The organism is Shewanella sp. DW31 (assembly GCF_015767295.1).
In the GTDB taxonomy this organism is placed as follows: domain Bacteria; phylum Pseudomonadota; class Gammaproteobacteria; order Enterobacterales; family Shewanellaceae; genus Shewanella; species Shewanella oncorhynchi.
In genome coordinates this window covers 1-115,343 of record NZ_JADWMP020000012.1, presented here as the reverse complement: position 1 = coordinate 115,343, position 115,343 = coordinate 1, and the positions used below count along the sequence as shown (strand labels likewise).

The following is a 115,343-nucleotide window of genomic DNA, read 5'->3' as shown; positions in this document are numbered from 1 at the left end:
GAAGGGGAAATGATTGGTCTGCTGGGACCATCAGGTTCAGGCAAAACTACACTGCTGCGGATTATTGCCGGTCTTGAAGGAGCCGATAGCGGCCAAATTCAATTCGGCAACCGAGATGTCACTCAAGTGCATGTGCGTGAAAGACGCGTAGGTTTTGTGTTTCAAAACTACGCGCTGTTTCGCCATATGACGGTCGCCGATAACGTCGCCTTTGGACTCGAAGTCATGCCGAAAAAACAAAGGCCTTCGGCGGCAGAAATTCATAAGCGAGTGACACAACTGCTAGAAACAGTACAACTAGGCCATCTCGCACAGCGCTATCCTGAACAACTCTCGGGTGGACAAAAACAGCGCATTGCGTTGGCCCGTGCACTCGCAACCCAACCAGAAGTCTTGCTACTGGATGAACCCTTTGGCGCCTTAGATGCTAAAGTGCGTAAAGAACTACGCCGCTGGCTACGCAGCCTGCATGATGAATTGAAATTCACCAGCGTGTTTGTGACCCACGATCAGGATGAGGCGCTTGAGCTTTCAGATAGAGTGGTAGTGATGAGTAATGGTCATATAGAGCAGATTAATACACCTGCTGAGCTATACTCGCACCCCAATAGTCGCTTTGTGTTTGATTTTCTTGGTAACGTCAATGTCTTTGAAGCCAGTTGGCAACAAAAACGTTGGGAAAATGGTCAAGCATTTTTAACACCTCCAGAACAGCAAACACTGCAGCAAGATGGTGTTCTCTACGTACGCAGTCACGAATTAGCGCTGTCAAATAAGCCTAATAGTCAGGCCAATTTGCCGTTCAATATTGTCGCCATGACCCCCATTGGCGCCGAAGTAAGACTGGAATTAGCCCCACACGGCTGGCATAGCGAAGAACTGTGGGAAGCCAAATTCACCCACCATAATCTGCAGGAACTCGGGTTGCAAAAAGGCAGTGTAGTTTACGCTACCCCAAGAACAGCTTACTTCTTTGGTGCGCAGGGTGAGAGTTCACCGACGCGTCTTAACTGGCCATTCCTGACTCCGGGCAGTCTCGCCTTTGATATCTAATGTCATCATAATAGGAATAAGCAGCATTAGCGGTACCACAGGGAGTGGATACCGCTAAGATTCAAACCATTTAGAGAGATATTGTCACGCCAAACAGTGAAGCACTCATTAGGCATTGCCGCGACAGCTTTTGGTGATAGCGACAGCTTTGATTTTTGATGCAAGCGGTAACGAGAAATCCCAAGATACCGCCAAAAACGTCAGCTAGATCTTGGTGCTGTCCCCTCCGAAGAAGTGATTAATCATGGATGGCATATACAGCCCATCCATGTTGAATCAATAGAGCTGATAAGCAGATTTACATCTAACAATCAATATATTAGATGTTTATAACAAATAATTATTGCAGAAGTACTCATAAAATCAGCGGGTAAACGAATTAACTAACCGAGGTTAATAATTCCAATTTCAGCCTATACATTTCATCAACTGACACCACTTTCACGCTGCTTATTTCAATAGAACCTTCTTTCGCCCATAAAAATGGATAAAAGCTCAGGCATTGATCTGTAGCTATCTGTGAATAGGTTTTTTGAAAGCGCTCTTTACCTAAACTCGCATAAAACTCATTGATTCTCTTTGTAGCTGACCATTGAAAAAAATCTGCGAACCCGATTTCTAACCCTTCCCAATGAATTGAGTCTGGCGACCAATAGTATATATTCCCAACATCTGCGCCTAAACCGCCGCCGTTGATAGCAAAAAATCCACCAACTACGTCATTCGCCACTAAAAGATAATGTGCACTCCTATTCCAATCAGTAAGGTTTCTAGACAATCTTTCATGTCCAGAGCCGAAAAAACGAATCCATCCATTGTCGATCAAAATCCCACCGGTTTCGTAGGCAATTGCCCCTAATACCGAACGAGTCGATACCTGAAGTGATTCAAGTACTTCAACCCGATCCTTTGAAGGCGGCAGTATCTCTACACAATGCTCAGCACCAGCAACCATTTCATTGACTACTTTTATGCCAGAGTCTTCGATATCAATCAGTTCATATATACTTTTCAATCTCTTATCCTTGTATCACTAATATCCAGTAAAACGACTCATCATTCATAACAGTACCTTGGGAATGTCGAAAATAACTAAGCCAATGTAGCGTTTAAAAATGCTAGTTAGCACTCATGGAACCAAGCAAAAATCTTACTCATGGGCATTCACGGTTCGGCCTGCGGCCCATTGTCGTAGCGCATTGATTTTATCGCTCATGACCACAGATAAAGGCCGAGTTTTACTCAGTTCTTCGAGTAGTAACAGCTGATCGACAATGCGCTCGACGCTTCTTGCGGTATACATGGCTGCAATAACCGCTTGTTCGATTTCGGCGCCAGAAAATCCTTGGCTGCGGGCCGATAATTGGGCGAGATCTAAGCTCGCCACATCGATTCCACGGCGCTGACAATGGATTAAGAAGATGGCTTTACGGATGGCTTCGTCGGGTAAATCGACAAAAAAGATTTCATCCATCCTGCCCTTTCGCATCAATTCTGGCGGCAAGGCTTGAATGTCATTCGCGGTCGCCACCACAAACACTTCAGATTTACGCTCCGCCATCCAAGTGAGTAAGGTGCCGAGGATCCGCGTCGAGGTGCCCTCATCGCTGCTACTGCCGCTTAAGCCTTTTTCAATTTCATCTATCCAAAGCACGCAGGGCGACATCATGTCGGCGAGCTCCAGTGCATTTCGCAGGTTCTTCTCGGTTTCACCTATGTATTTGTTATATAAGGCAGCCATATCGAGCCTGAGCAAAGGTCGCTGCCAAACGCCCGCAACGGCCTTAGCTGCGAGGCTCTTACCACTGCCCTGAACGCCGAGCAGTAAAATCCCCTTGGGCGCATCGAGCGCCTTGGTGTGTTGAACAGAAGTCGGCTTATCGCCTTGGTCAAGGGTGCTGACAGCCGCTATGGGCGCGCGCTGCTTGAGCCATTTTTTAAGATTATGCAGCCCAGCAACCTGCGAGAAATAACTGGTGTCGTATTCAAATTGCAGCACGCCATTTAAGTCGAGTAACTGAAACTTGGCTTTATTGATGGCATCAATATCAGACAAGGTAATAGCACCATCATCGACTATGGCTTTGCGTACCAGACGGCGGGCATCGTCTAAGGTCACGCCCCGCAGATTCTCCGCCAATTTGACCACTGCGGTATCATCGACCAATAACGGCGTGCCTTGGTGACGAATTTTATCGACCTCAAGGTAAATCAGGTTTTGCAATTGCACTGTGCTTGGCAAGGTTAATTGAAAATAGGCGCAATAACGTTTGATTTCGGGCGGGATATCAAAGGCATGGCTCACCAGCACTAATGTGTGTTGCAGTGTCTCGTATTCGAGGGCGATTTCTTTGAGTAAACGGACATTCTTTGGCGCATCAATCACAAAGGGATGAAAGTCGCACAGCACATAAATCCCCTGTTGCGAGGTTGATTTAATTTGCCCAAGCAAATCTGTGGGTTCGCTATTAAACTTTTGCGCCGCCATAGGTTTATCGACCCGTGCTAGGCCTTGGGTGATGCTCCATGTAAACACAGGTTGATAGAGCACACTTGCGACCCGCTTAAGCAGCTCAACCACGCGATATTCTTCATAGGTTTCAATCACTACAATTGGCGTATTGGAGCGCAGCACTGAGGTTAAATCGTGAATATCTTGCATGCTTTCAAATTCCTTTTTATTCACCCAAAAATGTGTCACAAAAAAGTCCAGCGAACTGGACTTGATACAACAGACAAAAGTTAACCGATTAAGGGTTAATGTCCATCAAAAAACAAGTAATTTAGCCAACCTTGCATCCTCAGCAATACTTTACGCATCACAGCGACATGATGGAAATGTTCAGTATAAATTGCAACCTGCCCAGAAACACCCGCAGGAAATTGCGTACGGATAGCATCATCTTCGATATCAATCAGCACAATCACGCGACCATTTTGAAATAAACGAGCCGATGACTGCAGCGCGCCGCCCATTTGAACTTCACCTTCAGCCATAGCGGGTAATATTTTCGCCACTTTCCCCTTAAAGATTTGTCCTGGAGCGGCATCCAATATCACTTCAGCTTCATCACCTTCCTGCAAACGCATTAACGAGTTTTGCCAGAATGCCCCCGCAAAGTAGCGCTGCTCGTCGGGAATAAAGCTCATTACGGGACGTAATGGTAAAGGCACTGCCATCGCTCCCGCACGAAGCGCCATTTGCGTCACCACACCATCTGCAGGTGCCCGCACGACTGTCTGTTCTAAATCGTAGAGTGCACTGGCTAAATCAGCTTGCAAGCCAGCTACTTTAGTATTGACACCATCAATATTAGATTCATAGGCCAGCTTGACACGCAGTTCTTCAGCATTCGCAACGGTCAGTTGTGCCTCTGAGGCTAAGTACAATTGACGCCTATTATCGAGTTCCAGTTCAGTAAAAGGCGAATTCGCGCCCCCTTTCTTGCGGCCTAACTCATAACGCTCGAAGGCAGATTTATTACGGTCTTTATCGGCCCTAGCGCGCTCTACATTAGCCTTAGCCGACTCCCACGCCGCGGCAAGTTGTGGCACTTGGAGCTCAGCTTCCATCAAAGCGGCGCGTTTACGTTTAACAACGGCCTCGAAGGGAATAGGATCGAGACGAAATAACACATCCCCTTGTTTAACAGGCATATTAGGCTGCACTTCCACCGAAGTCACTAAGCCTTTTACTGCGGGGGTGATAGGGATAGTGACAAAATATTCACGGGCAAAACGAGAATAAGGATGGTTGTAATTCATCACGAGCAATAAGGTACCAATAATGAACACCCCGCCCAGCACTGCGGTGGGAACAGTCCATTTATTCATCGGAATTTTAAAGACTTTAAAGATAGCAATACACACGGCCGCATAGGTGAGTATGAGTAATAAATCCATGTTATACCTCAACTTTGTCTGTTTTTATCGCATCCACAGCAGGCGCTATATTCATGGGAGTTATTTGCTCTAACTGTTCAAGCCGAGTCTGAAGCCCTCTGACCGTCTCGCGCAATGAATTCACATCCTCCTCTAAAACTAATTCTCGCTTCATTACAGTATTGAACCCCCAACCGCGATCTTCACGGTATAAAGTCGCCCAGATCCATAAAAATGGCCAAATTGCATGTAGGGTGAATAGACTCACCCACCCGGCGATATGCAATGCATCTTGCTGGGGATGATTACGCTTTTTGGCTATTTCATAGGGGATATCATGAATGGCAATGACACCATAAAACATGATAATGATGACGAAAAACAAAATACCTAACGCAAAGTAATCTAAGAACATCCGCATCTCCTTGTATTAATAATATGTATTCCATCCCAAAGATTAGTGGATGGTCCCCAAACATGCTACCAACATGACATTAACATTTGAGTTTACTCTCAACCTCAGCACCAATATTAACCAAAGATATGCTGTTTCGTTTTTGCCCCCAGTGATCCGGGACACACTTGTCAATTTACTCCATGATCCTAAAGCCTGTTCAGGCTAAACTAGCCACATCATTGCGGCATAGAACGCAAGCATAAAACCCATCATCCCTACAATCTCAAAGGTACCCACACATGATAGGCACTCCCTACACTGAGGGCGCACGACGCGCCATGTTGCTCGGCTGCGGTGAACTTGGCAAAGAAGTGGCCATTGAACTGCAACGCTTAGGCGTTGAAGTGATTGGCGTTGACCGTTACGCCAACGCCCCCGCCATGCAAGTCGCGCATCGCTCCCATGTGATCAATATGCTCGATGCCAACGCCCTGCGTGCCGTTATCGAGTTAGAAAAACCGCACTTAGTCATCCCAGAAATTGAAGCCATCGCCACCCAAACCTTAGTGGACATGGAAGCCGAAGGGGTGAATATTATCCCAACAGCTCGGGCAACAAAGCTCACTATGGACAGGGAAGGTATTCGCCGCCTCGCCGCTCAAACCTTAGGTTTACCAACCTCGCCATATTTTTTCTGTGATACCGAAACCGAATTTAATCAAGCGATTAGTGAAATTGGTGTGCCCTGTGTGGTTAAGCCGGTCATGAGCTCCTCGGGCAAAGGCCAAAGCGTTATTCGCGATATCGCCCTCAGCCATAAAGCGTGGCAATACGCCCAAGAAGGCGGACGCGCCGGCGGCGGTCGCGTGATAGTCGAAGGCTTTATTCCCTTCGATTATGAAATCACCCTGTTAACCATCAGCGCAGTCAACGGCATTCATTTTTGTGCGCCCATTGGCCACAGGCAAGAAGATGGCGATTATCGCGAGTCATGGCAGCCACAAGCCATGTCCGATGAAGTGTTAGCAAAATCCCAAGCGATTGCGAGCAAAGTCGTCGAAGCCCTTGGCGGTTATGGACTATTTGGCGTAGAACTGTTTGTTAAAGGCAATGAAGTGTATTTCTCTGAAGTCTCGCCAAGACCCCACGACACAGGCTTAGTCACACTCATCAGCCAAGATTTATCGGAATTTGCCCTGCATGTTAGAGCGATTCTCGGCCTACCTATTCCCAATATCCATCAGCATGGTCCAAGTGCCTCAGCGGTAATTTTGGCCGAAGGCACCTCAAGCAATATCCGCTACCAAGGGATTGGTGCGGCATTAGAAGCGGTCAACACTCAGCTTAGATTATTCGCCAAACCCGATATTGATGGTCGCCGCCGTTTAGGTGTCGCGCTTGCCCGTGATATCGATATCGACAGCGCAATCAGCAAAGCACTCGATAGCGCCAGTAAAGTAAAAGTCATCTTTTAAGCGGGTTTAACCGTTTAAAATTGGCTTTAAGTACAAGCGACACATCAAAGGGAAATGCGCTTTAATGCTATTTCCCTTTTTCAACACAGAGCCGCACCAATAAAAAGTGACAGCCCAAAATCGACAGTCCCAAATCGACAGAGTAAACTAGCGCCCTTTCTTGCTAGCCATCATCCTAAGTTGTGGCTTAACTCAGATAATTAACTCCGATAATTAACCCAGATAAGTAAAACCAACAGTAGACCCCAATATGCATCTTCAGCCTTCTTGCTTTACCTCTTTCACACAAGCCATTGATGCCTATGCCCTGCCGCAACGTTTTACCTTTCCTTTCTATTACGAACCGCATCCATTATGCGTGATCGCAGCCAACGAATTACAACGCCACCTTGAGACTCAAAACGATTGGCAACATAACTTTGGCCTCACGGGGGAGTTAACCGGTGCCATTGGTAAAATGTTTGGTGTACTTTTAGTGCAAGATCCGCAGGGAGATGTGGGCTATTTGTCGGCATTTTCGGGCAAGTTAGCTGAGCAGAACCATTGGCCACGCTTCGTTCCACCTGTGTTTGATATGCTGGCTAAGGACAATTTTTTCCACGCCGAAAATCTGCAAATCAACCAAATTAACGAGCAGCTACTTGCAGTAGAAAATCACCCCGATATTCCTCGGCTATCGAGCGAACTCAACGCTGAGCAAGCTCAAGCACAGGCCAAGCTTGCCGCCCACAGGCAAGTGATGATCGACGGCCGTCAATCCCGCAAGACGCAGCGCAATCAACTCGCAGTGCAATGGGCAGCCAATCCAACTGATGAGACTTTACGTGAAAATACTGCAATCGAAGCTAAACTCAGCCAAGAAAGCATTAATGAAAAGAATCAGTTAAGAGATATTAAACGCTATTGGGATGAACGTATCCATGCCATCAGCCAAGCGTTAACTCTGCTCACTGATAAGCGTGACGCGTTAAGACTACAGCGTAAACAGCTCTCGGCGGCGCTGCAGCAAAAGCTGTTTGAGCAGTATCGTTTTTTGAATATTCGCAGCGCAGAAAAAAGCCTTAACGGCATATTTAACGGGACGGTTGAGTTAACACCGCCCGCAGGCTCAGGGGAATGTGCCGCCCCTAAGTTGCTACATTACGCCTTTAAACACGGTCTTAAACCATTGGCGATTGCCGAATTTTGGTGGGGGGCGCCGCCAAAATCAGAAATTCGCCAACATAAGCAGTTTTATCCTGCCTGTCTGCGCAAATGCCAGCCTATCTTGGGGCATATGCTCGAAGGGCTTGTTGTCGATGATAATCCGCTGCTGACGAACCCCGCCGAAGGCAAAACCTTAAGCATCCTCTACCAAGACGAGGCGATGGCGATTGTGAACAAACCCGCCGAGTTTTTATCAGTGCCCGGCAAAGAGATTGAAGACTCAGTGTATTCGCGCATGCGGCAAACGTTTCCCTATGCCACAGGGCCACTTATCGTCCACAGGCTCGATATGTCGACCTCGGGATTAATGGTGATCGCATTGACAAAAGACGCCCATAAACAGCTGCAAAAACAGTTTATCCAGCGCACAGTGACTAAGCGTTATGTGGCACTTTTAGCAGGGATCCCTACAGCAATGGCAGATAAACAGGCCGCAGGACAAATCTCTTTACCCCTACGTGGCGATTTAGACGATAGACCGAGACAACTCGTTTGCCATGAGTTTGGCAAAGCGGCCCAAACCTATTGGAAATTAAGCCATATCGATGAAATGGCACGTACAGCCCGCGTGTATCTATCCCCAAAAACGGGCCGAACCCATCAACTCAGAGTTCACTGCGCCCACTCAGAAGGGCTAAATACGCCCATTGTAGGTGACGATCTGTACGGCACTCGCGCCAATCGCCTGCATCTGCATGCAGATTTATTGATGCTTCAACATCCCGTCACCCGTGAACAGATGCGCTTTCAAGTCGATCCTGATTTTTGAGATCTGAGTTCTGATATTGATTAACAAGGCACCAAAAGGAAAACCAAGCTTAGTGGGCATTATCAGAAGTTTGACCGCGATGTATAAGTGGCATTTTTCGGGCATAGTAATGCCTCACTCAAAACGGAATCGACAGCGGTAGTATGGGCATAGGCAATCTGGTTAAAAACATAAGCCGAAATCAATGGTTCTTATTTGCTTTGTTGAGCGCCGCCGTATTTATGAGCGCCTGTCAGCCAGCATCAAATCCCAACGAAACCACGGCTAGCCCAAATACCAGTGTCGCAGTAAAAGCCGCTACAGAAGCAACAACCCTTCGAGCGCCACTTTCACAGGAAGTCTATATCTGGCAGCGCCAATGGCGCCCCGCCAATCAAACGGCATTAGTGCAAAGCCAAGATGCATTTCAAGGATTACGTATTTTAGCGCTGCAAGCGCATCCAAAACCCAATGGCGCAGACATTTGGTTTGAAGTTGCGGTCAATCATGCTTGGTTGCAGGCAGATCCTAGGCCAAAAATTGCCGTGATTCGCTTAGATGGTCAGTTCGTGCATTTAAATGATGAACAAGTGATCAATAAAATCAACCAAGTACTAGCAACTTGGCAGGCAAAAGGCACGCACATCGCGGGGGTTGAAATCGACCACGACAGTGCCAACAGTAAACTGCCAGCCTATCGGGATTTTCTTAAAAAACTTAAAGCGCAGTTACCCGCAGAACTCAAACTCAGCATTACTGCACTGCCCGCTTGGCTCAGTAGCGCCGATTTTCCCGTGTTACTCACCAGTATTGATGAACTGGTGCTACAAATTCACAGCGTAAGCGATCCACGCCTCGGACTATTCGATGCGACTCAAGGTTGGCAGTGGGTGCAGCAACTCTCAAATATCAGCACTGTGCCTTACCTTATTGCGCTCCCCGCCTATGGTTCGGCGGTCATCAGTACAGCTTCAGGTTATAAAGTTGAAAGTGAAACACCGCTGCGCGATCAACTCCAATCAGCCAATGTAGTACAGGAACTGATGGCCGACCCTCTAGTATTACAAGCCTTTGTGCAAAAACTACACACTCAAAAAGATGCCAAACTCAGAGGCATTATCTGGTTTCGGCTGCCGCTGGAAGGGGATAAAAGGGTTTGGCCACTCAACACCTTAATCGCCGTTGCACAGCAAGGTGAACTTGCCGCTAAGATTGAATTAGTGATCTCAAGCGATAACAAGGCCATAACCCAAACGATATTAGCCGCTGAAAATAAGCCAAAAAATCTGGAAATCCACAGGCCACAGCTATTTCAACTGAGCTTAATGAATCACGGTAATATTGCAGGTGAAATTCCTCCTATTTTGTCGCTAGCGGGACAAGCTTGCAGCGGGTATGATGCGCAAAATGGCTATAGCGTAATACAAAAAGATGGGCTGTTAACGTGGCAATGGCGAGCTGAGAATACAGCAGCGTTGACACCAACCAAAACAGTTTCACGCACTGCAATCATGCCTATGCCGCAATCAAACAGAGACATTCAAACACACATGCTCAACCCTGGCGGCCAAAAAGTGATAGGCTGGGCACGTTGTGAGTCATTATATTTACAGGGAATTTATGCGCCATAAGCCAAAACTATCGTTTACCATGGCAACACCCAATCGGGCTTTTATGCTTAAAAAGACCACGCTCATTTGTTTAAGCTTATTTTCCCCTATGCTATTGGCCTGCGGCCCCGATTTTCCTTTGCAACTCACTCAGGATAGGCAGAGCAATCTCAGTTATTTACCGCAAACCTCCTTTAGCCAGCAGCTCACAGCCCTCGCCAAGCCTTTACCTTGGCAGTATCAAGATGCACCAGCTGCACAGGAATATCTCTGGGATGAAGTGCATAGCCGTTATCTTTCACAAACTCGCGCCTTTGAAAACAGCGAGTTAAGTGACGCCCATTTAGCCTTAGTGAACACTTTGCGGGATGCAACGGGCCCCATTGAAGCCGAGCAAATGGCCGCTAAGTTAGACAAAGATCTACCACAAGCGCTAACTTGGTACACCTTAGGTGCCGTAGCGTTTGAAGCAAAAGATTATGAGAGGGCGAGTAACTATTTCATCAAAATCATCAAATTACCACAAAGTGAACGCGCATCTCGTAGCCTGTGGGCACTCTATTCGCTGTCGCGTATTGAGCTTATCTTAAGCAAGACTTCGGCTGATCCTGAACATTTTAATCGTGCCAATGCTTACCTAACACAATTACAAACCGAAGTCGCACAAGGTGCCGCCGATCCCCTGCGTTTGAGTTTAGCGAGCTTAGGTGAACAAGCCTATATCCTGCTACACCAAGGCCAGCCGCTCCCGCAATTGACCAATCAAGGTACAGGTGAAACTGAGTCAGAGCTGCAAATGACTCTCATCCCTGATGCACTGAATAAAGCTATTGAGCTCTATGCCACCCAATCGGTACAGGGCGATAGCGGCGGTTATGATTCCTTATTGATGTTAAGCCGCACTTTGATGGGTAAAGAGATTGCTGAACTTAAGCCGCTACTGCAACAGGCGAGCGTGCAGCAGTTATTGATTGCCTATTGGCAAAGCAGCACTAATGAATTCGCCTACAATGGCCAGCTTTCAGAAATGGGATTAAAGGTTGCTGAGCTCCTTAAAGTATTTCCAACCGATGGCTTACAGCTCAACCATGGCGATAAATTAGCGGCGATTTATTACCAGTTAGGGGATTATGCCAGTGCTGAGCGCCTATTAACGCTAGCGAAACCGAGCGGCCTCACTTGGTGGCTCAACGCAAAATTAATGCTACAAAAGGGCGATCAAGCAGAAGCGGCCAAGGCCTATGCTCAGGCAGCGCGTCACTTCCCTGAGCAACTCAATAAGATCTCGGCCACTGTTGACGCTAAAGAAACTCAGCAACAAGCCATTAATGCCGATGAAGATACAGCCACTTACTGTCGTATTCGTGCCGAGCAAGGAGTGTTGTCACTAGAGCGTGGCGAATATGTCGATGCGCTCAGTCACTTACTCGCCAGCGGTGATGAGTACTGGCAAGACATCGCCTATGTGGCGGAGCGCGTGCTCACCACGGCTGAACTTAAGTTATTTGTCGACGAACATGTGCCATTTATCGCCTTTGAATACCCTAAAGACAGCGACTGGTACGATAATATTGAGCCAATTAACAACCGCTTGCGCTACTTGCTAGGTCGCAGGCTATTACGCGAAGGCGCGATAGCTGAAGCGCCAGTTTACTTCCCTAACCCTAAACTGAATGCCAGCGCCCTTGCCTACGGCACAGAGTTGAATGCAGCGAAAAAAACAAAAGGCATTGATAGCGCGAAAGCCTATTGGGCTGTTGCCGAACTTGCCCGCCACCAAGGCATGGAACTCTTAGGGTTTGAATTAGCCCCGGATTACACTATTTACCAAGGTGTGTTCGATCTAAGTGATTGGAATGAACCGAGCAAACTGGCTGAGAAAGAACAGCTGCGGATCAGTGCCAGCCAAGCAATCCCCGATAAACGCTTCCATTATCGCTACACGGCGGCGGAACTAGCCAACAAGGCATCGGATCATGTGCCCCACAACAGCCAAGCCTATGCAGCGCTACTCTGCCAAGCCACAGGTTGGGTATTGTATCGAGATCAAGAACTTGCCCTGCGTTACTACAAAAAATACGTCGCCAACGGCCCCTTTGTGCCTTGGGCCGAGAACTTTGGTTTGCAGTGTGAAGCGCCCGATTTTGACGGTGCAGTAAAACGAGCGCAGGCGAATGAAATGGCAGAATGGAACGCCCTGTACCACAAGCTGAAAAAGCCCGTCGTATTTGGCGTATTAGCCCTCACAGGCTTATTGGGTGTGTGGTGGATGCGTAGAAGAAAAACTCAATAATAAATAACCATTTACGTCTTTCTCTCTCAACATCGATATGATGAAAAGAGAGAAAGACGCATACCGCTTTACTTGTTCACGCAGTTAATCACTTCCCCCTTCAAATAACCGTTCAAATTCGCCACTGCGATATTGAGTAGACTTTGCCTTGCTTCCTTCGTCGCCCACGCATTATGCGGGCTGATGCTGATATTAGGCGCATGCAGTAAGGGATTATCTGCAGTGGGCGGCTCGGTCGATAACACATCCACGCCGGCAAATAACTTGCCTTGAGCCAGCGCAGCAGCAAGCGCGGCTTCATCAATTAATCCACCGCGCGCCGTATTAATCAGCAACGCATTAGGCTTCATCAAGGCGAGGGTTTGTTGATTGATAAATTGCTCAGTTTCTGGAGTAAGCGGACAATGGAGCGAAATAATATCTGATTCGCTAAGCACAGTATCACGTGGCGCCCACGTCACGCCTTGGGGTAAATCCTTGATGATTGAACGAGTATTGACAAGAACTTTCATCCCGAATGCGAGGGCGAGCGTTCCCACCTGCTGACCGATATCGCCATAACCTATTAAGCCTAAAGTCTTGCCTTTTAAAGATTGCAACGGCATTAAAGTAAAACAAAAATCTTGGCAGTTCACCCACTGGCCATCGACCACAGCTTGATGATGGGCGGCCACGGCTTGGGTGTGATGCAGAATATGGGCAAACACCATTTGCGCAACGGCATCAGGCGCATAAGCGGGCACATTAGTGACCACTATACCTTGCGCTTTAGCTGCCGCGATATCGACAACGTTCGTGCCCGTGGCCAATACGCCTATGTATTTGAGACTAGGAAGTTGCGCTAACGTCTTTGCATTCAAGGGCGTTTTATTGGTGAGAATGACTTCAGCACCTTGGGCTCGCGCGACAATATCAGCGCCACTTGTACGGGAAAAACACGCAAACTCGCCTAATTCATTTAAAGATTGCCAGCTGAGATCGCCAGGATTTAAGGTTTCACCATCAAGTACGACTATTTTCATGCCACTAAATCTCCTTTTAAGACGATGCGTTAGATCTAAAAACTGACTTTGAGCCCAAGGTTAGCCTGAGCCTGCCACATCACATCCGACGTAATATGCCATAGGCATTCATCTTCATTGCAAAACAGCGAAGTGTCACTGTTGATAAAAGTCGCATAACCCCGAATATCCGCAAACAGGCCAAAGTGTGGCGTCACTTGATACTCTACCCCGCCACCAATTCCCATGGAGAAACGCGTTTCGCTCGACCAACCGCTAGGCAGCATGCGGGTGATTCCCGCGCTGGCGGTGACATAGGGCTGGATATCGCCACGGGGGAAATATAAAGTGCCACCCAAGTGGATGTAATCTAAATCTAACGAGGTAAGAAAGTCTGGCGTAAACAAGCCGCCACTTTTCAGTTCAGAGGCTTGATGACTATATAAAAGATAAATATTACCGGGATCATTGGTGCCAATACCCACCATCAAACCGTAATGACTCGACTCCTCAACCTTCACATCGGCCTTATTACCCGTTTGATCTGTGTTGACCTCATATTGATTCACATCAAATTGACCGCCCCCCAGACTATAACCACCAAAAGGAGCGATAAATACCTCGGCCTGCGTAGACATAGCCACAGGTAACAAACTCGCCAACAGCAACAAACGGTAAGTGTTTTTCATAATGAATTCCTTATCTTTTACAAAAACCAATTTAATCAAGGCTAACGCATACCGCGCTCAGACTTGACTCTGTCATAGGCTGCTTGAATATCCTGAGCCTTACGATTAGCTAGCTCCATCATTTCCGGTGGCAACCCTTTCGCCACTAACTTATCGGGATGATGTTCATTCATCAATTTACGGTAAGCCCGTTTAACTTCTTGGTCGCTAGCTTCGTTCGTAATGCCAAGTAAACTGTAGGCATCAGTAATCGATGTTTTATTGCCACTCGATGTTTGATGGAAACGAAACTCCGCCTGCCAGCGTTTAAGTAATTCATCTAACTGCGCTCGACCATAACCTAACTCTTGAGCAATCGTCATCAAGATAGCGTGCTCAGCAGGATCCAATTCACCATCAGACAGTGCCGTTTGGATCTGGATTTCGATGAACATCTGCACTAACTCTTTGCGTCCCATCGTAATAACACGGAAAGCTTGTAAGCTGCTGCGCAAATCAAAATCCGCCGATTTACCCTCACGAAATGCCTGTTGCGCCTCTTTACGGGCTTCCCCCGTTAAACGCATTTGATCCATTAATAAGGTCGCAATGCGAATATCGGTTTCGGTAACATGTCCTGATGCTTTCGCCACATGCCCCATTACTGCAAATGTGGTATTAAAGAAAATGGCTTGGCGATTCTTAGCCTGCCCTAGAATCTGTCGAAAACCCACGCCCGATGCCGCACGCTTATCGTAAAGATGACCGAGCCACAAACCTAGCAGTGCACCAAAAATACGGCCGAACATAAAGCCAATGACAAATCCAAAAAACTTACCCCAAAGCCGCATCTTATTTCCTGATTTCTATTATGTATTTGATGCACTAGCTTAATCCTATGGATATGCCAGCACCGAAATTTACTTGTTACTTTGTAACCTTAGTTCAAGCGCTTGCAATCGTGCAATGGTACCGACATCACACCAAAATCCATTAAACAAGGCACCACTAACTCTGTCTTGAGCCATTTGCGATCGGAGCAACGGACCCAGTGCAAAGGCGCCCTGCGGCGTGTCATGAAATAGCGCAGGGTGATAAATGCCCATGCCCGAAAACGTGTACTTAACATCGCCACGCTCCTGCACTTGATGACCATTCAAAGCAAAATCGCCATTTGGATGCTGCTCAGGATTAGGCACTAACCATAAGTGAGCGAGCCTATCCGCAGCCAGTTGCGTGATTGGCGGTAAAGCATCAATAAACACATCACCATTAATCACTAAAAAAGGTTCGTCGCTTCCGTCCTCACACAATAAAGGCAAAGCGCGTTTAATGCCGCCGCCTGTTTCTAACGCGCTCTCTTCAGCGCTATACCGAATGCGCACCCCAAAAGTGCTGCCATCGCCCAGAGCTTCGACTAACTTATGCCCTAGCCAAGCATGGTTGATGACGATATCGACTATGCCTTTCGCGGCAAGTTTTTCAATATGATAAACAATCAGCGGCTTACCTAACACTGGCACCATAGGTTTAGGTAAACTGTCCGTTAACGGCCGTAACCTTTCCCCTCGTCCAGCGGCCAAGATCATGGCTTTCATTGCTTAACCTCAGATGAAGACTGACTCACAGTAAACGCAGGTAACACACGACGAGTTAACCAGTGTGCAAATGGCACGAGTTCGGGATACTGCAGCGAGATGTCGACAATATACGTTAATGTCAGTGGAATATCCGCCATATACGCAGGTTTACTATCGCGATAGTTTAACCGTGCAAAAATCCCTACCGCCTTAATGTGACGCTGTAAGCCCATGAGATCAAACCAAGTTTGATATTGCTCAAAAGGAGTCTGTGCGGGAATAAAACCAAGCGCTAATGCTTGCTGATAATGATACCGCATCAAGTCTGCAACTAACGGCTGTGGCCAACGAATATAACAATCGCGTAGTAGTGATACCGCATCGTAAGTCACAGGACCAACGACAGCATCCTGAAAATCAATCACGCACAGCTTGTCCGCTTGCAGCATAAGATTACGGCTATGGAAATCCCTATGCATTCCCACACTAGGTTGAGATAACGCATTGCCGACGAGGCGATCAAAAGTATCATTCAGCAATTGCAACTCTGCCGCGTCCAAAGACAAATTAAGATGTGTTCCTAACAGCCACTCAGTAAAAATGTGTAATTCACGGCGCACAAAGGCTTCATCGTAGTTAGGTAATGCCTGTACTAAACCACTATCAAGATTCTTGCACTCAATTACAGCGGCCACTTGCGGTAATAAATCGAGCGCCTGATGGTAAAACCGTTCAACATTTTGTACCGTCAATACAGATAAGAGTTGAGTATCGCCCAAATCACTCATCAACATAAAACCCAGATCGGCATCGGCGTGGATTACTTTTGGAACTGTCAGTCCCACGGCTGAATAAGCATTCGACAGTGCAATAAAGGGGGCGATAGGCACTAACTGAGGCGGTGAATCGGCGGCGATAAAGGTAGCATCAGGCATCGAAATTCGAAAGTAACGCCTAAAACTTGCGTCGCCGGAAATCAACACAGGCATCACCTCACAGGAAAAATAAGCATTCAGCCACTGATTAAGGGAAAGAAATCTCGGATCGGATAAAGTCATTTCATGGCTCTTAAAGAAAAATTGCTTTATTATAGCTGGCATAGAATTTGGAAACAGCTAAGAAATTGAGAGATTTATTAAGCGATGTTGCGTTTGTCAATTGCAACTTTCCCCATCCATACTTGTCCAGAATAAGAAATCATAATTACTGACCTAAAGATGCAGATCCGATACCTTCTGGCCCTGAGCCTGTTACCGCAATTAGTCCTGGCAGACGACTCTCTAACCGCTTCGGCATCCCAATGCTTAATCGAACCGCCAGTACCCCGTATCGTATCTCAAACCCAAGGGATGAGTGCGGCTGAACTCAACAAAATTCGTATTGCGTCTGATAACACCAATGCCGAAATGGGGAAGCAGGCGATTTTCCGTGGCGATGTGGTTTTTAGCCAAGGCGATAGGCACATAGCAGCCGATGAGGCGATTTTAGATCAAGCTACTGAACAGTTTGATGCCAATGGTAATTTAGTCTTTCAAGACAGTAACTTCACCGTTACAGCCGAATCCTTACAAGCTCAAATGCGGACAAACCGTGCCACCCTTAAAGGCGCACAATATTGGATCCATGGCCAACAAGTTCACGGTGATGCCGAAAAACTGCAAATTACTATCAATAACAATTTAATTTTAACGAATACCAACTTCACTACTTGCCCTCCTGACAATGTGTCTTGGCTACTCGAGGCCGAAAAGATCAAGATCAACAGCGAAGAAGAATGGGGCGAAATTTGGAATGCCAAACTAAGAATTGGCGGTGTACCTGTATTCTATATTCCCTACATGACAGTCCCCGTTTCAGACAAACGTAAATCTGGCTTTCTCTACCCTAGTTTTAGCACTAGCACTACAGATGGTGTCGAAATTTCTGCACCTTATTATTGGAATATTGCCCCAGAGTACGATTTAACATTTACGCCTAGCTATATGTCAAACCGTGGTTTATTCACTAAAACAGAGTTTGGTTATCTGGCGGGTGAGGCCCAAAATGGCCGAGTCAATTTAGAATATCTAGGCAATGACAAATTGATCGATGGTAGCCCGAATCGCTACTTATATAACTGGCAGCATCAAGGGGCGATCGACAAAAATTGGCGCGTATTAGCGAATTTTACCGATGTATCAGATAACAATTATTTCAATGACTTAAAGTCAGATGTTAACCGTGCAACCGATAACCAGTTATCACGCATAGGTGAAATCAGCTACTTCGAAAGTAACTGGGATCTAAGCACCCGAGTACAAGATATTAAAGTACTGGGTGAGGATGAAAAACCATATCAAGTCATGCCTCAGGTTAACTTTAACTATCGCGCTGCTGATTTTTGGAACAATTTAGATTTTGGTTTCAATTCGGAGCTAACGAATTTTGCCCATCAGGACAACAATGTTAATACGGCGACTCGTTTGTACATGTCACCAAGCGTAACTCTGCCAATACATGGGCCTTCAGGCTCGCTCACCAGTCAAGTTAAGTTGATGCAGACCAATTATTGGCAGCATAACGAAGATCCAGACATAGTTGTTGACGACACAGTGAATCGCACCATCCCGCAGGTACGGATTAATGGTCAAATCAACTTCGAACGTTTTACTGAGCTTTTCGATCAAAACTACCGCCAAACGCTCGAGCCACAATTTCAATATCTTTATGTCGGCTACGAAGATCAACGCAACATAGGCATTTATGATACAGCTCAATTACAGGACGACTACTTTGGTCTATTCCGTGATCGTCGCTTCTCGGGTCTGGATCGGATTTCCGATGCAAATCAAGTCACTCTAGGTGTTACTACACGCCTGTTTGATAGTCATAACCAAGAAGCCACTAAATTCAGTCTAGGACAAATTTTTTATCTGCAAGACAGTAAAGTCGGTTACGAAGACAGTATTTTTGAGTCTAATCAATCAACTTCAGTACTTGCTGCAGAGTTAGATACCCGCTTGTCCCATGATTGGTATATGGGGGCTGCGATTCAGTACGATACCAACACCAGTGACAATAAAAAATCTGAAGTCACCTTAGATTTCAGACCTGAAGCGAATAAATTACTGCAATTTAGCTATCGCTATGTCCCAGATTTATTGAACTCAAATACCAATGATACAGTGAACATCTCCCAAGCGGGCGTTCGTGGCGCTTGGCCAATCAGTGATGACCTCTACTTTGTTGGTAATTGGTATTATGACCTTAACGAAAGTCGCAGTATTGAAACTTACACAGGTATCCAGTACGAATCATGCTGTTACGCAGTAAGACTTAGTTATCATTATCGCATTAAAACCAACTATGACGACAATATAGGTTCTGCCACAATTGATCCTCGTGAGCAGTTTGATAGTGGTGTCTACCTGAACTTAATCATTAAGGGACTCGGTGGTTCTGGCCCATTAGGCGTATCCGATATGCTCAATGACGGCCTGTTTAACTACAGAAAACCGCTTTATCTGAGGAATTAGCAAAGAATTGTGATAGATTGCTGAACCTCAACAAGGACTCAGAGTCCAAACAGATTAATGAGTGCTTTACCGTTCACCTTTTGCTAAAGCGAATAAAAGCGAATCTTAAGGTCTAACCTTGCACTCAAATGCGTCGCCAAAAAATTACATTAGGGCAACTCACTGTAATTTCGATATAAATGGTAAAGTTATTTCAATTAAGCCGTCGAACCTGACCTTAGAACGTGCCAAGGATTTTGTGGATGAAACCCAGTAAACATCTGATTTTTGCTTTATTTGCACTCGCGATCAGCCAACCTACATTGGCCGCACCCCAGCCGCTAGACCGCGTTGCAGTCCAAATTAACGACGGCATAGTGCTCGAAAGTGAAATCACTAACATGATTGACACTGTTAAAGCGAATGCCAAAGCAGCAAACCAATCGTTACCTTCTGACAGTGCCCTGCGCACTCAGGTGATTGAGCGTTTAATCTTAACTCGCCTACAATTGCAAATGGCCAGTCGTATAGGGCTGAATATTGGTGACTTACAACTAGACCAAGCGATTGAAAACATCGCGCGCGAACAAAAAATGTCTGTCGCGCAGATGCAACAAAAAATTGAAAGCGAAGGTTTAAGTTTCAGCCAATACCGAGAACAATTGCGCGAAGAAATCACTCTAGGTGAAATTCAACGTATTCAAGTACAACGCCGCATTCAAGTATCACCACAGGAAATTACTAGCCTAGTCAAACTCATCCAAGAACAAGGGATGAAAGATGTGGAATACCAAATTGGCCATATCCTGATTGACGTGCCTAATAACCCCACCAGTGAACAACTCGAAGCATCAAGCAAACGCGCCAATATCGTATTAGAACGTTTGAAGAGTGGTGAGGATTTCCGTCGTACCGCTATCGCTTCTTCTTCAGGTCCTAAGGCACTCGAAGGCGGTATTTGGGATTATATGAACATCAACGAAATGCCAACTCTGTTCGCCGAAGTGATTAACGGTGCGAAAATGGGTGACATTATCGGCCCGATTAAGAGTGGTGCAGGTTTCCATATTATTAAGATCATGGATGCTCGCGGCCTACAAACCAAAGAAATTGAAGAAGTTAGAGCGCGCCACATTTTGCTCAAGCCATCGCCGATCCTGTCAGAAGACCGCGCTAAAGCCATGCTTGAGCAATTCCTGAAACAAATCCGCTCAGGTGAAGCTAAGTTTGAAGACCTAGCGCGTCAATACTCAGAGGATCCTGGTTCGGCCACAAAAGGTGGTGAATTAGGTTGGGCAGAACCAAGCATTTACGTACCTGAGTTTGCTCAAACGCTCAATAGTTTGAAAAACGACCAAATTAGTGAGCCATTCCGTACGACTCACGGTTGGCATATCACTCAATTAGAAGAACGCAGAAAAACCGACGCCACGGATCAGTTCAATAGCAACCGTGCGCACCAGTTGATCTTCCGTCGCAAATTTAACGAAGAACTGCAAAACTGGCTAGACGAAATGCGTTCAGACGCATACATTGAAATCTTCCAGCCAGAGACCAATCGAGGTTAATTCTAATTGAGCACTAAACGTATTGCCGTTACCCCAGGCGAACCCGCAGGTATTGGCCCCGATTTAGTCATACAACTCGCTCAGCAGGCTTGGCCTGCTGAGTTAGTCGTTTGTGCGGATCCAGAATTACTTGCGAGCCGTGCGAAACGACTCGGTTTGCAAGTGACTTTCCGCCCTTACCAGCCAAATCAAGCTCCTAAACCGCAAGAAGCGGGCACATTAACCATAGCGCCCTTTAAGTTAGTGAGCGAATCGATTTGCGGTCAGCTCGATGAGCAAAACAGCACTTATGTAGTTGAAACCTTGCGTTATGCGGGCGAAAAAAACATGAGCGGCGAGTTTGATGCTGTCGTGACAGGCCCTGTGCATAAAGGCATTATCAATCAAGCAGGTATTTCCTTTAGTGGCCATACTGAGTTTTTTGCCCATCAAGCAAATTGCCCCGATGTGGTGATGATGCTGGCAACACCAGGTTTGCAAGTGGCACTCGTGACCACCCATATTCCTCTGGCCTATGTTGCAAAAGCCATAACGCGCCAACGCTTACAGCATATTATCAAGATTCTACATGCCGATCTCATCAGCAAATTTGGCATAGTTTCACCGAAAATTTATGTCTGTGGCCTCAATCCACACGCAGGTGAAGACGGCCATTTAGGGCGTGAAGAAATCGACGTGATTATTCCTGCACTCAACGAGTTGCGAGAAGAGTTCCAGATGAATATTGTCGGCCCATTACCGGCCGATACTCTGTTCCAACCTAAATATTTACAGGACGCCGATGTCGTCTTGGCCATGTACCATGACCAAGGACTTCCCGTTCTCAAGTCACAAGGATTTGGCAAATCGGTAAACATCACCTTAGGTTTACCTTATATTCGTACCTCGGTTGACCACGGTACGGCGCTCGATCTCGCGGGTACAGGCAAGGCCGATATTGGCAGTTTTGTCTGTGCTCTGAATAAAGCCATTGAGTTATCCTCAAAGAACTAAACGATTACATTATTAATGAGCAACAAAGTACATTTAGGCCACACGGCCAGAAAGCGTTTCGGACAAAACTTCCTTACCGACGGCAATGTGATTGACCGCATTGTGGGTGCAATTGCACCCGATAATCACCATGTGATGGTCGAAATCGGCCCTGGCCTTGGTGCCTTAACTGAACCTGTAGCCGATGCTGTGGATAATCTGACTGTCGTCGAACTCGACCGCGATCTGGTTGAACGCTTACATCAACACCCAGTCCTTAAAAATAAACTGACTATTCACCAAGGTGATGCACTGCAGTTTGATTTTGGCAAACTGAGTGTGCCTGGCAAAAAAATGAAAGTATTCGGTAACTTACCTTACAATATTTCAACGCCACTGATGTTCCACCTGTTCGAATTTGCCGAACAGATTGAAACCATGCACTTTATGCTACAAAAAGAAGTGGTACTGCGTCTATCGGCAAGCCCAGGCTGTAAAGCCTATGGCCGTTTAACGGTCATGGCACAATACTTCTGCCAAGTGGTTCCGGTTCTCGAAGTACCGCCCCACAGCTTTACCCCTGCGCCTAAAGTGGACTCAGCAGTCGTACGCTTATTGCCATACACCGTAAAGCCGTTCCCTTGTAAAGATGTAACCGTACTACGCCACCTTTGTACTACCGCATTCAACATGCGTCGTAAGACTCTGCGTAATAACTTAAAGCACATGTTATCTGACGATGAGTTCGAGCAGTTAGGGATTGACTCAAGTCAACGCCCAGAACAGATTAGCGTGCAGCAGTATGTTGCTATGGCTAACATGGTTTGCGATAAGAAAGCATAAATATGTCAGGGCACTTAGGTGCCCTTAGACCAGAGCCTAGGAACAAGAATGAGCGCATTGGACACCTCCATTCGGGTCGAAGTCAAAACTGAGTATATAGAGCAGCAGTCCTCGCCCGAGGATGAAAAGTACCTCTTCAGTTACACCATCACTATCATCAATTTAGGTGAGCAAGCGGCTAAACTTGAAACTCGTCACTGGATAATCACTGATGCCAATGGCAACACCAGTGAAGTCCAAGGTGCTGGTGTTGTCGGTGAAACGCCAACCATAGCGCCGAATACTGCCTATCAATACACTAGTGGTACTGTGCTCGATACGCCACTTGGCATAATGCACGGCACTTATGGTATGGTCAGCGAATCGGGTGAGCGTTTTCAGGCGACAATCCGTCCCTTCCGTTTAGCGACCCCAGGCTTACTACATTAATATCGTTAGGAAAGGGGTACTGTGGCGCATTATTTTGTTGGTGATATTCAAGGCTGTTTCGCTGAGTTACAAAAATTACTCGCTAAGGTCGATTTTAATCCTTCCCGCGATGAACTCTGGGCTGTAGGTGATCTTGTTGCACGCGGACCTGACTCCTTAGCTACGCTACGTTTTTTTCGCTCCTTAGGTGATTCCGCTAAAACGGTTTTAGGTAACCACGATCTCCATCTAATGGCATTACACGGTAAGCTCAAACGCGCTAAGCCCAGCGATAATCTCACTGAAATTCTAGAATCCCCCGATATCTCAGCCTCAATTGACTGGCTGAGACAACAACCTCTTATGCGTGAATTACCTGAACACCAACTCATTATGAGTCATGCGGGTGTACCACCTCAGTGGTCGCTGGAGGTATTAAGAGAAGAATCCGCACTCGTCAGTCGCGCGCTCAAGCACGATGATTATCTTGAGACATTAATAAGCCAAATGTATTCAGATACCGCCGAACAATGGGATCCAAGTGCAATTGGCATAGAACGCTTACGTTATTGCATCAATGCATTAACACGCATGCGCTATCTTTATGTCGATGGCCGACTTGATTTTGATTGCAAACAACCTCCTGAAAACTGTACTAATCCACAACTCAAACCTTGGTTTGAGTTTGCTTCGCCGCTGCGCCAGAGTCATACCTTAGTATTTGGCCATTGGGCTGCGTTGATGGGCAAGGTCGACGATACTAAATTAAAGGCTTTAGATACAGGCTGTTGCTGGGGTGAGCACTTAACCTTATGGCATCTTGAAAAAGACCAAAAAATTACGCAAAAAAAGTTAAAAAAGAGTTAAACTAAAACAGCTTAAAGTCGATAACAGACTGAGCCGCCTAACCCTGAATATCACCCTGTTTTCATTTGGAAAAATATAATAAAAATCGGAGTATCCTATGAAATTTAATGTAGCCACCAGAGTGATTGGCGGATTTGGTATTGTCACACTTTTACTCGTGTTGCTAGGATTTACATCTTATTTAACCAACAATAGCCTAAAAGCCAGCTCTGCTATGATGCAAGAATTAAGCTTGCCCGCGCTGAAATCGACAAACCACCTTAGTGAAGCATTGAGTGAGCAACAAAGACAAATCCTCATTGCCTATAACACCCCTAGATCGGCAAATATCCCAAATATTCGTAAAGTGTTTGAAGACCACGGGACTCAGTTCAAAAACGAAATTGCCACCCTCACTCAGTTAGTCAAGAGCCAGCAGAATCTATCTTCTTTAATTGCCCAATTAAGCGGCAGCTTTGCTACGTTTGAGCGAGATAGTATTGCCATGATCGCCGAACGTGAGGCCTCATTGAGCAAGCAAGAACAGCTAGTTGAACTAAAGAAAAAGCTCGAAAATGCCGCCGATGATGCCTCATCGGAACTGCTCGATATTGTTGATTTAGAAAGCAGTCAGAATCCCGATGAGCAGAGTCTTGCTGCATCAGCCAGCGCTATTGATACTAGCCTCGGAAATATCATCACCACTATTGCAGATTTAGTAACAAATGACGAAGACAGTAAGCACGAACTGATCTCAAAGGAACTTGACTACATTATCAGCGAAACCAAGAACAAACTTGAATATGTGAATCGTCACGGTCAAGGTATCGTCGAAGCGGATACCTTAAGCTCGGTCACTAAAGATATCGAAAAAGTATTAGCGCTCGTCACCGGTCCGCAATCTATGTTGCTGCTAAAATCGAGTCAGCTCTCCCACTCCAAAGAAGCTGTGATAAAACTTGGCATTATCGAAAATGATGTAAAAGTCATCAATTCCAACATGAATGATGTCAGCGATAACATCGAACTTGTTGCCGCGAACATGAGCAATGACACCATAGCCAAGATTGACTCTGCCAGCATACAAACCATGATTGTCGTGTTAATAGCAATCGTTGTCGCTGTGATTGTGAGTTTTGCTGTGGTGAATCCGTTAAAACGCTCACTCAGCCAAGTGAACAATGCCCTGAACGTCTTAGCCTCAGGTAACCTTACCCATAAACTAGATGACTCTGGACACGATGAATTTGCCGAACTAGCAAAAAACTGTAATCGTCTCGTCGATAGCTTACGCAGTTTAATCATAGGTATTTTAGATAGGTCAAATCAACTTGCCGCGGCAGCCGAACAAACATCAGCAATCACAGCGCAAACCACCTCAGGCATACAAGAACAAAAAAGCCAAGTTGACCAAGTGGCTACTGCGACAACTGAACTTAGCTCTAGTGCTCAGCAGGTGTCTTTAAGTGCCAATCAAGCCCTTGAGCAAATCAAACAGGCTGATCAAGAAACTCAGCACATGCGTGCCATTGCGCAAGAGAACAAACTGACTATTTTGGCTTTAGCCGATGAAGTGGCCAAAGCGGGTGTTGTGATTAATAAAGTGCAGTCGGACAGCGCCTCTATTGGCTCAATTTTGGATGTGATCCGTGGTATTGCTGAGCAGACTAACCTACTCGCCCTTAACGCCGCTATTGAAGCCGCCCGTGCGGGTGAACAAGGTCGTGGTTTTGCGGTAGTTGCCGATGAAGTGCGTAGTTTAGCCTCACGCACTCAAGTGTCGACCCGAGAGATCCAACAGATGATCGAAGTGTTGCAGCAAGGTGCAGAGCAAGCCGTTGCCGCCATGGATATGGGGCGTGCTCAAGCCAACGCCTGTGTTGAAAAAACGGAGCAAGCCAACATTGCCCTCGAGACCATCAGCCAATCTGTGCATAAGGCCTATGATTCTGGCACCCATATCGCCCATGCTGCGCAGGAACAGAATTTAGTAAGCCAGCAAGTTTCTGAAAAACTAGAGCATATTGCAGCAATTTCAGAAGAAACCGCTATCGGTGCAGATCAAACGGCTCAGTCTAGCCATCAAGTCGCCAAATTAGCCGAAGAACTCCAAGCTTCGGTCGGTGAATTTAGAGTCTAATGTTTATCACCACTAAAACCTAGGGTCGCTTAGCGGCCCTTTCTTTTGAGACGAATTCACTTGCCTATCTTACTGACGACTCGAACTGTCCGGCTTTGCACAAATTAAGGCCATAAAAAATGCCAAACTTAAGTTTGGCATTTTTATCTAGCTTAATGCTTAATGCTAGATACTTAATATTAGACGCTTAATATAACGTAGCAGCAAATAGAGCTAAAGTGCCGCTAAGTTCAAATCCGCATTACTCTTCTTCACCGCCCGCAGCAGCGCCAAGACGCTCTTTCACTGCAGCGGTAATTGGGCTAGCACCATGACCGTTTGCTTCAGCCCAAGCTTGGATAGTCATCCCATCAGCTTCAGCAACACTCAATTCAGTCGCCGACAAACGCTTAGCCACAAACTCACCGGTATCGTTCGCACTCGCACCGTAAGCGGTGCGCAATAGACTTGCACCATCGCAACTGATACCACTGTAAATCTGACGTAACTTAACGCGGCTTTCTTTTAACTTTTTACGTAAGCGGTTTTTGTCGTTAGCTTTTACATAATCACAAAGACTCGCTACGAGTGGATCTTCCCCCGCAACAGCAGAGGTTGGTACAGCAATAGAACTAAATCCAATCAACGCAGCCAAGGCCACAGGCATAAGACGCATCCGATACTCCTTAATACTTTCTTATAGTTTTATTATCAATTCTGTATGGGCTGCATCTATTGTCTAAATGATATTGACCTCTTGGCTTTAGCTCTCGTTCGAAATCTAGGATAACGAAATAGGCTATCTCTTTCCGTGAAAACTAAATGTCCGATATGATGCAATACGTTAGATAAACTGACGCCCCATACACACAGGGTACACAACAGAAGCTGCAATTTAACATTTTTTTACCAAATTGATAAAGCGATATTCCAAACCAGCCGCATTTATACTCGACAAAGATTCAGTTTCCTTCCAAGTCCCATCGTCCCAGTGGGGGAAAAATGTATCGCCTTCCACCTCAAGATTGATTTGCGTCAAATATAAGATATCGGCGCAGGGCAATAACTCGGCATAAAGCTGGCCACCACCTATAACCACTAACTCTTCACACTCACAAGCAGCTTGTTTGGCTGCATCAAACGAAGTCACACAGGTCACGCCCTCAATCACAAGATCCGTTTGGCGTGAAATCACTATGTTATGTCGACCAGGAAGGGGCCTACCGATTGACTCAAAGGTCTTACGTCCCATCACGACTGGCTTGCCTAGGGTCATAGCTTTAAAGTGACGTAGATCTTCTGGAAGATGCCATGGCATTTTATTATCTTTTCCGATGACTCGATTGTTTGCCATCGCGGCTATCATAGCAATGCGCATGCTCACTCCTGTTTTATAGAAATAGAATTATTGAATGACGGGGCGGGTCCTGAAATATAGCAAACTCGGCATGGCCAAACCCACAGCTAACGCCCCTAGAATAAAGACAGTTTTGAGGCCATTACTAATCACTTGCCCCGTCAGTTCAGGACTGACTTGAGATTGAGCGGTCAATTGCACTAAGGCAATCACAGTATTAAATGCATAAGTGCCTGGGATCATAGGAATAATCGCAGCGACAGCATACATTAAAGGTGGCGCTAAGTGGCGCTTACCAAACCCTATGGTAATAATCCCTACTAATGCCGCGGCGGCGAAGGTTGCCCACTCAATTGGCAGACCAAACTGTAACATTAAAGTACGGGAACTATGGCCAATGGCTCCCGCTAAAGCGCAGTAAGGAAGAAATCGTTTAGGAACATTAAATACCATAGCAAATCCTACGGCGGGAATTGCTGAGAAAAAAGCATCGTGCAGCAGCGTTATCAGTAATTCCATCATAGGAAAATTCCGCCGATCTGCATCGCAATCGTAATGCCAATCACAGAAGAAACGGTCAGCAAAGTAGCATGACCCCAGCGGGATATACCGACATTCATGTGCCCTTTTACCATGTCGGAAATCGCATTAATCATCGGAAAACCCGGCACTAACATCAGCACACTCGCGGCCATAGCAGCCTTAGGCGTTTCACTCAATGCAAACACATAGCCAGTTTGAGCCAGCATACTGGTGACGAAAGCTGTGATGGCAAAATTGACTAATAAATTAAAATGCCGCTTAGCAATTGCTAAACGTACCGACATACCCACTGCCGCGGCAAAAAAAGTAATCACGCATGCAGTGAGATCGCCATTAAATAAATGACAGAAGCTAGCGCACGACAGGCCAATCATGAATACCACTAAGCTAGGAGGATAGGTTTTAGGTTCAATCCGCGCCAAGCGTTTACGCACTTCATTTGGGCCATACAACCCCTTTTCAGCGAGTAAACAGATACGTTGTAATTCACAGACGACTGTCATGTTAATGCCATGCTCACGAATACGACGAGTAGTTGTGATACAGCGACCATGAACCAAACTGGTTAACACGAGGGAATTAGAGGAAATAGAGAGTTCTACGCTGGCAAGACCTAAAGCCTGACCTAGACGCTGGCTGATTTCTTCAACTAAATCAGATTCCGCGCCGTAGGCCAGTAGCAATTGTGCAGCACGCACAACTTGCCGAGTAATATCATTTTGAGTATCAGCGTACACAGAACTCTCAAAACTCAAAGATTACTATTATCTTTGGTAAATAACTTCTACGTCGTAGTCGTCATCATCAAAGTCGTCGTCATCATCTTCATCAACATAATCTTCATTCAATGAATCAAGGTTTGCTTGATGATAATTATCCCACTTAAACTCAACTTCACTATCTGGGTCGACTTCATTGTCTTCAGGTGGAAGACTCGCAATGTAATCGAGGAGTTTTAATGCCAACTCACTGGTACCGTCGCGGTTATAGGCGGAGATAGTATAAACATCGCCTTCCCAACCCATTTCTTTAACGATACGATCAACCTTCTCTTGCAGCTCTTCTTCAAGCAGCAGATCGGTTTTGTTAAAGACTAACCAACGCGGCTTACTCGCCAACTTTGGAGAATATTTCTCAAGCTCACCTACGATAGCGCGCGCAGACTCAACCGGATCGGTTCCGTCAATCGGCTCAATATCTATGATATGCAGCAGAATACGGCAACGCTCAAGATGCTTTAAGAAGCGAATACCTAAACCCGCACCATCGGCAGCGCCTTCGATGAGACCAGGAATGTCCGCAATCACAAAGCTTTGCCCAGGACGTGGATTAACCACACCTAAGTTAGGCACTAGTGTAGTAAACGGATAATCAGCCACTTTCGGCGTTGCACGGGAAACCGCACGAATGAATGTCGACTTACCCGCGTTAGGCATGCCAAGCAAACCAACGTCAGCCAGAAGTAACAACTCTAATTTAAGGCTACGAACTTCACCGGGTGTGCCTAACGTCTTTTGACGTGGGGCACGGTTAGTACTGCTCTTAAAACGGGTGTTACCTAAACCATGGAAACCACCTTTGGCAACCAATAGCTTGTGACCGTGGGTTGTTAAATCCCCAAGGACTTCTTCAGTATCATGATCGACCGCGCGAGTACCAACAGGAACTTTTAAGATCAAATCTTTACCGCTATGACCAGTACAATCACGGCCACGACCATTTTCGCCACGTTCAGCCATGTGAAAACGTTCAAAACGGAACTCGATCAAAGTGTTGAAGTTTTCGTCAGCCTGCAGAAAAACACTGCCACCGTCGCCACCATCACCACCATCAGGACCACCATCAGGTACATACTTTTCGCGCCTAAAGCTAACACAACCGCTACCGCCGTCGCCTGCTTCGACCCTAATTACTGCCTCATCGACAAACTTCATACTTACTCCTGGCACCACTGAATGAAGCAATTATACCGTCTAACTTCATTGGTCGCCAAAAAACTCGAGATACTTTGCTCCCAATCTTACCTGTCAATGCTCATTCTTGGTAATCATTTACCAACTCAAGCATCTACACGGCGTAAATAGAAGCACAAAAAACAGAAAGCCCCACCAATGGCGGGGCTTTAACAGTATAAGCTAGGTTCGAAAGTTAAGCTTCGATGCTAATAAACTTACGGTTATTAGCGCCTTTAACTTCGAATTTAACTTTACCGTCAGTCAGAGCAAACAGAGTATGGTCACGACCAATACCTACGTTTACACCAGCGTGGAATTTAGTACCACGTTGACGAACAATAATGTTACCAGCTAGAACTGATTCACCGCCAAAGCGCTTAACACCTAGACGTTTACTTTCTGAATCGCGGCCGTTACGAGTAGAACCGCCAGCTTTTTTATGTGCCATGAGTTAGACTCCTATTATGCGTTGATAGCAGTAATTTTAACTTCAGTGAACCACTGACGGTGGCCCATTTTCTTGTCGTGGTGCTTACGACGACGGAACTTAACGATAGTAACTTTATCGCCACGACCGTGACTTACAACTTCAGCAACAACTTTACCGCCAGCCACTAAAGGAGCACCAACATGCACTGTTTCGCCATCAGCGATCAAAAGAACTTGATCGAACTCGATAGTTTCGCCAGTTGCAACTTCTAACTTTTCTAAACGTACCGTGTGGCCTTCAGCTACACGGTGTTGTTTACCACCACTTTGAAAAACAGCGTACATAGCTATTTTACTCCAATTCCTAACACGCGGGCTCATTCTTGGATGAGGCAGGGTGCTACAAAAACTTTATTGACAATGGGCGCGGAGTTTACGCGAAGAATCCAACTCTGGCAAGCCCTAATTAGGAAAGAATAAAAAAAGACCGGATTAACTCTCACATTAGTTGAGCTAGTGCTGTCATATGTCAGAATTTTAGGTAAAATTCATTTCATTATAACACGTGAGCCTAAACAGGGGCCGGGTACGTAATGACCCCACAACCAGAGTCTATTATGGATTTAAACGCTATTCGTCAACTGGCTGACACTGATATGCAAGCAGTCAATCAGCTGATATATAAACAGCTTGAATCAGATGTCGCCCTAATTAATCAATTAGGTTTTTACATTATTAATGGTGGTGGTAAACGTCTTCGTCCTCTGCTATCGGTTTTAGCCGCACGTGCAGTGAGCTACGAAGGAGAAGCACATCTTAAGCTAGCGGCGATTATTGAGTTTATCCATACAGCCTCATTGCTCCACGATGATGTCGTTGATGAATCGACGTTACGCCGCGGACGAGAAACCGCCAATGCACTGTTTGGCAATAGTGCCAGTGTGCTAGTCGGGGATTTCCTTTATACCCGCTCATTCCAGATGATGACCGAACTTGACAACATGAAAGTGCTCAGAGTGTTAGCTGATACGACTAACGTGTTGGCCGAGGGCGAAGTCTTACAACTGATGAATTGCAATGACCCTGACACCACTGAAGAAAGCTATATGCGGGTCATTTATTGCAAAACAGCCAAGTTATTTGAAGCCGCTACGCTACTCGCGGGCGTGCTAGCAGGTGCAACGCCTGAGCAAGAAACCGCCTTAGGCAACTATGGTAAGTATCTCGGCACCGCCTTTCAGCTTACTGACGACTTACTCGACTATACCGCCGACAGTGACGAGCTAGGTAAGAATATCGGTGATGACCTTGCCGAAGGTAAACCGACTCTGCCACTCATCTATGCCATTGCCCATGGAACAGACGAAGAGAAACAGCTCATACGTCAAGCAATTGAACAAGGTGATGGTACTCAGGCCATAGATAAAATCGTAGCAGCACTGCACCATTGCGGCGCGTTAAACTACACCCAACAAAAAGCAATTGAAGAATCAGAGAAAGCGATCGCGGCATTATCTGCTTTACCCGATAGCGACTATAAGCAAGCCTTAGTTACGCTAGCTAAGATTTCGGTCGACAGAAACCACTGATTGCTAACTAATGTAGTTTCGCCCCAAAAATAAGGTCTTACTCAGTAAGACCTTTTTTATTGCTTTAACCGCAATCCTAAAATCAAACCTGCCAAAGGATCGGCGTTTCGCCTCGCTCAAGCAATAATTGATTCACTTGAGAGAAATGCCCACAACCAAAAAAACCCCGATAAGCCGATAAAGGTGAAGGATGTGGTCCTGTGAGCACTTGATGTTGCGGTGCGTTAATAACTTGACCCTTTTTAATGGCATGACTGCCCCAAAGCACGAAGATAATCGGCTGAGTCTGCCGATTTAATAATTCCAGCACCGCAGTCGTAAAGACTTCCCACCCGGCTTTGGCATGGGAATGCGCCTTGCCTTGCTCAACGGTCAGCACCGTATTGAGCATCAATATCCCCTGCTCCGCCCATGCGGATAAATCACCATGGGATGGCACAACAAAACCCTCAATATCCGTCGCTAATTCTTTGTACATATTGGCTAAAGATGGCGGTGGTTTTATCCCGCGTTTAACCGAAAAACATAAACCATGGGCTTGATCTGGGCCGTGATAGGGATCCTGGCCAATCAAAACCACTCTGACTTGTTCAAGGGGCGTCATACTAAAAGCATTGAAAACATCAACTTCGGGGGGATAAACCACTTTCCCAGCCCTGCGTTCATTATCAACAAATGCGCTTAGTTGCTGAAAATAAGGCAAAGCTCTTTGCTCATCGATAAATGTTTGCCATGTCGCCTGAGTCACTATTTTACTTCCTCAATTCTATAGTCAGGTTAGCTTAAAAGTCCTGTAGTGGTATGGCAAGTTTGCAGACCTTACCTGCCGCTAAGTAATACCACTAAACCTGCTAGGTCTCACGTTAAGACTTTCAATTTAAAACATTCGAAATTAAGTGATATAGTGCGCCCATTCTCGCACACTCTGATACGTAATGATGATCCAACATTCTGATAAATCAATTCAAAGACATCAAACGGGTTTCACCTTAATTGAACTTGTGGTGGTCATCATAGTGCTCGGTATTTTAGCCGTTGTGGCCCTGCCAAAATTTATCAATGTGCAACAAGATGCGCAAATTGCAACAGTTAAAGCGGCAGGTGGAGGCTTTAAATCAGCCATCAATCTGGCACGTTCCGTATGGGCTGTAAAAGTGGGCTCAGGTCCAAAAGAGGATTTACCCGTATTTGGTACGGCACAATCCGAACAAATAGATTTCAACGCCTTCGGTTGGCCAGCACAACACTATATCCATGGCAATGAGGCCTCTCCGGCACTCGATAATGTCGAAGACTGTATATCGGTATGGGAAGTATTATTTCAAAATACCCAGCCGAGTGTCTCGCGCTTGAATATTGATGCGACTGAAACCGACTATAAAGCCAGTTATACCGATCCTGGCCAGTGCACTTATTTGTATCGAACAAACGATAAACTGTCGATTAATTATGACTCCCATACAGGAGTCGTCATTACCGACACAGATCCCAATAGTTAATGCCTGACGATTCCTTCTTACACCAATTAAGTTAGAATCGAACTTTAATCTGTTACTTTTTTAGAGTGAACGCCATGACCGACACGAGCAGCACCACCATTTACGAACTTGCCGATCAGTTTATTGCCTTAGCCAATCAGCTAAGCCAACAAGAAGCAGATGTAGGTAAAGTTGGCACAGCACTCCGTTTTGCCGCAGCACGTTTTAATGCCTTCGAAGCCGCGATTAAATCAGCGGATCTCGGTGCAGAAAAAGAGAGCGCATTAGAATGGTTTAGCAGTGAATTCAAAGAAATGCTGAGTGACAACTTAGACGACCACATTGCCAATCCACCCATTATCCAAGAAAGTGTGGCAGAAGAAGCTGATAATTCTGTGCAAATGTTTAAAGGCTAATCACGCCTTGATTTAAATGCATAGCCATAAACAAACACGCCATCGATTGATGGCGTGTTTGTTATTTAAAACCAATGATTTTAGATAGATCGCTAAAGCGTGTACACCACACGGATCGCCAGCAATATCAATACTACGCCGGACAACTTATCAATTAACCCCGCCTTTTCTCTCAACTTAGGCAACACACTCGAGTGGGATAGCAATAAGGCTATCAAAGTGTACCAAAGACCATCGACTACTAACGGTGTAAAAACAATTAATGCTTTAGCCGTCATGCTATCAGCGACCATCACAAATTGGCTGAATAACGCAAGAAAAAATAGCATTATCTTAGGGTTGAATAAAGAAATAGCGATACCATCACGGGCTGCAGTTAAGGTATCTGTCGCCTCCCCTGCAGCCAATTTAGCTTGCATACCGCCATTGGAACGCAGCGCTTGAACTCCCATCCAAGCAAGGTATAAGGCACCGAGAATCGCAATGCCATTAAAGACTAAGGGCGCCTTTTTAAGGACTACGGCTAAGCCCAGTAACGTCACCAGCGCATAGATCCCAATCCCTATCGAGTGTGCCCAAGCACAAACGATACCCTTCCCCCGCCCACCACCTAAAGTATGACGTACTACCATAGTCAAACTTGGGCCCGGCGACATAGCCCCCAAACAACAAATAGCCAATAAACCTAACCAAGTACTCCAACTCATTGAGACACCTTTCGCCGAATAAAAATGCCCACTGCAGGGCCTTAAACTTGCTTGCTATTCTAACATCGCGTCATCAAGGCGTTAACGCTAATAAATCCATTTTCAATAAATGAACAGTCATTTAAGAGAACCCCAAACGCGATAATCCCATAAATTCACACTGATTTAAGCCGTTAACCGCTAAGATTAGCGTTAACCTAAGTCTTTATAGCCAAACCTTAATACCTAAGCCTTCATCGCTATTATCACAAAGGCGATTCTCAATCAGGAAATTTTATGAACACTATAACGCTGATCAGTATTTTTATTCTTTGCCTATTAATAGGTGCGATCTTATTACTGCTTTGGCAAAGACAAAAAGGTAAAACCATACCGCTGACGGTGATTTTTGTGCTGGGACTTTTCGCCTTAGGACTCAGTGCTATTATTGGATTTGTGCACAAAAGCGAGGATTACCAAGCCTATCAAAAACTACAATGGCACACCTTAGCCCCAGAGAAAATCGCGCCTCTGGTTGCCCAAGGCTATACCGTCTTTGTCGATATCACCTCTGATTGGTGCACCATCTGCCAAACGAATAAAGCGGAAGTCACCCACAGGGAGCAAATTGTAAATGCCTTGATGGCCGACAATATCATTCTGATGCAAGGTAACTGGAGTGAGGCGAATAAAACGATTGAAACCTATATGCGCCACGAAGGAGTGCCCGGCACGCCCTACAATAAAATTTATGGTCCAAGCGCCCCCAATGGAATTCTCTTGCCGTCAAAACTCAGTATGAGTGATGTGTTAAATGGTTTAGTTGCCGCGCAAACGAATCGTAACTAAGCACTAAACTATATTTAGGACGAGTCAAATACGAATAAAAAAGGCTGCATTACAGCCTTTTTGCTTACTTCACTTCTATTTATAAAAGCCAAATTTCTTGAAAGGTGGGTTAGAAATCGCTTCTATAAATTGGCTTACTCATTAAAAACGGTAATTCACTCGACCATAGTAGAAACCGCCGTTGTAATCGAATGGCCCACTTTCATAATAAACGCCACCAAGTTGAGAATAAGCGTAATCATCGCCCACTTTCAGCTTTTGCGCTTTTTGGTCGAATAGGTTATTCGCCCCTACTGCCAGTGTTAAGCCATCAAGTAATTGATAGCTCATTTCAAGATCGACGGTCACCGCAGCATCAGCCATTTCAGAGCCCCAATCAGAGGTATCGTCAGCATGAGTCGCATAGTACTCACCAAAATAGTTACCACGCAGTGACAGGGTTAACTTGTCCCATGACTGTGCCCAAGTTAAGGTGGCACGATGTGCGGGGATACCATCTTCTAATCGACGAACTTTACCCGCATCGGTCGTTTTAAGATCAAACTTATCAACGCTGGTATCGGTCCAACCATAGGCAAGACTGAACTTAGCATTACCCGATAGAATTTCCGCATCATAGGAGGCGACGATATCGATACCTTGAGTCGTAGTATCAAAGTCATTGGTGTAATAGCTCACACCTTGGATTAACTCAGGGAACTCAACCCCAGCGGCACGTAAGGCATCATAATCTTTAGCCTCAACATCAATCTTACTCGACTGTGCAATACGGCCCTCTACGCCAATGTTGTAGTAATCGACCGTTAAGAAGAAGCTTTCGTACTCATATACAGCCCCAATCGCATAACTAATCGACTCTTCTGGCTTTAACACTTCACCACCATAAAATGCCGCAAGCGGATCGGTTGGGGGGGCAATAAAGGTCTGGATCAATTCACCATCGATGATCGATGTCTGGGTATTCACCACGTTTTCTTGGCCAACCGTTGGAGCACGAAAGCCGGTGCTGTGTGAGGCGCGGAACGACAATTCATCCGTTGCAGAATACTGCAACGTCAATTTGTAATTTAACGTATCACCAAAGGTTGAAAAGTCTTCGTAGCGCAGTGCTAAACCGAGTAACCAGTCATCACTTAAATAAGCTTCTAAATCAGTATAAATACCTATGTTATGACGTGAGTTTTTACCCGCAGACTCTGGGCCAAAGCCTTTAAAACCGTGCGCACCAATGTTGAAACCTTGGCTAGCATAAGGGCCTGCAATCCACGAGGCTTCATCACCTTGAGAAATCTCAAACGACTCATTTCGCCATTCAAAACCAGAAGCAAAACTAATGTCTTCAATGCCTCCTAAGGTTATGAAGCGCGAGAAATCTAAGTTAACTGTGGTTTCAACTTGCTCATAAGCTCCCGTATCGAAATCCGTCGGGGTATCTAATCCCAGTGATGGATTCAACGAATTTTTAAGACCAAAACTGGCTTTGTTCGCCCCCGTACCAGCACTGAAATCATAATTCCATTCACCGATATCGCCTTTTACACCTGCGAAGAAGGACATATCTTCAATGGTGCCGGTGAACTGTGGCGTATAGCCACCTGGAAATATCTGGTTCATAGCAAAGCAATTTGGGTCGGCAACCATCGCCTTGTATGCATCAGTGTCGAGTACGTTGCCGTCACTTCCATCAGCATTTTTAGGGATAGGTACGAGTCCACATGTTGATGGATCACCATTTACAGCGCCCACAAGTAAATTCTGACCACCATCATTGGAATACACATTGCTACGATTTTGCGGGTAACGATAATAGAAGCCTCCCACGGCATCGCGGGAAGACAGATTACCAAAGGCATAGGCATGCATGTTGGCATTAATGTCTAAGCCTGAGTTGATGAACACTGAATAGTCATCATTAATTTCAGGATTACCCCACACTTGAGCGGGGTCATTGATCGCGGTATTACCCTGCTCGGCTAAGTTAGCCGCATCAGGACGCTGCACACTACGGTTAGTGGAGTCAGCATTTTTATACTGGAAGCTTAAATTGACGAAGCCATTTTCAGTCACAGGTAAACCGACATCACCTTCGACCGTAGTTGTAGCACCATCACCCTCGTAATATTCTCCTTGGGTCACAGTGATGGAACCACCCTCGGAATTATCTTTTAAAACAAAGTTCATGACTCCGGCAATCGCATCCGACCCATACTGCGCCGCAGCGCCGTCGCGTAACACTTCAACTTGCTTTAATGCAGAACCAGGAATAACTGAGATATCAGGACCTTGAGCGCCATCGTTAATACCACCACCTTGAAACGCAATCACAGATGCACGGTGACGACGCTTACCGTTGACTAGCACTAGCGTACTGTCTGATGGCAAACCCCGTAAATTAACGGGACGAACTAAGGTTGCTGCATCACTAATGGGTTGAGCGCGTGAGTTAAACGATGGCACCGAAGTCACTAACATATCAATCATGTCAGTCGAACCATTCTTTTTAAGGTCGTCACTACTAATAATATCAATAGGAACGGGGGAATCGCCGATTGAGCGTGGCGCAGCACGGGACCCTACAACTGCAATTTTTTCAACGTTCTCATTTTTAACAGCCGTCTCATCTTCTTCTGCTATTGCCTGCGGACTGATTAAACTACCAGACAAGGCTAGAGTAATCGCCAGACTCACTGCACTTAATCCAAACTTCTGCTTCTTTGAGGTCATCATATTCATCCCAACTGCTTATTATTTTTAGAATACCTGACCTGCTTTGTGCGATTCTCTTCCCTAAACCTTGCTACCACGGCCAACGCAAAATCACATTACAAAAACTTTTTTATAACATAAATTAAACAATATCCAATATTAAATCAGACTTTTGAATGAATATTAGTCATTTATCTTTTATATCAATTTCTTAGATGAAAATATTTTTTAGAGGATGGCATCAAGTAAAATGTACTCGAACGGCAAAAAGTGTGAGCAGAAAAATTACCAAAGAAAAAATGCTTAAAGGGCATAATCAAAAACACGATATATCGCGTCACAGTACTTAAGGTATACTCAGAAAATACCGCCAAAACCAGAGTAAGACAGATGACCAATAAGATTTCAGTCAATAATGAAAAATCGATAGATAAGCATTTCTTACCGGAAAACCAGTTACTGCTCAACGCTGTCGGCGAAGGTATTTATGGATTTGATTTAAGCGGTAATGCGGTGTTTATCAATCCGGCAGCCGAACGCATGACGGGTTGGAAGAATGAAGAGCTACTCGGTAAAAACATCCATAACTGCCATCATCACAGTCATGCAGATGGCAGTCATTATCCCCAAGAGGATTGTCCAATTTACAACACCTTAAAGGATGGGATCACCCGAGAAATCACCCACGATGTATTTTGGCGTAAAGATGGCAGTAGCTTCCCCGTTCATTACAGTTCCACCCCTGTTTACCGTGACAATCAACTGATTGGCGTAGTCGCGATATTTCGCGACATTAGTATTCAAAAACAAACAGAGCAGTCATTACGCCAAGCACTAGCCCAAGTACAAGCGCTCTCGGAGCGACTCGCCTCTGAAAATCATTATCTACAGGCAGAGTTGGCAGACAAAACGGGTGATGTGGATATTTCGGGTGCCAGTACAGTGATCCGCCATATGATCCAGCAATTGCACATGGTGGCCAATACCGACAGTACTGTGCTCATTTGTGGCGAAAATGGCACAGGAAAAGAGCTCGTTGCCCGTAACTTACATCAGCTCAGTCGGCGCAAAGATAAACCCATGATCAGTGTCAACTGTGCCGCGTTTTCGGCATCTTTACTAGAAAGTGAACTCTTTGGTCACGAGAAGGGGGCATTTACTGGCGCCACGAGCCGCCGTAAAGGTCGCTTCGAACTTGCTCATCAAGGTACACTGTTCCTCGACGAAGTCGCTGAACTCAGTTTAGAAGCCCAATCAAAGCTACTGCGAGTCATCCAAGAACAATCCTTTGAACGTCTCGGTGGCAGCGAAACCATTCAAGTGGATATTCGCTTAGTTGCCGCCAGTCACCACGATTTACTCAAGCGAGTCGAACAGGGATTATTTAGGATGGATCTCTATTACCGTTTGAATGTATTCCCTATTCAAGTACCACCACTGCGCGCAAGAATCGAAGATATTCCCGAACTCGTCAGCCATATTCTGCACAACTTGAATCGTAAACTAGGTAAAAAAATTCGTGGAGTGAGCCAAAAAGGGCTACAAAAACTCATGGCTTATACTTGGCCCGGCAATGTGCGCGAACTGCAAAATATCCTCGAACGCGAAGCCATTCTATCCCAAGGAGATATTCTGCAGATCCACGCTATGCCGAGCAATAATCCCTTAGCTCAAACCCAAGGGCAAACCTTAGCGGAAGCGGAAGCGCTGCATATAGAACAAACACTTAAGCGCTTAAACTGGCGCATATCCGGCCCACTCGGCGCAGCGAATGTCCTCGGTGTGCCCGCAAGTACACTGAGATCGCGAATGAAAAAACTGGGGATCCAGCGTCAATCGAGTGAAATCTAATTCAAAACGAGCACACTAAAAACGCGATATATCGCCAATGTGTGATATATCGTGATTCGAATCTAGTTCCAATCACAAAATAATTATAAATATCATGATGTTGAGCCAATTAAAACTTGGCCTGGCGCTTGCTATAGGGAGGCGAATCTTATTTAAGCCGTTAGGACCCTTTATGCCCAAGAGCGAAGTTACCCCAAATTCTCCAAGTGTAAATAAGAGTGTGGGCGCGAAACCTGCCTCAGTAGAGCTACACATTCCGGTTAAAAATCTCTCTACTGAAACCGCAGCAAAGAGTCGTCTCCCCTCTGGCAATATCCATTTCCGTGAGCAAAAAGGTGATTTTCAGCGCCTGCGAACCATGATGAATAGCCTATTGATCGTGATGTTTTTCGCCCTGCCGTTTATCTCTATTGATGGCCGCCAAGCAATACTGTTAGATATCAGCCAACAACAGTTTTTTTTCTTTGGTATCACGCTCTGGCCACAGGACTTTACCTTGCTGGCATGGATTTTTATCGCTGCCGCCTTCGGTCTGTTTTTCATTACAGTATTTTGGGGCCGTGTTTGGTGCGGTTACCTTTGCCCACAAACGGCGTGGACCTTTATCTATGTGTGGATAGAAACGCGCATCGAAGGCAGCAATAATAAACGTAAGCAGCTCGACAAAGCCCCTTGGTCTAGCAGTAAAATCGGTAAAAGAAGTGCAAAACACTTACTTTGGGGTCTAACAGCTCTGCTCACTGGCTGTGGTTTTATCGGTTATTTTATTCCCGCCCGCGAACTTTATGCGGACATCTTGACAGGTAATGCCAGCTTCTGGGTGACAAGCTGGGTGTGGTTTTTCGCCATTTGTACTTATCTCAATGCGGGCTGGATGCGCGAGCAAATGTGCTTACATTGCTGCCCCTATTCACGTTTCCAAGCTGTGATGTTCGATGCCAACACTAAAACCGTGACCTATGATGCACAGCGCGGTGAAGCCCGTGGCCCTCGCAAACGTAAACAAGAGAACAATCAAGATGACCATACTTTAGGTGACTGTGTTGACTGTAATTTGTGTGTCGAAGTTTGCCCAACAGGGATAGATATTCGTAACGGCTTGCAATATGAGTGCATCAACTGCGGCGCCTGTGTCGATGCCTGTAATGAGACTATGTTGAAGTTCGATTACAAGCAGAATCTTATCGGCTATATGAGTGAAAATGATCTTAAGGGAGTAAATTACTCCTATTGGCGCTCGCCGCGTTTCTTAGGCTACGGTGCAGCGGTCATTATCATGTTTATCGTCATAGGGTTAGACTTAAATAGCCGCAGCGAGATCCAGCTTAACGTGATCCGTGATCGTCAAAGCTTGTACCGTGAAACCTCGGATAATAAAGTTGAAAATACCTATCAGTTGAAGATCCGCAACAAGACGCAAGATACTAAGCAGTATCAACTCGCCGTCGACAGTGAAATGCCCTTTAGCTTGATTGCCGATCCTATTATTACCTTGGCAGCAGGTGAACAAGTGGACTATCCCGTCACTGTATTAGCCGATAAGGATGCCATCCCCTCGGGGCGCAAAATTATCCAATTCTCGGTGACGGATGTTAAACAGCCAACACAACAAGTAAGCCAAGAAACCGGATTCTTCAGTCCCTAGCACTGGGCTTTTAGCGCTTAATATGAGTTACCGTAACATTGGTCATCATCAAATTAACTACCCAATCGGCGCTTGAGGAATCAACTCAAGCGCCATTTAAAGGCAGAAATTCATCCCCAAATGACAACCTGATCTTTAACGTCTCATACATCGGAATCAAACCTCAAACACCTACAAAGCTGAAAATTTCCCCGTTAAACGGCGCATAGACAAAGCAAATTGAGCACATTCAATCTCAATCCTTAGAAACATAACGGTTACAAATTTTAAATTATCTTTCCTTCAACTCTTATTTAGGTTTTGTGGTTCATTAGATAACTAAGATTCTAAGATAACTAAGCTATAGTTAAGCACTCAGCTTTAGAGTAAAAATACTATTTGTTACATAAAGATACCGTTATTGGCATAAAGATGTTTTTCGCGATAAGCATTGACCTCTAGTGCTAACACCCTCTAATCTAAACACCTGTTTAACTCCAAAATAATAACAACTAAACATCATCTTTGAGGTAGTTCAGCATGGCATACGATCAAGACTCTCAACTCAAACTAAACTACTCATCACTGGTCGATCTGATCGAGAAAACCAGCCTGCGTTACGGTGATAAACCCGCCTATGCCTGTCTCGGTAAAACCAGCAGTTTTAACGAGATAGAACGCGATTCTCGTTACTTTGCCGCCTATTTACAAAATAAGACCACACTCAAACCGGGCGATCGCATCGCCATTCAATTGCCTAATATCACCCAATTTGTCATCGCGGCCTACGGCGCAATCAGGGCTGGGCTTATCTTAGTTAACACTAATCCCCTATATACCGAGCGTGAGCTCATCCATCAGTTCAATGATTCTGGTGCCAAAGCGATCGTGGTGTTATCCGATCTATTACCGACCTTAGCCAAAGTCATCGACAGCACCAAAATAGAATATGTCATTTCAACCCACCCTTTAGATTTGATCGATCCGCACGTACAGCCTAAGACAGGCCTGAAGAATGTGGAGTTTTGCCAAATTTTAAAACAAGGCGCAGAACTCCCCTTTAGCCGATTTATCTCAAATCTCGACGACCTCTCGGCGTTGCAATATACGGGCGGCACCACTGGATTATCTAAAGGTGCCATGTTGACCCACGGCAATATGCTCGCTAATGCGGCGCAGGTAAAATCCCGCATCGCGAGCGTGATCACCGAAGGGGAAGATATCTTCGTTGCACCGCTACCGATTTACCATATTTATGCGTTTATGGTGAACTTAGTGCTGTATTTCGAGTGTGGCGGCTGCTCGGTATTAATTCCAAATCCACGGGATATTAACGGCTTAATTAAGACACTCGCCAAATATCCCTTCACTGGATTTGCAGGACTCAATACTCTGTTTGTCGCCCTATGCCATCAACCCGAGTTTAAAGCACTCGATTTTAGCCATTTAAAAATCACCATCTCGGGCGGCACAGCACTGACGGCCGCTGCGGCCAACATTTGGCAACAGACGACAGGCAACATGATCAGTGAAGGTTATGGGCTATCTGAAACTTCGCCGGTGATTTCACTCAATGCACCCGGTTATCAAAAACTAGGTACTATTGGTAAACCTGTGATTGGCACTGAGGTTAAACTCTTAGATGAAAACGACATTGAAGTGCCCTTAGGTAAGGCCGGAGAATTAGCCGCACGCGGCCCACAAGTCATGCGGGGATATTGGAATAATCCGCAGGAAACCGCTAATGCCATGACTCAAGAGGGCTTCTTTAAAACTGGGGATATTGCCATAGCAACAGCAGAAGGTTTCCACCAAATAGTTGATCGTAAAAAAGATATGATCATAGTCTCAGGTTTTAATGTCTATCCCAACGAAGTGGAAAACGTCCTAGCGAGCCACCCTAATGTGATCGAATGCGCCGTGGTGGGAGTAAAAGATGAACACTCGGGCGAAGCGGTTAAAGCCTTTATCGTGCTTAAGGATGATAGCCAAGATCATCAACAGGCTAAAGAGGCTATTCTAACCTATTGCCGCGAGCAGTTAACCGCCTATAAATTGCCAAAAGTCATTGAATTTATGGCGCAATTACCTAAAAGTACCGTCGGCAAAATTCTGCGCCGCGAGCTAAAAGATAAAGCTTAAAAACCGCATTTAAAGGCAAAGCTAAGAAACAAAAACACAATAAAAGACCCAGTGAGCTAGCTTAAGCGTTTTAGCTAGCGACTGGGTTTTATTTTACCTACACGGTCTCATTCAAGGCGCTGGCATTGGCCTCTTCGGTTAACAATTGCAGACTGGCAAATTCACGATATAACGCATTAGATTGCATCAACTCTTGGTGGCGACCGCAGGCGACAATCTCGCCCTTATCAAACACAAAAATCCTATCGGCATTGATTACTGTCGATAGACGGTGAGCAATAATCAAAGTCGTTTTACCCGCCATCAATACATCCAGCGCTTGCTTCACTTTCTGCTCGCTTACCGCATCTAAAGCGCTGGTCGCTTCATCAAGTAACAATATCGGTCTGTCGGCTAAAATCGCCCGCGCAATGGCAATACGTTGTTTTTGTCCACCAGAAAGCCGCACACCACGCTCACCTAAATAGGTTTGATAACCTTCAGTAAACTCGCTAATAAACTCGTGGGCACGGGCCGCAATACAGGCATCTATCACTTCTTGCTCGGTGGCATCGACTCGACCATAACGCACGTTTTCAAGTACGCTAGTCGCAAAAATCACCGAGTCCTGCGGCACTAGAGCAAACTGCGACCGCAACTCCTGTGGCAGAAGATTGGCAATATCAATACCTTCCAGTCGAATACTGCCAGCGCTAGGCACATAAAAGCGTTGCAATAACTGGAACAAGGTACTTTTACCCGCGCCACTTGGCCCGACTAAGGCGACCCGCTCACCCGCGGCAATAGCCATATTGAGCTGTTTTAGCACTAAGGCATCATGCTCTGGATAGGCAAAATTGAGTCCTTCAATCATTAACTCGCCACTGACCTTGGCGGGCAAACTCACAGGATGAGTTGCAACGGGAATATCCACTTGCGTTTCAGCCAGTTCGATTAAACGTTCGGCGGCGCCAGAAGCCCGCTGAATTTCGCCTATCACTTCGCTAATGGTCGCCACTGCGCCCGCAACCATCACAGCGTAAAACATAAAGGCAGATAACTCACCGCCCGTCATCTTACCCGCCATCACATCGTGGGCACCGACCCAAGTCACCATAGCAATTGCGGCGATACTTAAAAACATCACGGTTGAGATCAATAAGGCACGGTAACGGATCCGGCCACTGGCCGCAGACATGACATCTTCGACGCGGCGATTGAACAAGCTACGGTCTTTATCTTCATGCCCATAGGCTTGTACCGTATGAATTTCATGAAGTGTTTCATCCACATAAGCGCCGAGATCAGCAACCCTATCTTGGCTTTCTCGCGCCAGCGTACGGACTTTGCGACCAAAAAAGATCACCGGCCCTAACACTAAGGGCACCGCCAACAACACCAGCAATGTCATCTTAACGCTAGTGATACCCATCATGACTAAACCACCAAGCACAGTTACGCTAGAGCGCAGCGCCATGGAAAGACTCGAACCCACCACAGTTTGTAACAAAGTAGAATCGGCGGTAAAACGGGAGATCACTTCACCAGTGCGTACCTTAGCGTAAAAGGCGGGAGAAAGTTTAAGCAGTTGATTGTAAACAGTGAGACGAATATCGGCGCTGACCCGCTCGCCAAGCCAAGTCATCAAGTAGAAGCGGCAAAACACCGCTGTGCCACTGACGGCGGTAATTCCGAGCACTAACAGTATGATTTCATTCAGCCGCTGCGCATTGTCACGCACAAAGCCTTCATCAACCATTAAGCGCACACCTTGGCCTAATGATAGCCAAGCGAGTGACCCTATCATCAAGCAGATAATCGCCGCGACAACTTTCAGTTTGTAGGGTTTAAGAAAACCCATAATCCAAGGCAATACCGATCTTTGCTGCGCCGAGGTCCATTTAGCCTTTGATGTATCAGCGCTTGTTGTAGACGTGACTGGAATTAACTTTTCGGGCAATGGCTCAGCCCCCGCTTTAATGGGTTCAGATGATTTGGCTAGTTCGGCTGTCGGCTCGGTCACGGGTGGCATCCTTGAGGTAGGTAAGGCAATTCAAATATAACATCAGCATGAATGGGATCATCTGCAGCCGTTAACCGCGCAGCATGACTTAAAGCATATAAGTGAGATGCTACCTCTTGCAGTGGAATTCAAGGGCTGTGTGGTTTTACTCAAAAGAAAAGCATAAAACAAACCCGCAGCGAGTGCGGGTTTGTTTTATTACAATAGCTTGACGCGGCTTAAGCGACTTGCTTGTTTTCCGGCGTTTTTGGCGTGCCGTGGTGGCCATCGCGCTTCCAATCCACATCTAACAACTCTGCGCCGCTCAGGCTAAATGCTTGGCCAAAACCTTTGACGTAAAGACCCTGATGGGGCGCGAGCTTATATAAGTTAAAATCGGTTAACGCCGCAAGGTTATCGGACATTTCGCCAAAACGTGCCGATAACACACCAACACCTTTGCTGAAGGCGGGCGTATCGCGGGGCACTGCCTCGGCAATCGCATCGAAGGTTAAACGCTTGCGGGCAAAAACCGATTTGGCCGCAGTTTCGTCTTCAACTAACATCACAGAGACCTTAGATGAGTGCTTTAAATTATGACCGTGACGGGCTAAGTCACTCACCAAAATATAAAAACCATCATCGGCCAGTGCGAAGGGCGCATAGCTCGCATTCGGCTGGCCATCTGTACCAATGGTGGCCAGTTGTAAGGTCTCGCGCTGCTGTTTAAAGGCTTCGATTTCGGGTAAGAGTTTGTCTCTTAAACGCTGTTCTTGTTCGGTAATTTCAGGCTTCATTTACTGTTTTCCTTAATATTTTTGTTAATGCTCAATTCAGAGGTGTGATTACACCGAGGCAAAGGCAGTCGCGAGCGCTTTAAATTGGCGAACTTGCTCAGGAAACAGTGCTCTTTGTTTATCACGGCCTAAATACACTTTGAACACCACCTCACCCTCACTGCCGAAAAAGTTAATCGAATGGCTCTCGCTGCCTCTAAAAGGTCTGCTGATCAAGGCGATGCCGCGCATAGCATCTAATTTGAGATGACCATGCAAACCGTCCCCCTTGCTGTAGAGGTTGTAATAACCGTGGGCGTATTTTCCCTCGGGGAAATCCCCTTTAAATTCAAATACGCTGCCAGATAACATCACAATAGTGGTTAACTTTCCCCATTCGGGTAAGGCTTGCAGTAAGGTATCGAGCTGAGTTAACGGAACAAACACCACTTGTTCGGGCGGCAATGCAGCAACCACTTCGAGCTCGGCAATGCCTAATTCACTGGCGAGCTGTGCTGGCATTAAATCAGCTTGTTGTTCAAATCGTTGTCGCAATTGCGCCTGTTGCTCACTTAGCTGACGTTGCTCAGAGCTTAAATCTGGCGTGACATCGAGCTCGGTATCGAGTGTCATCTTCATTTTAATGTCTCCATCGGTAGTGACTATTGAGTGGCTTAGAACATATAGCGCGCCGATAACTTCATATTACGACCTGGTTGATACAAGGTTTGCCACGCTTGTTGATACTTCTCATCACCGATATTTTCGATTGCGAAATCCACTCTCACACCCGCCATCGCGCCCATAGTCGGCTCCCACGCAACATACACATCCCATAGGGTGTAATCGTCGTATTTCGCCACTTTAAAGCCGTCAGGCGTATTCGACTGAGTCGCCACATAAGTGACGCGAGTACCGAGTTTCATGTCGCCTTCCATAATGCCTTGGGATAAATCGACATTGAACTTATTGGCGGGTATACCTTCTATGTCATCGCCCGTTTGACGATCTTCGCCATGGGTTTGGCCGTAATTCATCGCTAAGCGAGTTTGGCCAATACGGTAACGACCGCTAATTTCAAAACCGGTTAAACGTGCATCTTCAACGTTATTCCATGAGGTCGTTTGCTCGAATCCAGGAATGCCACGCCAAGGATTAGACACTTGCTGCACGATAAAATCGTCCACATCGTTACGGAAAACGTTAAACGTTAGCGCCAGTTCATCATCACCCGCTAACTCACTGAAACGTAAGTCCGCTTTGATTTCTTTATTGCGCGCAGTCTCTGCTTTTAGATCCGAATTCACCGCGAAGGTGTTACATAAACCTTGGGGTAAAAATCCGGGGATTGGCGGGATACAATAATGGGTGCCGCTGGAGAACATTTCCTCTACCGTAGGTGCGCGGAAGGCTTGATCGTAACGGGCGCTTAAGGTCAGCCAAGGCTGAGTCTGCCACACCAAGCCAAGCGATGGTGATAACTCATTGTCATCTGAGGATAAGTTGAGATTATGGCTGTCATTTTTAAAGCTGTCATAACGCAGACCCGCATCAAGATTTAACGTCTTAGTCAACTCAATATCTGCCCGCGTAAAAGCGCCCCATACTGTGGTTTCGCCATCGATATTCTCTGGACGCTGGCCCACTTGGCCCGAATCATCACGCGTCGTTTCTATGGTATCGCGAAAACCATCGACCCCGTAGGTCAACAGAGTATTGCCTAAACGCGAACTGTTATTAAGGTTAATCCCCACAGTGCGGAACTCAGTACTGTCTTGCTGACCTTTCGTAATACGGTCTTCATCGTAGTCGGTACTGTTCCAATACACTTGCATCTTAGTATCCAGATACGGGTTATTAGCAGGATTGAGACTGTAGTTTAGGGTGAGGTTTTGATCGTCAGTCTTGCGGCGCACCAAAGGCACTGAACTACTCACCGCAGCAGAAGGATTGCTCGGTACTAATTCATTGTTTTTGCTGGCTCTTGCAGATAACTCTAACCGTGATGCCTCGTCGGCTTGCCAACCGAATTTAGCTAAACCACTGCTGCCTTGGGATGCACTGTTGTTTAGAGTTTCGTCATTACCGGTTTTTATATTGTTTGAATCGTAATAGGAACCATTGAGTAACCAATCGATGCTGTCTTGTTGACCATAAATAGCGCCACTGGTTTTAGTGCGGGAGCCATTGGTCTCATAACCTTGTTTGAAATAACCACCAAAGGTCTCGTCTGGTGCTAAAAAATCTTGTGCCGACTTAGTATTCTGCGCTACGACGCCACCGAGGGCACCACTGCCCCACAAGCTACTGGCAGGGCCGCGCAGCACTTCGATGGATTTGAGCAACTCAGGGTCCATAAAGTAGGACCCTCTGTGACCAGAGCTGGTATTTTGTCTTGCACCGTCAATTGTTTGCAACACACGATCGCCACTTAAACCACGGATTTCAACCCCTTGAGATGAAGCTCTTGGGCCATTAGTCAACGTAATATTCGCCTCATTTTTAAGGGCATTGGCAACTGATGATGCTTGGGCGACCGTAAGTTGCTCTTCATCCATCACTACCACGCTACGGCTGGTTTCGGAGGCTTTTTCACTGATGCGTGTTGCACTCACCAATACTTCATCAAATTCAGTCGTGACCAGTTTTTTATTCGCATCCTGTTGAACAACGGGCTTAACACTTTCCTCTGCCGCTAACGTAAAACTTAGGGCCGTACCACTCAGTGCTATCGCCATGGCGATCACTAACGGCTTTTTTTTCATCTCTTCATCCTCAAGTGATATTCAGCTGTTTCCGTACAATTTATTACTGAGCCTAGACTCTCTTCCAGACGTCAATCCTTTCGAGATTGAGTCTGTTCCAGATGCTCCATTCCAGATTTGGCTCTTTCGAGATTGAACCCCTTCCAGATCGAGCCCAAGGCAATCAGTACCCATAAAGTAGGATAAATTGTCGGTTTAGCTGCTTTTTTAAGCGCTCATTCGAGCTATTGCAGGCACTCTACCTGAGATAATAAAATAGATCAAATGCAAATCATTATCATTTGCGATCTTGTTTATATTGAGATATCTTAATTAGGAAAATGGCTTTCATTGGAAAAAGAGGTTGCTGTGACACCAAAACGATATCTTGCCTTTGGCGCGTTAACGGTTGCCATCCAGACGGGTGTTATCGCCTCCCAACCCGCTATGACTATGCAGCCAAGCGCCCAATCATCGAGCGTAAACCAAGCATCACTCACTCCCAGCGCGAATACTGTCACCCTTAATTTTTCTACCGCGACTAGCGCTACAAGCAACACGAGTGCAGAGCCCATCAAGCAAACAGACGCCAAAGTAGCCACTGTGAACAGTACAGTGCAAAAAAACAGTACAGCGCAAAAAGTATCAACAGCAGAATCTGTCGATAAGGCGGTTATCCCGAAAACTAAAGCTGATCAACGAATTGATAGCCAACTCGCCAAAAAATCTTCAGCAACAAAACCCACGGCTAACAATCTTCCGGATACTGCTCCTTTAGCGACGAACGCTTTAGAACCAAGTGCTTTAAATTCAAGCGCTTTAAACCCAAGTGCTTTAGCACATAAGCGACTCGAACAAGTTGAACAACAAACAGAACCCAAAACTGCACAAATGGATTTAATCACTAACGCAGCCGAAGTTGATGCAAAAGCGACCCCAAATGTAGCCAGTGTAACAACTGACAGTGCCCAAACTAACATAGTGGAATTAGCCAAACCGCTGTTCGCTGCAGCGCCACCGCAACCGACTTATCCAAAGATAGCGCGTAAAAAAGGGCTAGAAGGAACCGCAACCATAGAAGTGATGTTTAACGAACTTGGTGAGCAACTGGCACTGACGTTAGTAAAAAGCTCAGGGTTCAGTCTGTTAGATCAAGCCGCGTTAGATGCAGTTGAAAACTGGCAATTTGCGGCGCCAGCGCAAAGGCTAGCGAGTCATTATAAGGTCAGAGTGCCTATTCGCTTCGCGCTCAACTAACAGGCCCAATGTTGCCACTGAAAAGTTAGCCCGTGGAGTGTTAGCCACCGCACAACTAGCCTGATTTTTGTTTTACTAACTTACATATAAAACTACTTTTTCAATCGATTGGAGAGGCTTAATGCCCGTAACTGATTTTTCAACCCTACAGACTCAACTCGGCGTGCTCACTTGGCCCTTGTTGTTATGTGCTTTTTTAGCTTTGATGATCTGCCTTGAACGTAGCGCCTTGTTTTTGCATCAAACTCTGCTGTCAATCTGGCCCCAAAAACAGGCCTGGGTAAAAGCATTGCGTCAATCAAGCTCAGCGGCGACCACTGAAAACGTCAGCGCGCTGCTAGCGCAAACCAGCGCACAGCAAGATTTACTCGCCCGTGGCGCGACCTTGTTACTCAAACAAGTCCACCAGCCAAAAGTGCTAAGGGAAGAATTACTCAGTCTGTGGCTGAATAAGCAACAACGCGACTTGCAAGCCGGACTCAAAGTTTTACAAGTGATTGGCATCATTAGTCCACTACTCGGTTTGCTCGGCACAGTATTGGGACTCATCGAAATGTTTGCCCAACTCGGGCAATCACAAGGCCCTGTCACGCCAGCACAACTCAGTGCTGGACTGGGCCTTGCGATGAACACCACAGCTGCCGGACTCATGATCGCCGTGCCCGCCATTACCGCCGCCCATCTTTTTGGGATCTGGGCTCAAGGCCAATGCCTGCGCGCTGGGCATGTGCTCAATCAACTCAATCTCTGGTTAGCGGGTATCGAAGATATTTCAATTGATGCCAATCATTACCATGCATTCACCCGAGTCAGTAAAACTAGCGTCGAGCAAAAATTGGCATCCAAGCCCCATTCTCAAATTGAGCCACAGACATGATAAGTGCAGATAAACCATTCTTATCGCAGGCTGGCATTGCTTCACCTGAGCAACTTCCGAGCCTAGATTTAACCGCGTTAATCGACATTATTTTTATCGTGCTGGTGTTTTTACTGCTGACGGCAAATAGCCAATTATTGAGTTTGCCGGTAGATGTGCCACAAAGCCCAAGCTCAGCTATCACGGCAATCGACAACAAACAAACAATTGCCATCAATATCATGGCAACAGCGCCTTATTGGGCTATTGATGGCAAAGAGTTTGATGACTTAGCCACTTTTACCACTGAATTTACTGCACATTTTCAGACTATGCCGAAGGCGACGGTTGTCATTGCCGCCGACAAAGCCGCGCCAGTGGAACCTTTGATGCAACTGCTTGCACTGTTGCAGACGCAGTCCATCAGTCAGACACAAATTTTGATGGAGCATTAGCGTATCCGAACCAGCCATTTAAATGAGAAAGCAAAAGTCTGATATCAAAAAACGGCATCTAAGCCTGTCACGAACAAGTTGTATTAGGAGTTTAACCATGTTGTTTCAAGCAACTAAAATACCAGTAAAAAAAGGTTCCAGAGTTCAGCGTTATCAACATAAGCGCACATATAAGACATTAAAAAAATTGATGTTTTTCACATCAGCACTTACGGCCTTACTATCCTCAAGCGTTTTTAGCGCTGAACTGAGTGCCGAGCCAGAGATAAGACTCGTGAGTGCGGGTACAGGAGTCACAGAGCTCGTGCTCGCCCTCGACGCAGGCAATGAACTAGTTGCCATCGACTCCACCAGCTATGTGCCTGAAAGTTTGAGCCATGTGGCTAAGCTTGGTTATCACAGAATGCTCTCCGCCGAAGGCATTATTGCCCTCTCCCCTACGCTGGTTGTCGGTTCAGATGTGATGGGACCTGAAACCACACTAAAGGTATTAAAACAGGCGAATATCCAAGTCGTGCAATTACCCGCAACAAATGATGAACCACAACTGATGAACAATGTGGATACCTTAGGTCACTTACTCAATCGCCAAGAACATGCGGTTAAATTAAAACAAGATTTACATCAACAACTGCAAAGCTTAGCGGGTAAAAAACAACAAGTGCGCGATGCGGGCTCTCAGCCAAAAATTCTCTTCATGCTGTTACAAGAAGGCCGCGGTGCACGGGTTGGCGGTAAAGGCACAGCCGCTGATACTATTATCGAGCTGTCTGGGGCACAAAATATCGCCGAGTTTGATGGCTACAAAAGCATGTCTCAAGAAGGAATTCTGTCCTTGCAGCCCGACATTATTTTGCTGTCAAAGCGTAGCGATAAACCCACAGATCAAACTAATGCACAAATTGCTCAAGAACTGTTGAAAGAGATGCCACTACTCGCCCATACCCCAGCAGGGGAAAACGGCCATATTCAAACACTAGCACCGCAAGCCCTTCTCGGTGGTTTAGGCATCAGTGCCATAAGCGCCGCGGATACGCTCGCCAGCACATTGCTCAAGCAAAACCATTCACAAACGCAGCGATGAGTACAGTTAGCACTAATTAACCCCAGATAAAAATAGAAAGGATATTTGAGATGTTTCTCAACCGCTGGCTCTGGCCGAGTCTAGTCACACTGTTAGCCCTCAGCGGCTTACTCTCGGTCAGCACTGGCCCCGTTAGCATCAGCTTTGTCGACGCCCTAAATGCAGTGTTCAATTGGGCTACCCAGCAAAATATCGGCAATATTGCGCCCCACGAGCAACTGGTAATCAACAATGTGCGCTTACCACGGACATTACTGGCGTTAGCAGTAGGCGCTACGCTCGCACAGTGCGGCGCGGTAATGCAGGGGCTTTTTCGCAATCCCTTAGCGGATCCCGGTATTATCGGAGTGTCATCCGGCGCTGCACTTGGCGCAGCCATCTGTATCGTGCTGCTACCCAACGCGAATCCGTTGATGATCCCCATCAGTGCGTTTGCATCGGGATTAGTGACCACCCTTATCGTCTACCGACTCGCCAGCAGCCCAACAGGTACATCGGTCGTATTATTACTTTTGTCGGGTGTTGCCATAGCTGCGCTGGCAGGCGCAGGAATAGGTGTTCTCACATATCTTGCCAACGACATGGCGCTACGTGACTTAACCCTATGGCAAATGGGATCAATTGCAGGTGCGCAGTGGCTATATGTCAGTCTGTGTCTTGTGACCTTAGCGCTACTGAGTTGGCGATTTCACCAAGATGCGGCGGCACTCAATGCCTTGCTGCTTGGCGAATCCGAAGCACGCCACTTAGGGATAGATGTCGATAGGCTCAAACTTAGGCTTATTTTGCTTTGCGCCTTAGGGGTTGGCGTAAGTGTAGCTGCAACAGGAATTATCGGCTTTATCGGCCTCGTCGTACCGCATTTAGTGCGCATGATGTTAGGGCCAGATCATCGCCAACTGCTGCCCATCAGCGCACTTTTAGGTGCAGCCCTATTGGCATTGGCCGATATCGGCGCACGCGCTTTTTTACCGCCTGCCGAGTTACCCGTTGGACTCGTCACCGCGCTCATCGGTGCGCCTTTCTTCATCTTTTTACTACTGCAACAGCGCAGTAAGCTAATCTAAGCGAGTTTTTATGGCTGCAACATCCTTTGCAAATCAACCATCACAATCGACAACTTATTCAGCTAAGGCGCAATTTGATCGCACCGAGCTCAGTATTTGTCAGCTCGATGTCAGCATCGGTCCAAAAACCGTGCTCAGTGATATTAATGTACAGTTTCAATCGGGTGCAGTAACCGCCCTACTCGGCCCAAATGGTGCGGGTAAATCCACCTTGCTTAAAGCCCTTTGCCAAGAAATCAGCACACCAAGGCAAAGTATACGGCTAGGCCATAGCCAGCTGGCGGATTGGCCTAGGAGCGAGCTGGCAAAATCCTTAGCCGTACTGCCGCAACACGCCAGCCTCACCTTTCCCTTCACTGTGTCAGAAGTCGTAGCAATGGGTTTATATCCCTTAACCATCAGTAAGATAGAAGGTGATGCGTTAGTTGCTGAGCAACTGGCGCAAGTGGGCTTAACCCATCTGGCTAAGCGCAGCTATCCAACCCTCTCTGGCGGCGAGAAACAGCGAGTCCAACTCGCCAGAGTCTTGACTCAACTCAGGCAATCGCCGTTTCCGCCCGTACTATTACTGGATGAACCAACATCGGCGTTAGATCTTGCCCAGCAGCACAGAGTACTTGAGTTAGCCCAAAACTTAGCTCACCAACAAGGCTACACTGTAATAGTGGTACTGCATGACTTAAACCAAGCCGCGCGCTATAGCGATCAATTAATTGTGTTAAAACAAGGGCGAATCGTCAGTGAAGGCAAGCCATCCGATGCACTGTCGGTTGATACCATTAGGGAAGTATGGGACTACGAGCCCGTATATATCCCCGCCCCACAGGGTGGACATCCACTGATTTTTTAATGGAAAGAAGATATTCATCTTACGTTTTTGAGGCCTAATGTGGGTATAATCGCTGCGTTTACACTTTAGCTATCACCTTTTAGCCACAGCCGCATTAATTTAGGCAGAGCCCAGATGAAACCCACTATCTCGACAGAAACTCAACAAGAAGCACTAGTCGCAGCCAAAGCCACCCAAAAGCCGGGCCAAACCAAAGAGCAAACTAAACTCATTGCCCAAGGGATTGAAAAAGGCATAGCTGAATATAAAAAGCTGCAAAAAGCCAAAGCTCGCGAACGGGATAAAGCACGTAAACAACAGTTGAGAGCAAAATCTCGCACAGTTAATGACACTGATGAACTAGAGGATTCAGACTCATTATTCGAATCTCAACGTCAGTTCACCACCGCGACTTGGATTGCCATAACGCTTTTACTATTAAGTTGGGTAGGGTTTTCCGCATATATGATTTCACACTTAAAATAATGATTTATATATAAAAATCAAGGTATCCATATATCACTTGTTAGGCAATATCCTCTAATACCTTACACACATCATTAATTGAAAAAATATTACCGTTAAGGCTTGCTCGGTCTTTTGATATATTCAGAACAAGCCTAAATACGTTGTTCGCATCAGGATAACGGGCAAGCTTTAAAATGATGTCATCACCATTTTCTTCTGCAGACCGAAAATCCCAACCCTTCCCTGATAAATCAAAAAGCACTTCCGCCGTTTCAGTATTGATTAACACTGGCGCATAAACCCAATGCGACATTCGCATCTCACTGGGGTTGATATCCAGTGTTAACTTACCATTTTGAAAAAACAGCTTAGTGTCCATAAACAGTCCCTGAGTAACAAGTGCACAAGCGATAGGCCGATAGCTTGTATATTGAACCCCTTATCCATTTGTTGTCCATACCGCATCACTTCTAAAACGAACCGTTTACGCTCATTGCCATCAGGCAAAACCGTTAAATGCTTAAGCGAAAAAAAGACAAAAAAAAGCCTGCTCAATGAGCAGGCAAAGACATATTTCAAGCGTCCCTTTCGGGGAAGTACATTACCGCGCTAGCGGGAAAAACCTGGCATATTCATGCAAAAACATCAATATGCTACTTGAGTCTAAACACGCCAAAAAAGGCGATACAAAGGTTGATGGATGATGGAAACTCAAACTTTAAGGAGGGTTAGGCCTTAAAGCTCATGGCGAATAAACCGCCACGCAAAACATCAGTGTTAAACCAAGTGTTTTGCCAATAAATATGGTTGTTGCCTGTATAAGACATAGTCAATACTCCTAAATTAGTTGTGATTAAGTACTCTAGTGAAGCTTGGCTCGGTTCCTTGGAACTAGAGATTCTCATATCCGTTGAGACGACTTGTCACTCAGGTCCTTGGAGAAAAATATCCATCCTGGATAGACTAGAGAGGAAAGGCGTAGTGCCTAATCCACGAAAGTAATTATATGGATTTGTAGTTTTATTACAACCTTTATTTGTATTTTTTTTGATTAAGGCTTTTTAATGTAATTAAATTACACAATTATAGTGAGGTTAATGGCGACCTGCTTCACAAAAAAACAGAAATAACCCTGTAAATATATAATAAATAAGATATTACAGAATTATTTCTATTTGTTACCACAAATCGTTAGCGATTGATCAGATATTGATACAAGCCCACCAGCGGACTCGCTGTAGGTTTGCCGTAGAGCGGATCACCTTCTGTTGCACTGCCTGCAATATCTAAGTGTGTGTAAGCCAAGGGAATAGGGGCTGTTACACCATGGTCAAATAGCCCCGACGCTTTCAGTAAAAATGCCGCGGGATACTGATGTCCACGGGCGGTAATCGATGATGGCGCATTATTGGAAGATAATATTTCAGCAGCGCCTGACACATCGCGGATCTTAGCGAAGTCTTCAGGGCGTAATGTAGACACTTCAAAGGGTTCACCCCATTGAGTCGCTTGCTGCTGTAAAGTGACAGCGCATTGCTGTGAACTCGCCACTGAGTTTTCCACCGCCGCAGGATAACTGCCATAACAACGTACGACATGACCAGTGAGTGTTGCTACCGAAAACATCTCAGGCTTCACCGCTGACACGGCTTTGATACGTAAATGGCTCAGTAAATCCGCCAGCACTAAGCGCCCTTCGGCATCCGTATTACCAATTCGTACCCGCACACCCGCATGGCTCGTAATAATTTCATCGGTCACGAAGGCTTCGCTGCCTATGCTGTTACGCACTAAACCTAACTCGGCAATCACTCGAATACCTTTAGGCTTGAGCATTGACAGAGTTTTAAATAAACCCGCCACGGCAGAAGCGCCACCTTTATCACGACTCATACCCGCCATAGCGCCGCCGACTTTCAGATCGGCGCCGCCGGTATCGTAAATCACGCCCTTACCCGCAAACAGGAAAGTGCGAGTCACTTGACCCTCTGGCAGATACTCTAGTTTCACCACGCGAGGCTGATGACGACCGACGGCAAAAGAAGAACGCGCCACGGCGCTGAGTAGCGGATAATCACGCTCTAAAATATCTCTGTCTTCTACCACTGCGGTTTTGATCACGCTGCCCGCTAAGGATTGCAGACAATAATCGGCAAAGGCTTTAGCCGACATGCGCTCAGGTTCAGTACCACACAAATCCCGCGCTAATACGCGGCCCGCTTCTAAGGCATTGAGCAAATTGCTGTTATGGGTTGATGAAGATAATAACCCTATGGCCTCAAATGCAGGCGTTAAGCCAGTCGCTTCACGCAGCTCTAAGGTTTGCCACAGTTCTTGACCGCAGGCTAATGCTGCAACTTCAGAGGCAAAACTAAAACGTGAGTCCTTCGATGGCACTACATATAACAATGGACGTTTTGCACCTGCGTCTTTTGCAATGGCAATCGCCGCCCTTGCAGCATTGGCATAGACTCGCACGTCCACATACTCGTCATTCACTTGGGTGACAGGGGCAATGATCAAACGCCCTCCCGCAAGCCCTGGGGCAAACAGTAATGTCGGGCTCTTACCCACGCGCTTATCCACGTGGGCACCGTGCTGAGCCAATAAACCTATCTCATCAAAACCGATAGAATCCAGATCGGGCGTCACCACCACAACCGCATCCCAGCCTTCACCATCAAAAATGGCATTTTCTGCTTTTACATCAACGAAGTTAACTTGAAACATGACCCATCCTTTTTCATTATTGTGCCTGCATTATTCCCGCTCTATCGCTTAATTACCAATCTAAAAGTGGTACCGACACTCCCAGAAAAAATCGAACTGGAAACTTTGGCTGCCAGCTCACCAAAAGCCTGTGACGCTGAGATTATTTGGCTGCACAGAATGTGGTAGAATGGCCGCAAATTTGCCCTATACTCACAAGACCTTATGAGGGACACTCAAGTGACAGCCTTAAGTCAGTTATACCCGCAGCCATTATGGCAATGGTTCGAACAAATTTGCGCGATTCCCCATCCATCTAAGCATGAGCAAGCCTTAAGCCAGCACATTCAAGCGTGGGCTAAAAGCAAACAACTTGCCGTCGTTGAGGATGCCGTTGGCAACGTGATCATCCGTAAACCTGCGACGCCGGGTATGGAAGATCGTAAAATCGTGGTTATTCAAGCCCATATCGATATGGTGCCACAAAAAAATGCCGATAAAGTGCATGATTTTACTAAAGATCCTATCGAAGCTTATGTCGATGGCGATTGGGTTAAAGCCAAGGGTACAACCTTAGGTTCAGATAACGGTATTGGCATGGCATCGGCTTTAGCCATTTTAGGCTCTGATGATATCAAGCACGGCCCATTAGAAGTGCTGCTGACGATAGATGAAGAAGCGGGCATGACAGGCGCCTTCGGTTTACAGGCTGGCATGTTAGACGCTGACATTCTGATCAATACCGACTCAGAGCAAGAAGGTGAAATCTACATGGGCTGCGCCGGTGGCGTTGATGCTCAAATCACCCTGCCTATGGTGTGGCAAGCCTCTGAGCAAAGTTACTCAGCCTTTAGCCTGCACTTATCTGGCTTAAAAGGGGGTCACTCTGGGGTGAACATTCACTTAGGTCGTGGTAATGCCAACAAGCTATTGGCGCGTTTCCTCTTTGAAAACGCAGATGATTTAGCGTTGGAGTTGACCCAATTTAGCGGCGGTTCACTGCGTAATGCGATTCCACGGGAAGCCAACATCAGCTTTATGTTGCCAGAAGAAAACGTCAGCGCCTTAAACGAAAAAGTCGCTGAGTTTGAAACGCTTATCCGCACCGAACTCGCCATTGCCGATCCCGATATGCGTTTAGTGTTAAACACTATCCCAACACCAAAACGTGTGATGAGCGAAAACAGCCAAAATACCCTGATCGATTTGCTGCATGTGTGCCCGAACGGCGTGATCCGCATGAGTGATGAAGTCGAAGGTGTGACTGAAACCTCGCTCAACGTTGGCGTTATCAGCACTAACGATGAAGAAGTCACTATCCTGTGCCTTATCCGCTCGCTGATCGATTCTGGCCGTACTCAAGTCGAAGGCATGTTAACTGCGCTGACCAACTTAGCCGGAGCCGATATCGATTTAAGCGGTGCTTACCCAGGCTGGAAGCCAGATAACAGCTCACCTGTAATGGCGATAGTGCGCGAAACCTATCAAGACATTTACCACAAAGAGCCAGTGATCATGGTGATCCATGCTGGTCTCGAGTGCGGCCTATTCAAGAAACCCTATCCAGACATGGACATGGTCTCGATTGGTCCCACCATTCGCTATCCACACGGTCCAGACGAAATGGTAAACATCACCACAGTAGGCCAATATTGGACATTATTATTAGCCGTACTCGAGCGCATTCCAGTCAAGGCTTAATGTTCTAACCTTACCCAAGCTCACTCAATTCAAGGCCACATCTGCTCAAGTCAGATGTGGCCTTATTTTTTACCACGGCTTCTATTTGTGTGTAGAAATGCCATCGATAAAATTTTTATGAAAGAACTGAATAACTTGAATTTTCTACTATAGTTGTTCTGTCTTACCCTAACGTATTTTTGCTTATCGCGCTTTTAGAGATAACCGCTTTCCCCTTCAATACTGTGACCTTAAGGAATAGAGATCATGAAATTTGGTAAAATCTTGTCAGCCGCCGCACTACTGCTCAGCAGTAACCTCAGTTTCGCCGAAGAAGTCCCCAAAGCCGTTATCGACCTAGCCGATTCACTGATGCCATTAGGCAGAGAAGTGGTACTGGTGAATGCTGTTAAAGCGCAAAATGCCCAAGGCAAAAGCTTAGATTCAATCAAAACATTAGATGAAAAATGGATTGCCACCGCAGGTATTGATGACTTTATGTCATCCCTGATGAACAACGAAGCGGCCAAGTTTCTCACGACCTTCGAAGCCAGCAAACCTTACTACCAAGAAATTTTCCTCATGGACAATCAAGGTGCGAACGTCGCTATGATCAGTAAAACTTCAGATTATTGGCAGGGTGATGAGGATAAATGGCAAAAATCCTTCGCCAATGGCAAAGGCGATAAACACATAGGTCCGGTCAAATTTGACGAGAGCTCCCAAGCCTATCTAGTACAAATTTCTATTCCAGTGATGGATGGTGATGCCGCAATTGGCGCTATAACGATTGGGATCAACCTAGATCAATTTGGACTCTAATTACCAGAGAACGCCAGTGATGGGCTGCATCCTCTTACCACAGAGGTTATTGCGGCTCTCACCTTTTCAGTGCATCAATCAAGGAGGGCGTGACTATGGAATGGTATAAAGATCTATCCGTTAATCAGAAACTGACTTATCCAAGTCTGCTACTCGCTGGCGTAGTCATCTTCGCCTCTTCAACTGGCATTTTAGGACTCAAAGCCTTAAATCACAGCGCGAATACACTCGCGCTTGAATACTTACCTAGCCAATCTGAACTACTACAAGCCGATAAAGAGCTTTATCAAGCTCAAGTGGCCGAGCGCAGCCTGATGTTTGTTAACGTGGGCACAGACTCTTACAACGACCTTTTAAAGCAGCACACTAATAGTATCTCTCTGGTTAAAGAACATATTGATAAGTTTGCCGATGTGACCACAAGTCCCATCGCTAAAGATAAGCTCAATGAATTAAATCACAGTTTCGATACTTGGCGAGCGACAACCACAGAAATCAGTAATCAACGCACCCAAAATGGCCGTAACGGTAGAACGACGGCGATTGATCTTAGTTTCGGTCAAGCAGCAACGCAATTCGAGCAACTACACCAGAACATTAATCATTTAATCAATGATTTAAATAGTAATACTACCGCAGCGATAGCCCAAGTAGATGATGATGCCAATCATGGACAACAGATGCAGTTAATTGCCTTAGCCATCAGTCTCTTGATCTGTATACTCTTTATCGTTGCACTGCCTAAACTCATCAGCAAACCGCTGGCGGTTTTACTCGCAAAAATCCACGACATTACCGATGGTGATGGCGATTTGACCGAACGAGTCCACTTAACCTCTAAAGACGAGCTTGGTGATCTCGCCAAGGCATTCAATCATTTTCTCGATAACTTACACGGTATTATCTCGCAATTTAAACAGTCTACATCAGAGCTCAACACCGCTGCCGAAGGTCTAGCCAAAACCAGCGCATCAGCAAAACATACCTTGATGGATCAACAAGCTGCAACCCACAGAATCGCCGATGCCAGCGATCATATTGCCGCATCAGTGCAAGAAGTATCAGTCAGTGCCAGCCATGCCGCCGATGCCGCTAAACAAGCCGACGTATTTACCGCCGACGGTCAGGCAAGAGTGAAAAAAACCATCAATGTGATTCGTGAACTTGCGGGAGATGTAGGCACGGCAGAAATGCAGATCAATAAACTCGAACAGGAAGGCCAACATATCGGCCGCGTGCTCGAGGTGATTCAAGCCATTGCCGAACAGACGAATCTATTAGCCCTTAACGCCGCAATTGAAGCGGCGCGAGCAGGCGAACAAGGACGCGGGTTTGCAGTGGTTGCCGATGAAGTGCGATCCCTTGCCTCTAAGACTCACCAATCAACCGAAGAAATTAAATTAATGATCGCCAATGTGCAAAATGGCACTCAAAGCGCTGTGGCGGCGATTAATATCGGTAATGAAAAGGCTATCTCAAGCGTAGAAGCCGCCAGTAATGCCGGTGAAGCCTTAGCGCATATTGCAGAAATGGTGAGCCAAATTAGTGAGATGAACAATCAAATCGCCCTCGCAGCCAAAGCGCAAACCACTATGGCCAATGAGAGCCATCAAAATATTCAACACATTGCCGAACAGTCGGAGGAGAGTCTACGAACCACTGATGAAATCTACGCAGCAAGCGTACAACTCTCGTCAATGGCGAGTAATCTCACTGCGCTGGTCAGCCGCTTTAAACTGTAATTTTTTGAGAGTGAAAGCTTTTATATAAGTTACCTTTTGTAAATCAGTGATGTTTGAAAGGTCCCCTCAAACGAATAAGGGAGCATAAACCTGTCGCAGTGATTATCTGAATTCAGGTGCTCCCTTATATTTAAACAGCAAAGCTAGCACTGATTAGCAGCGCTTAACCACTAAGCCTCTTGCCGCGCGCAGGTTGACTAACATAGGTAACATCAACGCAAGGATTACTATCAGCATGCCTACCAACTGAATTTCCGTCACCGCCTGCCCCATGGCTAACGCCGTTAATGCTGCAAAAACGGGCACGAGATTAAAAAAGATCGATGCCTTAGCGGGGCCAAACGCTTTAACACCGTTAATCCAAAACAGATAACCGAGCACAGTGGCGAACAAACCTATGTAGAGCACGCTAGAAAAAGCCGTTGCCGACAGTTCCATCAACTCTAGCCAAGGGTGAAACTCACCTCGGCCAAGCCCAACCACGGACATAGACACACTGGCAGCTATCATACTCAGCAAGGTAAATGGCAACACAGGCAACCAATGGCCGACCCGTTGCGAACAAATGGTATAACCACTCCACGCCAACATGCCGGCGGCAATCATCACATCACCTTGGTTAAAACTAAAGTTGAGCAACTGCTGCACACTACCGTTGGTGATCACTAGCAGTACGCCCGCCAATCCACCCACTAAGCTAAACACTTGTTGTCTGCTGAGCCATTCACGCTGTAATAGCGCATTGACGATTGAAGTCACCAGCGGGCTGAGCGCCATAATCAAGGCACCATTGGCAGCAGAGGTATGCTGCAGGCCATTAAATAACGCCAGATTTAAGCCGCCCACACCAATCACACCCACTAACGCTATGACAATATATTGCACCAAACTCAATTTGGGCCAAGCCTGACGAGTAAAAACGATATATAACGCTAGAGTCACAGCCGCAATGGTAAAACGCCAGAAGACGAGGGACTCTCCTGACATCTCCTCCAGCACTCGCTTAGCAATCGGAAACACACTGCCCCAGCTAAAAACGCAAATCAGTAGACAAACGAATGTCATGTAAGGTGTATGGGATTTCATATCGGCCTCTAGGGAGGTAATTGGGATTGAGCTTAGTTTATAAGTTTCATATATTATTAAAACCAACAAGATTGAGAGCTTAAATTCCAAATATGAAACTTAATTATTCCTTAGACGATATGCGCTTATTTTGGGTGGTGGCACAGCAAGGGAGTTTTAAGCTCGCGGCGCAGCACTTAGGCATTCCACCTTCAACCTTAAGCCGTCGAATCAATCTGTTAGAACAATCCTTAGGTCTGCGTTTACTGCACAGAGACGCCCATAGAGTCAACCTTACCGCCACAGGTCAGCGGTATCTCGAACGCTGCGGCCCGCTATTTATCGAGTTAAACCAGGTATCTGGTGAGTTGCATGCGGATAAACATCAAGCGGTTGGCAAATTGCGGATCTCGGCGCCCATCAATACAACCTATCGCTGGCTAGGTGAATCACTCAACGCCTTCCAACGGCATTATCCCAATATTGATATCGATTTAAGTCTGTCGAACATGAATATCGATGTCAGTGAAAACGCCATCGATATCGCCTTTCGAGTGGGCGAACCTAAAGATCCCGATTGGATTGCAAGGCCACTTACCACGATTAGCTTTGTACTTTGCACCAGCACATCGGCAACGCAGTGGCATGCGCTGCAATCCATTGAAGAGCTGGATCAGCATCCGGTTATCATCGCCAAGCCCACAAAAACGTGGCGTTTACAGCACAATAGCACAGGGCAAAATGTCGAGTTTGAACCAAGGGGGAATATCAAACTAGCCGTCGATGATATGGCGATTGCCTGTCAGGCCGTGGTGGCGGGGCTTGGGATTGGACTCATACCCATCAGCATGGCGAGTGAACAGATACGAAGTGGCAAACTCATTCAAATACTGCCCGAGTGGCAAGGTATTCCGCGTACCGCCTACTTGATGTATCGCGATCGAGACAACCTGCCCTTACGAGTCAGACTGTTAATTGATTTTATGTTGGCGAATCCACCCGAGGCTTATTGAGCCAATGCAGGCATGAGTCTGCGGCTTATCGACTCAATAAACGGCTAGAGTGCTAAATCCAGCTGAGTCTGGCCGTTTAAGCTTGTGGCGACGACAAGAGTAGAATCAGTAAGGCCAACTGAAATCCCCAATAGACGAATGCCGCGGCCTTCTTGCCTTTCCATAGCCTGTGCGAGTAGCTCATAGAACATTACAATCGAGACTTCATCGCTCCGGTGCTCAATTGTAGTCTGCTTGAAATCGTTAAACTTAAGTTTGACCACCTGTTTATGTATTTTGCGTTCCTTAGCACTGCGACTTAAACGCAAGGACAGTTCTTGGATCAAACTCGGCATCACCTGCTGGCACTGCTCTAAGCTATAAATATCCTTTGCTAACGTGGTTTCAACCCCCACTGATTTGCGCTCTCTGTCGGCAGAAATCCCCCGTTCATCTATGCCTTGGGAACGCTCAATCAACACACCACCAAACTTACCGAATCGCGCTAAGAGCTCAGGTTTAGAATAAGCTTGCACATCACCACAGGTATTGAGCCCGAGCGAAGAGAGCTTTTCGGCGGTGACTTTACCAACACCGGGAATTTTACGCAGCGATAAGGTCTTAACAAACTCAGAAAGCGTCTCTGGTGTAATGACATATTGGCCGTTTGGCTTGTTCAGATCCGAGGCGACCTTAGCTAAAAATTTTACTGGCGCGATACCCGCCGATGCGGTTAAACCCGTTTCGGTTAAGATATCGCGACGAATCGCTTGGGCAATCAAGGTCGCAGAGCCCTTATATTGTTGGCACTCACTCACATCCAAATAAGCTTCATCTAAGGAAAGCGGCTCGATTAATTGGGTATAGCGGGAAAATATTTCACGAATTTGTAGCGACACTTCTTTGTAAACTTGCATCCGACCCGGAACTAAAATCAGCTCAGGGCACAACTTAAAGGCATAAGCCGTTGCCATTGCTGAACGTACACCGAATTTACGTGCCTCGTAACTGCAAGTACTGATAACACCGCGACGGTCGCTACTGCCGCCTACGGCTAAAGGCTTGCCACGGTACTCAGGAAAGTCGCGCATTTCCACTGCAGCAAAATAGCAGTCCATATCGATATGAATAATTTTTCGCACGTTGAATTCCTCCAACGCCAAAATACTGTATATAAAAACAGTAATCAAGTATTCCTGATAGATTTGGGGCCAATAAGATGTAGCCTAGCGCTGGAAAAGAGAACAAGACAAGTGTGAGGAACAACAGACATGCTTAATAACTGAGTTTCCTAGGCCATTACACTCAGTGGCCTAGGTATTTACTCAACCTAACAATCTAAGGCTCACATCTTAGTTTGCAGGTAGTTTTGCAATCCAACACGGTCAATAAGCCCAAGTTGTTTTTCGAGCCAATACATATGGTCAGACTCTGTATCGTCAAGTAATACTTCAAGGATTTCACGTGTCTGGTAATCTTGCTTCTGCTCACACAGTGCAATCACTTTGCGCAAATCGTCCGCGACCTTGTATTCGTAGGCGAGATCATTACGTAGCATCTCTTCTACATCTTTACCTATGTTCAATGCCTCACGGGCGGCAACATTGGGTGTACCTTCGAGGAATAAAATGCGCTGCACTAATTTGGCTGCATGGGCTTTCTCATCATCTGACTCATGGGCGATACGCTCATAGAGTTCATTCAGGCCCCAATCTTCATACATATGGGCATGGACAAAATACTGATCCATTGCCGAGAGTTCTCCCGTTAGGAGTCGATTTAACGCATCGATAACGTCTTTATCGCCTTTCATATCTTGCTCCTATTGGTCGCTAATTTGCGATTGTAGATAATTTTGAATACCGGTTAGCGTAATGAGCTCTTGCTGCGACTCGAGCCAATCTAAGTGCTCTTCTTCGTCTTCGAGAATATCTTCCAGCAGATCGCGGCTCACATAGTCCTGTTCGGCTTCACACAAGCTGATCGCATCACGCAGCAATGTAAGCTGCTCTTGCACCATGGCCAGATCGCAGTCGAGCATCTCTTGGCTATGTTCACCAATGCGAAGTTTTTCGAGTTGTTGCAGATTAGGTAGACCTTCCAAAAACAGCACTCGCTCGATGAGCTTATCGGCGTGCTTCATATCTTGGATGGATTTTTTGTATTCGACGTGGTTTAACTTCTCTAAGCCCCAATGTTTAAACATGCGGGCATGGAGGAAATATTGATTGATTGCGGTCAACTCACAGGTAAGCACCCGATTCAGTTGCCCAACCACTTTAGGATGACCTTTCATAAGTTACTATCCTTGGTAAGCGTGAAAAGATTGATCTAAATCAAGCTTCTAGCCTAGTACAATTTATCGACCAACTCAAATTATCTTTATATTTCACTCACTTAATGATGAAAAGCATTCTCATTCCTGCTTAGATTAACTTGCTATCCCACTCTAATCCCAAGGATAAATCTCAAATGATTAACCCGTGTAAGAAAATACGAGGCAAAAAAATAGCCCCCTAAATTGGAGGCTATGATCGAATCAAGACTATTTAGATAATGCGGTCTTTCGTTAACTTCTCACGACGCGCTTCTTCAGCGGCCATACGACGTTTACGTTTGTCACAAGGGTCATCACAATCACACGCTTTTTCAATCCCTAGAACACCTAAACCGCCACAACTTCCTTCAACGGCTTTGCGCTTGATAAGATAACCAATCGACATGAGCAAAAAGAAGACTAACAAGATCACAAATGCCGCGATAAAAGAGGTCATGGTTTACTCCAAAAACTAAATAAGGAAAGGCTTGAAGGCGTCGCTGTAATAGACCTTAAATCCGTCGCCTTGCTTTTCGATTAGCATTATCGCCAAGTGTTCCTTCTTGGCAAGCTCCAATGATGCTTCTGTGCCCAAAACCATCATGGCCGTCGCAAAACCGTCGGCCGTCATACAATTTTGATGCAATACCGTCACGGATGCTAACTTATGATTTATCGGTAAACCAGTACGCGGATCGATTATATGCGTAAAACGTTGGCCGTCTTCTTCATAATAATTACGATAATCACCAGAGGTCGCCATCGCCATAGTACCAGGTGCAATAACCTGCTGTACGGCTTCAGAGCCATCATTGGTCGGTTGCTCTATAGCAACACGCCAAGAGCTTCCATCACCTTTGGCACCTTTGATACTCAGTTCGCCACCGATTTCAACTAAATACCCTGTCGCGTGGTATTTATCAAGAATGGAAGCGATCTTATCAACCCCAAATCCCTTCGCGATTGATGATAAATCTACATATAAATGGGTGTTGTGCTTACTTAGACGGTTGCCTTCAATGGAAAGTTCACTAATCCCTGTTTTGGCTTTAGCCGCATCAATATCAGCCTGTGTCGGAACTTTCGTTGGACGCTTATCAGGTCCAAAACCCCACAGATTAACTAAAGGACCTAAGGTAATATCAAGTGCCTTATCCGTCACTTGATATAAACGTATTCCCTCTTGCACCACTTTTATGGTATCCGGTGAGACTTCAACGCTTTGCTCCAATGGCAATTGGTTGAAACGGGATAATTCTGAATTAGGCCGATAGGTCGACATCTGGTCATTGACTAGCTCAAGGGCTAAATCAATCTCCGCTTGAAGTAACTGCGCCGTCGGCATCTGCTCATTCGGAACGACTTTAATGTGATAAGTCGTGCCCATAGTGCTGCCGGCCAACGAAATGACTTCGTTTTGCTTTGAACAGGCTGAAACAAAAAAGGCCAGTCCCACGAGGACTAGCCAGTTAAATGAATACTTTAACGCTGAGGTATTGATCTTTAAGGTCTGAAACATAGTGACCTACTACTCTTATTTGGGCCCTTAAATGCAAAAGTTGCAGATGAAAGGTTAACCTCAACATCTGCAACTTTTCTATCTAGGACTAATGAACATTAGCCGCCGAAGTCATCCAACAGAATGTTTTCGTCTTCGACACCAAGATTTTTCAACATACCAATGACGGCAGCGTTCATCATTGGAGGTCCACACATGTAGAACTCACAATCTTCTGGAGCATCATGGTTTTTCAGATAGTTTTCATACAATACGTTATGAATAAAACCTGTGTAACCATCCCAGTTATCCTCTGGTTGAGGATCTGAAAGTGCCACATGCCATACGAAGTTATCATTCTCAGCCGCTAGGCCGTCGAAATCTTCTACGTAGAACATTTCACGCTTAGAACGTGCACCGTACCAGAAGCTCATCTTACGTTTAGACTGAAGACGCTTCAGCTGGTCGAAGATATGTGAACGCATTGGCGCCATACCCGCACCACCGCCGATAAACACCATTTCTGCATCGGTATCTTTCGCGAAGAATTCACCGAATGGGCCAGAAATTGTCACTTTATCGCCAGCTTTTAAGCTCCAAATGTAAGATGACATCTTACCGCAAGGCAGAGTCAAGTTACGTGGTGGAGGCGTAGCAATACGCACGTTCAGCATAATAATGCCGAACTCTTCTGGGTAGTTAGCCATTGAGTATGCACGGATAGTTTCTTCATCAACCTTAGATTCAAGATTGAAGAAACCGAAGTGTTCCCAGTCGCCACGGTATTGTGCAGGTACATCAAAATCTGCATATTTAATATGATGAGCTGGTGCTTCGATTTGAATATAACCGCCAGCACGGAATGGTACAGACTCGCCATCAGGAATTTGCAGCTTCAGTTCTTTAATGAAAGTGGCTTTGTTATCGTTAGAGATAACTTCACATTCCCATTTCTTGATACCGAAGATTTCTTCGTCAAGCTCGATTTCCATATCGTTCTTAACGTTAACCTGACAAGAAAGACGACAACCTTTACGGGCATCACCTTTGCTGATGTGGTCAAGTTCCGTTGGCAAAATATCGCCGCCGCCAGACTTAATCACCACGCGACATTGGCCACATGAGCCACCGCCACCACACGCACTCGATACGAAGATACCGCTGTTAGCCAAAACGCCTAACAACTTACCGCCCGCACCGGTTGTAATCGCTTTTTCAGGATCGTCATTAATGCCGATCGTGATGTCACCACTAGCCACTAACTTAGACTTAGCGAATAAAATCACTAATACCAAGATGAGGACAATAGCAGTAAACATACTCACACCGAGGTAAACCTCGAGCGGAGTAGATTTAAAAATACCAAGAATATCCATTAACTTATCCTTAGAAGGTCCAATTCAAGAAGCCGTTATGTGTCTCTTACAGAGACACACCTGAAAACGACATGAAACCTAAGGCCATCAAACCAGCGGTGATAAAGGTAATCCCTAAACCACGTAGGCCGTTAGGCACGTCGGCATACTTCAGCTTCTCACGGATACCGGCCATCAATACGATAGCTAATGCCCAACCCACTCCTGAGCCGAAACCAAACACCACACTCTCGCCTAGCTTGTAGTCACGCTCAACCATGAATGATACCGCACCGAAAATCGCGCAGTTCACTGTGATCAAAGGTAAGAAAATACCTAATGCGTTGTACAAAGGTGGAAAGTACTTGTCCAGTGCCATTTCCAGAATTTGAACCAAAGCCGCAATCACACCGATAAAGGTAATGAATTTCAAGAAGCTTAAGTCAGCTTCAGGTGCGCCAGCCCAAGCAAGTGCACCAGGAGCTAGCAGCCCTTGATAGATAACTTGGTTTGCTGGGACAGAGATAGTTAACACTACAACTACCGCAATCCCTAGGCCCATGGCTGTAGTGACTTTCTTAGACACAGCCAAGAAAGTACACATACCAAGGAAGAAGGCCAGTGCCATGTTTTCAATGAAAACAGAGCGAATTAACAGGCTAATATAATGTTCCATCGCACTTACCCTTTTGCTTCAACTTGCTCTGGCTTATAGGTACGAATAATCCAAATCAAAACACCGATCAGGAAGAACGCACTCGGAGGCAGTAGTAGCAGACCGTTTGGTTGGTACCAGCCGCCATCAGAGATCTTGTGCAGGATTTCAACACCGAACAGAGAACCGTTACCAAACAGTTCACGTACGAAGCCAACAGCTAACAGAATCGCACCGTAACCTAAACCGTTACCGATACCATCCATAAAGCTCATCATTGGCGGTGTTTTCATCGCGTAGGCTTCGGCACGACCCATTACGATACAGTTCGTAATAATCAGACCGACGAATACCGACAGCTGCTTAGAGATCTGATAAGCATAAGCCTGCAGCAATTGGTCAACCACGATTACCAAAGAGGCAATAATGGTCATCTGTACGATAATACGCACACTGCTTGGAATATGATTACGGATCATTGAGATAAACAGGTTCGAGAACGCAGTTACCGCAGTTAACGCCAACGCCATTACCAGTGCAGTTTCGAGCTTGCTCGTTACCGCTAATGCACTACATACACCAAGTACTTGTAAAGCAATCGGGTTGTTGTTGACTATAGGTCCGGTCAGAACCTGTTTCAGTTCTTTAGCGTCAGACATTAGTTGAGACCTCCATTGCGTGCTTTTTCAATGAAACTCGCAAAACCTTCTTTACCCAACCAGAATGTCAGTGAATGTTGTACACCGTTACTCGTTAAGGTTGCGCCAGATAATGCATCTACACCGTACTCAGTGCTAGCAACAGTTGGGTTTTTCGTTACGCTGATAGCGAGTTTACCTTGCTCATCAAATAACTTTTTGCCATGCCATTTCGCTTTCCACTGAGCATTTTGCACTTCGCCACCTAAGCCCGGCGTTTCGCCGTGCTCGTAGTAGACTAAGCTTTGCACTGTGTTTAGGTCAGCATCCATAGCAAGGAAGGCATACATAGTAGACCATAGGCCATAACCATGGATTGGCAGAATGACACTGGTTAATTTACCTTGGCCGTCACGAACAAGATAAACCACAGCCTTATCAGCAACACGTTTCACTGAAGCGATGTCATTCTCAGGTACAAATGAGGTTTTCACATCACGAGAAGCTTTACGTTGATCATAAGTGTCAGCATCAACACCCTCAACCCAAGCACCCGTTTTCAAATCGACCAGTTTAGCTTCGATGTGTTTGCCGTATGTATCTAGAATTTGCGCTTTGGTCACTTTGCCAGCTTTAGTATCGATAAGACCAGCGGCTTCCAGAATGTACTTTTGCTTATCAAGCAGTTTATTTTCTGCTTGAGTCGGTCTCAGTAACACTGCTGCAGTAGACACAAATATCGCACAAATTAGACACAGGCCAACGACGATAAATAAGGTTCTGCCGAACGAATCTTTATTACTAGCCACGGGCAATCCTCCGCTTGATATTTGCCTGAACCACGAAGTGGTCGAACAATGGCGCGAACAAGTTAGCAAACAAAATTGCCAACATCATGCCTTCAGGGAATGCAGGGTTAATCACGCGGATAAACACAGCCATTGCACCGATCAAGATACCGTATGCCCATTTAGCTTGGTTAGTAAATGACGCTGACACTGGGTCTGTCGCCATAAACATCATGCCAAACGCAAAACCACCTAACACTAAGTGCCAGTACCAAGGCATTGCAAACATTGGATTAGTGTCGCTACCGACAACGTTAAGCAGCGTAGAAATGGCAATCATGCCCACCATTACACCACCAACGATGCGCCATGAAGCGATACGCGTGTAGATGATGACCAAACCACCTAACAGAATCGCTAATGTAGACACTTCACCCACTGAACCTGGAATGAAACCGAAGAACGCATCCCACCAGTTTTGGTTAATTGCGTAATCTAAAGTGCCAGACGCCGCTTGGCTCAGTGCAGTTGCACCTGAGTAACCGTCAGCCACAACCCATGAGGTATCACCTGACATGTTCAACGGATAAGCGAAGAACAAGAAGGCACGACCCGCTAGTGCTGGGTTTAAGAAGTTACGCCCTGTACCACCGAACACTTCTTTCGCCACGACCACACCGAAGGTGATACCCAGCGCCACCATCCATAATGGGATAGTTGCTGGCAGCGTTAAAGCGAACAGGATAGAGGTAACGAAGAAACCTTCGTTGACTTCATGACCACGGATAGAGGCAAACAGCACTTCCCAGATACCACCGACGGCAAAGGTCACCGCGTAGATAGGTAGGAAGAAACAGGCGCCATACCACATCAGCGCAGGCCAGCCAGAGTTTGCCGTAAGTTCGGTACCGAACATGCTGAACAAGCTCACTTGCCATACGTCAGGGGTAGCAAAACCAGCCACTAAAGCTAATTGAGCTTGTAAACCTACGTTGTACATACCCACGAACATCGCTGGGAAAGCACAAGCCCAAACCGTAATCATCATACGTTTTAGGTCGAGGTTATCGCGAACATGGGTTTTGCCCTTGTTCACTTTACCTGGGGTATAAAAAATCGTGTATGCCGCTTCGAATAGGGCATAAAACTTTTCGTATTTACCGCCTTTTTCAAAGTCGGGTTCAATACGTTCGAAAAAATCTTTCAAGCTCATTAGCCTTCCCTCTCGATCGTATCTAGACAGTCACGCAGATATGAACCGTAGTCATACTTGCCTGGACATACGAACGTACACAGTGCGAGATCTTCTTCATCTAACTCTAACGCGCCTAAAGTAGCAGCACCGTCAAAGTCACCTGAAATCAAGTCACGCAACAACATAGTAGGAAGAATGTCCAATGGCATTACACGCTCATAGTTACCAATTGGCACCATAGCGCGGTCTGAACCACCTGTACTGGTCGTCATGCTGAACAGACGAGAAGGAGCAAGATGTCCTAAGAATGCACGAGTGATAGAATATTTGTCTGAGCCTGGTAATACCCAGCCTAAAAATTCTTTCTCTGTACCTTCTTCTAACAGACTTACTTGAACATGGTAACGACCTAAATACCCTTGTGGGCCAACGGCTGTACGACCATTCAGAACAGAGCCTGAAATCAGACGAACATTGCCATCTAAGGCTTCACCTGCGGTTAATTCAGTCATGCTCGCGCCCACAACAGTGCGTACGAGTCTTGGCTTAGCCGCTTTAGGGCCTGCGATCGCAATAACACGTTCGGTATTGAGTTCACCCGTCGTAAATAGCTGACCAATTGCTATTACATCTTGGTAACCAATATGCCAAACGGTACGTTTTGCAGAGGCAGACAATAAGAAGTGAATGTGAGTACCGACTAATCCTGCAGGGTGCACACCGGCAAATTCTTCAACTTGGGCGTTTGCGGCAGGAATATCAGCGCCAGGCGCTTTACAAAGGTAAACTTTACCGTCAGTAAGTCTTGCTAAGACCTTAAGACCATTAGCAAAATCTTCTTTATGCTCACGGATCACCACAACGGGATCAGCGGCAAGAGGTTGAGTATCTATTGCGGTTACAAAAATACCAGCAGCAGAAGAGTCTACAGCAGGAACTTTGCTAAAAGGACGAGTACGCAAAGCAGTCCATAAACCTGATTCAATCAGATTGTCACGGACTAACTGCGAGTCGAGCGTATCGAGTGCAGTGGCATCATATTTAGCAAAGGCAACGCTGTCGTTTCCTTCCACTTCAATGACAACAGACTGCAGAACACGCTGGGCGCCCCGGTTAATGTCTAATATAGTACCACTGGCTAAAGCCGTATATTTAACGCCTAAATTCTTCTTATCTTCAAAAAGAACTTGGCCTTTTTGTACTTTATCGCCCACTTTGATCTTCATCGTTGGACGTAAGCCAATATACTCTTCACCCAAAGTAGCTACATGTTTAATGGCTGGGCCATTATGGATAACTTGCTCTGGTCCGCCTGCTATAGGCAGTTCCAATCCTTTCTTAATTGTAATCATATCCACAAGCACTACGTTTGAAGGAAAGACAATGCGCCGCGTTCCTGCTAAATACTTAGGTTTTAAACAAAACCTACTGCATTGAGCTAGCGCAGATTTATCACAGAAATGCGATCGCAATCACGCTGGTCGCGCGCATTTTACCCCAATTGACTTGGCATCGCCACGAAAATTATAGGTGATTTCAAACCTAAAATACGGATTGAAAAGAATCATGCGCTACGGCGTTCACCTTCCGACCTAGTGACTGATCAGAAAGAGAGAATATTACGGCCACTGGGTACTATAGCATTAATAATTAAAGATTTAATTTAGCAAAAAGTCGAAACGTCCACTAAACGCAGCCGAAATCGATCTTATTTGTTTCAATTGATTTAAATTCAAACAAAATAAAACTCAATTTAAAAGCGCCATTGATAACCTAAATAGCTAATACGTCCATTTTCCGATCGAATTCCGCTATTTGATGCTGTCGTAACTAATGACTCATCTAAGAGATTTTCTACCCTAAAATAAATCTCATGGTGGCGATCAAAATGATAATTCGCCGCTAAATCTACCCGCCATTGTACTGCGATAGGCTGTAATTCAGCGCCAAATTGGCCCATTTCCCGCTCGGATTGATAAAAGACATTTGCATTCAATTCATATTCGGCATATTTCATTCCAGCACTAAAATGCAATTGCTGCTCAGGTAACCAAGCCACTCTATCACCAGCCACAACGCAACCTTGGATTTCGTTACAGCTATTGGTTTGATATTCCGAATTCGAATATTGATAATTTAAGACTAATGGTAACTGTACACTACCGATATCCCACTGGTAGCCAAGACTCAGCTCAACTCCTTTGGTCAGTACATCCACGACATTGCCTTGAACCCACAAACGACTGTCGGCGCATTGGGTATACGCATCGCAATTGACATGCAGGTTATCAAAATCTTGAACGTAGGTTTTGATGTCAGCACTAAAATGCTCACTGGCATATTGGGCGCTGACTTGATATTGCAGCGATACTTGCGCCTCTTGCTCAAGATTACCTGCACTCGCGGCGGTCCATGAGCGGCGAATATCCGTACTAAAGCGCCAATCTCCAGCATCATATAAAACACCGAGTTGTGGCATCCAATCGCTGTCGGAGAAATCAGCCGCATCCAGTCCTACATAAGCTAAATCGACCTTGCGATTGACGCTCACTTGTTCATAGGCAAGCGCGAGCTTTATCTGTAATTCGTCCCAATTAAACAAGGAATCGATTGCCGAAGTAAATGCTGTTGCATCGTCGGTATAAGCCAATAATGCATTTTGTGCATCACTCACTAAACTCAAGTCCTGCAGCCATAGACTCTGTTGATCGCCAAAGTGCATCTCGGCTTTATCCGTATGATAACGGGCGCTATAGATAATTTGATGGGCCCCATACTGATTCACTGATTCAGTTTGTGCCCCAAAGGAGCTGAAATCATTGTCTTGTTGTAAAGAAGCCAGTGAGACGCCATCGACTGTCGGCTGACGTTCAAATGCGGCCAACGCAGCAAGACTCTGGGCATCGAGCATTTGCCCATCAAATTGATTGAGTTGGTTTAATTGCTGCGAATAAGACTGGTAGTAAAAGTCTGTGGTGACCTTATGCCCACCATTGAGCGTAACTTGGTGAGACAGTTGGTACTTATGATGTCGCCCCTGATGTTTATCCGCCGCAGTGGCCGAATACAAACTCATAGGATCTTGTTGCCAATCGGCCTGTGTTAACCCAAGCTGAGAGCGATAACTATCATCATCGAGAAACTGGTAAGTAAACTCAGTCACCTGTGGACTTCTGGCGCCGAGTAAACTCGCGGCGTTGATTTTAAATAAGATGTCTGTCGTTTGGTGGTCTGTGTCTTGACCATTGAGCAAGTGATCTGCGCCGCTATTATCTGCATAATTAACCGCGAGTATCATGCCATACTCTTTTTGCTTCACTCCCCAATTCATATCGACACTGTAGTCTGAATCGGTATTGCCCTCGAGAGTCGCCTTACTATTCTCGGTCTGCTCAGCAACAGGTAAGGTTTGATAACTCACCACCCCAAACGCACCTTGCCCACCGACAGCCATATTTGCCATCGGGGCGGCAGTAACACTCTGTTGTTGCAGTAGATTAGGTAAGAGTTGTAATTGCGGTGCCGAATACGGCGCAGGGGAGAAATACACTCTATCTTGCAATACGGCCACGCCTTGAGTCGCGCTACGCATGCTGATGCTCGCGGGATTTCCACTCAGATCCGCAGGCAAAACCGTCAAAGCCGTCAATTGACCTAACGCTAAACGATTAGACGTTGAATGAAATGTGTCATTGAGCTTGTTCAATTCAAGCATTTGACTGTGAAGATCATCGGCGAACGTTGTGCTAGAACAGGCAAGAGATACAGAAATTGCACAAAGTGATACAGTGAAGTAACGACTAGGCATACCAAGCTCCCAAAAACTTTGTTAGCGTACGGTGTTTTTGTTATTAACTTGTAAAATAGCTGAGTTTACTTGAAAAAAAAAGCGACTCTCGTCGCTTTCTCTTATTTACTTCAGGAAACTGAATTTACTAAAGAAGCACTCTCATACTATAAGAGTGCGAACAATTACAGATTACCTAGAATTTCATCGCTTAATTTTAGATCGTCATTACGATTAACACTTACGCCTGCAGCAATAATATTACGGGCGATATCTTGTGCTTGCTCTAATGAATGCATCTCATACGTACCACATTGGTATTCGTTCAGCTCAGGGATTTCAGACTGCTCAACCACTTTAAGCACATCTTCCATCGCGGCTAACCACGCATCGGCCACTTGGCGCTCTGTGGGTTCACCAATCAAACTCATATAAAAACCGGTACGACATCCCATTGGCGAAATATCAATGATCTCAACATCGCTGCCATTTAAATGGTCACGCATAAAACCCGCGAACAAATGCTCTAGAGTATGAATACCACGCTCACTGAGGATCTCTTTATTCGGTGCGCAAAAACGTAAATCAAATACAGTAATGGCATCGCCCTTTGGCGTGCTCATATGCTTAGCGATACGAACCGCAGGGGCATTCATCCGAGTATGGTCGACGGTAAAGCTATCAAGTAATGGCATAGGGATCTCCAAATTCTCAGGGCGACATCAACGCCACTGTAACTGTCTATTTATGGCTTGCAAGCATAACACCAAATGAATTACGCCGATAACAAGATAATCTAAGATGAAATCATCTCATATAAATCAGATGCTAATGTGACAGTTTGCAGTAAAAAACATCATTTAGTGTTGACGCTGCTGACTGTAAGCATCCTCAGATATTTTATGGTACTGGCGCACACCCTGCTCATACGCGTGATAAGCATCGTACACCTTTCGCATTAAGGGATCTTGATTCGCTTGATCTTCAATCACTTGTTTGGAGATTTTCTCAAGCTCCAACAAGACGTTCGGTGGAAACGCTTTAAGTTCCACACCTTCGTCTTTCACTAACGTTTCAAGGGCGGTCACGTTACGGGTCGTGTATTCATCGAGCATATCTTGGTTAATGGCTCTAGCAGCAACTCTGACTATGGCCTGTAAATCCTCAGGTAAACTCTCAAAGGCAGCGGTATTAATCAAGAATTCCATATTTGAACCTGGCTCATGCCAACCAGGGTAATAGTAGTACTTAGCCACTTTATGTAAACCGAAGGCAAGATCATTCACTGGCCCTACCCATTCTGCGGCATCAATCGCCCCCGTTTGCAGTGCACCATAAAGTTCACGCCCCGCCATGTTTACAGGTACAGCACCAACACGTTTCAACACTTCACCACCTAAGCCCGGCATGCGGACCTTCAATCCCTTAAAATCAGCAATGGTATTGATGGGTTTATTAAACCAGCCGCCCATCTGCATCCCAGTATTGCCTCCCGCGAGGGGGATTATCCCAAAGGGTTGATACACTTCAGTCCACAGCTCCATACCACCGCCATAGTGAAGCCAGCCATTTATTTCCTGCGCGGTCATACCAAATGGGATCGATGAAAAAAACTGCGCTGCGGGCGCTTTTCCTCTCCAGTAGAAAGAAGCGGAGTGGGCCATTTGAATTTTACCCTGACTCACACCATCAAATACGGCAAAAGCAGGCATCAACTCACCCGCACCATAAACGCTAATCTTTAACCGACCGTTAGACATTTCATCGACTAAATGCGCAAAACGCTCAGGAGCCATGCCTAAACCGGGGAAGTTTTTCGGCCAAGAGGTTGCAAGACGCCATTCAATAGCAGGTAAAGCGTGGGGAACATCAGTTGCAGCATGGGAAGCGGCTACGCTTTGCGCATCACTGGAGACGGGGTTACAGCCGCTCAGTCCCATCAGCAGCACTGAGATAAACAAACTCCCTAACTTACGCATTTTTAATACTCTCTCTGATGTCAAACGAGCACATGGATCCAACTGACATGGAAATGCACTCAGGATGGGTATCGACAATCACATCGCCCAACCTCTTAAAATAAAACATATTGTTAACACAGAAACTAAGGTAGGGAAACTAGAAACTAAAGTCGGCAAACCCAAAAATGGTCTTAAGTTGGCCTAAAACAAAAAGCCACTCGATGAGGAGTGGCCTTAAAATCTAAGCTAAACAGTATTGCTGAGCGATTAATTAACCGCGACAATTTGGCGTATTAGGTACTTGTGCATTCGCATCCCACTCATTTTGAGTGAAAGTATGAATAGACAAAGCATGCACACCATTGGCTAACTCATGGGCTAAGTGAGTGTTGACCAATCGATGACGGGCTAATAAACGTAAGCCATCAAACTGCTCGCTCACCAGCACAACTTTAAAGTGGGTTTCTGAATTCGGTGGTACATGGTGACGATTACTTTCGTTAATCACTTCTAAATGGGTCGGCGAGAAGCATTCGGTTAATTTCTGCGAAATAGTGTTAGCCACAGTGCCCTGCACATGAGTATTGGACATATTCGAGTCTCAGAATGGGGAAATCCAGTTGCCGCAGAGTACTGCTTCAAATTGAAAAGATCAAATTCACGCTTTCAATTTGTTGATGCCCTACCACTTTATATCCAGCCATATTTCGCAGTGCTTCACCATAGGCAGTTAGCGGGAGGCAATTAACCATGGAAATTAACGATGAGTTGTCTAAAGGTATAGTTCCAACGCGGCTCTTTTACTTTCAAACGTTTAGGTAAACTGTGTAACCAATCACTTTGCATAGGCCAGTGCATGATCAGTAGATCGCCACTGTGCAAACTTATGCTGTACTTGGTTTGACTGTGCTTATGCTTAAGCATAAAATCCCGCGTGGCGCCTAAGGTAATAGAAGCAATATGACTCCCTTGAGCTATTTCAGGTTCATCATCACTGTGGGCGCCCATACAATCTTTACCATCGGCGTAGCGATTCACTAATACCCCATTGCTCTCCAAACCATAATCCCGCGCTAACTTATCCCTCAACTTGTGAGCATATTTAGGCCAAGGTAAGGCGCGGATAAACAGTCTTGAATATAAATAGTCGCAGCCCAAATCGCCAAACCACACTTGCTGGCGAGGAATAACGTGAAACTGACCAAAGACTTGGATTTCAGGGCGACTTAAGGGATAGGTCAGCGCTTCTTTCATTAGCGCCGCTTGCTGCTCAGCATTAAGATAACCCCGCACTAAGGTGATGGGCGGTTTAATTTGAGCCTCCCCCTCTGTATCAAACCCTAACTTACCTTGCTGCATTGACGTCCTCCATGCGAGCCGTCGCACTGCGCCATGAAATCTGCGATAATCTGCGCCTTAAATTTATTGGCGCAGTGTGGCACATGACAACACAATTTTCAGTAGCGGGTGTTGAACTCGAACTCTTACGGTATCCGGCTCAGCAGGAATCTAATCTTCAAGCTTGGGATGCCGCCGATGAACACTTACTCAAAAGCCTTATTGAGTCAGAGCAAGCCGCCGTGCCAACCGCCATTATCAACGACAATTTCGGCGCCTTAAGCTGCGGTTTATCTAAATTGCATCCAAGTTGGCCGCTATTTGTTGAAACCGATGCCAGAACCAGCTTTTTAGGCACAGAACAAAACCATGGCCGCAATCAGTTGCCAATGGATAATCTGCAATGGTTTACCAGCCGCGATACCTTGCCAGAAAACTTAGCCTTAGTATTGATGAAGTTGCCTAAAAACTTAAGCTACTTTGCCCACCAGCTAACGCGCTTGTCGCAAGTGTTACCCGCAGGCACTCGTGTATTAGTGGCCGCCAAAGCCAAATCGATTAATGGCGCCTTACTCGACATTTTTGCTAAGCATTTAGGCCCCGCAAGCGCCAGTTTAGCGTGGAAAAACACGCGAGTGATCACCTGTGTCAGTGATGGCAAACCAAGACCATTAGCCAAAGACGTCACTTGGGCCGTACCTGAATATCAACTTGAGATCAGCAATCTAAGTAATGTGTTTGCCGCCAACAAACTCGATATTGGCGCACGCATCATGCTAGAGAATCTGCCCAAAGGGGATTTTAAGTCGATTGTTGATCTCGGCTGTGGCAATGGTGTGCTGGGGTTACGCACCGCCCAGTTATTCCCAGAGGCTGACATTCACTTTATCGACGATTCTGAAATGGCAGTCGCATCAGCCAAGGCAAACTGGGCACGCAACCAATTGCCCGTAGACAAAGGCCACTTCTATTGGGACGATTGCATGACGCATCTGCCCGATGATGTGCAGCCAGATCTAGTACTGTGTAATCCGCCGTTCCATCAAGGTGAAGCCATTACCGATCATATTGCCTGGCAAATGTTTTTAGATGCCCGCCGCCGCTTAAAAGAGGGGGGGATCTTACATATCGTCGGTAACCGTCATCTGGCTTACCATGTAAAATTACAGCGCTTATTTAAGAACTGCACCACAGTCGCCTCCAACGGTAAATTTGTGATCCTGCAGGCACAGAAAAAATAACCTCATCGAAATTGACACGTTAAATGAGAGCTAGCAATGTCTGGCTCTTTTTTATACAGGGCTCTTTTTATGCAGAGCAATGACATGTTGGAAAAATAGCAGTCGGAGATTTCCTAAAAATCAACAACAACTAGCTGAAAAATACACATACAAGTACACTTCTTGCCGACAAAGGTTTATGAGTTAAGCACTTAAACACTTAGGAATGAGATATGCCGTTAAAGGATGACGTTGCCCAACTAAAAGCTGAGCTGGCACAGTTACAATCGCTGCATTTATCGCAGCAATCTTCGCTAAGTCGTCAATTAGCAGAATTCTCCACTAAGCTCGAGACGTTAAGTCAGCAAATTGCAACTGAAGATGCCACTGAAACCACTCTGAATATGGCAGCGAGTGCTTCATCAATTGCATCTGTGCTCACCGCCGCCGATAACGCGCCTACATTAACCTATGCGGCACAAACACCAACCCTTGAGCCAGCTTCCGTAGAGCCAGCCCCAGCAGAACCCAACCCATGGCAGCAAGGCCCTATACCAAGTGAACCTCGGCAAGAAGACCCTTGGCAAAGAAAAACGAAAAATACCCCGACAGAACAAACCGCTAAAACCGAACACCTTTCTCAAGCGCAAAATCAACAGCTGAGTGATGAAGTCAAATTGCAGGCAAGCGTGCAAGCGGCGAGTCAATTTGATGAGTTGTTATCCCAAGGACTCGCGGCCGTCATGGCACCCTTTGCGGCAGTCAACGAGCAAGTCAAATCTTTCTACCATCATTATCAGGCCAAGGGATTAGGACCTGTCTTTTTAATGACTGTCGCAGGCATTATCACCCTGACCTTAGGCTTTGGTTATTTACTGCAATATTCAATCAACCATTGGTTTTCTGAACTTGGCAAAGCGCTACTCGGGTTTGCCAGCGCGAACGCTATCATCATAGGCGGGATTTTTATTCGCCAAAAACGCGCGGGTATGGCGGATTTTGGCTCTGGTATTGTCGGACTCGGACTCATACTTAATTATCTCTGCGCGTACTTTATTGGGCCGTATTTTGAGTTAATTCCCAATAGCGCGAGTTTTATCTTACTGTTATTGATCACTTTGGCAGGTTATGGCCTGTCGATGCGCTTAGATGCCAAAGTGATCGCCGTGATCGCCTTAGTCGGTGGCTCGACCGCGCCTATGATGCTGTTATCCCAAAGCTATGCGCCGCTATTGTATCTGCCTTATTTACTGCTTATTGGTGCGGGCGCCCTTGCCCAGAGTCGCAAACTTAAGTGGCCGCTGCTACTGGAAATCACCGCCCTGTTGCACATAGGCTGCATCGAAGCTTTTAGCCATTTCATTGAATTACCACTCAGCGACGTTGGTGGCGTCAGTCTGCTCGCACTTATCAGTATTAATGCGTTCTTTTATCTCTACGGCATCACCGGCCTACTATTTACCAAGCAGTTTACCCATCATGATGAAAAACATAATGCACTGAGCCATCGCATACTCGCCCTACCGATAGCATTGCTCGCCTTTGTGTTATTAGAGTTGACGCAATTTACTGAGTTCGCAGGGGAAATCTTTGCGGCCAACGCCCTGATTTGCGCAGCCCTCTATTGGAAGCGCACAGGCAACCTAGAAAAAGCCCGCAGCGGCTTATTGTTAGTCTTTGCAGGCAGTTTTGCGGGATTTGCCGCACTGTATTTACTCAGCCACGATTTCCTCGGATTAGTCTTACTGCTCGAAGCCTTATTACTGTTGTGGATTGGCACCAAAGAAGAACTGATTTCCGTTCGCGCCGAAGCCTATGTATTGCTGCTGATGGGATTAGGGCTCAATGCGTCTAGTGTACTGACAGGCATGAGCCTTTTAGAATCAAGCTTTATCGATGGGGCGCTAATTTCTCCCTTGTCAGCTTTTGGCTTTCCACTGTTGGCACTGGCTTTAAGTTGCGCCGCCTTAGTCTTAGTGATTCGGCTATTAACACTCCATCATACGTTACTTTCGACCCTAGAAAGTCAGCTAAACAGAGTGTTAAAAGAGCTATTAAGCGGTTTTTATGTGGCGACAATTATCCTCGCGGCTTACCTTCTGAGTAGCGATTACTACCTCGCCATCTTGCCACTGGTCAGCCTATTACTGCTGTATTTGAGCGCAAAGGACAGACTCGTTGTGAGCGAGTTTGCTGCTTGGCTCTTACTATTGCCGCTGCTGTTTAAGGTTGTTGAAGGCATAATGCTCACAGGCAGTTTTAGCTTTAGTGCCCAACCGCTTATGGCAAAACTGGCACGGTTTGAGTTATTTATCGCCTTACTCTTGGCCCATTATTGGTATCGTCGCCACTATAAAGATGCCTTATTTGCCAAAGCCGCTTATACGATGCAAATCTTCTGCTATTTGCTGCTGCCGCTTATTCTGCTGCCCAAAATCATCCGCAACCATTGGGAATATACCGCTATCGCACTCTGGCTGAGCACCTTTATGAGCCTAGGTTTAGCCTACTTTGTTAAACATAAGAGTTTGAACATAGAAGCCAAAATCCTCACTTGGCTAGCGGTTCTGATGACAGCCTCGCTATGCCTTATTCACGCTTGGCAAGGACTCGCGGCGCTGGCCGTTGGCGCCCTGTTTATGGGCTTCACCCTGCTCCGCTACCGCCAATTACCCGAGCATTGGCGCCCCTTGCTGCAACTACAATGGCAATTGAGCCCTTATTACTTTGCACTGGTAACGGCCGTGATCGTTTATGGCTTTAATCATTCTGAGCTAGTAGGAATAGCCATGACAGCATTAGCCTTAAGTGGTTATTTTGCATTGCTAATCCAAAGAGGTTTAAGCCTGAGAGGTGTAAGTCAGGCATCTGTAGGCCAAACCTCATATAGCGCAAAATTCCCCCTCGCAGCCGAAATCCAAGCCGCAATAAAGGAAAGCTATCATCTCGCCTATGGCCTAACGTTAGGCTTAGCCCTGCAGCCCATCATGTTGCATTTTGAGCTAACACTCGGGCTTAATCGTGATAATGCCTCGTTTGTGTTAATCGAGTTTTTATCACTGGCACTCCTAGCAAGGCTTATCTTGCAGCACGGTGCAGCAATACGCTTGCATAGACGCATCTTACCTTTACAAGGACTTAAGTGGGGTTGGCATCTGTTACTCGCCTTAAGTTACTTCATGTGGAGTTATAGCTTCGATAACATTATTGCCGCACCGCTCAGCGCGATTTTATTGGTTATCCATGGCAGTGTGTTGATGTTTATCAGCTTAAAACCACAAAATGCCGATATGATCCGCCTCGCTGCTGGACTATTTACCTTATCGACACTTAAGGTGCTATTACTGGATATGGCTTCATTCGAGCTAGTGCAAAAGGTGATTGCCTTTATGCTGATCGGGGTTATTTTACTGACAGTTTCTTACTTCTATCAGAAGGCGAGAAATCGACTGCAGCAAGATTAACATCGTTTTTAAAGCACTAAAAAGCCGCCATCAAATTTAATCGATGGCGGCTTTTTACTGTTAACGATTTAATAAAGCGATGAGGTATCGGCTATTTAATATGGACTATTCGATACGAGCTATTTGCTCGCCAGTGCCTTATCGAGCGCCTGCGCCACATCGTTAATGATGTCGTCGATATGCTCAATCCCAACCGAGATACGGATAAGATCCTCAGACACGCCCGCCCTTGCCAGTTCATCGGCATCGAGCTGTCTGTGCGTAGTGCTCGCAGGGTGGCAGGCCAAGGATTTCGCATCCCCAATGTTCACTAAACGCAGGATCATCTGCAGTGCATCGATAAAACGTCCGCCAGCACGCTTACCTTCTTCTGCTGTGGCCGCTTTAATCCCAAAGCTGATGATCCCTGAAGCTTTTCCGCCAGTGATCTTGTGGCAATTATCCTGATAAGGGCTGCTCGGCAAGGCACCATAGTTCACCCAACTCACCGCCGGATGCAACACCAGATATTCCGCTAATGCCAAGGCATTCGAGCAATGTCGCTCCATTCTAAGGCTTAAGGTTTCAAGGCCTTGCAACAGTAAAAATGCACTGTGCGGTGACAGTGCGGCGCCGGTATTACGCAGCGGTACCACACGGCAACGACCAATAAATGCCGCAGGACCAAAGGCTTCTGTGTAAACCACTCCATGGTAAGAAGGATCGGCTTGGTTGAGTAAGGCAAATCTTTCCTTATTCGCCACCCAATCGAACTTGCCTGAATCGATAATCACCCCGCCAATCGTTGTTCCATGGCCACCAATGTATTTAGTTAAAGAGTGGATAACGATATCGGCGCCATGCTCAAAGGGGCGACATAACACTGGAGTCGCGACCGTATTATCGACAATCAAAGGCACGCCATGCTTATGGGCAATCTCGGCTAAACGTTGTAAATCGACAATATTGCCGGCTGGATTACCAATCGATTCGCAGAATAAGGCCTTAGTTTTGTCATCGATCAGCTCATCGAGGCCTTCAAAATCATCGAAGGCCGCCATGCGCACTTCAACGCCTTGGCGCGGCAGCGTATGGGCAAACAGATTGTAAGTGCCGCCATAGAGCTGACTGGTGCTGACGATGTTATCGCCAACTTGAGTCAAGGCTTGAATCGCATAGGTAATCGCCGCCATACCCGATGCTACGGCCAGCGCACCTATGCCGCCTTCAATGGCCGCCAGACGTTGCTCTAGCACGCTAGTCGTAGGATTCATTATCCGAGTATAAATATTACCAGCGACTTTTAAGTCAAATAAATCAGCACCATGCTGGGTATCATCGAAAGTATAAGAGGTCGTTTGATAGATAGGTACTGCGGCCGCCTTCGTGGTCGCTTCTGACTCATAACCATGGTGTAATGCCAGTGACTCTAATTTCATTTTCCCTTCCTTAATCCGTAGCAGCCCAGTATTCAATCGACATTGAGAATTGCACAAGATTTGTGCATGTTCAACAAGCTAACAGATAGACATCTAGAAGTCTAAAAATTTTTAGCCACAGCCTTTAACTTCGGCGCAAATTGTTGCGGATAAGTTCGGCCAGCACCACGACCGCAGAGACTATCTCTGGCGAGCACTCGTATGAGGCATTCAAACGCATAAAATGGCGGAATTCGACCTGATTACTAAAGAGATTTCCGGGTGCAATACTGATCCCACGCTCAATCGCCTGATAATAAATTTGTGTAGCGTCCATGTGTGATGGCAGCGCTAACCAGAGAAAATAGCCGCCCTGCGCGAAGTTGACCCCCACAGATTCGGGCAGATGCGCGCACAATAATTGATACATGGCCAATTTACGGCTGGCTAACTTTTTACGTAACTGTTTCAAATGCCGTTCATATTGCGCCGACTGAATAAAATCGGCGATGGCGAGCTGCATCGGCGCACTGGTCGATAACGTCGACATGACTTGTAAGCGTTGTAACTGCGGTGCATGGCATCCCGCCGCCACCCAGCCGACACGATAACCAGCAATCAAAGACTTAGAAAATGAGCCGCAGTGCAACACCCGTCCTTCGGTATCGAAGGCTTTTACTGGCCTTGGCGCGCTCGAGTCGACATAGAGTTCTTGATAAACATCATCCTCAATCAGACTGACCTTATGCTCGTTTAGTAGCTGATAAAGCGCCTGTTTTTTAGCATCCGATAAGCTGCAACCTAAGGGATTTTGATGTTGGCTCATCAACCAGCAGGCTTTCACTGGATAGGTTTTTAATACTTCTGCCAGCGCCTCGAGATCAATCCCCTGTTGTGGATCGGTCGCGACCGCAATGGCCTTAAGCTTAAGCCGCTCAATCGCTTGCATCGCACCATAAAAGGTCGGTGATTCAATGACAACCCAATCCCCCGCTTGAGTCAGCGTCGCTAAACTCAAGTTGAGCGCCTCCATGGCACCCGAGGTAATGATGATTTCGTCGGGCGAAATGCTCATGCCCAATTTGGCATAACGTTGGGAAATAGCCTTACGCAATCCCGCATTTCCTGGCGGTAAATTATCGGCGGCAAAAGAAGGTGACATGTGCCGAGTCACCTTAACCAAAGATCGCGCCAGTGCTTGTTGTGGGAATAAACTAGGATCGGGAAATCCTGAGCCAAAGGGCACTATATCCGCCTGCTTTGAAGCCTGCAGCACATTGAATACAAATTCATTAATATCCACGCTATCGGAAAGATAAATCGGCTTTTGTCGCTCGGGATAACGAAAGGCTTCTCCCTGCCGCGCGATTAATTCCGGCTTTGGCGCCACTAAATAGCCAGACTTAGCCTGCGCCGAGATCACGCCTTGGCTTTCCAATAACTGATAGGCATTGAGCACTGTCATCAGACTCAAGCCCGAATCGGCCACAGTTTGGCGCAGCGACGGCAACTTGTCCCCCGCCTGCCAGACACCTTGGGCTATTCGTGTCTTTAATTCCTGCGCTAACTGCTCATACTTCGTCATCTGTTATAGCCAAGCCAAGATATTCTGTGTCTGTTATAGCTAGCATATCCCATGGTCTAATAGCACACAAGCTTTCACCGTCAAGCCAATTTAGGGTTCAGTGAACGCGACTAGAACAATGCCTTTGTAACGAGAAATGCCTATCGCTCGAGGAAATTATGTTTGATTTTGATGCCACAGTACTCGCTAGGATCCAATTTGCTTTTACCATCTCTTTTCACATTATTTTCCCTGCCATCACTATCGGCCTCGCCACCTATCTAGCAGTATTAGAAGGTTTATGGCTGAAAACAGCGAATGAGGTTTACCAACAACTCTATCAATTTTGGTCGAAGATTTTTGCGATTAACTTCGGCATGGGTGTGGTCTCAGGCATAGTGATGGCCTATCAATTTGGTACCCATTGGAGTGCTTTTTCCGCCTTCGCGGGCAGCGTAACTGGGCCGCTACTCACCTATGAAGTCCTCACCGCCTTCTTCCTCGAAGCGGGTTTTCTGGGGGTCATGCTATTTGGTCAGCAGAAGGTAGGCAAAAACTTGCATTTCTTCGCCACTTGTATGGTCGCCACGGGTACGATTATCTCAACTTTCTGGATCTTAGCTTCAAACAGCTGGATGCAGACGCCCCAAGGTTTTGAAATCGTGAACAATCGCGTTATTCCAGTGGATTGGTTTCAGATAGTGTTTAACCCTTCATTTCCCTATCGTTTAGCCCATATGACAGTGGCGGCCTTTATTTCATCAGCTTTCTTTGTGGGTGCATCGGCGGCTTGGCACTTACTCAAAGGTAACGACACACCCGCGATCCGCAAGATGTTATCTATGGCGATGTGGATGGCGTTAATTGTCGCGCCGCTGCAAGCTGTGATTGGCGATTTTCATGGTTTAAATACCCTTGAATATCAACCTGTAAAAGTAGCGGCGATGGAAGGCCATTGGCGTAATGAGGGTGACAAACCCACACCGCTTATCTTGTTTGCGATTCCCGATATGGACGCAGAGAAAAACCACTTCAGTCTCGAAATCCCAGGGCTCGCGAGCCTGATCTTACAGCATGATTTAAGCAAACAAGTGCCAGCCTTGACTGAGTATCCCGCCGAGGACAGACCCAATGTGTTGTTAGTGTTCTGGAGTTTTAGGCTCATGGTCGGCTTAGGCTTATTGATGATTTTTGCTGGACTGTGGAGTGCTTATCTCAGGCGCAAAGGCAGCCTCTACAGCAACAAACACTTTCTGCGATTTGTATTGGTGCTCGGCCCCGCCGGATTGCTCGCCACACTAGCGGGCTGGTTCACTACCGAACTTGGCCGTCAACCTTGGGTGATCCAAGGATTGATGCGCACTCAGGATGCCGTGTCTTCCCACAGCGTTACCCACCTGAGTATCAGTCTAGGGATTTTCATCGTCAGTTACTGCGGCATCTTCGGCGTTGGTTATCGCTATATGATGCGACTCATCCGCAAAGGGCCAGATATCGCGGCAACAAGCCATTAATTTTAAAGTAAATGAATCTAGTTTTACTTATTCAATCTTAAACATATTTAAGGGCTCACCATGGAATTCGATCTACCCTTGATTTGGTTCGGGATCATCATTTTTGCCACCTTAATGTATATCGTGATGGATGGCTTTGATCTCGGCATCGGCATACTGTTTCCCTTTATTCACGACGAAGACGACAGGGATATTATGGTTAATACCGTCGCCCCCGTTTGGGATGGTAACGAAACCTGGTTAGTGCTCGGCGGCGCCAGCCTGCTCGGTGCATTTCCCCTCGCCTATGCCATAGTGCTCGAAGCGCTAACCATACCGCTGCTCATCATGCTGCTGGCATTGATTTTTCGCGGCGTGGCATTTGAGTTTAGATTTAAGTCAGGCGCAGAAGCTAAACCATTCTGGGATAAAGCGTTTATGTTCGGTTCTATCACGGCCACCTTTTCACAGGGCGTAGTACTGGGGGCATTTATCTCTGGCATTTCGGTGAGTAACCAACAATTTAGCGGCAGTAGTTTCGATTGGTTAACGCCCTTCTCACTTTTCTGCGGTTTTGGTCTTATGCTGGCCTATGCTCTGCTCGGCGCGACTTGGCTGGTGAAAAAATGCCAAGGCGAGCTTAAAACGACCATGCAACAACTCGGCAGAGCACTGACCTTATGCCTGCTTATGACCATAGGTTTAGTCAGTTTATGGACCCCCTTCGTGCAACCCAATATTGCCCTGCGCTGGTTTAGCTTGCCGAATTTATTCTACTTCGCCCCAGTGCCAATACTGGTATTAGCCTGCAGTTGGGCCTTGATAAAATCCCTAAATCGTGATGATAACTATCAGCCATTCCTACTCACTCTAGGGCTGATTTTCTTAGGATTTAGTGGCTTAGGGATCAGTATCTGGCCGCACATTATTCCACCCAACATCAGCCTTTGGCAGGCAGCAGCCCCCGACAGCAGCCTAAGCTTTATGCTCGTCGGCGCCCTGATGATCATCCCGCTGATTTTGGTTTATACCTTTTGGAGCTACTACGTGTTCCGCGGCAAAGTAACCAAGGATGCAGGCTATCACTAGCCATGACTCAGGTAAAAGAGGCTTCCCACAACGCGACCTAAGCTAACTTGGCTTAGGTCGCTGATTCACCTTAGATGACTTTACATATGCAGGAGATCAACATGACGACCCAAACGAAATCCCTCGCCTATCGACTCGGCTGGTTAGTGCTGATTTGGTGTACAAGCGTAAGCTGTCTGTTCCTCGTCTCTATGTGTATCAAAATACTTTTAAAAGGTGCGGGCTTAACAACCTAAGTAAATATTGACTTTAGAAGCTTATATTAAGGCTTAATTCAGTTAGTGCCCATAGCATCTAGCGACAATGCACTAGAACATTCAATGGTTGAATTAATTTGGCTTTCAGTTCCGCCAAATTAACAAGTGCTCAGTTTACTTTACGAGTGCTAGCATTAAATTGACGAAGACTAGCCTCCAATGTAGCAAAGTTAAAACCATGTTAAATCCAGCTTTACTGTTATCAGTATATTCAGCAAGATTAGCTTAGTTAGGCTTGCTTTATATTTTTACTTGACCTATGGTATCAGCCAAGCAATTAGTACTTATTTAGTTAATGGTGAGATTTAGTTAATGGCAAGACCGATATACTAAATCGATATACAAAAATAAATAATCAATCGAATATCAACTTTTGACTGGAGATGTAACACTATGTTTAGCACTGCATTTTCATCACTATTTTCCCATTTGTTAGCTAACACATCTAGTTCAGTAAGCTCAATCCGCCTCTCGCTCAAATTCCCAGTCTAAGCCGAGCGTCACTCGCGCTCGGCAGAATTATAACTTCTTGTGAAATAAGCACAGAGTAATACTCATTTTAATATCTATGCTTATATTTTAACTTTGTTATTTCAGAGGCGGCAATGGCATATTCTTTTTTTAGTGGTCTTTTCCAGAATTTTATTCTAAAAACTGAAACCTATTATTTACAAAACAGTTTTAATGCCTCTCTACGCCCAACGGCTTTGGCAGGCGTGATTAGTAAGCTTGAGCAGCTAAAGCATGATACGACGAGTGATAAAGTGACTGTGGGACGGGAAATTCACTTAGTTAATCTGCAGGATCAGCAAGAGTACCAAATTGAACTCGTGTATCCACCAAGGCATAAACCCAGTGCAGGACGTTTCTCTGTCATATCAGATTTAGGCGTCAGCTTACTTGGGTTATCAAAGGGCGAACTGGCAGAGGTGAGCATTTTAGGCAAACCAGTTCTGTTTATGATTAAAGATGTCAGTTTAACGAAAAAACAACCTAAAAAGTCTGTATAGAAAAAATCATTTGGCATACTTTTTTGTAAATGGCTATTGAGTATTGCTACTTGACAACATTTCATAAAATTTTAAAGATATGATTATTAGGCTGTAAGCATTTTAAAATAAAGCATGTTCAATTCAGTGGCAACATGCTTTGAACTCGCTATTAGCGGCGGCTTATAGCGGCATTTTCAACATAATATAATAAGAGGGAATGTTATTTTGAAGTCATTAACTGGCCGCGATATTTATTAAAGAGACACTTTAGATAAGTTTAACACTGCAATTAACGACTCTTTGCAACTATTTACGTATAAGTCATGGCAGCGCTTTAGAGTAAACAGCAAAGGGGTTAAGAGGTTTAGCACGGCGCCTCAATCGTTAAATTTATTTTTATACTCTTTATAAATAAACCGTCTCAATTAAAGCCTGAAATAAAAAATTGAGCCCAACTATCGAAACCGATTTGCGGCGCGGGTTCGGATAGTAACCTTCACTTTGGAGTTTATATCTATGAGTAAAGAAAAAAACAAAAAACCGCCAATGAAAACCTTAAAAGAGAAGCGTCAAGATAAACGGAACCGCCAAAAGGCTTCCGACTAACTTATCTAACTCTGTAAAAAACCTTAAATCCTCTCTTTAAATAGGCCGAAAATAGGGTGTTAATACTTTAGCACCCTATCTTATTTCACAGCTTCCCCCCAATATTTTTAGTGCATCATCTAGCGCGACTTTCGCATAGGATCTCATTATCTCGCCTTTATTAAGCCTTGCTCCATCAGCCACTCAATCACAATCGACGGCGATACTGCTCAGGTGAGCACTGAGCATATTTTTTAAACATCACGATATAAGGCGAAGTTTGGTTATAGCCGAGCGTCAATGCCACTTCTTTGATCGCAAGTCCCTGACGTAATAGTTGTAAGGAATAGATAAACTTATGCCTTTGTCTTAGCTCAGTAAAACTCATCCCCAGAACCTCTTGGCAGCGACGAGCTAAGGTACGCTCTGTGGTATGTAATTCACTGGCCCAAGATTTAAAGGTTTTCGAACTCGCAGGGTCGGCTTCAAGTGCCAGCAACAACGGCTGTAACAGTTTATCTGAAACGGTGGGCAGAAATTGCGGTAGAGCTTTACCCAAGGTCAGCTGATCGAGCAAAACCTCAACCAGTCGCTTATCCGCCGCAGTTTCTGCCACAGTGACTTGCCGTTCCCGCAGATCGTTAACGATCGATTGGGCAATGGATGTCACGGCTAAAAGACAGGTCTCTATGGGAAAAGCCGCAGCCCGCTCGGCAGCTATATTCATCGAGCAATAATGAATACTGCGCCGAGTATAACTTTCATGTTCTATCCCTGCAGGAACCCAAATCGCATATTGTGACGGCGATAAAAACCGTTGCCCTGCAGCATGTAACTCCATAATTCCACCGCTGATTAACTGCAGTTGCCCCCAAATATGTTGATGTTTTGGCGTTACCGTATTTGGCAGGAAAGCTTCATAGTTGAAGAAGATATCTGCAGCAGGCTCTTGTTCTGCCGTGAGCGGATGGTAAACCGTGCGCATTTTGATGCCCTCAAAGCTATGGTGGTCCAAAAAACTCAAACGAAATCGCTAACCCAGATTACGCTTGTCCGTAGAGGAACTGACCTTGTCTGATAAGCGATATTTATATCATAACCGACCATGGATAATAGCCACTAATCTATTATCTGGATGCTTAAGTGATAAGCCATAAGCTATGGCCAGTCACTTTAGCCAGTACCTAAAGGCAAGACCATGCTGTATTTGTTCCCCCTGTTGGCCGTATTAATTTGGGCAGGCAATTCGATAGTCAACAAGCTCTCATTTGGGATTATCGATCCTGAAGCCATAGCATTTTACCGTTGGTTTTTCGCTATGTTATTGTTAACCCCCTTTGTCGCAAGTCGCGTCTGGCAAAAACGCCAAGTGATACTACCTTTGTTACCTAAGTTCGCTACTTTGGCTTTGTTAGGTATGGTGCTAAACCAGAGTTTGGCCTATTTTGCGGCGGCTACCACCACGGCAACAAATATGGCATTAATCACCTCTCTCGTGCCTATGATCAGTCTGTTTTTAGCAGTGCCATTACTCAAGCAAAAATTATCACCGTTAGCCTTTGGTGGCACCTTAATCTCGCTATTTGGATTGATTTTTATGCTCAGTCACGGCGATATGATGAACCTTGCCATCGGCGTGACTCAAGGTGATTTACTGTTGCTGTTTAGCGCCTTTGTGTATGCACTCTATGGCGTATTACTGAAACGCTGGCAACTGCCACTGCCGACTTGGGAGTCGGTTTATATTCAAGGACTCATAGCCGTATTCATGCTGACGCCACTGCTGTTTACGAGTCCCAGCATAGCGATCAGTGCCCAATCGGCACCACTGATACTTTACGCTGCTATCGCTGCCTCACTTTTAGCGCCGTGGGCTTGGATCAATGGCATAAGTAAACTCGGCGCCGATCGCACCAGCGTATTCTTTAATTTAATGCCTATTATTGCGGCGATACTGGCGGCCATCATCCTAGATGAAACCTTAGCCATTTATCATTATATTGGCGGTTCTATGGTCATTATTGGCGTCATGCTAGTGCAGATAAAACCTAAGCCTAAAGTCATCCCTACCCTAGCTTGTCCTGAATAATCCAAAGTAATGCGTCAACGCCTTGGTAACAGTGACCAAGGTGGTTTCGCTTATTTCAATGCGTACAAAATCCCATCGCAATCTGCTGCACGCAAAGGCAATTCTATAAATAACGGCTAAGCTATTTATTAAGTTATTAATGGAGATCGTCCTATGTTTAACAGTATTCGCGTTAAGTTTTCACTGATGTTTGCCATTATGGCGACAGCGCTCATTGTCATGGCAGTCACCGATGCTATGCAAAGCCGTGCTACTGTGAAACAGATGCAGGAATTTAGTCAGTTATTTAATCCCGCAATTTCGGCAATTCTCAATGCAGATCGCGACCTTTATCAAGCGCAGCTAAGTGAAGAAGTGTTACTCAGGGAAGAATTATCTGCCGATAATCGCAAGAGTGAGATTGATAACTGGCAAGAGAATGTCGATCAAGCCCGTGACAGAATGGGCGAATTTAAAAAAATCCTGACAGATCACCTGCAAGTACTGCAATCAACCAATGGCTTTGAGGCGCAGTTTTCGCTCTGGTATCAAGCCTCATCAGAGGTCATTAATGCCGTTAAAAGTAATGATTTTGAACGCGCGAAACAACTCCACGAAACCAAATCCAAGCAAGAATTTAAGGCATTAAGAGATATCTACAATGCCGCGGGCGAAGCCGCCGATAACAGAGTAAAAGAGCTAGATTTACAAGCAACTGAACAGGCAACCACCCAAACCCAAATATCCTTAACGATAGCGAGCTTAGTCGCCATTGTGGCGCTGTTAATTGCCTACTTCGGCCCTAAAATTATAGTCAATGCAATTGAAGATATCACTAGCAGGATCAATGACATTGTCGATGGTGACGGTAACTTAACCCAAAGGATCCCTATCACACGTCAGGATGAAATCGGCGAGCTCGCCCATGCATTTAACTTATTTGTAGAGCAGCTACAGCAAATGGTCATCTCGATTATTGGTCAAACTAAAGATGTGAGCCAAACCGTTGAAAGCCTTGCAACTAAGTCAGCTACCACAATCAACATCAGCCATGAACAAGAGCAGTTTGTCGATACCATTGTCACAGCAGTAAATGAAATGAGTGCAGCTGTAAGAGAAGTCGCCAGTAACGCTCTTCATACAGCCACCGAAATCACTAAGGTGAATGACCAAACAGTAGAGGGTAAAAATATCCTCGCCCAGTCCGTTAATCATATTCAACAACTGTCTGAATCAGTTAAAAATGCCGTGACAGTTATTGAAAAACTTTCAGTCAATTCTGCCAATATTGCCTCAGTGCTTGATGTGATCCGCTCAATCGCTGAGCAAACTAATCTCCTTGCACTTAACGCGGCCATTGAAGCTGCGCGCGCTGGCGAACAGGGCCGCGGCTTTGCCGTAGTCGCAGATGAAGTACGTACACTGGCGAGTCGCACCGAAACCTCGACCCAAGATATTCAGCGCATGATTGAAGAGTTGCAACGCGGTGTAAATGATGCGGTTAAAAGCATTGAATCGGGAGCTAGCTTGACCACATCAACCGTGACCCTCGCCAGCCAAACCCAAGATGCATTAGATGAAATTCTAAACTCCACCTCTAAGGTCAGTGAGATGTCCACTCAAACGGCGACTGCAACCGAAGAGCAAACCCATGTGACCGAAGAAATTAATCGTAACTTGACCGAATTATCCGATAAAACAAGATACTGCAACTTAGTGATCCAAGAAACGCAGCAAATAGTCGTCAACACTAAAGCCATTTGCAGCAACCTACAAAAAGAAGTTGCGCGATTTAAAGTCGCTTAAGATAAATAGCTAACGACACATGGTGAGCGATAAGCAATTGAAACGAAAAGAGTGCCCAATGTAGGCACTCTTTTTAATGGAAATAATACCAAGCAAAGCTTGAAGACAATAAAAGCCCACAACCGTATGCAAGTTGCAAATAACGGTAACGAAACCCAAGTTGTATCGATTCACCCGTTAAAGTGCGAATAACAGTACTAACTGTTTAATGTTAACTCACAGTAATGATTGAATTTCTAATTCAATCATCTGCAAAAGCTGTAAAACAGGCAAAAGATACATCAATCAAAACTGACTAATTGCCCACCCAAGTGAGCAATTTTTTCAGCGGCCAAGTCGGGATTAAGATAGCCTGCGACTTTCGTTAACGCATCGGCGCGCCAAGCAAAAGAGGCTCTCACACTAACAATACGCTCGCTTTCAGCATCGACGTTCGTATCGGCAACATTGCCAGTTGGCAGTAATAGTGCAGGGTAATCATGACTTAAAGTTTGTGAGACCCGTGAGCTGGCGAGCGCCATATTGCTAACGCAGAGCTTTTGGCTCGCTCCTAATGGACCGCGGCACACTACATTTAAAGATGCACTGCCAAAAACTTTTAAATCGCCACCCGCATTGACCCAACCTCCGCTCACGCCAGCGCGACGCAGCTCACTCACTGCCATATCAACCGCATAACCTTTAGCTATACCATCTAAGGTTAAAATTAGCGGTCTAGCTAATCGCGCTTGATTACCTTTTATTTCAATATCTTGCCAGTCACCTTGCAATAACAATGGCATACCAAGGTAAGCAGGCAAAGCGCCGCGAGACATCATTTCGCCGCCAACGGTACAATTGAATAAGTTGTTGCTCGCCTTACCCAGCCCCTTAGCCAACTTGAGCACTCGTAAACTATCTTGGCTTAACGTTACCCAAATTCCCGGCTGCCGATTTAACTGATTTAACTCGCTGTCCTGTTGATGGAAGCTCAGCAACCGCCCAATATGGGTCACACGCGAAAAAGCCGCGCTAATAGCCGCTTCCAATGCTTTATCTTTAAGTAGTGCCTCACCGCTTTGATTTGGCAGTGACTCGGCAGCGATTTCCACCAGCGTTCCGAGTAATGGCTTAGCGCGACGTATCATGATAATACCCACTGTAGTAGGAAGATCTGAGGAATCAGCAATAAACGCTTCATCCAGTTAAATTTAAACAAAGCACTAAGAGTAATTAACATAATTTGTGCGGATTCTATTAAAGTCTCTACTTCAATACAAATTGTTGCCATTAGTTTTTATGGGGATTTTAGATGCTTGAAACTGTTTTACATTTAAAAACAATAGATTGCTTATTAAGGTTTTATTAAAGTTATTTGACGTATCATTGCTATCACAACGCTGCACAAGCGAACTAAGTCAATACGTCCCCAAATAAGCCCTATTGATTAATGCCACTCATCATTTACGTTATTTATGCTGGCTTACCCACCAACAACTCACACTAAATGGAGCGATAAATAGCCGGCTTACTCCATCACACCAGTCATCCGCTTAAATTTTACGCTATTCCGTTCAGTTGAAATACACGCTAAATCAGATATAAATCCTCTAAGCCAACCTGAACAAAAACTATTAAAGTATTGATTAATAATTAAAATAAAGACTAATTCTCATCTTATACAACCTATTAATAACCTATCGATCACAACGGAAGTAAAAACATCTAGACGTCTAAATTGACAGGTTATCAGGGATCAAATATGCTTTGCCTCAAGTTGCTAGGATACGATGCCGCGGCAACACTGAATTTAAGCGAGTTTGACTGCCAAGGATCCTGCGGAAAAACCCTAAGCGAAAGAGAGATAACATTTGAGCAATCCAACAGCAACACAGCACAGCCCGGCATCTTTTATTGCCCTGTTGCCATTATTTGTTTTCCTTGGTCTTTTCATTGGAGCGGGTGTGTATTTCCAAAGCCAAGGTGTCGACTTTGCCTTCTATCAATTACCCAGCGTTATCGCTATTTTACCTGCAATCATTCTGGCGTTGATTTTATCAAAACAGAAATTAAATCAATCGATTGATACCTTTATTGGCGGTATTGGTCACAGCAATATTATTGCAATGTGTTTAATTTACTTACTTGCAGGCGCCTTCGCTGCAGTCGCTAAAGCCACTGGCGGCGTCGATGCTACTGTTGCTCTTGGTTTATCGTTAATCCCATCGAACCTGTTACTACCTGGTTTCTTCGTGATCGCCGCTTTTATCGCAACGGCCATGGGAACCTCTATGGGGACAATCGCGGCTGTCGCTCCCATCGCCCTAGGCGTAGCCGACCAAGCGCAAATCGACTATGCACTGATGGCGGGAGCCGTGATGTCTGGCGCCCTATTTGGTGACAACTTGTCGATTATTTCCGATACCACAATTGCAGCTACGCGCACCCAAGGCTGTGATATGAAAGATAAATTTCGTGAAAATTTGATTTTCGCTATCCCCGCATCACTGCTAACTTTAATCGCCTTTGTATTTGCCGGACAAGGCCAAGCAGAATTAGCAACGCAGAATATCGATCTTATTAAGGTCATTCCTTATCTGACCATTTTGATCTTAGCTGTGGCAGGTCTGAACGTATTTGTGGTCTTGACCTTAGGTATCTTATTAGCGGGCGCAACCGGCCTGTTTACTATGGATTACGGTGTGATCCAATTCGGTAAAGATATTTATGCTGGCTTTAGCAATATGCAGGAGATTTTCATTCTGTCTATGCTAGTGGGTGGTTTAGCCGCACTCATGCAGCAGCAAGGTGGCCTTGCCTTTGTGAGTAAACAGATTGAAAAGCTGATCACTCGTTTCTCCAAGGCACAAGGTGAAGCTTCATGCCGTGCTGCTGAGCTAGGTATGGCAGGTATAGTCGCAGTGACTAACTCTTGTGTGGCTAACAACACGGTTTCTATCGTGGTGACGGGTGATATTGCAAAAGACTTAGCAGAGAAGCATGGCGTGAGTCCAAAACGTGCCGCCAGCATACTCGATATTTTCGCCTGTATTATCCAAGGTTTAATCCCGTATGGTGCACAGGCACTCTTGATTGCTTCGACCTTTAGCATCACGCCATTAGCAGCGGTATCACACGCTTGGTACTGTATGATTTTAGCCGTAGTGGCTGTTGCGATTGTAATTTTCCGCAAACGACACTAAATGATATTTGAGTTGCATGAGTAAAATCTAACGTTTATGACAAGGAACGCACTAGGCGCTCCTTGTCATTTTAAAGCCCTCTTTTGACGAAAAGCATCAACTCGCTTGCCTTCATTAAACAATTCAGGCAAGTTACCGCATTCAATGTGGTCATATCCCGTCAGTATATTTTTAGTCCCCCATGAATCCTCTTTATCACCAAGAACCAAGTTATTACGATCTACATCGTCTTATTACATGGTTGATTGTAGGCGCAGCCTTTATTAGCGCTTCTGGAGTTTTAATTGCTATTTATGCTGAATATCAAAACGTTGGAGTTCAAGTCTTACAAATACGAGCTGATTTTTTAGGTAACTATATCAACTCACCCCTCGCTTATGTGTTTAATTTAAGCTTATTGGCTGCAGGGCTCTGCATACTCATTTCAATGACCGGGCTCTACTTACTAAAACTGGATACGTTCAGCCAATGCATAGCACTTACAGGTGCTTGGGTAGGAGTATCTGTGATTTTGATGGGAATATTCCCCATTAATTTTTTGAGCATACACAGAATAGTTTCAACGAGTTATCTATTAAGCACCCTCATCTTACACAGCCTTGTGATTATAGCGGGGATAGTGCCTCGGTTTATTTGCCCAAAGCCACTGTTCTATTTGAGCCTGATCAGCTTTTGTAGTGCAGTGAGTTTAACCCTGCAATTAGATTGGACAATATTGGATTTCCCTCCCTGTGTGCCCCAAACACACTTTTGTACTGTTTCAGCCAATATGTGGCTCCAAACTAACTTGAGTATTATTTGGTGTTTAAGCCTAGCCTTTGCAATGCGGCGCCTATCAAAAATACTGTATCATCGCGCCCAAGAACGCCAAATACTTTAGGGTAATCCATGCGCTTAGCAAAATACCTCGCCCAGTGTGGCATAGGCTCACGCCGTGAAGCCTGCCGTTTGATTGAGGCTGGGCGCATCACACTCAATGGCGGTATCGCCCGCCACACAGGTCCCATCTGTTTAGACGAGTCATTACACTGCCTCGACCGTATTGAGTTTGATGGCAAACCTATCACTAAAGCCGAAACACTCGCCTATTGGGTATTTAACAAAGCTGTGGGCACAGATTGCCGTCTGCTTGAGCAGGATGAAACGAGCCTCATACACCTGCTTCCCAAAGCGCCAAGACTCTACCCCGTCGGCAGGCTCGATAAAGATTCCCGCGGCCTGTTGCTGTTAACTAACGATGGCGAGCTGACCCATAAACTGATGCACCCCAGTTTTGCCCACAGCAAAACCTACCATGTGCGTCTCGATAGGCCATTCGCAGATGATTTTGTTGAGCAAATGGCCAATGGAGTGAATTATAAAGATGTGCAAACCCTGCCCTGCCAAGTTCGCCGCCTCAGTTCGGACAGCTTTGAAATCGTGCTGACGCAAGGCTTAAATAGGCAAATTCGGCGTATGGCCAGCGCCTTACGCTATAAGGTTATCGACTTACAACGCGTCGAGCTAATGACGCTAAGGTTAGCGATAGAGGCGGAAGACTCTTGTACTGAAGCAGCATTAGCAGAGGGAGAAATGCGACCACTCACACTAGATGAAATTGCAACGCTAAAAGCCGCGCTGGCAATAATATAGGCGGTTGTATGCTTCACCCTAGCGGCACTCAGAGAAGTCTTGCGCTCTTTTCACATCAGTCTTTAGTATCACTGTAGCCACTTCGTACGATGTGCCTTACTGTTCTTAAAAAGTGGGAGCATTACCAAGTGTCGCACTATTTTGGTGATAAGACGTATTTGGCGATAAGAGGTAGACAACTCTTTCATTGCTAGAATCACATCCGTCTCATTTCTCTGCATATTTTACAATCCTACCTATACTTTTAATTCATATGAAGCGAATGGATTTGCCTTATGCTGAAAAAGTGCTTTTTTACCATAATGTTGCAGTTGACGATTGTGAATGCGATGGCGGAAGAAAACTCCCCGTATACCTGGTCGAATGCCCTTACACTGGAGTCTGTCACCAATCTTAAAGGAGGGATCGCAGAGGGAACACGCAATCTCGCAAATTTGGATTTAACCTTAGCGATCGATACGCAAGCTGCCAATTGGTCGAATAATGGCAACATCTTTATTTATGTCTTAGGTAATTATGGAAAGGCGCCCTCTGATTTGACTGGCGACTTACAAACCATTTCGAATATTCAAACCGATAATCATCTTAAACTCTATGAATTGTGGTATGAGCATAGTTTTGCAAATGGCGCGGTTAATTTATTGGCAGGCCTGCATGATTACAACTCAACCTTTTACACACTTGAATCTGCGGGACTATTCACAACGTCATCTTTTGGTATTGGTCCAGAAGTCGCTCAAGTAGGCCCTTCCATTTTTGCGACAACCGCGGTAGGAGTTCAACTAACACTTGTTGGTGAACATCAATATCTCTTACTTGCGACATACGATGGCATTCCCGGCGATCCTGAGCATCCGCATGGTACTCACATTAAATTTAAACAATCTGATGGTTTATTCAATGCCATTGAATGGGGAATAAAAAATGAACATTCCTATAAATTTGCCATCGGTGCATGGCACCATTCTGCAGAAATAGAAAATCCCGTTGACGAGAATATCAGTGATTCAAATAGCGGTTTTTATTTAATTGGCGAAAAGAATATTAACGATAGATTGACCGCTTTTTTCCAATATGGACGAGCTGATGCCAGTAAAAATCAATTAGCATCCTATCTAGGTATCGGGTTCACTCTAAATAATATTTGGTTTGAAGAAGATACCATTGGTTTAGCCTATGCTTCTACTCAAAATAGTTCGCCATTCTTACGCGTAAATACTGATTTACTCTTCAATGAGAATATTTTAGAGCTGAGTTATTTATGTCCAGTCACATCTTCAGTGAGTATGCAAGCCAGTTTGTACGGTATTGATAATCCAAGTATGTCATCAGTGCTAGATAACGCATTAGCATTTGGAGTGCGAGCTTATATTGAATTTTGAGCTAATAAATTAATCGTAGATGACGCTGTAAAATTAAAGTTTGTGGATCTATTAAGGATTTTAGGGACAGCATATGAATATTAAACAATCAATTATCGCGGGTTTAGTGGCATTTTTAATATCTATCGGTATTAATACCTATGTGGGTTACTCAGCGACAGTACAAATGTCAAACATGCTAACCTACATCACAGGTCCGGCTTGGAATACGGCCGATGGTGCCATGGAGGGGCAGATAGAGCTTGAAAAACAAATTATTGTTATTAACCGTTTACAACAAAAACAAATTGATCCAGCCGCAGCTCGAACTGAAATGGATGCCGCCATTGAAGCCGCAGAAGAAGCCTTAGGGCGAATGAAATCACAAAACTTGATAGAGCCTCAGCAAGTTAACTCATTAAACCATCGTTTAGAGAGTTTTAATCATATCCGCGAAGTCATATTTTCAGCCTTGCAAAGCGGAGATGTACCAGAAAATGATATTAAACAATTTAATCAACAAATAAGTGAACTGTTAGCATTTATAACCAGTTTAGAGGAAGCTGCTGATAGTAAGGTAGAGGGGGAATCTAGCCAAATTGATTCCATTGTTACCAGTGCAAACACAAAGTTAATATTAGGTTTTATCGCCTCAGTGCTTGTCGCTGTATTTGTGTATTTCATGGCGCTCAAATTAATATTGACCCCGATAGCGGTAGTAACTGATAAGTTGGCTGATTTAAGCATAGGGTCTGGCGATTTAACAGTGCGATTACCCAATGCCAATGCAGAAACTGAAGTTGGACGCTTAGCTGACGCATTTAATGGGTTTATACAAAAATTACAAGCCTTGATTAGTAAAGTCCAACTCAGTAATCACTCTCTCATCACCGCTAGCACGCAAATAAGCCAGTCCATTACCACAAGTTCACAGGTTGCTGGCGCACAGTTACAAGAAATAACTCAAGTTGCAGATGCAGTAGAAAAAATTTCTCACTCCCTCAATCAAGTAGGTGACTCCGCCGAGGGTGCAAATAAAGCCTCTGAACAAGCAGTCTCAAGCACTTATACAGGTAATCAGATTGTCGTTTTGGCTCAACAAGGAGTCGCTCTCGTTGCCAGTGAGGTAGATAAAGCCTCACAAGTCATTTCAAGTTTGGTTGCCGACAGTCAAAATATCAGCGCCATGTTAGATGTTATTCGAAGTATCGCAGAGCAAACCAACTTGCTAGCACTCAATGCAGCTATTGAAGCCGCGCGTGCAGGAGAAACTGGGCGCGGTTTTGCCGTAGTCGCGGACGAAGTTCGCAACCTTGCATCGAGGACACAGGAATCCACCAAATCCATTGAAATCATCATCACGAATTTATCTTCCGGTTCAGCTAAAGCTGTAGATGTAATGAATAGTGCACAGAAGCAAGCGTTAATGATAAAAGAACGGATCGGAGAAACTTCTGATGCGTTTGCAGATATCATCCGCGTTGTTGATCAAATAAAAATCATGAATGGAGATATTGCCCGCGCTTCAGAAGATGAAAAACAAGAGATGGCACATATAACTTACAGCATTTCAAATATTCTAAAACAAGCCAAAATAAATCAGCAAGCGGGAGAGTTAGCACAAACATCACAGCAACATCTGGAAGAACAAGTGGAGATGATTGAGGGGTTACTAAAGCAATTTAGAACCTAAAGTTACTGCGCTCTAGGAATAAAAAATAGCGATAAACATTATGAGTCTATCGCTATTTTATTGTCTTGTAATTCCTGCGTGCTAATCGAACAAAAACACGCTTAAATGCAGCTCATCTAAATCGTCCTAAGCCACAGTATTCAAGATGCGGCAATGGATTACTTAACGATTTCCATCTCAGCTAATAAATTGTCGGCATGATCTAAATACTTCATTACCCACAGCATATAACGGCTGTCGACATGAATAGAACGGTTAATCTCGTTATCAAATGCCCAACCGCCGATAATGCTTTCATACACACCGTCGAACAATAGGCCCACTAATTCAGCACGGCCGTTTAAGGTCGGTGAGCCAGAATTTCCGCCAGTAGTATCTAAAGTTGATAAAAAGTTTACTGGTACAGAATCTATTGATTTCATATAGAAATCACCATATTGCTTCTGCTTAATCAGCTCTAACTCTTTCTTCGGTGCATCGAATGGGTCAACACCCGTGTCCTTTTGCACTATGCCTTCAAGGCGAGTGAATGGCACGGCCACTAAACCGTCTTTTGGCGAATAGCCTTTCACATGGCCAACTGTGACACGCAGGCTAGAGTTAGCATCGGCATACACAGGCTTACCCTGCTCAAGGTTATAGGCAATAATGGCATCCATATATTGCGGACGCACCTTCATTAGTTCACCCGCTAATTCTTTTTCTTTCTTTTCTTCGGCCATATCGGTGTCATACATAGCGACAGCGAATTGAATGAAAGGATCTTTAGAGGCTTTAAAATCGGCAACGGATTTGTCCATCCACGCCAGACGAACGTCTTTCTTACCTAACTCAGTTTTGGCGTACATTTTATCTAAGGTTTTCGAAAGCTTAGCTTCACTAAACTTTTTATCGATACCAAAGGCTTTATCCAATGCGGGTAGGCGCTGATCTTCTGGCAGTGCGGCGTAGCGTTTTAGCATGTCGAGCAATACCGCTTTATCAACGCTTGGCGCATAACGACGGTCAATACGCTCCATGCTGGCTTTTAGACGTGTCATATCACGATCTTGGAAGCCCGGTTCACGCTGCATATCTGGCAGTTGTTTCTCGTTCGCGAGGCGATATAAGCTGCGCGCCGTCGGCAACATAGTCGTGCTGCCTATGTAGCTTAAGATCATGTCACGCTCTTGATGCGTTTTGCCTTTGGCAATCAAGGCATCTAATTCCGCTAAGGTTTTACCGTATTTCGCTTCACGACTGCTGTCTTTGGCAATCCACGCCGCCAGCTTAGCTTCGAGGGCTTTACGGTCAGCCAACATGGTTGATTTGCCGTAAAACTCGATCATCGAAGTGAAGTTTTTCGCGTAATTAGCAAGGCCAGCAATTTGACTCTCGTACTTAATACGCTCGTCGCTGCCCTCTGGCGCGGTTTCTTTAATGATTTCAATAAAGCGTTCACGCAGCATTTTGCCTTCGGGATAAGCCCACTCAAACTCATTTTGAACTTCAGTGGCTGTGCGATATCTGTTGGTGCGACCTGGGTAGCCTGCAACCATCACAAAATCACCCTCACTCACGCCTTTAGCCGATACTTTTAAGAAACTTTTTGGCTCGTATGGCACGTTGTCAGCACTAAATTCTGCGGGTTTACCCGCTTTAGATACATAAGCACGGTAGAAAGAAAAATCGCCTGTGTGACGTGGCCACATCCAGTTGTCTACATCGCCGCCGTATTTACCCACGCTCGCGGCTGGGTTATAGACTAAACGCACATCACGGATTTCCAGTTGTTTAACCAGATAATATTCGAGACCACCGTGAAAGCTATACACTTGGCAACGGTAACCATCTTCTTTTTCACATTCAGCAACTAAGGCTTTCTCTTGGCTTTCAACGCCTTGATAGAAGGCGCTGCCCACTTTACCTTCAAGCCCGTTTTTAACTCGTTCAGTGACATTAGTGACATCTTCAGTCACATAGACACGTGAGCCAGGGGTCGCAGGTAATTCATCGGCGAAGGTCTTAGCTAAAAAACCATCCTGCAGCAGATTTTTCTCAGGAGTGGAGTTGTATTGAATCGCCCCATAGGCACAGTGATGGTTAGTCACGACTAGGCCCTTTGGCGATACAAATGATGCAGTGCAACCGCCGAGACTTATCACAGCATTCATCGGGAATTCGGTGAGTTTAGAAATCGATTTTGCATCAATTTCAAGGCCTTTTGCTTTTAGCTCATCAGCCATAGCAGGCAGTTGATGAGGCTGCCACATACCTTCGTCAGCCTGTGCGCCAAAACTAGCGGCCACGGCAACTGTGAGTAACCATTTTTTCATTGTGTTAAGTCCGTTTTATGTGAATGAAGCCACGCGCAAGCTGGGCCATTTTCTCGTTTTAATAGCATTGTTTTAATTTTAAATAACTGTGCTAAAACCCAGCATCACTCGCTTTAAAACCTAAAAAGCAAAAAGTCAGGCCGGGGCCTGACTTTATCACATGCGACACTCTCTATAACAGACTCTGAAAAACTCGCTTACAAAGCAAATACATTTAATCAAAGTTACTCAGCCGCGTTCGCTAAAAAGCCCCACCTATCACAATGAATTAGATCCCAACAAATAGTTGGGCACCCACAATCACTGCACCTAACAAACCAGCAATGACTAATGCAACAGAGCCGCCAGACACTTGATAACCTCCCAGCTGCGACTGACGTTGACGCAGTGCCATAACAATTGGCAAGAAGATGATCATCACGACCAATGGTACGGCCGCAAATCCCAGTACCGCCACAAAGCCTTCAGGCAAATACAAGGCACACAAGACAGGCGGAATAAAGGTCAGTAACCAAGTTTGAATACGGCCGGCAAACGTTTCTTTGGCACGAGTTAATTCGGCGATAAAGTCATATAAACTTAAGGTCACACCGAGGAATGAGGTCACTAAGGCTAAATCAGCGAATAATGAAATACATTTGCTGATCCAAGGCGTATGAGCAATATCCTGCAATGCCGTGACGAGTGAAGGTAGTGAACCTTCAAAACTATTCACCTCATATCCGCCTACTGTGCCTAAAGTCACCAATAACCACAGAACATAACAAGCAAGTGGGATAGTCGAACCGATTAACAACACCTTACGCAGTGATACCGCATCACCATCGAGATAACGCACTAAAGTAGCGATACAGACGTGGAAACCAAACGAAGTAAACACCACGGGAATTGCCGCCATCCAATTGCTGGCCATAGACTCGGCAATCGCGCCAGTTGCCATGCTAGCAATACTGACTTCGGGCAATAAAAATAATACCACCACCACGAGCAATAGAATCATTAACGAAAATAGGAAACGTGAAACTTTATCGACCCAAGCAACACCTAGCGCCGCAAAGCCACCGAGCACCAGTGTAAATAACAACACTGCGACTTGATTATCGAGCACGATATCGAACATGTTCTTCGCTTTAAGCACTAATAACGAAGAGCCGCCGGTGAGATAAGCCGCGGTCAAGGCAAATAATAAACTCAGGAAAGAAGCACCTTGAATTATTTGACCTTTTTTACCCAGTAACTTACCCGTAATAGCATGCACGTTATCCCCCACGCCAGTGCGTAAGTTAATTTCGAGCATAAGTAATGAGGTATAGGCGGACACGCCCCAAATAACGACGAGTAACACTAAAGCAGGGATAATACCTAAAGCCGCTGTGGCTAAAGGTAACGCTAACATACCTGCGCCAATGGCCGTCCCGGCAACGATGGCGATCGAGCCTAACATTTTTGAATTCACACAATAGTCCTGTTCAATAATTAATTATTATTTTATTTGAGTAAGATTTGAACCGATAAAGCCTTGCGTCTTAAATCGAAATAAGCGACACATCACTTAAAGCATCCAATCAGATCTCGACCTAGCAGATCAATTGGCCCCAATAGCTTTTGAATGTTTCAACCCAGTAGCCATTGAGGCTAACTAAATCGATTATTGAAAAATGGCATGACTTTCAATTGTGATAGCCCAAATTAATGTACCGATATAAGCATCGATTAAATAGATAGTTTGGGACATTAACAGAGCCAAACCCAGTGGGCAAGCCAGTTGTGAACAAAGAAGGGTAGCAAACGGTACGGTAACAACTTAATAGCGCTGTGATAAACGAAAATATACAAGCCAACAAAATCGCTACCTTTGTTGAGAATACCTGTAATCTTGTATTAGGCTCGAATCAAAATAAAGCCGGTCTTTTTCCATCCGATGCAGACAAAAAGGGCTTAAACACAGTGAATATGTTTAAGCCCAATCACATCATGTTGAGAATTGATTAGCTCAAAAAGTTAATTTACAGCTCAGTCCACGCCATAGCCCAAGAAGCGCCAACACCTGGCTCAAATCCTGTGGCAGAAGCCGACCACTGCACGCAATAGCCGCTATAAGGGAATGGCTTACATTGATACACTTTGCCATTTTTAGGCTGTAACACTGTAGTACCTGCAACGTAACCTTTCACGCCTGCTGGGAATACAAAATCAGCTTCTGGTGCAGGAGCTTGATCCTTTAAGAAGAGATCAAAGTTCTGCTGAATAACATCACCTTGTTTAGGCTCAGCTTTTACCTGCAAATGATAATGCCCAGCTTTAGGCTCAACAACGTCTAACACTAAACTAGCACTGGTATTGTTAACAGTTTGGCTCACAAAACCTGACGCGGTGCCATCATGGCTAAACAAATACGCTGACACTAGCATCTCGGCGTTACTGCTCACATCAAAGCTGACCTTCGCCGCACCGTCGATAATTTGATAATCGTCAGCAAGTGAAGTGACTTCTAGGCTGTTGCCCGGAGCAGGTGCTAAATCAAATCCCACTTCGACACGCTCAATACCTGAGTTTTTCGCTGTAAAAATGTCGTTTTTGCCATACACAGGCTCAATCACACCCGATGCATTTTTTTGTCCCGCTTTTAACTGGGACTGCTGGGCATTAATCGCGCTTGCTAATAGGAAAGGCCAATTTTGTTTATCACCTTGAGTCGCATCGCTAATGGTAATGACTGTTTGCTTAGCCGCTTGCTCACCATTGGCGTCAAACACCCGGGTCATCACTTTATCGCCTGCTTTTAGATCGAGTGACGGATTGATATCCCCCACATCTTGCCATTCACTCGGCACAACAGGACCCGAGCCCAAGTTCACATCGATAGCATTGTAGAAACTATTCGTCGTATCTCCCACTTCCCACACGGCCAAGATCACTTGATAACCACTGCGACCTTCTGGCACGTAGCAGTCATGGGTCACTAACTTAGGCGGCTGTTCCATACCACCATCAACTACGCAAAAGGGTGCTAAGTCAAAGCTCGCTCGACTCAAAGCTTGGTTTGGGTTCCAATCTTGGCGAGTTAAATAGTAACGCCAATTACGGGTGACATGGTTTGCTGTGAACTGCCAACTGAACTTATTCCAGCCCGCTTTAATATCCGTCTTTGCCCAACGGCTCGGACTTTGTTCATCCAAAGGTGAAAAAGCACCATTGCCAGCACTCGCCAATTTGCCATCAGCAGGACCTGATTCAGGAAAACCCGATGGCCCCTCAACACTTTGCGGCTCCCATTGCACCGCACCACAATTGGCATTTTTACCTGTTTTACAGGCATATGAACGCGATTCAGGTGCCACAACATAACCGTGCGCCTGCGCAGAGATACTCACAAACGCATTCGTCGCCATTACTGCCGCGGCCAATAAACTCAATTTAGAAATAGGGGAAAAAACAGTAGGATTTGCCACTTTAATGCACTCCATTGATTGCCTATCATCCTAAACATAATGATAGGCTTAGATATAAAAGTGGTATTTGGGCAAACAACAGCATTAAACAGCAGTCGTTTATCTTTCACAGAAATCGAATTCTGCGGCAACTCCGCTATCTTAGTTCACTAAAAAATCCATTTACAACCTTAGACCGGAAGCTTTGCGTCCTAACTTTTCAATTAGTTTGCCAAATACAGTCGTTATCATTGAGTCACTACGAGTTAACAGTATGTAACTAAGTAGAAATGACTTGGCTAAATTAGCAACAAAAGACAACGTTGTCAAAAAATAATTCATTTATATTCATTAAGTTACAGAATGTGAATCGGTATTTTTCTGACACCCGTCAAACATTTATCAGCACCTACTGTTATAAACTCGTGCTTGAAACTAAATCTTACCTAGGTATAATGCCCACCTCGCTTCGGGGGAGTAGCTAACTGGATTTCGAACCATCGTCATCTAGGGTGAACATCAACATACTTGGCAACATGCCATGGTGTTCACAGCAAATCATAGATTTGCCCAGCAAGACCTGAGCACAATTACCGCACCTAGGGGTGGACGGTTTATTGTGCTTATGTCATAACCACCCCTAAAGGATCACACTTGGAAGCCCTACTTGCCTCAACCTTTACGGTTGCTATCGCCGAAATTGGTGATAAAACTCAATTACTTGCACTAATCCTCGCCGCAAGATTTAAAAATAAAACCGCCATTATTTTAGGTATTTTGCTGTCGACATTATTTAACCATTTTGCCGCCGCTTGGATTGGTCAATGGGCCATTAACTGGGTAAGCCCAGATCTTGCACGTTATTTAGTGGCTGCGTCCTTCTTCGCGATCGCTCTTTGGGTGTTAATCCCAGATAAAGTCGATGCAGAAGAGAGCCGTTTCTATAAAATGGGCCCCTTTCTCGCTACCTTTATCCTGTTTTTTATCGCCGAAATGGGGGATAAAACGCAAATCGCAACTGTGGTATTAGCCGCAAAATACGATTCATTAACTATGGTGGTTGCAGGCACAACCTTAGGCATGCTGCTTGCTAACGTACCCGTAGTGATCGCAGGCCACTTCAGCGCCGAAAAATTACCTATGTTGTGGATACACCGTGGCTGCGCGGTATTGTTCGCACTCTTAGGCGTAGCAACACTGTTCTTCTAAGAATCGAGGCTGTGGTTTTGCTGCAGAATAAAATTTCTTCACGCAATATTTTATTCTTTTAAACCTAACCGTTTTGCAAGTCGGTGCAAATTACCTGTATCGATTTGCAATATTCTTGCACACGCAGCCCAATTTTGTTGATTCGCGGCTAAAACTTGACGAATAAGTTGACGCTGATATCTCTCAGTCGCCGCCTTAAGCCCCAGTATAACACTGGAATTATCTTGCGATTGTCGCTCACGACAGGCCGACTCAGACCTAAATGCTAATTCACTGGCTGGCGTTGCGGCATCTGATGGCCTATCTTCGTCGACTGTTCTGTGTGCTTGATTCATCAAAGAATCGAGCTGAAAATGTTTATCACTTAAGCTGATGTAAGCCGTTTTTAGCTCGGCTTTCGCCAACACCGCAGCCCTGTGTATCGCATGCTCTAGCTCACGCACATTACCCGGCCATGTGTATTGCTCTAATAACTGCTGCGCTGCGGGTGTGATATTGATATGGGTGAGTCCTAACTTCGCTTTACAACGTTCAAGAAAAAAACCTGTCAGCATAACAATATCTTGCCCACGCTCTCTTAATGGTGCTACGTGGATAGGAAATACGCTCAACCTATGGTAAAGATCGAAACGAAAGCGCCCTTCCGTTGCCTCTTGGTGCAGAATTCGATTAGTGGCAGCAATAATCCGAGTATTAACTTTTAGGCTCTTATCACTGCCCACTCGCTGTAATTCACCGTATTGTAAAACCCTCAATAACTTAGCTTGCAGCCCCAAGGGAAGCTCCCCGATTTCATCTAAAAACAAGGTCCCCTTGTCAGCGAGTTCAAACTTGCCTTGCCTATGACTGATTGCCCCCGTAAATGCCCCTTTTACATGCCCAAATAACTCGCTTTCGGCGACGGACTCAGGCAATGCAGCGCAGTTTAAATAGATAAGTGATTTATCGGCTCTGGTCGATTGATTATGTATCGCCGCGGCCACTAACTCCTTACCCACGCCAGTTTCGCCAGTAATTAATACCGATAAATCAGTGCCTGCCACGGCACTTATCTGCTGCTTTAGCGATTGGATCTGTGTGGATTGCCCTATGATCTCCTGCTGACTAGCAGGACGATTGAGCACCTCAGTTCCATTGGAAACTTCAACAACTTGGGATTCTAGCTGTTGCATCAATAACGCAGTATTAAGACTGGCTGCGGCCAGTGCGCTGATCACACGCAACTCGCTATCACTAAAACCATCAAACTGATGAGGGTTGAAACCATCAATGGTGAGCGCCCCAATTAAGCGATCGTTCGCGATTAGTGGTAAACCAATGCAAGCATGTACATGTAAGTTCGCACTATGATGTGGAATTAAACCATCATACGGATCGGGAAGTTCACTGTCGGCTGGGAAACGAACAACATCGCCAGCACGGGCGATAGCCTCTAATCTCGGATGTTCACTAATTTGAAAACGCCGCCCTAACACTTCGGCAAAGAGCCCATCTATCGCCAAGGGGACAAATTGCTGCTCCCGAAATGCCAATAATGCCGCAGCATCACAATTGACACGCCGCCTGACCACTGCCAACAAACGCTCAAATCTGTCTTGCGTCGACACGCCGACAGTTAAATCTAAGGCTAACTGAGTTAAATCAGCATGGGCACTCATAGCACATCCACAGTCAAATAAAGTCATATTGACAACAGTGTAATGTCAATTTGACCAATATCAAATTGTCATTATGACACCAATAAGTGATTCCAAATGTTGAAATACGTTAATGCCAATAAAAATCAACACGTTAGAATGTTGGCATAGTGAGTGCAATAAGATATTTAACTAAATAAGCAAGATTTACGTAGCGCATTCATTATTAATTATCACAGGTGTATTTATGACTATTCATGTAAAAAACAATATCCACTGGGTGGGTCAACGCGATTGGGAAGTGCAAGATTTTCATGGTACTGAGTACAAGATAACTAAAGGCACAAGCTACAATAGCTACCTTATCCGTGAAGAAAAAACCGTGTTAATTGATACAGTTGATCATCGTTTTAGCCAGCAATTCTTACAAAATCTTGAAGCTGAAATTAATTTAACCGACATAGACTATATTGTGATGAACCATGCAGAGGAAGACCACTCAGGCGCCCTGACTGCATTAATGGCCAAAATTCCTAACACTCCAATTTACTGCAGTGAAAATGCGGTCGACTCCATTGTAGGACATCACCACCACCCAGAATGGAATTTCATTACCGTAAAGACAGGGGATAGTTTAGCGATAGGCAATGGTAAGCAACTGATATTTATCGAAGCACCTATGTTACATTGGCCAGATAGCATGATGACATACCTCACCGAAGATGCGGTTTTATTCAGTAACGATGCCTTTGGCCAACACTATTGCGACGAACATTTATTCAATGATGAGGTTGATCAAAATGAATTAATGGAGCAATGCCTACGGTACTACTCAAACATTTTAACGCCCTTTAGCAGCCTAGTGACGGCTAAAATTCACGAAGTATTAAGCTTTAATTTACCTGTAGATATGATCGCAACTTCACACGGCATTGTGTGGCGTGATAATCCTGCCCAAATTATTCACCAATATTTAGCTTGGGCCGACGCTTATCAAGAAGACCGCATCACGATTTTCTACGACTCTATGTCCAATAATACTCGAATGATGGCCGACGGTATTGCTCAAGGTATTCATGATGTTGACCCCAATGTAGCAGTAAAAGTGTATAACGTCGCACGTCATGATAAAAACGAAATCCTTGCACAGGCATTTAGGTCAAAAGGTATTTTAGTCGGCTCATCCACAATGAATAATGTGATGATGCCTAAAATTGCCGCCATGCTTGAAGAAATTACGGGCCTGCGTTTTCGCAATAAAAAGGCGGCAGCTTTTGGTAGTTATGGCTGGAATGGCGGCGCAGTCGATAGAATTCACACTCGTTTGATGGATGCTGGTTTTGAAACCTCGGTGGGATTAAAAGTCAAATGGCGTCCCGATCGAGATGCGATGCAAGAATGCCGTCAGCACGGCCAGCGAATCGCGCGAGAATGGGCATTGCGTCCCCTCGATAGCGCGAATAGTCGCTCTATCATTAATCAAGTCATGTCAAAGCCTAGCCAAGCCACCACAGCCAGTCAAATAGCTGAAAATACTGCTACTAATAACGTCCCTATGACTGCACCTATTGCAACAAAAGCGTGCGAATTAAATGATACACAATCAATGATTTGCACCGTTTGCCAATGGGTTTACGACCCTGAAAAAGGAGAACCTAATCAAGATGTCATTGCTGGCACACCTTGGACTCAAGTGGCCGAAGACTTCCTCTGTCCCGAATGTGGCCTAGGTAAAAGCGTTTTCGCTGTCATAAAAAATGAGGTGACTAATGTCTAAACCTATCGTCATTATCGGCAGTGGATTCGCGGCATATCAGCTAGTCAAAACACTGCGACGTTTAAACCGCGAACAACCGATTACAGTTATCACAGCCGACTCTGGTGACGAATACCATAAACCAGATTTAAGCCATGTGTTTAGCCTTAAAAAAATGGCGTCAGACCTCATAAAATTGACCGCGACTGAATTTGCACATGAGCAACAAATTGATGTAATAAATCACTGTGAAGTCATAAAAATAGATAAAGTTCGTCAGGTAGTCTGTTGCCATCAAGGACGCGAAATTGCGTACAAAAAATTAGTGCTTGCCACGGGTGCACGGCCCTTTATTCCACCTATAGAGGGCGATGGCGTCGATATCATCCACACAGTTAACAGCTTAATGGAATATCAGGCCTGCGAAGCAGACATCCATGGCGCGAGGAGAGTACTGGTTATCGGTGCTGGTTTGGTCGGAGTTGAACTGGCAATGGACTTAGCAACTGCAGGTAAGCAAGTGTTTTTGGTCGATCCACAAGCGAGCTTAATGCCGAATATGCTACCCGAAATGTTAAACCACAAACTGACCGCTGTACTAAAGCAGCATAACGTCACAGTGCAATTGCAAACCCGAGTCAGCCAACTGCAACACCAAGATGGCAGTATCTCTGTGTGCCTAGATAATGACCAGCGGTTTATTTGTGATGCGGTTATCTGTGCAGCGGGACTTCTCCCTAACAGTCAACTTGCCCAGCATGCAGGGCTAGAGGTCAATAAAGGTATCGTCGTTAACGAATGCTTACAAACCAACGATGCCCATATTTATGCGCTAGGTGACTGCGCCCAAATCAACGGCCAAAATAGGGCCTATTTGCAACCTGCGTTACTGAGCGCCAATGCGCTGGCGAACACATTACTGAACCAACCGACAGCAGTGAATTTTCCCGCCATGCTCATTAAAGTGAAAACGCCACTGTTACCTATACAGCTCAGCGGTATAACAGTGAATGGCGTCCATCGCTGGCAAGTCGATATTGATGCTCAAGGAAGCTGTATTAAAGCATTCGACGTGGATGAAAAATTTATAGGATTTATCGTAACCGAGGATAAAATGCAGCAAGCATTTGGATTGTTAAAGCAGCTAAATAGCCCTAACGCGGCACTCATTGCAGCCTAAGAGCACATTAACGAGAATGTTAATATTGTTGTCGCTGATAATAAAAACTGAGTAGAGGCTTTCTACTCAGTTTTATCGTTTCTACTATTTAACCTGAACTCGGGATAAGAAATGTTGAACTAATAGCCCTCCAAGTGATCGGATCTTTCGACCAAGAGAAACCCC

At 45.6% G+C, this 115,343-nt stretch carries 95 protein-coding genes and 1 riboswitch (1 of these 96 running past the window's edge); of the genes, 45 read left to right on the top strand and 50 right to left on the bottom strand.

The window, feature by feature from the left end:
• Window positions 1-1,053, top strand: partial view of a TOBE-like domain-containing protein gene (locus GWI56_RS11930; RefSeq protein WP_173246348.1) — the 3' portion only. 78 nt of this gene lie to the left of the window's left edge; 1,053 of the gene's 1,131 nt are visible here — the last part of the coding sequence; its start codon lies off the left edge, out of view; the stop codon is at window positions 1,051-1,053.
• Between the two features lie 379 nt (window positions 1,054-1,432).
• Here the strand turns inward: GWI56_RS11930 and GWI56_RS11925 are convergent, their stop codons facing one another.
• From GWI56_RS11925 to GWI56_RS11910, 4 genes are all read right to left on the bottom strand, one after another.
• A complete protein-coding gene (locus tag GWI56_RS11925; protein WP_131523842.1) occupies window positions 1,433-2,068 on the bottom strand; it encodes a DUF2625 family protein in 636 nt (211 codons plus the stop codon).
• A 135-nt stretch (window positions 2,069-2,203) separates the two neighbouring features.
• Entirely contained in the window at window positions 2,204-3,715 is a 1,512-nt protein-coding gene (locus GWI56_RS11920) for an AAA family ATPase (RefSeq protein ID WP_198573000.1), read from the bottom strand.
• Window positions 3,716-3,810: 95 nt separating this feature from the next.
• Window positions 3,811-4,956 (bottom strand): HlyD family secretion protein, encoded by a 1,146-nt coding sequence (locus GWI56_RS11915; RefSeq protein ID WP_198572999.1) that lies wholly within the window; start codon window positions 4,954-4,956, stop codon window positions 3,811-3,813.
• Between the two features lies 1 nt (window position 4,957).
• Window positions 4,958-5,350: a DUF3302 domain-containing protein gene (locus GWI56_RS11910; RefSeq protein ID WP_028759246.1), complete on the bottom strand. Its 393-nt coding sequence runs from the start codon at window positions 5,348-5,350 to the stop codon at window positions 4,958-4,960.
• Window positions 5,351-5,631: 281 nt separating this feature from the next.
• Between GWI56_RS11910 and purT the strand changes: the two genes are divergently transcribed.
• The 4 genes from purT to GWI56_RS11890 all read left to right on the top strand — a co-directional run bounded on the left by purT (window position 5,632) and on the right by GWI56_RS11890 (window position 12,664).
• Window positions 5,632-6,807 carry a formate-dependent phosphoribosylglycinamide formyltransferase gene (purT, locus tag GWI56_RS11905; RefSeq protein WP_198572998.1) on the top strand — a complete coding sequence of 392 codons (1,176 nt, stop codon included), beginning with the start codon at window positions 5,632-5,634 and terminating at the stop codon, window positions 6,805-6,807.
• Between the two features lie 250 nt (window positions 6,808-7,057).
• Entirely contained in the window at window positions 7,058-8,782 is a 1,725-nt protein-coding gene (locus GWI56_RS11900; protein ID WP_198572997.1) for an RluA family pseudouridine synthase, read from the top strand.
• Between the two features lie 143 nt (window positions 8,783-8,925).
• Window positions 8,926-10,392 (top strand): DUF3142 domain-containing protein, encoded by a 1,467-nt coding sequence (locus tag GWI56_RS11895; RefSeq protein ID WP_198572996.1) that lies wholly within the window; start codon window positions 8,926-8,928, stop codon window positions 10,390-10,392.
• Entirely contained in the window at window positions 10,382-12,664 is a 2,283-nt protein-coding gene (locus tag GWI56_RS11890; protein WP_198572995.1) for a hypothetical protein, read from the top strand. Before GWI56_RS11895 ends, GWI56_RS11890 begins: the two co-directional genes overlap by 11 nt.
• 68 nt (window positions 12,665-12,732) lie before the next feature.
• On the opposite strand, the gene GWI56_RS11885 is transcribed toward GWI56_RS11890, so the two are convergent.
• The 5 genes from GWI56_RS11885 to GWI56_RS11865 all read right to left on the bottom strand — a co-directional run bounded on the left by GWI56_RS11885 (window position 12,733) and on the right by GWI56_RS11865 (window position 16,971).
• Window positions 12,733-13,686, bottom strand: coding sequence for a D-2-hydroxyacid dehydrogenase (locus tag GWI56_RS11885; protein WP_198572994.1), 954 nt, complete (start codon window positions 13,684-13,686; stop codon window positions 12,733-12,735).
• Window positions 13,687-13,721: 35 nt separating this feature from the next.
• Window positions 13,722-14,354, bottom strand: coding sequence for an outer membrane beta-barrel protein (locus GWI56_RS11880; RefSeq protein WP_198572993.1), 633 nt, complete (start codon window positions 14,352-14,354; stop codon window positions 13,722-13,724).
• Window positions 14,355-14,395: 41 nt separating this feature from the next.
• On the bottom strand, window positions 14,396-15,184 hold the full coding sequence (gene djlA, locus GWI56_RS11875) for a co-chaperone DjlA (protein ID WP_113939902.1): 789 nt from the start codon (window positions 15,182-15,184) through the stop codon (window positions 14,396-14,398).
• A gap of 69 nt (window positions 15,185-15,253) precedes the next feature.
• A complete protein-coding gene (murU, locus tag GWI56_RS11870; RefSeq protein WP_198572992.1) occupies window positions 15,254-15,931 on the bottom strand; it encodes an N-acetylmuramate alpha-1-phosphate uridylyltransferase MurU in 678 nt (225 codons plus the stop codon).
• On the bottom strand, window positions 15,928-16,971 hold the full coding sequence (locus GWI56_RS11865; RefSeq protein WP_242068392.1) for a phosphotransferase: 1,044 nt from the start codon (window positions 16,969-16,971) through the stop codon (window positions 15,928-15,930). Before GWI56_RS11865 ends, murU begins: the two co-directional genes overlap by 4 nt.
• Before the next feature lie 159 nt (window positions 16,972-17,130).
• Between GWI56_RS11865 and lptD the strand changes: the two genes are divergently transcribed.
• From lptD to GWI56_RS11830, 7 genes are all read left to right on the top strand, one after another.
• Entirely contained in the window at window positions 17,131-19,428 is a 2,298-nt protein-coding gene (gene lptD / locus GWI56_RS11860; protein WP_173246378.1) for an LPS assembly protein LptD, read from the top strand.
• Window positions 19,429-19,670: 242 nt separating this feature from the next.
• Window positions 19,671-20,975, top strand: coding sequence for a peptidylprolyl isomerase SurA (gene surA / locus GWI56_RS11855; RefSeq protein ID WP_105249993.1), 1,305 nt, complete (start codon window positions 19,671-19,673; stop codon window positions 20,973-20,975).
• Window positions 20,976-20,981: 6 nt separating this feature from the next.
• Entirely contained in the window at window positions 20,982-21,968 is a 987-nt protein-coding gene (gene pdxA / locus GWI56_RS11850) for a 4-hydroxythreonine-4-phosphate dehydrogenase PdxA (RefSeq protein ID WP_198572990.1), read from the top strand.
• A gap of 15 nt (window positions 21,969-21,983) precedes the next feature.
• On the top strand, window positions 21,984-22,790 hold the full coding sequence (rsmA, locus tag GWI56_RS11845) for a 16S rRNA (adenine(1518)-N(6)/adenine(1519)-N(6))-dimethyltransferase RsmA (protein WP_198572989.1): 807 nt from the start codon (window positions 21,984-21,986) through the stop codon (window positions 22,788-22,790).
• Window positions 22,791-22,838: 48 nt separating this feature from the next.
• Window positions 22,839-23,219 carry a Co2+/Mg2+ efflux protein ApaG gene (gene apaG, locus GWI56_RS11840; protein ID WP_028761528.1) on the top strand — a complete coding sequence of 127 codons (381 nt, stop codon included), beginning with the start codon at window positions 22,839-22,841 and terminating at the stop codon, window positions 23,217-23,219.
• A gap of 21 nt (window positions 23,220-23,240) precedes the next feature.
• Window positions 23,241-24,065, top strand: a complete 825-nt coding sequence (locus GWI56_RS11835) for a symmetrical bis(5'-nucleosyl)-tetraphosphatase (RefSeq protein ID WP_113939897.1) — start codon at window positions 23,241-23,243, stop codon at window positions 24,063-24,065.
• Window positions 24,066-24,162: 97 nt separating this feature from the next.
• Complete coding sequence (locus GWI56_RS11830) at window positions 24,163-26,184, top strand: methyl-accepting chemotaxis protein (protein WP_198572988.1); 2,022 nt, start codon at window positions 24,163-24,165, stop codon at window positions 26,182-26,184.
• Between the two features lie 241 nt (window positions 26,185-26,425).
• Here GWI56_RS11830 and GWI56_RS11825 read toward each other — a convergent pair whose 3' ends face one another.
• The 7 genes from GWI56_RS11825 to rplU form a co-directional block, all read right to left on the bottom strand.
• Window positions 26,426-26,839 (bottom strand): DUF3718 domain-containing protein, encoded by a 414-nt coding sequence (locus GWI56_RS11825; protein WP_105249997.1) that lies wholly within the window; start codon window positions 26,837-26,839, stop codon window positions 26,426-26,428.
• A 219-nt stretch (window positions 26,840-27,058) separates the two neighbouring features.
• On the bottom strand, window positions 27,059-27,541 hold the full coding sequence (folA, locus tag GWI56_RS11820) for a type 3 dihydrofolate reductase (protein ID WP_198572987.1): 483 nt from the start codon (window positions 27,539-27,541) through the stop codon (window positions 27,059-27,061).
• Between the two features lie 27 nt (window positions 27,542-27,568).
• On the bottom strand, window positions 27,569-28,042 hold the full coding sequence (locus GWI56_RS11815; protein WP_113939894.1) for a threonine/serine exporter family protein: 474 nt from the start codon (window positions 28,040-28,042) through the stop codon (window positions 27,569-27,571).
• A complete protein-coding gene (locus tag GWI56_RS11810; protein ID WP_198572986.1) occupies window positions 28,039-28,800 on the bottom strand; it encodes a threonine/serine exporter family protein in 762 nt (253 codons plus the stop codon). Before GWI56_RS11810 ends, GWI56_RS11815 begins: the two co-directional genes overlap by 4 nt.
• Before the next feature lie 27 nt (window positions 28,801-28,827).
• Entirely contained in the window at window positions 28,828-29,997 is a 1,170-nt protein-coding gene (gene cgtA / locus GWI56_RS11805; protein WP_198572985.1) for an Obg family GTPase CgtA, read from the bottom strand.
• 214 nt (window positions 29,998-30,211) lie between these two features.
• Window positions 30,212-30,466, bottom strand: a complete 255-nt coding sequence (rpmA, locus tag GWI56_RS11800; protein WP_006080527.1) for a 50S ribosomal protein L27 — start codon at window positions 30,464-30,466, stop codon at window positions 30,212-30,214.
• Window positions 30,467-30,480: 14 nt separating this feature from the next.
• On the bottom strand, window positions 30,481-30,792 hold the full coding sequence (gene rplU, locus GWI56_RS11795) for a 50S ribosomal protein L21 (protein WP_006080526.1): 312 nt from the start codon (window positions 30,790-30,792) through the stop codon (window positions 30,481-30,483).
• Between the two features lie 272 nt (window positions 30,793-31,064).
• Here rplU and ispB point away from each other — a divergent pair, with 272 nt between their 5' ends.
• On the top strand, window positions 31,065-32,036 hold the full coding sequence (gene ispB, locus GWI56_RS11790; protein ID WP_049821790.1) for an octaprenyl diphosphate synthase: 972 nt from the start codon (window positions 31,065-31,067) through the stop codon (window positions 32,034-32,036).
• 82 nt (window positions 32,037-32,118) lie between these two features.
• Here ispB and ung read toward each other — a convergent pair whose 3' ends face one another.
• Window positions 32,119-32,784 (bottom strand): uracil-DNA glycosylase, encoded by a 666-nt coding sequence (ung, locus tag GWI56_RS11785; protein WP_131523854.1) that lies wholly within the window; start codon window positions 32,782-32,784, stop codon window positions 32,119-32,121.
• 187 nt (window positions 32,785-32,971) lie between these two features.
• Between ung and GWI56_RS11780 the strand changes: the two genes are divergently transcribed.
• Both GWI56_RS11780 and GWI56_RS11775 read left to right on the top strand, forming a co-directional pair.
• Window positions 32,972-33,535 carry a prepilin-type N-terminal cleavage/methylation domain-containing protein gene (locus GWI56_RS11780; protein WP_198572984.1) on the top strand — a complete coding sequence of 188 codons (564 nt, stop codon included), beginning with the start codon at window positions 32,972-32,974 and terminating at the stop codon, window positions 33,533-33,535.
• A 74-nt stretch (window positions 33,536-33,609) separates the two neighbouring features.
• Window positions 33,610-33,930, top strand: coding sequence for a DUF3144 domain-containing protein (locus GWI56_RS11775; RefSeq protein ID WP_105250001.1), 321 nt, complete (start codon window positions 33,610-33,612; stop codon window positions 33,928-33,930).
• Window positions 33,931-34,022: 92 nt separating this feature from the next.
• Here GWI56_RS11775 and GWI56_RS11770 read toward each other — a convergent pair whose 3' ends face one another.
• Window positions 34,023-34,637: a LysE family translocator gene (locus GWI56_RS11770; protein ID WP_105250002.1), complete on the bottom strand. Its 615-nt coding sequence runs from the start codon at window positions 34,635-34,637 to the stop codon at window positions 34,023-34,025.
• A gap of 276 nt (window positions 34,638-34,913) precedes the next feature.
• On the opposite strand from GWI56_RS11770, the gene GWI56_RS11765 reads away from it, so the two are divergent.
• Window positions 34,914-35,465 (top strand): thioredoxin family protein, encoded by a 552-nt coding sequence (locus GWI56_RS11765; protein WP_198572983.1) that lies wholly within the window; start codon window positions 34,914-34,916, stop codon window positions 35,463-35,465.
• A 141-nt stretch (window positions 35,466-35,606) separates the two neighbouring features.
• Here the strand turns inward: GWI56_RS11765 and GWI56_RS11760 are convergent, their stop codons facing one another.
• Window positions 35,607-38,192, bottom strand: a complete 2,586-nt coding sequence (locus GWI56_RS11760; RefSeq protein WP_198573015.1) for a TonB-dependent receptor — start codon at window positions 38,190-38,192, stop codon at window positions 35,607-35,609.
• A 369-nt stretch (window positions 38,193-38,561) separates the two neighbouring features.
• Between GWI56_RS11760 and GWI56_RS11755 the strand changes: the two genes are divergently transcribed.
• From GWI56_RS11755 to GWI56_RS11745, 3 genes are all read left to right on the top strand, one after another.
• Window positions 38,562-40,022: a sigma 54-interacting transcriptional regulator gene (locus GWI56_RS11755; RefSeq protein ID WP_105250005.1), complete on the top strand. Its 1,461-nt coding sequence runs from the start codon at window positions 38,562-38,564 to the stop codon at window positions 40,020-40,022.
• Between the two features lie 172 nt (window positions 40,023-40,194).
• A complete protein-coding gene (gene ccoG / locus GWI56_RS11750) occupies window positions 40,195-41,667 on the top strand; it encodes a cytochrome c oxidase accessory protein CcoG (RefSeq protein ID WP_198572982.1) in 1,473 nt (490 codons plus the stop codon).
• A gap of 519 nt (window positions 41,668-42,186) precedes the next feature.
• On the top strand, window positions 42,187-43,788 hold the full coding sequence (locus GWI56_RS11745; RefSeq protein WP_198572981.1) for an AMP-binding protein: 1,602 nt from the start codon (window positions 42,187-42,189) through the stop codon (window positions 43,786-43,788).
• A gap of 97 nt (window positions 43,789-43,885) precedes the next feature.
• Here the strand turns inward: GWI56_RS11745 and GWI56_RS11740 are convergent, their stop codons facing one another.
• The 4 genes from GWI56_RS11740 to GWI56_RS11725 form a co-directional block, all read right to left on the bottom strand.
• A complete protein-coding gene (locus GWI56_RS11740; RefSeq protein ID WP_198572980.1) occupies window positions 43,886-45,790 on the bottom strand; it encodes an ABC transporter transmembrane domain-containing protein in 1,905 nt (634 codons plus the stop codon).
• 218 nt (window positions 45,791-46,008) lie between these two features.
• Window positions 46,009-46,566 (bottom strand): heme utilization protein HutZ, encoded by a 558-nt coding sequence (hutZ, locus tag GWI56_RS11735; RefSeq protein ID WP_028761546.1) that lies wholly within the window; start codon window positions 46,564-46,566, stop codon window positions 46,009-46,011.
• Window positions 46,567-46,614: 48 nt separating this feature from the next.
• Window positions 46,615-47,184 (bottom strand): heme utilization cystosolic carrier protein HutX, encoded by a 570-nt coding sequence (gene hutX, locus GWI56_RS11730; protein ID WP_198572979.1) that lies wholly within the window; start codon window positions 47,182-47,184, stop codon window positions 46,615-46,617.
• Window positions 47,185-47,219: 35 nt separating this feature from the next.
• Complete coding sequence (locus GWI56_RS11725) at window positions 47,220-49,310, bottom strand: TonB-dependent hemoglobin/transferrin/lactoferrin family receptor (RefSeq protein WP_198572978.1); 2,091 nt, start codon at window positions 49,308-49,310, stop codon at window positions 47,220-47,222.
• Between the two features lie 348 nt (window positions 49,311-49,658).
• On the opposite strand from GWI56_RS11725, the gene GWI56_RS11720 reads away from it, so the two are divergent.
• From GWI56_RS11720 to GWI56_RS11690, 7 genes are all read left to right on the top strand, one after another.
• The gene (locus GWI56_RS11720) at window positions 49,659-50,546 is read left to right on the top strand and encodes an energy transducer TonB (protein WP_198572977.1); all 888 of its coding nucleotides are present in this window, start codon (window positions 49,659-49,661) and stop codon (window positions 50,544-50,546) included.
• Between the two features lie 121 nt (window positions 50,547-50,667).
• The gene (locus GWI56_RS11715; protein ID WP_198572976.1) at window positions 50,668-51,423 is read left to right on the top strand and encodes a MotA/TolQ/ExbB proton channel family protein; all 756 of its coding nucleotides are present in this window, start codon (window positions 50,668-50,670) and stop codon (window positions 51,421-51,423) included.
• Window positions 51,420-51,857 (top strand): biopolymer transporter ExbD, encoded by a 438-nt coding sequence (locus GWI56_RS11710; protein ID WP_028761550.1) that lies wholly within the window; start codon window positions 51,420-51,422, stop codon window positions 51,855-51,857. Before GWI56_RS11715 ends, GWI56_RS11710 begins: the two co-directional genes overlap by 4 nt.
• Before the next feature lie 97 nt (window positions 51,858-51,954).
• On the top strand, window positions 51,955-52,941 hold the full coding sequence (locus GWI56_RS11705) for a hemin ABC transporter substrate-binding protein (protein WP_198572975.1): 987 nt from the start codon (window positions 51,955-51,957) through the stop codon (window positions 52,939-52,941).
• A gap of 50 nt (window positions 52,942-52,991) precedes the next feature.
• Window positions 52,992-54,008 carry an iron ABC transporter permease gene (locus GWI56_RS11700; protein ID WP_028761552.1) on the top strand — a complete coding sequence of 339 codons (1,017 nt, stop codon included), beginning with the start codon at window positions 52,992-52,994 and terminating at the stop codon, window positions 54,006-54,008.
• Between the two features lie 10 nt (window positions 54,009-54,018).
• On the top strand, window positions 54,019-54,858 hold the full coding sequence (locus GWI56_RS11695) for a heme ABC transporter ATP-binding protein (protein ID WP_198572974.1): 840 nt from the start codon (window positions 54,019-54,021) through the stop codon (window positions 54,856-54,858).
• A 114-nt stretch (window positions 54,859-54,972) separates the two neighbouring features.
• Complete coding sequence (locus GWI56_RS11690) at window positions 54,973-55,323, top strand: DUF2956 domain-containing protein (RefSeq protein ID WP_198572973.1); 351 nt, start codon at window positions 54,973-54,975, stop codon at window positions 55,321-55,323.
• 40 nt (window positions 55,324-55,363) lie between these two features.
• Here GWI56_RS11690 and GWI56_RS11685 read toward each other — a convergent pair whose 3' ends face one another.
• Both GWI56_RS11685 and GWI56_RS11680 read right to left on the bottom strand, forming a co-directional pair.
• Window positions 55,364-55,684 carry a hypothetical protein gene (locus GWI56_RS11685; protein ID WP_105252983.1) on the bottom strand — a complete coding sequence of 107 codons (321 nt, stop codon included), beginning with the start codon at window positions 55,682-55,684 and terminating at the stop codon, window positions 55,364-55,366.
• Between the two features lie 812 nt (window positions 55,685-56,496).
• Window positions 56,497-58,035, bottom strand: a complete 1,539-nt coding sequence (locus tag GWI56_RS11680) for a leucyl aminopeptidase family protein (protein ID WP_173246423.1) — start codon at window positions 58,033-58,035, stop codon at window positions 56,497-56,499.
• Between the two features lie 219 nt (window positions 58,036-58,254).
• Here GWI56_RS11680 and GWI56_RS11675 point away from each other — a divergent pair, with 219 nt between their 5' ends.
• The 3 genes from GWI56_RS11675 to GWI56_RS11665 all read left to right on the top strand — a co-directional run bounded on the left by GWI56_RS11675 (window position 58,255) and on the right by GWI56_RS11665 (window position 62,258).
• A complete protein-coding gene (locus GWI56_RS11675; RefSeq protein WP_198572972.1) occupies window positions 58,255-59,715 on the top strand; it encodes an aminoacyl-histidine dipeptidase in 1,461 nt (486 codons plus the stop codon).
• Window positions 59,716-59,961: 246 nt separating this feature from the next.
• The gene (locus GWI56_RS11670) at window positions 59,962-60,516 is read left to right on the top strand and encodes a cache domain-containing protein (RefSeq protein WP_028761558.1); all 555 of its coding nucleotides are present in this window, start codon (window positions 59,962-59,964) and stop codon (window positions 60,514-60,516) included.
• A gap of 95 nt (window positions 60,517-60,611) precedes the next feature.
• Complete coding sequence (locus GWI56_RS11665; protein WP_198572971.1) at window positions 60,612-62,258, top strand: methyl-accepting chemotaxis protein; 1,647 nt, start codon at window positions 60,612-60,614, stop codon at window positions 62,256-62,258.
• Window positions 62,259-62,411: 153 nt separating this feature from the next.
• Here the strand turns inward: GWI56_RS11665 and GWI56_RS11660 are convergent, their stop codons facing one another.
• On the bottom strand, window positions 62,412-63,344 hold the full coding sequence (locus GWI56_RS11660; RefSeq protein WP_198572970.1) for a DMT family transporter: 933 nt from the start codon (window positions 63,342-63,344) through the stop codon (window positions 62,412-62,414).
• A 92-nt stretch (window positions 63,345-63,436) separates the two neighbouring features.
• Here GWI56_RS11660 and GWI56_RS11655 point away from each other — a divergent pair, with 92 nt between their 5' ends.
• Window positions 63,437-64,336: a LysR family transcriptional regulator gene (locus tag GWI56_RS11655; RefSeq protein ID WP_028761561.1), complete on the top strand. Its 900-nt coding sequence runs from the start codon at window positions 63,437-63,439 to the stop codon at window positions 64,334-64,336.
• A gap of 44 nt (window positions 64,337-64,380) precedes the next feature.
• Here the strand turns inward: GWI56_RS11655 and dinB are convergent, their stop codons facing one another.
• The 16 genes from dinB to GWI56_RS11575 all read right to left on the bottom strand — a co-directional run bounded on the left by dinB (window position 64,381) and on the right by GWI56_RS11575 (window position 79,868).
• Window positions 64,381-65,457 carry a DNA polymerase IV gene (dinB, locus tag GWI56_RS11650; RefSeq protein ID WP_198572969.1) on the bottom strand — a complete coding sequence of 359 codons (1,077 nt, stop codon included), beginning with the start codon at window positions 65,455-65,457 and terminating at the stop codon, window positions 64,381-64,383.
• A gap of 203 nt (window positions 65,458-65,660) precedes the next feature.
• Window positions 65,661-66,128, bottom strand: coding sequence for a bacterioferritin (bfr, locus tag GWI56_RS11645; RefSeq protein WP_011918791.1), 468 nt, complete (start codon window positions 66,126-66,128; stop codon window positions 65,661-65,663).
• Between the two features lie 9 nt (window positions 66,129-66,137).
• Window positions 66,138-66,611, bottom strand: coding sequence for a bacterioferritin (gene bfr / locus GWI56_RS11640; protein WP_006080475.1), 474 nt, complete (start codon window positions 66,609-66,611; stop codon window positions 66,138-66,140).
• A 253-nt stretch (window positions 66,612-66,864) separates the two neighbouring features.
• On the bottom strand, window positions 66,865-67,089 hold the full coding sequence (gene nqrM, locus GWI56_RS11635) for a (Na+)-NQR maturation NqrM (RefSeq protein WP_105250019.1): 225 nt from the start codon (window positions 67,087-67,089) through the stop codon (window positions 66,865-66,867).
• 15 nt (window positions 67,090-67,104) lie between these two features.
• Window positions 67,105-68,151: an FAD:protein FMN transferase gene (locus GWI56_RS11630; protein WP_105250020.1), complete on the bottom strand. Its 1,047-nt coding sequence runs from the start codon at window positions 68,149-68,151 to the stop codon at window positions 67,105-67,107.
• 98 nt (window positions 68,152-68,249) lie between these two features.
• On the bottom strand, window positions 68,250-69,506 hold the full coding sequence (gene nqrF, locus GWI56_RS11625) for an NADH:ubiquinone reductase (Na(+)-transporting) subunit F (protein ID WP_028761565.1): 1,257 nt from the start codon (window positions 69,504-69,506) through the stop codon (window positions 68,250-68,252).
• A 46-nt stretch (window positions 69,507-69,552) separates the two neighbouring features.
• A complete protein-coding gene (nqrE, locus tag GWI56_RS11620; protein WP_006080469.1) occupies window positions 69,553-70,161 on the bottom strand; it encodes an NADH:ubiquinone reductase (Na(+)-transporting) subunit E in 609 nt (202 codons plus the stop codon).
• Between the two features lie 5 nt (window positions 70,162-70,166).
• Window positions 70,167-70,799, bottom strand: coding sequence for an NADH:ubiquinone reductase (Na(+)-transporting) subunit D (locus tag GWI56_RS11615; RefSeq protein ID WP_006080467.1), 633 nt, complete (start codon window positions 70,797-70,799; stop codon window positions 70,167-70,169).
• On the bottom strand, window positions 70,799-71,587 hold the full coding sequence (locus GWI56_RS11610; protein ID WP_028761566.1) for a Na(+)-translocating NADH-quinone reductase subunit C: 789 nt from the start codon (window positions 71,585-71,587) through the stop codon (window positions 70,799-70,801). Before GWI56_RS11610 ends, GWI56_RS11615 begins: the two co-directional genes overlap by 1 nt.
• Window positions 71,580-72,779, bottom strand: coding sequence for an NADH:ubiquinone reductase (Na(+)-transporting) subunit B (locus tag GWI56_RS11605; protein WP_105250021.1), 1,200 nt, complete (start codon window positions 72,777-72,779; stop codon window positions 71,580-71,582). Before GWI56_RS11605 ends, GWI56_RS11610 begins: the two co-directional genes overlap by 8 nt.
• The gene (locus GWI56_RS11600) at window positions 72,779-74,113 is read right to left on the bottom strand and encodes a Na(+)-translocating NADH-quinone reductase subunit A (protein WP_028761568.1); all 1,335 of its coding nucleotides are present in this window, start codon (window positions 74,111-74,113) and stop codon (window positions 72,779-72,781) included. The genes GWI56_RS11605 and GWI56_RS11600 overlap by 1 nt, the downstream gene beginning before the upstream one ends.
• A 401-nt stretch (window positions 74,114-74,514) precedes the next feature.
• Complete coding sequence (locus GWI56_RS11595; RefSeq protein ID WP_198572968.1) at window positions 74,515-76,569, bottom strand: TonB-dependent receptor; 2,055 nt, start codon at window positions 76,567-76,569, stop codon at window positions 74,515-74,517.
• Window positions 76,570-76,733: 164 nt separating this feature from the next.
• Complete coding sequence (gene luxS / locus GWI56_RS11590) at window positions 76,734-77,243, bottom strand: S-ribosylhomocysteine lyase (RefSeq protein WP_028761570.1); 510 nt, start codon at window positions 77,241-77,243, stop codon at window positions 76,734-76,736.
• Between the two features lie 165 nt (window positions 77,244-77,408).
• Window positions 77,409-78,527, bottom strand: a complete 1,119-nt coding sequence (gene dctP, locus GWI56_RS11585) for a TRAP transporter substrate-binding protein DctP (protein ID WP_113939872.1) — start codon at window positions 78,525-78,527, stop codon at window positions 77,409-77,411.
• Between the two features lie 253 nt (window positions 78,528-78,780).
• A complete protein-coding gene (locus GWI56_RS11580; RefSeq protein WP_028761572.1) occupies window positions 78,781-79,101 on the bottom strand; it encodes a BolA/IbaG family iron-sulfur metabolism protein in 321 nt (106 codons plus the stop codon).
• Between the two features lie 152 nt (window positions 79,102-79,253).
• Window positions 79,254-79,868, bottom strand: coding sequence for an alpha-ketoglutarate-dependent dioxygenase AlkB (locus GWI56_RS11575; protein ID WP_198572967.1), 615 nt, complete (start codon window positions 79,866-79,868; stop codon window positions 79,254-79,256).
• An 83-nt stretch (window positions 79,869-79,951) separates the two neighbouring features.
• Between GWI56_RS11575 and GWI56_RS11570 the strand changes: the two genes are divergently transcribed.
• Entirely contained in the window at window positions 79,952-81,088 is a 1,137-nt protein-coding gene (locus GWI56_RS11570) for a methyltransferase (RefSeq protein ID WP_198573014.1), read from the top strand.
• 212 nt (window positions 81,089-81,300) lie between these two features.
• Window positions 81,301-84,531 carry a DUF2339 domain-containing protein gene (locus GWI56_RS11565; RefSeq protein WP_198572966.1) on the top strand — a complete coding sequence of 1,077 codons (3,231 nt, stop codon included), beginning with the start codon at window positions 81,301-81,303 and terminating at the stop codon, window positions 84,529-84,531.
• Window positions 84,532-84,650: 119 nt separating this feature from the next.
• Here GWI56_RS11565 and GWI56_RS11560 read toward each other — a convergent pair whose 3' ends face one another.
• Together GWI56_RS11560 and GWI56_RS11555 are read right to left on the bottom strand one after the other, a co-directional pair.
• Complete coding sequence (locus tag GWI56_RS11560; protein WP_198572965.1) at window positions 84,651-85,949, bottom strand: aminotransferase class I/II-fold pyridoxal phosphate-dependent enzyme; 1,299 nt, start codon at window positions 85,947-85,949, stop codon at window positions 84,651-84,653.
• A gap of 124 nt (window positions 85,950-86,073) precedes the next feature.
• Window positions 86,074-87,513 (bottom strand): PLP-dependent aminotransferase family protein, encoded by a 1,440-nt coding sequence (locus tag GWI56_RS11555; RefSeq protein ID WP_198572964.1) that lies wholly within the window; start codon window positions 87,511-87,513, stop codon window positions 86,074-86,076.
• Window positions 87,514-87,671: 158 nt separating this feature from the next.
• On the opposite strand from GWI56_RS11555, the gene GWI56_RS11550 reads away from it, so the two are divergent.
• The 4 genes from GWI56_RS11550 to GWI56_RS11535 all read left to right on the top strand — a co-directional run bounded on the left by GWI56_RS11550 (window position 87,672) and on the right by GWI56_RS11535 (window position 91,341).
• Window positions 87,672-89,006: a cytochrome ubiquinol oxidase subunit I gene (locus tag GWI56_RS11550; RefSeq protein WP_198572963.1), complete on the top strand. Its 1,335-nt coding sequence runs from the start codon at window positions 87,672-87,674 to the stop codon at window positions 89,004-89,006.
• Window positions 89,007-89,066: 60 nt separating this feature from the next.
• Window positions 89,067-90,074 (top strand): cytochrome d ubiquinol oxidase subunit II, encoded by a 1,008-nt coding sequence (gene cydB / locus GWI56_RS11545; protein ID WP_105250028.1) that lies wholly within the window; start codon window positions 89,067-89,069, stop codon window positions 90,072-90,074.
• Between the two features lie 101 nt (window positions 90,075-90,175).
• A complete protein-coding gene (locus tag GWI56_RS11540) occupies window positions 90,176-90,310 on the top strand; it encodes a DUF2474 domain-containing protein (RefSeq protein WP_105250029.1) in 135 nt (44 codons plus the stop codon).
• A 626-nt stretch (window positions 90,311-90,936) separates the two neighbouring features.
• Entirely contained in the window at window positions 90,937-91,341 is a 405-nt protein-coding gene (locus tag GWI56_RS11535) for a GreA/GreB family elongation factor (RefSeq protein ID WP_028759523.1), read from the top strand.
• A gap of 775 nt (window positions 91,342-92,116) precedes the next feature.
• On the opposite strand, the gene GWI56_RS11530 is transcribed toward GWI56_RS11535, so the two are convergent.
• Window positions 92,117-92,893: a helix-turn-helix transcriptional regulator gene (locus tag GWI56_RS11530; RefSeq protein ID WP_198572962.1), complete on the bottom strand. Its 777-nt coding sequence runs from the start codon at window positions 92,891-92,893 to the stop codon at window positions 92,117-92,119.
• 213 nt (window positions 92,894-93,106) lie between these two features.
• Here GWI56_RS11530 and GWI56_RS11525 point away from each other — a divergent pair, with 213 nt between their 5' ends.
• Together GWI56_RS11525 and GWI56_RS11520 are read left to right on the top strand one after the other, a co-directional pair.
• A complete protein-coding gene (locus GWI56_RS11525) occupies window positions 93,107-93,997 on the top strand; it encodes a DMT family transporter (RefSeq protein ID WP_113939865.1) in 891 nt (296 codons plus the stop codon).
• Window positions 93,998-94,150: 153 nt separating this feature from the next.
• The gene (locus tag GWI56_RS11520) at window positions 94,151-95,782 is read left to right on the top strand and encodes a methyl-accepting chemotaxis protein (protein WP_173496925.1); all 1,632 of its coding nucleotides are present in this window, start codon (window positions 94,151-94,153) and stop codon (window positions 95,780-95,782) included.
• Window positions 95,783-96,063: 281 nt separating this feature from the next.
• On the opposite strand, the gene GWI56_RS11515 is transcribed toward GWI56_RS11520, so the two are convergent.
• Window positions 96,064-96,909, bottom strand: a complete 846-nt coding sequence (locus GWI56_RS11515) for an FAD:protein FMN transferase (protein ID WP_198572961.1) — start codon at window positions 96,907-96,909, stop codon at window positions 96,064-96,066.
• Window positions 96,910-97,632: 723 nt separating this feature from the next.
• Between GWI56_RS11515 and GWI56_RS11510 the strand changes: the two genes are divergently transcribed.
• From GWI56_RS11510 to GWI56_RS11495, 4 genes are all read left to right on the top strand, one after another.
• Complete coding sequence (locus GWI56_RS11510; RefSeq protein WP_113939862.1) at window positions 97,633-98,964, top strand: Na+/H+ antiporter NhaC family protein; 1,332 nt, start codon at window positions 97,633-97,635, stop codon at window positions 98,962-98,964.
• 888 nt (window positions 98,965-99,852) lie between these two features.
• Window positions 99,853-100,596 (top strand): 23S rRNA pseudouridine(2604) synthase RluF, encoded by a 744-nt coding sequence (locus GWI56_RS11505; RefSeq protein ID WP_198572960.1) that lies wholly within the window; start codon window positions 99,853-99,855, stop codon window positions 100,594-100,596.
• A gap of 275 nt (window positions 100,597-100,871) precedes the next feature.
• Entirely contained in the window at window positions 100,872-101,978 is a 1,107-nt protein-coding gene (locus GWI56_RS11500; RefSeq protein ID WP_168824937.1) for a carbohydrate porin, read from the top strand.
• Window positions 101,979-102,051: 73 nt separating this feature from the next.
• Window positions 102,052-103,650, top strand: a complete 1,599-nt coding sequence (locus GWI56_RS11495) for a methyl-accepting chemotaxis protein (protein ID WP_168824935.1) — start codon at window positions 102,052-102,054, stop codon at window positions 103,648-103,650.
• A gap of 158 nt (window positions 103,651-103,808) precedes the next feature.
• Here GWI56_RS11495 and GWI56_RS11490 read toward each other — a convergent pair whose 3' ends face one another.
• From GWI56_RS11490 to gbpA, 3 genes are all read right to left on the bottom strand, one after another.
• Window positions 103,809-105,965, bottom strand: coding sequence for a S46 family peptidase (locus tag GWI56_RS11490; RefSeq protein ID WP_198572959.1), 2,157 nt, complete (start codon window positions 105,963-105,965; stop codon window positions 103,809-103,811).
• A 268-nt stretch (window positions 105,966-106,233) separates the two neighbouring features.
• Window positions 106,234-107,409, bottom strand: a complete 1,176-nt coding sequence (locus tag GWI56_RS11485; RefSeq protein WP_198573013.1) for an aromatic amino acid transport family protein — start codon at window positions 107,407-107,409, stop codon at window positions 106,234-106,236.
• 562 nt (window positions 107,410-107,971) lie between these two features.
• Complete coding sequence (gene gbpA, locus GWI56_RS11480; protein WP_198572958.1) at window positions 107,972-109,417, bottom strand: N-acetylglucosamine-binding protein GbpA; 1,446 nt, start codon at window positions 109,415-109,417, stop codon at window positions 107,972-107,974.
• Between the two features lie 123 nt (window positions 109,418-109,540).
• A riboswitch (cyclic di-GMP riboswitch) is annotated at window positions 109,541-109,640 on the bottom strand.
• A 410-nt stretch (window positions 109,641-110,050) separates the two neighbouring features.
• On the opposite strand from gbpA, the gene GWI56_RS11475 reads away from it, so the two are divergent.
• Window positions 110,051-110,605, top strand: coding sequence for a TMEM165/GDT1 family protein (locus tag GWI56_RS11475; protein WP_131524629.1), 555 nt, complete (start codon window positions 110,051-110,053; stop codon window positions 110,603-110,605).
• 50 nt (window positions 110,606-110,655) lie between these two features.
• Here GWI56_RS11475 and norR read toward each other — a convergent pair whose 3' ends face one another.
• Window positions 110,656-112,263: a nitric oxide reductase transcriptional regulator NorR gene (gene norR, locus GWI56_RS11470; RefSeq protein ID WP_242068390.1), complete on the bottom strand. Its 1,608-nt coding sequence runs from the start codon at window positions 112,261-112,263 to the stop codon at window positions 110,656-110,658.
• A 226-nt stretch (window positions 112,264-112,489) separates the two neighbouring features.
• Here norR and norV point away from each other — a divergent pair, with 226 nt between their 5' ends.
• Both norV and norW read left to right on the top strand, forming a co-directional pair.
• Window positions 112,490-114,019, top strand: a complete 1,530-nt coding sequence (gene norV, locus GWI56_RS11465) for an anaerobic nitric oxide reductase flavorubredoxin (RefSeq protein WP_198572956.1) — start codon at window positions 112,490-112,492, stop codon at window positions 114,017-114,019.
• On the top strand, window positions 114,012-115,178 hold the full coding sequence (gene norW, locus GWI56_RS11460; RefSeq protein ID WP_198572955.1) for an NADH:flavorubredoxin reductase NorW: 1,167 nt from the start codon (window positions 114,012-114,014) through the stop codon (window positions 115,176-115,178). Before norV ends, norW begins: the two co-directional genes overlap by 8 nt.
• Window positions 115,179-115,343: the final 165 nt, after the last annotated feature.

Bases quoted from the DNA above. Each gene is read 5' to 3' on its own strand.
- GWI56_RS11920 (WP_198573000.1), bottom strand. From the start codon at position 3,715: ATGCAAGATATTCACGATTTAACCTCAGTGCTGCGCTCCAATACGCCA.
- GWI56_RS11915 (WP_198572999.1), bottom strand. From the start codon at position 4,956: ATGGATTTATTACTCATACTCACCTATGCGGCCGTGTGTATTGCTATC.
- GWI56_RS11910 (WP_028759246.1), bottom strand. From the start codon at position 5,350: ATGTTCTTAGATTACTTTGCGTTAGGTATTTTGTTTTTCGTCATCATT.
- purT (WP_198572998.1), top strand. From the start codon at position 5,632: ATGATAGGCACTCCCTACACTGAGGGCGCACGACGCGCCATGTTGCTC.
- GWI56_RS11900 (WP_198572997.1), top strand. From the start codon at position 7,058: ATGCATCTTCAGCCTTCTTGCTTTACCTCTTTCACACAAGCCATTGAT.
- GWI56_RS11895 (WP_198572996.1), top strand. From the start codon at position 8,926: ATGGGCATAGGCAATCTGGTTAAAAACATAAGCCGAAATCAATGGTTC.
- GWI56_RS11890 (WP_198572995.1), top strand. From the start codon at position 10,382: ATGCGCCATAAGCCAAAACTATCGTTTACCATGGCAACACCCAATCGG.
- GWI56_RS11885 (WP_198572994.1), bottom strand. From the start codon at position 13,686: ATGAAAATAGTCGTACTTGATGGTGAAACCTTAAATCCTGGCGATCTC.
- GWI56_RS11880 (WP_198572993.1), bottom strand. From the start codon at position 14,354: ATGAAAAACACTTACCGTTTGTTGCTGTTGGCGAGTTTGTTACCTGTG.
- djlA (WP_113939902.1), bottom strand. From the start codon at position 15,184: ATGCGGCTTTGGGGTAAGTTTTTTGGATTTGTCATTGGCTTTATGTTC.
- murU (WP_198572992.1), bottom strand. From the start codon at position 15,931: ATGAAAGCCATGATCTTGGCCGCTGGACGAGGGGAAAGGTTACGGCCG.
- GWI56_RS11865 (WP_242068392.1), bottom strand. From the start codon at position 16,971: ATGACTTTATCCGATCCGAGATTTCTTTCCCTTAATCAGTGGCTGAAT.
- lptD (WP_173246378.1), top strand. From the start codon at position 17,131: ATGCAGATCCGATACCTTCTGGCCCTGAGCCTGTTACCGCAATTAGTC.
- surA (WP_105249993.1), top strand. From the start codon at position 19,671: ATGAAACCCAGTAAACATCTGATTTTTGCTTTATTTGCACTCGCGATC.
- rsmA (WP_198572989.1), top strand. From the start codon at position 21,984: ATGAGCAACAAAGTACATTTAGGCCACACGGCCAGAAAGCGTTTCGGA.
- apaG (WP_028761528.1), top strand. From the start codon at position 22,839: ATGAGCGCATTGGACACCTCCATTCGGGTCGAAGTCAAAACTGAGTAT.
- GWI56_RS11830 (WP_198572988.1), top strand. From the start codon at position 24,163: ATGAAATTTAATGTAGCCACCAGAGTGATTGGCGGATTTGGTATTGTC.
- GWI56_RS11825 (WP_105249997.1), bottom strand. From the start codon at position 26,839: ATGCGTCTTATGCCTGTGGCCTTGGCTGCGTTGATTGGATTTAGTTCT.
- folA (WP_198572987.1), bottom strand. From the start codon at position 27,541: ATGCGCATTGCTATGATAGCCGCGATGGCAAACAATCGAGTCATCGGA.
- GWI56_RS11815 (WP_113939894.1), bottom strand. From the start codon at position 28,042: ATGATGGAATTACTGATAACGCTGCTGCACGATGCTTTTTTCTCAGCA.
- cgtA (WP_198572985.1), bottom strand. From the start codon at position 29,997: ATGAAGTTTGTCGATGAGGCAGTAATTAGGGTCGAAGCAGGCGACGGC.
- rpmA (WP_006080527.1), bottom strand. From the start codon at position 30,466: ATGGCACATAAAAAAGCTGGCGGTTCTACTCGTAACGGCCGCGATTCA.
- rplU (WP_006080526.1), bottom strand. From the start codon at position 30,792: ATGTACGCTGTTTTTCAAAGTGGTGGTAAACAACACCGTGTAGCTGAA.
- ispB (WP_049821790.1), top strand. From the start codon at position 31,065: ATGGATTTAAACGCTATTCGTCAACTGGCTGACACTGATATGCAAGCA.
- GWI56_RS11780 (WP_198572984.1), top strand. From the start codon at position 32,972: ATGATGATCCAACATTCTGATAAATCAATTCAAAGACATCAAACGGGT.
- GWI56_RS11775 (WP_105250001.1), top strand. From the start codon at position 33,610: ATGACCGACACGAGCAGCACCACCATTTACGAACTTGCCGATCAGTTT.
- GWI56_RS11770 (WP_105250002.1), bottom strand. From the start codon at position 34,637: ATGAGTTGGAGTACTTGGTTAGGTTTATTGGCTATTTGTTGTTTGGGG.
- GWI56_RS11765 (WP_198572983.1), top strand. From the start codon at position 34,914: ATGAACACTATAACGCTGATCAGTATTTTTATTCTTTGCCTATTAATA.
- GWI56_RS11760 (WP_198573015.1), bottom strand. From the start codon at position 38,192: ATGATGACCTCAAAGAAGCAGAAGTTTGGATTAAGTGCAGTGAGTCTG.
- GWI56_RS11755 (WP_105250005.1), top strand. From the start codon at position 38,562: ATGACCAATAAGATTTCAGTCAATAATGAAAAATCGATAGATAAGCAT.
- ccoG (WP_198572982.1), top strand. From the start codon at position 40,195: ATGCCCAAGAGCGAAGTTACCCCAAATTCTCCAAGTGTAAATAAGAGT.
- GWI56_RS11745 (WP_198572981.1), top strand. From the start codon at position 42,187: ATGGCATACGATCAAGACTCTCAACTCAAACTAAACTACTCATCACTG.
- hutZ (WP_028761546.1), bottom strand. From the start codon at position 46,566: ATGAAGCCTGAAATTACCGAACAAGAACAGCGTTTAAGAGACAAACTC.
- hutX (WP_198572979.1), bottom strand. From the start codon at position 47,184: ATGAAGATGACACTCGATACCGAGCTCGATGTCACGCCAGATTTAAGC.
- GWI56_RS11725 (WP_198572978.1), bottom strand. From the start codon at position 49,310: ATGAAAAAAAAGCCGTTAGTGATCGCCATGGCGATAGCACTGAGTGGT.
- GWI56_RS11715 (WP_198572976.1), top strand. From the start codon at position 50,668: ATGCCCGTAACTGATTTTTCAACCCTACAGACTCAACTCGGCGTGCTC.
- GWI56_RS11710 (WP_028761550.1), top strand. From the start codon at position 51,420: ATGATAAGTGCAGATAAACCATTCTTATCGCAGGCTGGCATTGCTTCA.
- GWI56_RS11705 (WP_198572975.1), top strand. From the start codon at position 51,955: ATGTTGTTTCAAGCAACTAAAATACCAGTAAAAAAAGGTTCCAGAGTT.
- GWI56_RS11700 (WP_028761552.1), top strand. From the start codon at position 52,992: ATGTTTCTCAACCGCTGGCTCTGGCCGAGTCTAGTCACACTGTTAGCC.
- GWI56_RS11695 (WP_198572974.1), top strand. From the start codon at position 54,019: ATGGCTGCAACATCCTTTGCAAATCAACCATCACAATCGACAACTTAT.
- GWI56_RS11690 (WP_198572973.1), top strand. From the start codon at position 54,973: ATGAAACCCACTATCTCGACAGAAACTCAACAAGAAGCACTAGTCGCA.
- GWI56_RS11685 (WP_105252983.1), bottom strand. From the start codon at position 55,684: ATGGACACTAAGCTGTTTTTTCAAAATGGTAAGTTAACACTGGATATC.
- GWI56_RS11680 (WP_173246423.1), bottom strand. From the start codon at position 58,035: ATGTTTCAAGTTAACTTCGTTGATGTAAAAGCAGAAAATGCCATTTTT.
- GWI56_RS11670 (WP_028761558.1), top strand. From the start codon at position 59,962: ATGAAATTTGGTAAAATCTTGTCAGCCGCCGCACTACTGCTCAGCAGT.
- GWI56_RS11665 (WP_198572971.1), top strand. From the start codon at position 60,612: ATGGAATGGTATAAAGATCTATCCGTTAATCAGAAACTGACTTATCCA.
- GWI56_RS11660 (WP_198572970.1), bottom strand. From the start codon at position 63,344: ATGAAATCCCATACACCTTACATGACATTCGTTTGTCTACTGATTTGC.
- GWI56_RS11655 (WP_028761561.1), top strand. From the start codon at position 63,437: ATGAAACTTAATTATTCCTTAGACGATATGCGCTTATTTTGGGTGGTG.
- bfr (WP_011918791.1), bottom strand. From the start codon at position 66,128: ATGAAAGGCGATAAAGACGTTATCGATGCGTTAAATCGACTCCTAACG.
- bfr (WP_006080475.1), bottom strand. From the start codon at position 66,611: ATGAAAGGTCATCCTAAAGTGGTTGGGCAACTGAATCGGGTGCTTACC.
- nqrM (WP_105250019.1), bottom strand. From the start codon at position 67,089: ATGACCTCTTTTATCGCGGCATTTGTGATCTTGTTAGTCTTCTTTTTG.
- GWI56_RS11630 (WP_105250020.1), bottom strand. From the start codon at position 68,151: ATGTTTCAGACCTTAAAGATCAATACCTCAGCGTTAAAGTATTCATTT.
- nqrF (WP_028761565.1), bottom strand. From the start codon at position 69,506: ATGGATATTCTTGGTATTTTTAAATCTACTCCGCTCGAGGTTTACCTC.
- nqrE (WP_006080469.1), bottom strand. From the start codon at position 70,161: ATGGAACATTATATTAGCCTGTTAATTCGCTCTGTTTTCATTGAAAAC.
- GWI56_RS11615 (WP_006080467.1), bottom strand. From the start codon at position 70,799: ATGTCTGACGCTAAAGAACTGAAACAGGTTCTGACCGGACCTATAGTC.
- GWI56_RS11605 (WP_105250021.1), bottom strand. From the start codon at position 72,779: ATGAGCTTGAAAGATTTTTTCGAACGTATTGAACCCGACTTTGAAAAA.
- GWI56_RS11600 (WP_028761568.1), bottom strand. From the start codon at position 74,113: ATGATTACAATTAAGAAAGGATTGGAACTGCCTATAGCAGGCGGACCA.
- GWI56_RS11595 (WP_198572968.1), bottom strand. From the start codon at position 76,569: ATGCCTAGTCGTTACTTCACTGTATCACTTTGTGCAATTTCTGTATCT.
- luxS (WP_028761570.1), bottom strand. From the start codon at position 77,243: ATGCCATTACTTGATAGCTTTACCGTCGACCATACTCGGATGAATGCC.
- dctP (WP_113939872.1), bottom strand. From the start codon at position 78,527: ATGCGTAAGTTAGGGAGTTTGTTTATCTCAGTGCTGCTGATGGGACTG.
- GWI56_RS11580 (WP_028761572.1), bottom strand. From the start codon at position 79,101: ATGTCCAATACTCATGTGCAGGGCACTGTGGCTAACACTATTTCGCAG.
- GWI56_RS11575 (WP_198572967.1), bottom strand. From the start codon at position 79,868: ATGCAGCAAGGTAAGTTAGGGTTTGATACAGAGGGGGAGGCTCAAATT.
- GWI56_RS11570 (WP_198573014.1), top strand. From the start codon at position 79,952: ATGACAACACAATTTTCAGTAGCGGGTGTTGAACTCGAACTCTTACGG.
- GWI56_RS11565 (WP_198572966.1), top strand. From the start codon at position 81,301: ATGCCGTTAAAGGATGACGTTGCCCAACTAAAAGCTGAGCTGGCACAG.
- GWI56_RS11560 (WP_198572965.1), bottom strand. From the start codon at position 85,949: ATGAAATTAGAGTCACTGGCATTACACCATGGTTATGAGTCAGAAGCG.
- GWI56_RS11555 (WP_198572964.1), bottom strand. From the start codon at position 87,513: ATGACGAAGTATGAGCAGTTAGCGCAGGAATTAAAGACACGAATAGCC.
- GWI56_RS11550 (WP_198572963.1), top strand. From the start codon at position 87,672: ATGTTTGATTTTGATGCCACAGTACTCGCTAGGATCCAATTTGCTTTT.
- cydB (WP_105250028.1), top strand. From the start codon at position 89,067: ATGGAATTCGATCTACCCTTGATTTGGTTCGGGATCATCATTTTTGCC.
- GWI56_RS11540 (WP_105250029.1), top strand. From the start codon at position 90,176: ATGACGACCCAAACGAAATCCCTCGCCTATCGACTCGGCTGGTTAGTG.
- GWI56_RS11535 (WP_028759523.1), top strand. From the start codon at position 90,937: ATGGCATATTCTTTTTTTAGTGGTCTTTTCCAGAATTTTATTCTAAAA.
- GWI56_RS11530 (WP_198572962.1), bottom strand. From the start codon at position 92,893: ATGCGCACGGTTTACCATCCGCTCACGGCAGAACAAGAGCCTGCTGCA.
- GWI56_RS11525 (WP_113939865.1), top strand. From the start codon at position 93,107: ATGCTGTATTTGTTCCCCCTGTTGGCCGTATTAATTTGGGCAGGCAAT.
- GWI56_RS11520 (WP_173496925.1), top strand. From the start codon at position 94,151: ATGTTTAACAGTATTCGCGTTAAGTTTTCACTGATGTTTGCCATTATG.
- GWI56_RS11515 (WP_198572961.1), bottom strand. From the start codon at position 96,909: ATGATACGTCGCGCTAAGCCATTACTCGGAACGCTGGTGGAAATCGCT.
- GWI56_RS11505 (WP_198572960.1), top strand. From the start codon at position 99,853: ATGCGCTTAGCAAAATACCTCGCCCAGTGTGGCATAGGCTCACGCCGT.
- GWI56_RS11500 (WP_168824937.1), top strand. From the start codon at position 100,872: ATGCTGAAAAAGTGCTTTTTTACCATAATGTTGCAGTTGACGATTGTG.
- GWI56_RS11495 (WP_168824935.1), top strand. From the start codon at position 102,052: ATGAATATTAAACAATCAATTATCGCGGGTTTAGTGGCATTTTTAATA.
- GWI56_RS11490 (WP_198572959.1), bottom strand. From the start codon at position 105,965: ATGAAAAAATGGTTACTCACAGTTGCCGTGGCCGCTAGTTTTGGCGCA.
- GWI56_RS11485 (WP_198573013.1), bottom strand. From the start codon at position 107,409: ATGTTAGGCTCGATCGCCATCGTTGCCGGGACGGCCATTGGCGCAGGT.
- norR (WP_242068390.1), bottom strand. From the start codon at position 112,263: ATGAGTGCCCATGCTGATTTAACTCAGTTAGCCTTAGATTTAACTGTC.
- norV (WP_198572956.1), top strand. From the start codon at position 112,490: ATGACTATTCATGTAAAAAACAATATCCACTGGGTGGGTCAACGCGAT.
- norW (WP_198572955.1), top strand. From the start codon at position 114,012: ATGTCTAAACCTATCGTCATTATCGGCAGTGGATTCGCGGCATATCAG.